The 112,363-nt window shown below is 64.2% G+C and carries 104 protein-coding genes and 2 pseudogenes (1 of these 106 cut by a window edge); 45 read left to right on the top strand and 61 right to left on the bottom strand.

The window, feature by feature from the left end; all coding sequences use genetic code 11:
• The 4 genes and pseudogenes from AC1DEK_RS00530 to AC1DEK_RS00515 all read left to right on the top strand — a co-directional run.
• Positions 1-327, top strand: the 3' portion of a protein-coding gene (locus AC1DEK_RS00530; protein ID WP_478123249.1) for an arsenate reductase ArsC. Its footprint begins 168 nt before the window's first position; 327 of the gene's 495 nt are visible here — the last part of the coding sequence; its start codon lies beyond the left edge, outside the window; its stop codon occupies positions 325-327.
• An 8-nt stretch (positions 328-335) separates the two neighbouring features.
• On the top strand, positions 336-1,052 hold the full coding sequence (locus tag AC1DEK_RS00525; protein WP_478123248.1) for an aquaporin: 717 nt from the start codon (positions 336-338) through the stop codon (positions 1,050-1,052).
• A complete protein-coding gene (gene arsH / locus AC1DEK_RS00520) occupies positions 1,045-1,767 on the top strand; it encodes an arsenical resistance protein ArsH (protein WP_478123247.1) in 723 nt (240 codons plus the stop codon). Before AC1DEK_RS00525 ends, arsH begins: the two co-directional genes overlap by 8 nt.
• 21 nt (positions 1,768-1,788) lie before the next feature.
• A pseudogene (locus tag AC1DEK_RS00515) lies at positions 1,789-2,329 on the top strand (MFS transporter); the annotation flags it as partial.
• An 8-nt stretch (positions 2,330-2,337) separates the two neighbouring features.
• Here the strand turns inward: AC1DEK_RS00515 and AC1DEK_RS00510 are convergent.
• The 6 genes from AC1DEK_RS00510 to mltG form a co-directional block, all read right to left on the bottom strand.
• Positions 2,338-3,000 (bottom strand): ankyrin repeat domain-containing protein, encoded by a 663-nt coding sequence (locus AC1DEK_RS00510; RefSeq protein ID WP_478123246.1) that lies wholly within the window; start codon positions 2,998-3,000, stop codon positions 2,338-2,340.
• The gene (locus AC1DEK_RS00505) at positions 2,997-3,803 is read right to left on the bottom strand and encodes a TatD family hydrolase (protein WP_478123245.1); all 807 of its coding nucleotides are present in this window, start codon (positions 3,801-3,803) and stop codon (positions 2,997-2,999) included. Before AC1DEK_RS00505 ends, AC1DEK_RS00510 begins: the two co-directional genes overlap by 4 nt.
• A gap of 82 nt (positions 3,804-3,885) precedes the next feature.
• Entirely contained in the window at positions 3,886-4,260 is a 375-nt protein-coding gene (locus tag AC1DEK_RS00500) for a PilZ domain-containing protein (protein ID WP_478123244.1), read from the bottom strand.
• Positions 4,257-5,276: a DNA polymerase III subunit delta' gene (locus AC1DEK_RS00495; RefSeq protein ID WP_478123243.1), complete on the bottom strand. Its 1,020-nt coding sequence runs from the start codon at positions 5,274-5,276 to the stop codon at positions 4,257-4,259. Before AC1DEK_RS00495 ends, AC1DEK_RS00500 begins: the two co-directional genes overlap by 4 nt.
• Positions 5,273-5,932 carry a dTMP kinase gene (gene tmk / locus AC1DEK_RS00490; RefSeq protein WP_478123242.1) on the bottom strand — a complete coding sequence of 220 codons (660 nt, stop codon included), beginning with the start codon at positions 5,930-5,932 and terminating at the stop codon, positions 5,273-5,275. Before tmk ends, AC1DEK_RS00495 begins: the two co-directional genes overlap by 4 nt.
• Positions 5,929-6,951 carry an endolytic transglycosylase MltG gene (mltG, locus tag AC1DEK_RS00485; protein ID WP_478123241.1) on the bottom strand — a complete coding sequence of 341 codons (1,023 nt, stop codon included), beginning with the start codon at positions 6,949-6,951 and terminating at the stop codon, positions 5,929-5,931. Before mltG ends, tmk begins: the two co-directional genes overlap by 4 nt.
• An 86-nt stretch (positions 6,952-7,037) precedes the next feature.
• Between mltG and ygfZ the strand changes: the two genes are divergently transcribed.
• The gene (gene ygfZ / locus AC1DEK_RS00480; RefSeq protein ID WP_478123240.1) at positions 7,038-7,961 is read left to right on the top strand and encodes a CAF17-like 4Fe-4S cluster assembly/insertion protein YgfZ; all 924 of its coding nucleotides are present in this window, start codon (positions 7,038-7,040) and stop codon (positions 7,959-7,961) included.
• 368 nt (positions 7,962-8,329) lie between these two features.
• Here ygfZ and AC1DEK_RS00475 read toward each other — a convergent pair whose 3' ends face one another.
• The 3 genes from AC1DEK_RS00475 to AC1DEK_RS00465 all read right to left on the bottom strand — a co-directional run bounded on the left by AC1DEK_RS00475 (position 8,330) and on the right by AC1DEK_RS00465 (position 10,985).
• Positions 8,330-9,058 carry an alpha/beta fold hydrolase gene (locus AC1DEK_RS00475; protein WP_478123239.1) on the bottom strand — a complete coding sequence of 243 codons (729 nt, stop codon included), beginning with the start codon at positions 9,056-9,058 and terminating at the stop codon, positions 8,330-8,332.
• Positions 9,059-9,177: 119 nt separating this feature from the next.
• On the bottom strand, positions 9,178-10,053 hold the full coding sequence (locus tag AC1DEK_RS00470; RefSeq protein ID WP_478123238.1) for a YbgC/FadM family acyl-CoA thioesterase: 876 nt from the start codon (positions 10,051-10,053) through the stop codon (positions 9,178-9,180).
• Entirely contained in the window at positions 10,050-10,985 is a 936-nt protein-coding gene (locus tag AC1DEK_RS00465; protein WP_478123957.1) for an alpha/beta hydrolase, read from the bottom strand. The genes AC1DEK_RS00470 and AC1DEK_RS00465 overlap by 4 nt, the downstream gene beginning before the upstream one ends.
• A 142-nt stretch (positions 10,986-11,127) precedes the next feature.
• Here AC1DEK_RS00465 and AC1DEK_RS00460 point away from each other — a divergent pair, with 142 nt between their 5' ends.
• The 4 genes from AC1DEK_RS00460 to AC1DEK_RS00445 are packed head-to-tail and all read left to right on the top strand — an operon-like array spanning position 11,128 to position 13,979.
• Positions 11,128-12,264, top strand: coding sequence for an iron-containing alcohol dehydrogenase (locus AC1DEK_RS00460; protein WP_478123237.1), 1,137 nt, complete (start codon positions 11,128-11,130; stop codon positions 12,262-12,264).
• 34 nt (positions 12,265-12,298) lie between these two features.
• Positions 12,299-12,952 carry a nitrile hydratase subunit alpha gene (nthA, locus tag AC1DEK_RS00455; RefSeq protein ID WP_478123236.1) on the top strand — a complete coding sequence of 218 codons (654 nt, stop codon included), beginning with the start codon at positions 12,299-12,301 and terminating at the stop codon, positions 12,950-12,952.
• The gene (gene nthB, locus AC1DEK_RS00450) at positions 12,949-13,617 is read left to right on the top strand and encodes a nitrile hydratase subunit beta (protein ID WP_478123235.1); all 669 of its coding nucleotides are present in this window, start codon (positions 12,949-12,951) and stop codon (positions 13,615-13,617) included. The genes nthA and nthB overlap by 4 nt, the downstream gene beginning before the upstream one ends.
• Positions 13,614-13,979, top strand: a complete 366-nt coding sequence (locus tag AC1DEK_RS00445; protein ID WP_478123234.1) for a nitrile hydratase accessory protein — start codon at positions 13,614-13,616, stop codon at positions 13,977-13,979. The genes nthB and AC1DEK_RS00445 overlap by 4 nt, the downstream gene beginning before the upstream one ends.
• An 8-nt stretch (positions 13,980-13,987) precedes the next feature.
• Here the strand turns inward: AC1DEK_RS00445 and AC1DEK_RS00440 are convergent, their stop codons facing one another.
• The 3 genes from AC1DEK_RS00440 to AC1DEK_RS00430 form a co-directional block, all read right to left on the bottom strand.
• Complete coding sequence (locus tag AC1DEK_RS00440) at positions 13,988-14,209, bottom strand: hypothetical protein (RefSeq protein WP_478123233.1); 222 nt, start codon at positions 14,207-14,209, stop codon at positions 13,988-13,990.
• A 74-nt stretch (positions 14,210-14,283) separates the two neighbouring features.
• Entirely contained in the window at positions 14,284-15,354 is a 1,071-nt protein-coding gene (locus AC1DEK_RS00435) for a patatin-like phospholipase domain-containing protein (RefSeq protein WP_478123232.1), read from the bottom strand.
• A 52-nt stretch (positions 15,355-15,406) separates the two neighbouring features.
• On the bottom strand, positions 15,407-17,761 hold the full coding sequence (locus AC1DEK_RS00430) for a Tex family protein (RefSeq protein WP_478123231.1): 2,355 nt from the start codon (positions 17,759-17,761) through the stop codon (positions 15,407-15,409).
• A 150-nt stretch (positions 17,762-17,911) separates the two neighbouring features.
• Here AC1DEK_RS00430 and AC1DEK_RS00425 point away from each other — a divergent pair, with 150 nt between their 5' ends.
• From AC1DEK_RS00425 to AC1DEK_RS00410, 4 genes are all read left to right on the top strand, one after another.
• Entirely contained in the window at positions 17,912-18,409 is a 498-nt protein-coding gene (locus tag AC1DEK_RS00425) for a hypothetical protein (protein WP_478123230.1), read from the top strand.
• A gap of 61 nt (positions 18,410-18,470) precedes the next feature.
• A complete protein-coding gene (locus tag AC1DEK_RS00420) occupies positions 18,471-19,058 on the top strand; it encodes a DUF2239 family protein (RefSeq protein WP_478123229.1) in 588 nt (195 codons plus the stop codon).
• 143 nt (positions 19,059-19,201) lie between these two features.
• Complete coding sequence (locus AC1DEK_RS00415; protein ID WP_478123956.1) at positions 19,202-20,548, top strand: MATE family efflux transporter; 1,347 nt, start codon at positions 19,202-19,204, stop codon at positions 20,546-20,548.
• Positions 20,515-21,225 carry a glutathione S-transferase gene (locus AC1DEK_RS00410; RefSeq protein WP_478123228.1) on the top strand — a complete coding sequence of 237 codons (711 nt, stop codon included), beginning with the start codon at positions 20,515-20,517 and terminating at the stop codon, positions 21,223-21,225. The genes AC1DEK_RS00415 and AC1DEK_RS00410 overlap by 34 nt, the downstream gene beginning before the upstream one ends.
• A 21-nt stretch (positions 21,226-21,246) precedes the next feature.
• On the opposite strand, the gene AC1DEK_RS00405 is transcribed toward AC1DEK_RS00410, so the two are convergent.
• Positions 21,247-22,080: a mechanosensitive ion channel family protein gene (locus AC1DEK_RS00405; RefSeq protein WP_478123227.1), complete on the bottom strand. Its 834-nt coding sequence runs from the start codon at positions 22,078-22,080 to the stop codon at positions 21,247-21,249.
• Between the two features lie 186 nt (positions 22,081-22,266).
• Between AC1DEK_RS00405 and AC1DEK_RS00400 the strand changes: the two genes are divergently transcribed.
• From AC1DEK_RS00400 to AC1DEK_RS00380, 5 genes are read left to right on the top strand one after another with little or no spacing between them, the layout of a single operon-like run.
• Positions 22,267-23,298 carry an amino acid ABC transporter substrate-binding protein gene (locus AC1DEK_RS00400; RefSeq protein WP_478123226.1) on the top strand — a complete coding sequence of 344 codons (1,032 nt, stop codon included), beginning with the start codon at positions 22,267-22,269 and terminating at the stop codon, positions 23,296-23,298.
• Between the two features lie 17 nt (positions 23,299-23,315).
• On the top strand, positions 23,316-24,305 hold the full coding sequence (locus AC1DEK_RS00395) for an ABC transporter permease subunit (RefSeq protein ID WP_478123225.1): 990 nt from the start codon (positions 23,316-23,318) through the stop codon (positions 24,303-24,305).
• Positions 24,295-25,404 (top strand): amino acid ABC transporter permease, encoded by a 1,110-nt coding sequence (locus tag AC1DEK_RS00390; protein ID WP_478123224.1) that lies wholly within the window; start codon positions 24,295-24,297, stop codon positions 25,402-25,404. Before AC1DEK_RS00395 ends, AC1DEK_RS00390 begins: the two co-directional genes overlap by 11 nt.
• Before the next feature lie 17 nt (positions 25,405-25,421).
• A complete protein-coding gene (locus AC1DEK_RS00385; protein ID WP_478123223.1) occupies positions 25,422-26,219 on the top strand; it encodes an amino acid ABC transporter ATP-binding protein in 798 nt (265 codons plus the stop codon).
• Complete coding sequence (locus AC1DEK_RS00380; RefSeq protein ID WP_478123222.1) at positions 26,216-27,208, top strand: amidohydrolase family protein; 993 nt, start codon at positions 26,216-26,218, stop codon at positions 27,206-27,208. Before AC1DEK_RS00385 ends, AC1DEK_RS00380 begins: the two co-directional genes overlap by 4 nt.
• Before the next feature lie 20 nt (positions 27,209-27,228).
• Here AC1DEK_RS00380 and AC1DEK_RS00375 read toward each other — a convergent pair whose 3' ends face one another.
• From AC1DEK_RS00375 to AC1DEK_RS00350, 6 genes are all read right to left on the bottom strand, one after another.
• Complete coding sequence (locus AC1DEK_RS00375; RefSeq protein ID WP_478123221.1) at positions 27,229-28,455, bottom strand: catalase family protein; 1,227 nt, start codon at positions 28,453-28,455, stop codon at positions 27,229-27,231.
• Complete coding sequence (locus AC1DEK_RS00370; protein ID WP_478123220.1) at positions 28,452-29,966, bottom strand: Dyp-type peroxidase; 1,515 nt, start codon at positions 29,964-29,966, stop codon at positions 28,452-28,454. Before AC1DEK_RS00370 ends, AC1DEK_RS00375 begins: the two co-directional genes overlap by 4 nt.
• Positions 29,948-31,243: a hypothetical protein gene (locus tag AC1DEK_RS00365; protein WP_478123219.1), complete on the bottom strand. Its 1,296-nt coding sequence runs from the start codon at positions 31,241-31,243 to the stop codon at positions 29,948-29,950. The genes AC1DEK_RS00370 and AC1DEK_RS00365 overlap by 19 nt, the downstream gene beginning before the upstream one ends.
• Before the next feature lie 4 nt (positions 31,244-31,247).
• On the bottom strand, positions 31,248-31,679 hold the full coding sequence (locus tag AC1DEK_RS00360) for a hypothetical protein (protein ID WP_478123218.1): 432 nt from the start codon (positions 31,677-31,679) through the stop codon (positions 31,248-31,250).
• 61 nt (positions 31,680-31,740) lie between these two features.
• Positions 31,741-33,612: a GMC family oxidoreductase gene (locus AC1DEK_RS00355; RefSeq protein ID WP_478123217.1), complete on the bottom strand. Its 1,872-nt coding sequence runs from the start codon at positions 33,610-33,612 to the stop codon at positions 31,741-31,743.
• A gap of 22 nt (positions 33,613-33,634) precedes the next feature.
• Positions 33,635-36,172: a hypothetical protein gene (locus AC1DEK_RS00350; protein ID WP_478123216.1), complete on the bottom strand. Its 2,538-nt coding sequence runs from the start codon at positions 36,170-36,172 to the stop codon at positions 33,635-33,637.
• Between the two features lie 237 nt (positions 36,173-36,409).
• Between AC1DEK_RS00350 and AC1DEK_RS00345 the strand changes: the two genes are divergently transcribed.
• The 4 genes from AC1DEK_RS00345 to AC1DEK_RS00330 all read left to right on the top strand — a co-directional run bounded on the left by AC1DEK_RS00345 (position 36,410) and on the right by AC1DEK_RS00330 (position 43,968).
• A complete protein-coding gene (locus AC1DEK_RS00345) occupies positions 36,410-37,573 on the top strand; it encodes an efflux RND transporter periplasmic adaptor subunit (protein ID WP_478123215.1) in 1,164 nt (387 codons plus the stop codon).
• Positions 37,570-40,806: a multidrug efflux RND transporter permease subunit gene (locus AC1DEK_RS00340; RefSeq protein WP_478123214.1), complete on the top strand. Its 3,237-nt coding sequence runs from the start codon at positions 37,570-37,572 to the stop codon at positions 40,804-40,806. Before AC1DEK_RS00345 ends, AC1DEK_RS00340 begins: the two co-directional genes overlap by 4 nt.
• Positions 40,799-42,253, top strand: coding sequence for an efflux transporter outer membrane subunit (locus AC1DEK_RS00335; RefSeq protein ID WP_478123213.1), 1,455 nt, complete (start codon positions 40,799-40,801; stop codon positions 42,251-42,253). The genes AC1DEK_RS00340 and AC1DEK_RS00335 overlap by 8 nt, the downstream gene beginning before the upstream one ends.
• Positions 42,254-43,116: 863 nt before the next feature.
• A complete protein-coding gene (locus tag AC1DEK_RS00330) occupies positions 43,117-43,968 on the top strand; it encodes a hypothetical protein (protein WP_478123212.1) in 852 nt (283 codons plus the stop codon).
• A 115-nt stretch (positions 43,969-44,083) separates the two neighbouring features.
• Here AC1DEK_RS00330 and AC1DEK_RS00325 read toward each other — a convergent pair whose 3' ends face one another.
• The 5 genes from AC1DEK_RS00325 to AC1DEK_RS00305 form a co-directional block, all read right to left on the bottom strand.
• The gene (locus AC1DEK_RS00325; RefSeq protein WP_478123211.1) at positions 44,084-45,907 is read right to left on the bottom strand and encodes a di-heme-cytochrome C peroxidase; all 1,824 of its coding nucleotides are present in this window, start codon (positions 45,905-45,907) and stop codon (positions 44,084-44,086) included.
• A 17-nt stretch (positions 45,908-45,924) separates the two neighbouring features.
• Positions 45,925-46,698: a hypothetical protein gene (locus AC1DEK_RS00320; RefSeq protein ID WP_478123210.1), complete on the bottom strand. Its 774-nt coding sequence runs from the start codon at positions 46,696-46,698 to the stop codon at positions 45,925-45,927.
• 74 nt (positions 46,699-46,772) lie between these two features.
• Positions 46,773-48,272 (bottom strand): DUF4331 family protein, encoded by a 1,500-nt coding sequence (locus AC1DEK_RS00315; protein ID WP_478123209.1) that lies wholly within the window; start codon positions 48,270-48,272, stop codon positions 46,773-46,775.
• Between the two features lie 357 nt (positions 48,273-48,629).
• Complete coding sequence (locus AC1DEK_RS00310) at positions 48,630-49,094, bottom strand: hypothetical protein (RefSeq protein WP_478123208.1); 465 nt, start codon at positions 49,092-49,094, stop codon at positions 48,630-48,632.
• Positions 49,095-49,302: 208 nt separating this feature from the next.
• Positions 49,303-49,791: a hypothetical protein gene (locus AC1DEK_RS00305; protein ID WP_478123207.1), complete on the bottom strand. Its 489-nt coding sequence runs from the start codon at positions 49,789-49,791 to the stop codon at positions 49,303-49,305.
• Between the two features lie 401 nt (positions 49,792-50,192).
• On the opposite strand from AC1DEK_RS00305, the gene AC1DEK_RS00300 reads away from it, so the two are divergent.
• The gene (locus tag AC1DEK_RS00300) at positions 50,193-51,530 is read left to right on the top strand and encodes a DUF1254 domain-containing protein (RefSeq protein ID WP_478123206.1); all 1,338 of its coding nucleotides are present in this window, start codon (positions 50,193-50,195) and stop codon (positions 51,528-51,530) included.
• A 307-nt stretch (positions 51,531-51,837) separates the two neighbouring features.
• Here AC1DEK_RS00300 and AC1DEK_RS00295 read toward each other — a convergent pair.
• Together AC1DEK_RS00295 and AC1DEK_RS00290 are read right to left on the bottom strand one after the other, a co-directional pair.
• Positions 51,838-52,281, bottom strand: a pseudogene (locus AC1DEK_RS00295) (SDR family NAD(P)-dependent oxidoreductase); the annotation flags it as partial.
• A gap of 83 nt (positions 52,282-52,364) precedes the next feature.
• Positions 52,365-53,390, bottom strand: coding sequence for a YhdH/YhfP family quinone oxidoreductase (locus tag AC1DEK_RS00290; RefSeq protein ID WP_478123205.1), 1,026 nt, complete (start codon positions 53,388-53,390; stop codon positions 52,365-52,367).
• A gap of 126 nt (positions 53,391-53,516) precedes the next feature.
• Between AC1DEK_RS00290 and AC1DEK_RS00285 the strand changes: the two genes are divergently transcribed.
• Positions 53,517-54,752 carry an acyl-CoA dehydrogenase family protein gene (locus AC1DEK_RS00285; RefSeq protein WP_478123204.1) on the top strand — a complete coding sequence of 412 codons (1,236 nt, stop codon included), beginning with the start codon at positions 53,517-53,519 and terminating at the stop codon, positions 54,750-54,752.
• 31 nt (positions 54,753-54,783) lie between these two features.
• On the opposite strand, the gene AC1DEK_RS00280 is transcribed toward AC1DEK_RS00285, so the two are convergent.
• Entirely contained in the window at positions 54,784-55,995 is a 1,212-nt protein-coding gene (locus AC1DEK_RS00280; RefSeq protein WP_478123203.1) for a CaiB/BaiF CoA transferase family protein, read from the bottom strand.
• Positions 55,996-56,130: 135 nt separating this feature from the next.
• Between AC1DEK_RS00280 and AC1DEK_RS00275 the strand changes: the two genes are divergently transcribed.
• Genes AC1DEK_RS00275 through AC1DEK_RS00260 form a run of 4 tightly spaced genes read left to right on the top strand, consistent with a single transcriptional unit; the run spans position 56,131 to position 60,302 of the window.
• Entirely contained in the window at positions 56,131-56,979 is an 849-nt protein-coding gene (locus tag AC1DEK_RS00275) for an IclR family transcriptional regulator (protein WP_478123202.1), read from the top strand.
• Positions 56,980-56,999: 20 nt separating this feature from the next.
• Positions 57,000-58,169 (top strand): acyl-CoA dehydrogenase family protein, encoded by a 1,170-nt coding sequence (locus AC1DEK_RS00270; protein ID WP_478123201.1) that lies wholly within the window; start codon positions 57,000-57,002, stop codon positions 58,167-58,169.
• A 34-nt stretch (positions 58,170-58,203) separates the two neighbouring features.
• On the top strand, positions 58,204-59,193 hold the full coding sequence (locus tag AC1DEK_RS00265) for a Bug family tripartite tricarboxylate transporter substrate binding protein (protein ID WP_478123200.1): 990 nt from the start codon (positions 58,204-58,206) through the stop codon (positions 59,191-59,193).
• Complete coding sequence (locus tag AC1DEK_RS00260) at positions 59,190-60,302, top strand: NAD(P)H-dependent flavin oxidoreductase (protein WP_478123199.1); 1,113 nt, start codon at positions 59,190-59,192, stop codon at positions 60,300-60,302. Before AC1DEK_RS00265 ends, AC1DEK_RS00260 begins: the two co-directional genes overlap by 4 nt.
• Before the next feature lie 198 nt (positions 60,303-60,500).
• Here the strand turns inward: AC1DEK_RS00260 and AC1DEK_RS00255 are convergent, their stop codons facing one another.
• Positions 60,501-61,319 carry a tRNA-uridine aminocarboxypropyltransferase gene (locus tag AC1DEK_RS00255; RefSeq protein ID WP_478123198.1) on the bottom strand — a complete coding sequence of 273 codons (819 nt, stop codon included), beginning with the start codon at positions 61,317-61,319 and terminating at the stop codon, positions 60,501-60,503.
• A gap of 41 nt (positions 61,320-61,360) precedes the next feature.
• Positions 61,361-62,275, bottom strand: coding sequence for a LysR family transcriptional regulator (locus AC1DEK_RS00250; protein ID WP_478123197.1), 915 nt, complete (start codon positions 62,273-62,275; stop codon positions 61,361-61,363).
• An 83-nt stretch (positions 62,276-62,358) separates the two neighbouring features.
• Between AC1DEK_RS00250 and AC1DEK_RS00245 the strand changes: the two genes are divergently transcribed.
• Positions 62,359-63,372, top strand: coding sequence for a Bug family tripartite tricarboxylate transporter substrate binding protein (locus AC1DEK_RS00245; RefSeq protein ID WP_478123196.1), 1,014 nt, complete (start codon positions 62,359-62,361; stop codon positions 63,370-63,372).
• Between the two features lie 16 nt (positions 63,373-63,388).
• Positions 63,389-64,597 carry a Rieske 2Fe-2S domain-containing protein gene (locus AC1DEK_RS00240; RefSeq protein ID WP_478123195.1) on the top strand — a complete coding sequence of 403 codons (1,209 nt, stop codon included), beginning with the start codon at positions 63,389-63,391 and terminating at the stop codon, positions 64,595-64,597.
• Between the two features lie 57 nt (positions 64,598-64,654).
• Here AC1DEK_RS00240 and AC1DEK_RS00235 read toward each other — a convergent pair whose 3' ends face one another.
• Positions 64,655-65,200, bottom strand: a complete 546-nt coding sequence (locus tag AC1DEK_RS00235; protein WP_478123194.1) for a DUF4256 domain-containing protein — start codon at positions 65,198-65,200, stop codon at positions 64,655-64,657.
• A 236-nt stretch (positions 65,201-65,436) separates the two neighbouring features.
• Here AC1DEK_RS00235 and AC1DEK_RS00230 point away from each other — a divergent pair, with 236 nt between their 5' ends.
• The 3 genes from AC1DEK_RS00230 to AC1DEK_RS00220 all read left to right on the top strand — a co-directional run bounded on the left by AC1DEK_RS00230 (position 65,437) and on the right by AC1DEK_RS00220 (position 68,653).
• Positions 65,437-66,222 (top strand): MipA/OmpV family protein, encoded by a 786-nt coding sequence (locus tag AC1DEK_RS00230; protein ID WP_478123193.1) that lies wholly within the window; start codon positions 65,437-65,439, stop codon positions 66,220-66,222.
• A gap of 92 nt (positions 66,223-66,314) precedes the next feature.
• Positions 66,315-67,313: a MerR family transcriptional regulator gene (locus AC1DEK_RS00225; RefSeq protein WP_478123192.1), complete on the top strand. Its 999-nt coding sequence runs from the start codon at positions 66,315-66,317 to the stop codon at positions 67,311-67,313.
• A 50-nt stretch (positions 67,314-67,363) separates the two neighbouring features.
• Positions 67,364-68,653: an MFS transporter gene (locus AC1DEK_RS00220; protein ID WP_478123191.1), complete on the top strand. Its 1,290-nt coding sequence runs from the start codon at positions 67,364-67,366 to the stop codon at positions 68,651-68,653.
• A gap of 12 nt (positions 68,654-68,665) precedes the next feature.
• Here the strand turns inward: AC1DEK_RS00220 and AC1DEK_RS00215 are convergent, their stop codons facing one another.
• Together AC1DEK_RS00215 and AC1DEK_RS00210 are read right to left on the bottom strand one after the other, a co-directional pair.
• Complete coding sequence (locus AC1DEK_RS00215; RefSeq protein WP_478123190.1) at positions 68,666-69,028, bottom strand: hypothetical protein; 363 nt, start codon at positions 69,026-69,028, stop codon at positions 68,666-68,668.
• Positions 69,029-69,143: 115 nt separating this feature from the next.
• Complete coding sequence (locus AC1DEK_RS00210; protein ID WP_478123189.1) at positions 69,144-69,614, bottom strand: VOC family protein; 471 nt, start codon at positions 69,612-69,614, stop codon at positions 69,144-69,146.
• Between the two features lie 191 nt (positions 69,615-69,805).
• Here AC1DEK_RS00210 and kdsA point away from each other — a divergent pair, with 191 nt between their 5' ends.
• The 3 genes from kdsA to AC1DEK_RS00195 all read left to right on the top strand — a co-directional run bounded on the left by kdsA (position 69,806) and on the right by AC1DEK_RS00195 (position 72,445).
• Positions 69,806-70,657, top strand: coding sequence for a 3-deoxy-8-phosphooctulonate synthase (kdsA, locus tag AC1DEK_RS00205; protein ID WP_478123188.1), 852 nt, complete (start codon positions 69,806-69,808; stop codon positions 70,655-70,657).
• Positions 70,658-70,736: 79 nt separating this feature from the next.
• Entirely contained in the window at positions 70,737-71,210 is a 474-nt protein-coding gene (locus tag AC1DEK_RS00200; RefSeq protein ID WP_478123187.1) for a hypothetical protein, read from the top strand.
• A complete protein-coding gene (locus AC1DEK_RS00195) occupies positions 71,207-72,445 on the top strand; it encodes an NRAMP family divalent metal transporter (RefSeq protein ID WP_478123186.1) in 1,239 nt (412 codons plus the stop codon). The genes AC1DEK_RS00200 and AC1DEK_RS00195 overlap by 4 nt, the downstream gene beginning before the upstream one ends.
• Positions 72,446-72,474: 29 nt before the next feature.
• Here AC1DEK_RS00195 and AC1DEK_RS00190 read toward each other — a convergent pair whose 3' ends face one another.
• A complete protein-coding gene (locus tag AC1DEK_RS00190; RefSeq protein WP_478123185.1) occupies positions 72,475-74,073 on the bottom strand; it encodes an MFS transporter in 1,599 nt (532 codons plus the stop codon).
• Between the two features lie 96 nt (positions 74,074-74,169).
• On the opposite strand from AC1DEK_RS00190, the gene AC1DEK_RS00185 reads away from it, so the two are divergent.
• The gene (locus AC1DEK_RS00185) at positions 74,170-75,624 is read left to right on the top strand and encodes an alpha/beta hydrolase (protein ID WP_478123184.1); all 1,455 of its coding nucleotides are present in this window, start codon (positions 74,170-74,172) and stop codon (positions 75,622-75,624) included.
• Positions 75,625-75,641: 17 nt separating this feature from the next.
• On the opposite strand, the gene AC1DEK_RS00180 is transcribed toward AC1DEK_RS00185, so the two are convergent.
• Positions 75,642-77,087 carry an MFS transporter gene (locus tag AC1DEK_RS00180; protein ID WP_478123183.1) on the bottom strand — a complete coding sequence of 482 codons (1,446 nt, stop codon included), beginning with the start codon at positions 77,085-77,087 and terminating at the stop codon, positions 75,642-75,644.
• A 312-nt stretch (positions 77,088-77,399) separates the two neighbouring features.
• Between AC1DEK_RS00180 and AC1DEK_RS00175 the strand changes: the two genes are divergently transcribed.
• Both AC1DEK_RS00175 and AC1DEK_RS00170 read left to right on the top strand, forming a co-directional pair.
• On the top strand, positions 77,400-79,589 hold the full coding sequence (locus AC1DEK_RS00175; protein WP_478123182.1) for an Ig-like domain-containing protein: 2,190 nt from the start codon (positions 77,400-77,402) through the stop codon (positions 79,587-79,589).
• Between the two features lie 427 nt (positions 79,590-80,016).
• Entirely contained in the window at positions 80,017-80,244 is a 228-nt protein-coding gene (locus tag AC1DEK_RS00170; RefSeq protein ID WP_478123181.1) for a hypothetical protein, read from the top strand.
• A gap of 22 nt (positions 80,245-80,266) precedes the next feature.
• Here AC1DEK_RS00170 and AC1DEK_RS00165 read toward each other — a convergent pair whose 3' ends face one another.
• From AC1DEK_RS00165 to AC1DEK_RS00150, 4 genes are read right to left on the bottom strand one after another with little or no spacing between them, the layout of a single operon-like run.
• Positions 80,267-80,704: a CBS domain-containing protein gene (locus AC1DEK_RS00165; RefSeq protein ID WP_478123180.1), complete on the bottom strand. Its 438-nt coding sequence runs from the start codon at positions 80,702-80,704 to the stop codon at positions 80,267-80,269.
• A 46-nt stretch (positions 80,705-80,750) separates the two neighbouring features.
• On the bottom strand, positions 80,751-81,806 hold the full coding sequence (locus tag AC1DEK_RS00160) for a 2-oxoacid:ferredoxin oxidoreductase subunit beta (protein ID WP_478123179.1): 1,056 nt from the start codon (positions 81,804-81,806) through the stop codon (positions 80,751-80,753).
• Positions 81,803-83,647, bottom strand: coding sequence for a 2-oxoacid:acceptor oxidoreductase subunit alpha (locus AC1DEK_RS00155; protein ID WP_478123955.1), 1,845 nt, complete (start codon positions 83,645-83,647; stop codon positions 81,803-81,805). Before AC1DEK_RS00155 ends, AC1DEK_RS00160 begins: the two co-directional genes overlap by 4 nt.
• Positions 83,648-83,649: 2 nt before the next feature.
• The gene (locus tag AC1DEK_RS00150) at positions 83,650-85,482 is read right to left on the bottom strand and encodes an FAD-dependent oxidoreductase (RefSeq protein ID WP_478123178.1); all 1,833 of its coding nucleotides are present in this window, start codon (positions 85,480-85,482) and stop codon (positions 83,650-83,652) included.
• 173 nt (positions 85,483-85,655) lie between these two features.
• Here AC1DEK_RS00150 and AC1DEK_RS00145 point away from each other — a divergent pair, with 173 nt between their 5' ends.
• Positions 85,656-85,868 carry a hypothetical protein gene (locus tag AC1DEK_RS00145; RefSeq protein WP_478123177.1) on the top strand — a complete coding sequence of 71 codons (213 nt, stop codon included), beginning with the start codon at positions 85,656-85,658 and terminating at the stop codon, positions 85,866-85,868.
• Between the two features lie 2 nt (positions 85,869-85,870).
• Here the strand turns inward: AC1DEK_RS00145 and AC1DEK_RS00140 are convergent, their stop codons facing one another.
• From AC1DEK_RS00140 to AC1DEK_RS00115, 6 genes are read right to left on the bottom strand one after another with little or no spacing between them, the layout of a single operon-like run.
• Positions 85,871-86,413, bottom strand: coding sequence for a methylated-DNA--[protein]-cysteine S-methyltransferase (locus AC1DEK_RS00140; RefSeq protein ID WP_478123176.1), 543 nt, complete (start codon positions 86,411-86,413; stop codon positions 85,871-85,873).
• Positions 86,414-86,435: 22 nt separating this feature from the next.
• Complete coding sequence (locus tag AC1DEK_RS00135; protein ID WP_478123175.1) at positions 86,436-87,098, bottom strand: PqiC family protein; 663 nt, start codon at positions 87,096-87,098, stop codon at positions 86,436-86,438.
• A complete protein-coding gene (locus AC1DEK_RS00130; protein WP_478123174.1) occupies positions 87,095-88,732 on the bottom strand; it encodes a PqiB family protein in 1,638 nt (545 codons plus the stop codon). The genes AC1DEK_RS00135 and AC1DEK_RS00130 overlap by 4 nt, the downstream gene beginning before the upstream one ends.
• Entirely contained in the window at positions 88,729-89,424 is a 696-nt protein-coding gene (locus AC1DEK_RS00125; protein WP_478123173.1) for a paraquat-inducible protein A, read from the bottom strand. Before AC1DEK_RS00125 ends, AC1DEK_RS00130 begins: the two co-directional genes overlap by 4 nt.
• On the bottom strand, positions 89,421-90,044 hold the full coding sequence (locus AC1DEK_RS00120) for a paraquat-inducible protein A (RefSeq protein ID WP_478123172.1): 624 nt from the start codon (positions 90,042-90,044) through the stop codon (positions 89,421-89,423). Before AC1DEK_RS00120 ends, AC1DEK_RS00125 begins: the two co-directional genes overlap by 4 nt.
• Complete coding sequence (locus AC1DEK_RS00115) at positions 90,041-90,961, bottom strand: LysR family transcriptional regulator (protein ID WP_478123171.1); 921 nt, start codon at positions 90,959-90,961, stop codon at positions 90,041-90,043. The genes AC1DEK_RS00120 and AC1DEK_RS00115 overlap by 4 nt, the downstream gene beginning before the upstream one ends.
• Before the next feature lie 97 nt (positions 90,962-91,058).
• On the opposite strand from AC1DEK_RS00115, the gene AC1DEK_RS00110 reads away from it, so the two are divergent.
• Positions 91,059-92,240 (top strand): MFS transporter, encoded by a 1,182-nt coding sequence (locus AC1DEK_RS00110; RefSeq protein ID WP_478123170.1) that lies wholly within the window; start codon positions 91,059-91,061, stop codon positions 92,238-92,240.
• Between the two features lie 27 nt (positions 92,241-92,267).
• Here the strand turns inward: AC1DEK_RS00110 and AC1DEK_RS00105 are convergent, their stop codons facing one another.
• A complete protein-coding gene (locus AC1DEK_RS00105) occupies positions 92,268-94,046 on the bottom strand; it encodes a cytochrome c biogenesis protein DipZ (protein WP_478123169.1) in 1,779 nt (592 codons plus the stop codon).
• Positions 94,040-95,440 (bottom strand): sensor histidine kinase, encoded by a 1,401-nt coding sequence (locus AC1DEK_RS00100; protein WP_478123168.1) that lies wholly within the window; start codon positions 95,438-95,440, stop codon positions 94,040-94,042. Before AC1DEK_RS00100 ends, AC1DEK_RS00105 begins: the two co-directional genes overlap by 7 nt.
• A gap of 156 nt (positions 95,441-95,596) precedes the next feature.
• On the opposite strand from AC1DEK_RS00100, the gene AC1DEK_RS00095 reads away from it, so the two are divergent.
• Positions 95,597-96,340, top strand: coding sequence for a response regulator (locus AC1DEK_RS00095; RefSeq protein WP_478123167.1), 744 nt, complete (start codon positions 95,597-95,599; stop codon positions 96,338-96,340).
• Positions 96,341-96,366: 26 nt separating this feature from the next.
• On the opposite strand, the gene AC1DEK_RS00090 is transcribed toward AC1DEK_RS00095, so the two are convergent.
• Positions 96,367-96,930 carry a thioredoxin family protein gene (locus tag AC1DEK_RS00090; RefSeq protein ID WP_478123166.1) on the bottom strand — a complete coding sequence of 188 codons (564 nt, stop codon included), beginning with the start codon at positions 96,928-96,930 and terminating at the stop codon, positions 96,367-96,369.
• Between the two features lie 305 nt (positions 96,931-97,235).
• Between AC1DEK_RS00090 and AC1DEK_RS00085 the strand changes: the two genes are divergently transcribed.
• Positions 97,236-98,252: an alpha/beta fold hydrolase gene (locus AC1DEK_RS00085; RefSeq protein ID WP_478123165.1), complete on the top strand. Its 1,017-nt coding sequence runs from the start codon at positions 97,236-97,238 to the stop codon at positions 98,250-98,252.
• Positions 98,253-98,285: 33 nt separating this feature from the next.
• On the opposite strand, the gene AC1DEK_RS00080 is transcribed toward AC1DEK_RS00085, so the two are convergent.
• The gene (locus AC1DEK_RS00080; RefSeq protein ID WP_478123164.1) at positions 98,286-98,645 is read right to left on the bottom strand and encodes a DUF1428 domain-containing protein; all 360 of its coding nucleotides are present in this window, start codon (positions 98,643-98,645) and stop codon (positions 98,286-98,288) included.
• Positions 98,646-98,742: 97 nt separating this feature from the next.
• Between AC1DEK_RS00080 and AC1DEK_RS00075 the strand changes: the two genes are divergently transcribed.
• A complete protein-coding gene (locus tag AC1DEK_RS00075; protein WP_478123163.1) occupies positions 98,743-99,000 on the top strand; it encodes a type II toxin-antitoxin system Phd/YefM family antitoxin in 258 nt (85 codons plus the stop codon).
• Positions 99,001-99,090: 90 nt separating this feature from the next.
• Positions 99,091-99,771, top strand: a complete 681-nt coding sequence (locus tag AC1DEK_RS00070; protein ID WP_478123162.1) for an RICIN domain-containing protein — start codon at positions 99,091-99,093, stop codon at positions 99,769-99,771.
• Here AC1DEK_RS00070 and AC1DEK_RS00065 read toward each other — a convergent pair.
• From AC1DEK_RS00065 to AC1DEK_RS00005, 13 genes are all read right to left on the bottom strand, one after another.
• Entirely contained in the window at positions 99,758-100,234 is a 477-nt protein-coding gene (locus AC1DEK_RS00065) for a DUF4262 domain-containing protein (RefSeq protein WP_478123161.1), read from the bottom strand. The two genes, AC1DEK_RS00070 and AC1DEK_RS00065, sit on opposite strands and share 14 nt — an antisense overlap.
• 66 nt (positions 100,235-100,300) lie before the next feature.
• The gene (locus tag AC1DEK_RS00060; RefSeq protein ID WP_478123160.1) at positions 100,301-101,206 is read right to left on the bottom strand and encodes an SDR family oxidoreductase; all 906 of its coding nucleotides are present in this window, start codon (positions 101,204-101,206) and stop codon (positions 100,301-100,303) included.
• 170 nt (positions 101,207-101,376) lie between these two features.
• Entirely contained in the window at positions 101,377-102,315 is a 939-nt protein-coding gene (locus tag AC1DEK_RS00055) for a glutathione S-transferase family protein (RefSeq protein ID WP_478123159.1), read from the bottom strand.
• Between the two features lie 32 nt (positions 102,316-102,347).
• Positions 102,348-103,988 (bottom strand): isovaleryl-CoA dehydrogenase, encoded by a 1,641-nt coding sequence (locus tag AC1DEK_RS00050; protein ID WP_478123158.1) that lies wholly within the window; start codon positions 103,986-103,988, stop codon positions 102,348-102,350.
• Positions 103,989-104,011: 23 nt separating this feature from the next.
• Positions 104,012-105,028 carry an NADP-dependent oxidoreductase gene (locus AC1DEK_RS00045; protein ID WP_478123157.1) on the bottom strand — a complete coding sequence of 339 codons (1,017 nt, stop codon included), beginning with the start codon at positions 105,026-105,028 and terminating at the stop codon, positions 104,012-104,014.
• A gap of 125 nt (positions 105,029-105,153) precedes the next feature.
• Positions 105,154-105,615, bottom strand: coding sequence for a PaaI family thioesterase (locus tag AC1DEK_RS00040; protein ID WP_478123156.1), 462 nt, complete (start codon positions 105,613-105,615; stop codon positions 105,154-105,156).
• Positions 105,616-105,624: 9 nt separating this feature from the next.
• Complete coding sequence (locus AC1DEK_RS00035; RefSeq protein WP_478123155.1) at positions 105,625-106,419, bottom strand: SDR family oxidoreductase; 795 nt, start codon at positions 106,417-106,419, stop codon at positions 105,625-105,627.
• Positions 106,420-106,429: 10 nt separating this feature from the next.
• Positions 106,430-106,642: a hypothetical protein gene (locus tag AC1DEK_RS00030; protein ID WP_478123154.1), complete on the bottom strand. Its 213-nt coding sequence runs from the start codon at positions 106,640-106,642 to the stop codon at positions 106,430-106,432.
• Positions 106,642-108,474, bottom strand: a complete 1,833-nt coding sequence (locus tag AC1DEK_RS00025) for an acyl-CoA dehydrogenase (RefSeq protein WP_478123153.1) — start codon at positions 108,472-108,474, stop codon at positions 106,642-106,644. The genes AC1DEK_RS00030 and AC1DEK_RS00025 overlap by 1 nt, the downstream gene beginning before the upstream one ends.
• Positions 108,475-108,525: 51 nt before the next feature.
• Entirely contained in the window at positions 108,526-108,921 is a 396-nt protein-coding gene (locus AC1DEK_RS00020; protein WP_478123954.1) for a PaaI family thioesterase, read from the bottom strand.
• 59 nt (positions 108,922-108,980) lie between these two features.
• Positions 108,981-110,156, bottom strand: coding sequence for an acetyl-CoA C-acyltransferase (locus AC1DEK_RS00015; protein ID WP_478123152.1), 1,176 nt, complete (start codon positions 110,154-110,156; stop codon positions 108,981-108,983).
• A gap of 43 nt (positions 110,157-110,199) precedes the next feature.
• On the bottom strand, positions 110,200-111,669 hold the full coding sequence (locus tag AC1DEK_RS00010; protein WP_478123151.1) for a M20 family peptidase: 1,470 nt from the start codon (positions 111,667-111,669) through the stop codon (positions 110,200-110,202).
• Positions 111,670-111,700: 31 nt separating this feature from the next.
• A partial coding sequence (locus tag AC1DEK_RS00005) for a 3-hydroxyacyl-CoA dehydrogenase family protein (RefSeq protein ID WP_478123150.1) occupies positions 111,701-112,363 on the bottom strand: 663 nt, incomplete at its 5' end.

Raw genomic sequence — 112,363 nt, 5'->3', positions numbered from 1 at the left:
AAGGCGGGCGTCGACACCGCAGGCTACCGAAGCAAAAGCTGGGACGAGTTCACGGCGCCAGACGCGCCAAAGATGCGCATCGTCATCACCGTGTGCGACAGCGCCGCGGCGGAGACTTGTCCCTACTGGCCGGGCAGCCCCGTCAAGATGCACTGGGGATACCCGGATCCTTCGAACGCAGCGGGCGGCGACGAGGGCAAGCGCATGGCTTTTGAACTCACGCGCCAAGCCATCGGCTATCGCATGCTGCAATTGCTGCAACTGCCACTCGACGACATGAGCAACGTCGAGTTGCAGAAAGCCCTCGAAATGATCTCAAGGACTTAGGGCCCGACGTGAGCGAAGTCTTGCGCAAACTGCTGGCCGAAGCCCTCGGCACTGCCCTTCTGCTGACCGTTGTCATCGGCTCGGGAATAATGGCCGAGCGGCTGGCAGGCGGCAATCTTGCCATTGCACTGCTGGCGAACACTCTCGCCACCGTCGGCGGCCTCTACATCCTCATCGAGGTGTTCGGTCCCGTGAGCGGTGCCCATTTCAACCCGGCGGTGTCCCTGGTGATGGCAGGCCGCGGCGCAATGCGGCGCGGCCTCGTCATGCCCTACATCGTCGTCCAACTTCTTGGCGCGATGCTCGGCGCGTGGCTTGCGCACGCCATGTTCGACGCCAGCATTTTTCAGTTGTCGACCAAGGTCCGCAGCGGCACGGGCCAGTGGATTGCCGAAGCGGTCGCGACCGCGGGGTTGCTGCTGGTGATCCTGCGCGCGCCGCCGAGCCGGGTGGCGGCCATGGTGGCCTGCTACATCGGTGCGGCGTACTGGTTCACGGCATCGACTTCGTTTGCCAATCCCGCAGCGGCGTTCGGCCGGATGTTCAGCAACAGCTTTGCCGGAATCGCGCCGTCCAGCGTGCCTGCTTTCGTGGCCGCCGAACTCGTAGGCGCCAGCATCGGCGTCGCGATTCACGGCGCGCTGAGCTTTCGTGAAGCTGAAAAGCCAACCATCACCACCCCCGACGAAATACTCGTCGCCGACGACCACATGCACCGTGTTTGAAAACCCTCCCACCTTCCCCGCGCTCCGCACCGAACTGTTCGACGTTCCCACACCAGACCGCCTGAAAGCGCATGAACCATCGCTGCATCGGCCGCGATTTCTTTTGCTCTACGGCTCCTTGCGCGAACGCTCGTACAGCCGCTTGCTGACCTACGAGGCCGCGCGCCTGCTCGAGGCCATGGGCGGCGAAGTGAAAGTGTTCAACCCCATGGGCCTGCCCCTTCCTGACGGTGCTCCCGACACGGATCCGAAGGTGCAAGAGCTGCGCAAACTTGCTGAGTGGGCCGAGGGAATGGTCTGGACCTCACCCGAGCGGCACGGTGCAATGACCGGCATCATGAAGTCGCAGATCGACTGGATCCCGCTCGCAATGGGCGCGGTGAGGCCCACGCAAGGCAAGACGCTCGCGGTAATGCAAGTCTCGGGCGGCTCCCAGTCCTTCAACGCGGTCAACCAGATGCGCGTGCTCGGCAGATGGATGCGCATGCTGACCATCCCGAATCAGTCGTCCGTGGCCAAGGCTTTTCTCGAATTCGACGAGTCGGGCCGCATGAAGCCCTCCAGCTACTACGATCGCGTGGTCGACGTGATGGAGGAGCTTTTCAAGTTCACGCTGCTCACGCGCGATATCGGCCCCTATCTGGTGGACCGGTACAGCGAGCGCAAGGAAAGCGCGGAAGAGCTTTCCAAAAGGGTCAATCAACGGGCCATCTAACGTGGAGAGGTCTCCGGAGAGATGGCCGAAATGACACAGCGCCGGATCGTTGCGGCCCTCGGGACCGCTCAGACGCTGGCTTGGGCATCCTCCTATTACCTCTTGGCGATGCTCGCCGCGCCCATGGCTCGGGATCTGGGCCGGGTTTGCCGCGCTCGTGCGCACCTACGGACATGATTCGCGCGGCGCAATCACAGGCATCACCCTGCTGGCAGGCTTCGCCAGCACCGTTGGTTGGCCGCTCACGGCTTTCCTGGAGACACAGTTCGGCTGGCGAGGAGCCTGTCTTGCCTGGGCCGCGCTGCACCTGGTAGTGGGCGTGCCGCTCGATGCTTGTTTGCCGAAAGTGCCCAGGGCGAGCGTGGCCCAGCCTGAACACGAGACGCCCCAACTGAATCCGACTCGGACTGAGGACAGCGGAAAGTCCAACGCACGATTCATCGGTTGGCTGCTGGCATTCGTCTTCGCCGCGACGTGGTTCATCAGCACGGCGATGGCGGCGCATCTGCCTCGCCTGCTCCAGTTGACTGGCGCGACGAGAGGAGCGAAAAGCATAGGAGCGCGCAGCGCTCACCATTTGCCGTCAGCAGGCTTCTTCGGCTGCGTGGCCGCGGACAGCATCTGCAGGGCGTCAGTCCGGTTGGCCTTCTTTGCGAAATCGGCCGCCGTCATGCCTTGCTCGTTTTTCATCAGCGGGTCGGCGCCCTCGTCGAGCAGCAGTTTGACCGCCGCAGCCGAGCCATACATCGAAGCCATCATCAGCGGCGTGGTGCCATTCGGCGACTGCGCATTGATGAAGGCATCCTTGTCCAGCAGCAGCTTCATGATTTCGACGTGCCCGTTGGTCGCTGCGTAGTGCAGAGGCGTCCAACCAGGCTTGTTGATGTCCGCGTCTCGCTCGATCAGCTTCATGACCACATCTTGTTGGCCCTTGATAGCGGCCAGCATCAAAGGGCTTTCGTCCTTTGAATTGCGTGCTTCGACGTCGGTCTTGGGCCACTCCAGCAGCACCTGGATCACCTTGGGTGAAGGCTCGCGCATCGCGATCAAAAGGCCGGTCTGACCGTGCTCGTCACGCGTGTTCGGATCGAAACCCCTGTTCAGCAAGCTCTTGACGCCGCCCGCGTTGTCAGAGCGGACGGCTCTGAAAAAATCGCTGAACGAATCAGCATGAGAAGAAAAAGATATAGCAATGACAATGAGATAGATGAGATTCTTGAAGTATTTCTTCATGTTTTTACCCCGGCAAACAGGGTCTCGAAGTTGTCGCTGGTGGCCTTGGCAATGGCCTCGACAGGCAGCTTGCGCAGTTCAGCGATTTGTTGCGCCACATAGGGCACATACGAGGGGTTGTTGGTCTTGCCGCGGTACGGCACGGGCGCGAGATACGGGCTGTCGGTTTCGATCAGCATGCGGTCGAGCGGCACGAAGGCCGCCACGTCCCGCAGGTCCTGCGCCTTCTTGAAGGTCAGGATGCCCGAGAAGGAAATGTAGAAGCCGAGGTCGAGCGCAGCACGAGCCACTTCTGCGGTTTCGGTAAAGCAATGGAAGACACCGCCCGCGGCCTTGGCGCCGCCATCCTCGCCCTCTTCCTTCAGGATGGCCAAAGTGTCCGCCGACGCTTCGCGCGTGTGGATGATGAGTGGCTTGCGCGTCTGCTGGGCAGCGCGAATGTGCACGCGGAACCGGTCGCGCTGCCATTCGAGATCGGCAATGCTGCGGCCACCCTTGCGTTCTTCCATCTGGTAGTAGTCGAGTCCGGTTTCGCCGATGGCGACGACTTTCGGCAGCGCCGATCGCCGCACGAGATCCTCGACCGTGGGCTCGGCGATGTCTTCGTTGTCCGGATGGACGCCTACGGACGCCCAGAAGTTGTCATAACCAGCCGCGAGGGCCTGCACGTCGTCGAATTCTTCGAGCGTGGTGCAGATGCAGAGCGCCCGATCGACCTGCGCGGCAGCCATGGCGGCGCGGATCTGCGGCATCTGGTCCGCGAATTCGGGAAAGGTGAGGTGGCAGTGGGAATCGGTAAACATCGCGGAATCGGAATGTTGGATTGCGGCGCGTGGGGCGCCGCGTACGGTCCGCTGTCCGCGTCGGGAAAGAGCGGGGCCCGGATCAGATGGTTTGGGTTGGCCGGTCGGATGCCATCGTGCCGCCGAGCGCCTCTTCGATGCGCAACTTCAACTGTCGCGACTTCTCATCCGACGGAAAACGGATGCCCACGCCCGGCGCCCGGTTTCCGGCGGCACGGGCCGGGGTGATCCACGCCACTTTGCCTGCAATCGGATAGCGCTGCGGATCGTCGGGCAGCGTGAGGAGCACATAGACGTCGTCGCCGAGCCGGTATTCCCGCGACGTCGGAATGAAGATCCCGCCTTCAGCGAACAAGGGAATGTAGGCCGCGTAGAGCGCCCCTTTTTCCTTGATGGCGAGCTGGATGACGCTGGGCCTGACAGGCGCGGACGGGGCGGGTGTGGCTGGTGTGTTCATGGGCGGCGGCGTGCCGAGTTTAGGGTGGTTCGCGCCTCGCTCACAAGCGCCTCGATCATGAGTCCCGCATTGAAAGGATGTTCTGCGGTTTTTGCCGCATTCGCGAGCGACCTCGACCAGCGGGCCAAAGCCATCCGCGACGGCAGCAGCGGCAAGTCTGCCGCGTCGAAAAACCGCGGTGCGGCACCACTGTCCGCAGCCATCAGGTCATGGCAGAGTTTTTGGAGCGCCCCAATGGCTTGCGCCGGTGCGCGGTCGGCCAGGGCGCTGACATCTCCGCGCGACATGGCCTTCGGCAACATCCCCCAGGCCTGGGGCGACTGCCCCTGGCTCGCCAGTCGCAAGGCATCGCTCGGGCGGCCGCCTGCAGCGCGCAGTAACGCGACGGCGTCGCCCGCGGGTATGCCCTGCTCGACCAGCCAGTCCCGCGCCTCGCCCTCTTCCGGCCACGGCAGCGTGAAGCCGAGGCAGCGGCTGCGGATGGTCGGCAGCAGCTGCCAGGCCGCCTCGCTCGCGAGCACGAAGCGCACATCGCCGACAGGCTCTTCCAGGGTTTTCAGCAGCGCGTTGGCGGTGATGGTGTTCATGCGCTCGGCCGGATACACGAACACGACCTTTCCGCGGCCCCGCGCACTCGTGCGCTGCGCAAAGCCGACGGCATCGCGCATGGCTTCGACGCGAATCTCGCGGCTTGGCTTTCGCTTCTTGTCGTCGATGTCGGACTGCGCCTTTTCATCGAGCGGCCAGCCGAGTTCCTGCATGGCGACCTCGGGCATGAGCATGCACAGGTCGGCGTGCGTTCGAACCTGAATGGCGTGGCAGCTTGGGCAATGGCCGCAGGCGCCGCGTCCGTGCGTTTCGTCCGGGTTCTCGCACAGCCATGCGGCAGCCAGCGCGAGGCCCAGTTCATATTGGCCGAGGCCCGACGGACCTTGCAGCAGCCACGCATGTCCGCGTTGGCGCAGCAGTTCGGCCAAGGGTTTGCGCAACCAGGGAGACAGGGTGTCCGCGTTCAAGGCGCACTTTCGATCGGTGGGCTGACAAGACCACGCCGTGCCAGTTCCTGCTCGATCTGCTGCCACACGCGTTCACGGGGTTGCGCGGCATCGATGCGGGCGAAGCGCGGCGCACGCTCTGCGCGTTCGGCGTAGCCAGCCGCCACACGGCGAAAGAACTCGACCGGCTGCGACTCGAACTTGTCCGGCACGCGTGCTCCGGCCAGGCGCTCGGCGGCGGCTTCAGGCGCCAGGTCGAACCACAGCGTGATGTCGGGCTGAAGCAGCGCGCCGTCTAGGGACGCGGGCTGCGACTGCACCCATTCTTCAAGGACTGAAAGCACGAGCGGATCGAACCCGCGCCCGGCCCCCTGGTAGGCGAATGTCGCATCGGTGAAGCGGTCGCAAAGCACCACGTCGCCTCGCGCCAGAGCCGGCACGATGACTCGCACGACATGGTCGCGCCGCGCCGCGAACACCAGCAGCGTTTCGGTCAGCGCATCCATCGGCTGATCGAGGATCTGCGTGCGCAGCGTTTCGGCCAATGGGGTGCCGCCGGGCTCGCGCGTGCGAGTGACCTGCCGCCCCTGCGCCTTGAAGAGCGCTTCGAGCGCATCGATGTGGCTCGATTTGCCGGCACCGTCGATGCCTTCGAGTGTGAGGAAAAGCCCCTTCATTGACCACTCCGCTGGTTCGGATCGGTAGCGCCGCGCTGATAGCGGTTCACCGCCCTGTTGTGCTCATCGAGTGAGCCGCTGAACTGGCTGGTTCCGTCCCCGCGAGAAACGAAATACAGCGACTTGCTCTGCGCCGGCTGTACCGCGGCAAGCAAAGCAGCCTTGCCCGGCATTGCGATCGGGGTCGGCGGCAGGCCGTTGTGCGTGTAGGTGTTCCACGGGGTGTCCGTCTGCAAATCCTTCTTGCGCAGATTGCCGTCGAAGCGCGTGCCCATGCCATAGATGACGGTGGGATCGGTCTGCAGCGGCATTCCGATGCGCAGCCGGTTGTGAAAGACCGCGGCAACCTCGGCGCGGTCCTGGGCCTTGCCTGTCTCCTTTTCGACAATGCTGGCGAGGATCAGCGCCTCATCGGGCGTTTTGACGGAGATATTCGGTGAACGAGCGGCCCACGCGGCGTCGAGCTTCTTGTCCATCGCGCGCATGGCCCTCTGGAGCAACGCGAAGTCCGTCGATCCTTTGGAATAGGTGTAGGTGTCAGGGAAGAAGCGCCCCTCCGGGTGCATCCCCGCCCTGCCGAGGCGCGCCATGATTTCCTCGTCGGATTGACCCAGCGTGTCGGGCTTCAACTGGTCCGCCTTTGCCAATGCAGCGCGTACCTGACGGAAGTTCCAGCCTTCGACGAGCACAAGGCTTCGCGTTGCCTCTTCGCCGCGCACGAGCACGCTGAGCAGCGTTCGGGGCGTGATGCCCCGGTCCAATTCGTAGCTGCCGGCGCGCATTTGCCGGTCTTGACCGGAAAAGCGAAACCACAAATAGAGCAGTTGGGGCGGTACGTCGACGCCCGTATCGACGACGGCTTGGGCGATGCCCTTGGGCGTGGTGCCAGGCTCGATCGACAGATCGACGCTCGGCGCCGGCAAACGCAGCGGCTGATTGAGCCACCAAAGCCCCGCCGCGCCGAGACCCAGCGCGACAAAGGATGCCAGCAGAAAAATGGTGAGAAAGAAGCGACGCACGGATTCCGACGAAGGAAGCGATCAGACAGAAATAAGAGGAAGCCCTGCGGACCGAACGGAACGGAGCCGGCCATGATAATTCAGCGATGACCTCAGTCGTTTTGAATGGCGCCACCGCCCTTTCTCACCTTGGTGTGATCCGCGCCGAGGGCCCCGATGCCGCCAGCTTCCTGCATGGCCAGCTCACCCAGGACTTCGCCTTGCTCGATGCCTCGGAGGCGCGTCTTGCGGCACTTTGCACGGCCAAGGGCCGCGCCATCGCGAGCTTCATCGGCATCCGGCCGCAACCCGAGCGCGTCCTGCTGATATGCAGCCGCGACATCCTCGCCGCGACGCTCAAGCGGCTGTCGATGTTCGTGCTGCGCGCCAAGGCAAAGCTGACGGACGCGACCGGCGACTACGCGCTTTACGGCCTTGCCGGCACCGCCTTGACCGCGAACGGCGTGGATCCGGCCGGGCTTCCGGGACGGTCCGTTGCCGTCGGCGAGGCGCATGCCGTCACCCTCTACCCGTCCGATGGCGTTCCGCGCGCGCTGTGGATCGCGCCGGCCGGCCAGGCCGCGCCTCAAGGTGCGGTGCTCGATCCCGCGCTCTGGCAGTGGAGCGAAGTGCGAAGCGGCATCGTGACCCTCACCGCGCCCGTGGTCGAAGCGTTCGTGCCGCAGATGATCAACTATGAGTCGGTCGGCGGCGTGAACTTCAAGAAGGGATGCTATCCGGGGCAGGAAGTGGTGGCGCGCAGCCAGTTTCGCGGCACATTGAAGCGGCGCACTTATCTCGTGCAGGCCAGCGACGAGATTGCTGCCGGCCAGGAAGTCTTCGCCGCCAGCGACGCGGAGCAACCCGTCGGCACTGTGGCGCAGGCCGCGCCCGCGCCAGATGGCGGGTGGGCCGGGCTGATCTCGATCCAGATCGCCGCCATCGACGCCGGCGGCCTGCATGCACGCTCGGCCGAGGGGCCGGCGCTTACCGTCGAGCCGCTGCCCTATCCGCTGGTCGAAGACATTTAGCGCCTTGCCCCGGCCGCCGCATTACCACAGCCGGCCCTTCTGCCGAACCCCTCGCGACAGAAAAAAACTTCAGCCCCGGAAGCAACTGCCCGTTCGATGAGCATCGCAGTGGAAGCCAAGCGGGATGCGGCTCCGGAAAGATGCTCAGGGGGTTATCCACAGAGTCATGCACCGGCTGCGGGGAAAAGAAAGTCTTGACTTTCAGTTTTTGGTGCAGTGCACAAAGCGCTTTCCTCATTGGGAGAAGCACGCTTTTCGTGCGCAGCGCCGATGCGGCGCAGCACGCCACCTTGGTGCGTGCTGCGTTCTCTTTTCCACAATGCTGCAGGAGCGATAACTCACTTGCGGGGCCTCGTGCGCCACTCGGTTCAGGCAAGCTTGAGCAGTTCAGCAGCAAGCTCCTCGGGCATGTCGACCATGACGTCGTGGCTGACCGGCATCTTCACCAGCCGCCAGCCGGGCGCCTTCTCCGTCTTGGCCGCGAAATAGCGGAAAGGACTCGGGTCCCAGTTGTCCGCGAGGATGTACAGGCGCTCCTTGATCGTGTCGATGCCGCCCGTGAGCAGCAGCGGCATCTCGAAAGTCGCGAGCGCCTGCGGGCGGCAGAGCCGGTCGACGCGAGCGCGGTTTGCGGGGGCAATATTGAACATTTCGGCAGGAATCGGCTGCATCAGTCCGCTGTGGTGCTGCAAAGCGGTGCCGCGGAAGGACCCCAGAAACAGCCCCGCAACCTCGGGCGCCAATGCCTTGCTCAGAAGGCCGGTCAAGGAGTCGCCATGCTCGGGCACGAAGGCATCGAGGTAGACGAGAGATCGGATCTTCTCGCTCATGCGGTCCGCCACACCCGTGATGACCATGCCGCCATATGAGTGGCCGACGAGGATGACGTCGCTCAACTCTTCCCACTCGATGCAGCCGCAAACGTCGCGGATGTGAGTCTCCAGCGTGATGTTTTCCGCTGACTGGTGCGTCCGCTCACCGACGCCGGTGTGCGTGGGCGTGAAGACCGCGTGTCCGGCCGCGCGAAGTGCATCCGCCGTTTGCCGGTAGCACCAACCGCCGTGCCAGGCGCCGTGGACGAGAACAAAGTTGGCCATCGCTGTGTCTCCGGGTAGATGAGGAGCGGCCATCTTGAGCGGCGCCCGCGGCGCGGGCCATCGGGTAATCCCGGCGAGTCACAGCGAATCGCAGCGAATTGCAGCGAACCGGGCGAGGCTCAGAGCTTGCGTCGCATCTCGATGTGCGCGATGCCGGCCTCTTCGAAGGGCTCTCCCGACGGCGCATAGCCCAGGCGCACGTAGAAGCCTTCCGCACTGTGCTGCGCATGCAGGGCCACCTCACGTTCACCTCGCGCTGCCGCGGCGGCTTCGAGCGCGCGCAGCACGGCCTCACCGTGTCCGGCGCCCCGAAGCGTGCGGTGCACCGCCATGCGGCCGATGCGGCCTACGCCGGGTGACTCCGACACGAGGCGCCCGGTCGCGATTGTCTGGCCGAGCCGATTGCGCGCTACGGCGTGCACCGCGCTGGCGTCGTGCTCATCCCATTCGAGCTCCTTCGGAATGCGCTGCTCCTCGATGAAGACTTCGCGCCGGACCTTGCCCGCGCCCTCCCCGACCGCATCCCAGTTGCCGGTTGCAACCTCGCGCATCGGCTCGCCCGCCTCGAAGCCCATGAGAATTTCGCGCAGCAGGGGCGGCACCGGCTTCGAAGTCTGCGTGGCAGGGTCGGCATAGACATAGACCAACTCGCAAGTCACCAGCAGTTCGTCGCCCCGGAAGAGCCCGCCGGCGAACAGGATTGACGAATTGCCCACGCGAACGCACTTCATGCCGACGTCGAGCAGATCGTCCACGCGCGCCGAGGCGTTGAACTCGACCGTTGCCTTGCGCACGTAGAGGTCGCCGCCGAGCGATTGCATCGCCTCTTCATACGGCAAGGCCATCGCACGCCAATAGTCCGCAATGGCGGTGTCGAAGTACATCAGGTAGTGCGCGTTGAAGACGATTTTCTGCATGTCCACCTCGGCCCAGCGAACGCGCAGGCGGTGGAAGAAACGAAAGTCGGATTTCTTGAGGTGTTCTGCTTGGGTCATGGTTGCAAGGCTTCTTTGAGGGCGCGCGCTGCGTCGGCATGCGCCTGCAGCGCTTCGGGGATGGCGCGGCCCATCTTGACGAATTCGTGGATGACGCCGCGATAGATTTCCAGGTCGACGGGCACACCGGCTGCGCGCAGTTTGTCGGCGTAGGCAACGCCTTCATCGACGACCGGATCGTATTCGGCCAGACCGATCCACGCAGGCGCCACGCCTTCGACGTCTTCGGCGTTCAGCGGTGCGAAGCGCCAGTCGTCGCGATCGGCGGGCGAATTGACGTACTGGCTGAAGAAATAGCTGATGAGTGCCTCGCCCAACAACGGGCCTTGAGCGTATTTCTTGTGCGACGGCGTGTCCTGATGCGCGGCCGTGCCGGGGTAGAAAAGCAATTGCAGTGCGAGCGGGATCCCCGCGTCGCGCGCAAGAATGGCGCACACCGCCGCCAGCGTGCCGCCTGCGCTGTCGCCGCCGACCGCGATGCGAGCGCCGTCGAGACCCCACTGCACCGCGTTGTTTGCGAGATGCGCGAGCGCGTCCCACGCGTCGTTCGATGCAGTCGGAAACTTGTGTTCCGGCGCCAGGCGGTAGTCGACCGAAACGACGGCGCAGCCGCTTTTCTGGCTCAACACGCGGCACAAGGTGTCATGCGTGGCAATGCTGCCGACGGTGAAACCGCCGCCATGAAAGAACAACAGCACCGGCAATACCGCGTCCGACGGCGCATACAGGCGTGCCGGCAAGGCATAGCCGTCGCGTACGGGCAAGGTGAAATCGTCGACGCGCGCAAGCTGCGGCTTGGGTACTTCGAGCACGCCAGCGCCTTTTTCGTAGACGGCCTTGGCCTCCGCCGGTATCAAGGCGTGCAGCGGCGGCCGGCCGGCACGCGCCATGCGGTCGACCACGCTGGCCATCTTGGGAGTGAGCGCGATCATCCGGTCAATGCCCGCCGACTGTCCCGGTCGCGTCAAGCGCAAGGGTTTTTTGAGTGTGCAAGGTGCGATGTGCTTGATAGATTCGAGGGCTCGCATCGTACCGTTCGCACTGTCCGCACCGCCTGCACTACACCGAAGTCCCATGGCCCTCATCCAGTACCTCACCCAGATCCAGTTCGAATTCGGCGCCGTCCGCCTGCTTCGCAGCGAATGCGAGCGCATCGGCATCCAACGCCCGCTGGTGGTGACCGACGCCGGCGTGCGCGCGGCCGGCATCCTGCAGAAGGCGATCGATGCACTCGGCGACCTGCCTGCCACCGTGTTCGACCAGACGCCTTCCAACCCGACGGAAGCCGCGGTGCGCGCCGCCGCGGCGCAATATCACGCCCACCACTGCGATGGCTTGATCGCTGTCGGAGGCGGTTCCGCCATCGATTGCGCGAAGGGCGTCGCAATCGCCGCCACGCATGAAGGCCCGCTCAAGACCTACGCCACCATCGAAGGCGGCTCGGCCAAGATCACCGATCGCGTTGCACCGCTGATCGCCGTCCCCACGACCAGCGGCACCGGGAGCGAAGTGGCGCGCGGGGCCATTGTGATCGTCGACGATCACCGCAAGCTGGGCTTCCACAGCTGGTTCCTGATGCCGAAGGCGGCCATCTGCGACCCCGAACTCACGCTGGGGCTGCCGCCAAGGCTGACCGCCGCCACGGGCATGGACGCCATCGCGCATTGCATGGAGACTTTCATGTCGGCCGCCTTTAATCCGCCGGCAGACGGGATTGCGCTCGACGGGCTCGAGCGCGCCTGGGGCCATATCGAACGGGCCACCAAGGACGGCAGCGATCGCGAAGCGCGCCTGAACCTGATGAGCGCGTCGATGCAAGGCGCCATGGCCTTCCAGAAGGGCCTGGGCTGCGTGCATTCGCTGAGCCACAGCCTCGGCGGTATCGACCCGCGCCTGCACCATGGAACGCTGAACGCCCTCTTCCTCCCCGCAGTGATCCACTTCAATGCCGGCGCCGATTCGGTGCAGAAGGACCAGCGCCTGCTTCGGATGGCGCAGGCCATGCACCTGGATTCAGCCGGCGACCTGGGCGAGGCGATCCGCGACATGTGCGGGCGGCTCGAACTGCCCAAAGGGCTGGCCGAAGTCGGGGTGACCCCCGCGATCTTCGAGCAGGTGATCGACGGCGCCATGGCGGACCACTGCCACAAGACCAACCCGCGGCTCGCCACGCGAGAGGACTATCGGCAGATGCTGGAAGAGTCGATGTAGAGCACCCACGGCCGTGTGGCGCTAGCATGCGGCCATGGCACACGACCACCACCCCGATCACACGCACGATCACACGCATGATCACGACGGCGACCACAGCGAATTGGGCGAGATGGACCTTCGGGTGCGCGCGCTCGAGTCCGTGCTCACGCAAAAGGGCTACATCGATCCCAATGCGCTCGATGTGCTCATCGACACCTACAAGACCCGGATTGGCCCGCGCAACGGCGCCCGTGTCGTCGCAAAAGCCTGGAGCGATCCGGCCTTCCACGACTGGCTGCTGAAAGACGCCACCGCCGCGATCGCCTCGCTCGGCTACACGGGGCGGCAAGGCGAGCACATGGTCGCGGTGGCCAATACGGACGACCGTCATCACATGGTGGTTTGCACGCTGTGCAGTTGCTATCCATGGCCCGTGCTCGGTCTGCCGCCGACCTGGTACAAGAGCGCGCCCTATCGATCGCGTGCGGTCAAGGATCCTCGTGGCGTGCTGTCGGAGTTCGGCGTCCATCTGCCCGAGTCGACGACCATCCGCGTGTGGGATTCGACCGCGGAGGTGCGCTATCTCGTGGTTCCGCAACGCCCCCCGGGCACCGACGGCTGGAGCGAAGAGGCATTGGCCGAACTGGTGACGCGAGACTCGATGATCGGCACCGGCTTGGCGCGCACGCCGGAGGCCGCACGATGACCTACATCAGTCACGCAGACATCGGCGGCCGCGACATGCCGGGCGCGATCGTGCCCGAACCCGAGGACGAAATCTTCCACGCGGACTGGGAAGCGCGCGTGCTGGCGCTGACGCTGGCGATGGGCGGCACGGGTTCATGGAACATCGAAGCGAGCCGCAGCGCTCGCGAAACGCTGCCGAACTACGCCCGGTTGAGCTACTACCAGATATGGCTGGAAGCGCTCGAAAAGCTCATGGCCGAGCGGTCGCAGGTATTGCCTGACGAACTCTCCAGTGGGCGCGTGCTGCATCCTCCCCAACCGGTCAAACGCGTGCTGCAGGCCGCCGATGTCCCGGCCGCGCTGGCGCGAGGCACATCGGCGGAGCGCCCCGCCAGTGCGCCTGCGCGCTTCTCCATCGGCCAACGGGTTCGGACGCGCGCCGGCCATGTCGAGCATCACACCCGCTTGCCCGGCTATGCGCAGGGCAAGGTCGGCACCATCGAACATCTGCACGGCATGCATGTCTTCGCGGATGCGCACGCGCAAGGTCTGGGCGAGCAGCCGCAATGGCTCTACACCGTGGTCTTCAATGGACACACGCTCTGGGGCCCGAAGGCGGCACCCGGGCTCAGCGTTTCCGTGGATGCATGGGAAAGCTATCTAGATCCAGAGGCCGCCGAATGAACACGGCAGCGCAGCTATTGCCGGGAATGCCGACGAAGGATGGCATCGAGCCGGTGTTCCGCGAACCGTGGGAGGCGCACGCCTTTGCGATGGCAGTGTCGCTCCATCAGCGCGGCCTGTTCACCTGGCCCGAGTGGGCCGATGTGCTGGCAAGCCAGATCAGCGCCGCTCAGGCCGCTGGCGATGCAGACATGGGCGACACCTACTACCACCACTGGCTCGCGGCGCTGGAGACATTGGTAGCGAGCAAGGGCGCGAGTTCGCCGGGCGAACTGGCGCGCTACCGCGACGCATGGGACCACGCCGCCGACCGCACGCCGCACGGTGAGCCGATCGAATTGCGCGAACAGGATTTCGGCTAGCCGACGGATCAGGGTTTCTTGCCGCCGAAAGCCAGCAGCACGCCCCCAAGCACGATGGCACCCACGCCAACCCAGATCGGGAATTCGACTTCCTGCTTTTCCTTCACCGACAACTGGAGCGGGCCGAGCTTGAGTTGATGGGTTTCCCGGGTGAAGCTGAACCGGTCTATGCCGAGCGCGGCGATGCCCGCAACGATCAGGATCAATCCGACGATTCGGGTCACTGTCATGGGGTGTGTCTCCGGTGTTCCGGCACTTTAGCTCCGTCGCGCGGCCCCGCCTATCCAAGCGAAAGCGGCACAACCTAAAGCGGCAGAACCTCGCCTGCGCTGTCCGCGTGCAGCCACTCGGCAAGCTCATCCGCCAGCCGCTGCGATTCCTTGGCCGCAGTGCTCCAGGCTTTGATTCGGCCGGCCGCATCATTGCCGTAGCGCACGAAATCGTTGCGATCCGGCAACTTCCCGTTCGGCAGCGACCGGACCCATTCAGGTTCGGGCGCGAGCACCACCGTGCGATCGAGAAAGCCGGTAGCCTTGTGACGCCACTTGAGCCCCTTGTCGAGCCAGCCCGGAACCACCGCCTTCTGGAAGTGCGGATACAACACCACGCCATCCGCGTTCGCGTAGTTCAGATGCAGGTGGTAGTCGGTGATCCCGCCATCCCAGTAAGCGCCGGGAGGTGCACCCGGAATGTCGTGCACCGCTTCGAGCATGAACGGGATCGAGCACGAGGCCTGCAGCGCCAGCTCGAAGTTGTCTTCGATCAGGTCGACCTGGCGGGTGCGGAAATCCTGCGCCGCAAAAGGCAGCTTGGCGCCCGGCGTGGAGAACACCACGCGTTCCAGCCATGCGCCCAGGCTCTTGCGTCGCACGCTGTTGGTGATGAATGCGCCCAGGTACCCGACAGGGGTGCGCGCGGGTCCCTCCCGGCCAAGGATGTGCCGTCCTCGTGAAGTGATCACGTGCAGGCTGTAGCGCGAGTGGCCCAGCACCTCGTGGGCGCGACCGCCATAGAAGCCGCGCAGACCCTCGCCGAAGAGCGCGCTGATCTGCTTGGCGCTCAATCGCTTTTCGCCCTCGGGCACTTCGAAATGCTGATGGATGTAGCCGTGCTCGAACTGCTCGAACGCTGTCTTCGCATCGGTGAGGCACGCATTGGCGAGCCTCCAGGCGCCGATCGACGCCCCGACCAGATCGATCGGCTGCGTGGACTTCGAGAGCCAATCGCCGAAAAGGAAACGATCGATGGGCCCCAGGATGAGGCCCTTGGGTCCGCCCGCCGCGCCGGGAATGGTTCGCACATCCTTCGCCCGCAGTCCGTGCGCCGTGATGTGTTCGCGGGCGGCCGGTCCTGCATAGATGCGAAGCGCTTTCATGATCCGTGCACTGGCAAGAATCGTGCGCCCGCAAGCATTGGCGACATGAGGCCTACTTGCGAAGGCCTTGCAGCTTGGCAAAGGCCGACGCCATCTGCCCCGCCGGCTGCGGCGAGTTGTCGCGGCGCGGACCTTGTTGCCCTCGCCCAGCGCCTTCAAAGCGGTTTTCGCGCGGACCATCGCGCCGCGCAGGCGCCGCATCGAGCTTCATCGAAAGCCCGATGCGCTTGCGGGCCACGTCGACCTCCATCACCTTGACCTTGACGATGTCGCCCGTCTTCACGACCTCGCGCGCGTCGTTCACGAACTTGTGCGAAAGCTGGCTGACGTGCACAAGCCCATCCTGGTGCACACCCAGGTCCACGAAGGCACCAAACTGCGCCACATTGCTCACGGTGCCTTCGAGCACCATGCCTTCGACCAGATCCTTGATGTCCTCGACGCCGTCATTGAAGCGCGCCACCTTGAAGTCCGGGCGCGGGTCGCGGCCTGGCTTCTCGAGTTCGCCGAGGATGTCCTTGACCGTGATGACGCCGAATTTCTCGTTCGCGAAAAGCTCCGGCTTGAGCGTCTTCAGCATCTCCGCGCGGCCCATCAATTCGGCCACAGGCTTGCCTGTCTTCTCGATCATCTTCTCGACCACCGCATAGGTTTCCGGATGCACGCCGGTCATGTCCAGCGGATTCGCGCCGCCGCGAATGCGCAGGAAGCCCGCGCTCTGCTCGAAAGTCTTGGCGCCGAAGCCGCTCACGTCCAGCAGTTGCTGACGGCTCGCGAATGCGCCGTTGGCCTCGCGCCAGCGCACCACTGCCTTGGCGACGCTCCCCGACAGGCCGGACACACGCGACAGCAGAGGCACGCTGGCGGTGTTCAGGTCGACGCCGACGGAGTTCACACAATCTTCGACGACCGCGTGCAGCGTGCGCGCGAGTTCGCTCTGGTTCACATCGTGCTGGTACTGGCCCACACCAATCGACTTGGGATCGATCTTCACCAGTTCGGCCAAGGGGTCTTGCAAGCGCCGCGCGATGCTGGCCGCGCCGCGCAGGCTCACGTCGACGTCCGGCATTTCCTGCGACGCGAATTCGCTGGCCGAATAGACCGAGGCACCGGCTTCGCTCACCACCACCTTTTCGACGTTCTGCGCCTCGACGCCGGCTTGTGCACTCATCTTCGCGAGCAGCTTGATGAGATCGGCGGCGAGCTTGTCGGTCTCGCGGCTTGCGGTGCCGTTGCCGATGGCAATCAGATTGACGCTGTGCTTGGCACACAGTTTGCCCAGCGTATGCAGCGAGCCTTCCCAGTCCTTGCGCGGCTCGTGCGGAAACACTGTCGCCGTCTCCACGAGCTTGCCGGTGGCGTCGACCACCGCGACCTTGACGCCGGTGCGGATGCCCGGATCGAGCCCCATCACCACGCGCTGGCCGGCCGGCGCGGCGAGCAGCAGGTCGCGCAGGTTGTCGGCAAAGACCTTGATGGCCACCTTTTCGGCTTCTTCACGCAGCCGGGTGAACAGGTCGCGCTCGGTCGACAGCGCGAGCTTGACGCGCCAGGTCCACGCAACGCACTTGCGAATCAGGTCATCGGCCGGACGGCCCGCATGGCTCCAGCCCAGATGCAGCGCGATCTTGCCTTCCGCAATCGAAGGCTTGCCCGGCTCGGGCTCGACCGGCAGCACGAGCTTTGCGTCCAGAATTTCTTGTGTGCGTCCACGGAACACCGCCAGCGCGCGGTGCGACGGCACGCGGCCGATCGGCTCGTCGTAGTCGAAGTAATCGCGAAACTTGGCGATGTCCGCGTTGTTCTCGTCCTTGCCCGCCATCAGGCTCGACTTGAAGAGACCTTCGGACCAGAGCCACTCGCGCAGCCGTTGCACAAGCACCGCATCTTCGGCCCAGCGCTCGGACAGGATGTCTCGGACCCCATCGAGCACCAGTTGCACCGTCGAGAAATCGAGGCCGTCGGCGGCCGGCTTCACGAATGCAGCGGCCTCTTCGGCCGGATTCAAGGCCGGATCGGCAAAGAGCTTGTCCGCCAGCGGCTCGATGCCTGCTTCGCGCGCCATCTGCCCCTTGGTGCGGCGCTTGGGCTTGAAGGGAAGATACAGATCTTCGAGCTCCTGCTTGGTCGGTACGGCATCGATCGCGGCGCGCAATTCGGGCGTGAGCTTGCCCTGTTCGTCGATGCTCTTCAACACCGCGGCACGTCGGTCTTCGAGTTCGCGCAGGTAGGAAAGGCGCACCTCCAGTTCACGCAGCTGGATGTCGTCGAGGCCGTCCGTGGCCTCCTTGCGGTAGCGCGCGATGAAAGGCACGGTGGCGCCACCGTCGAGCAGGTCGACGGCAGCCTTCACCTGGTGCTCACCAACCTTGATCTCGGCCGCGAGCTGGCGAATGATCTTTTGCATGTCTGAAGAACGTCCCCGAGTCCGGCACCGCCATCGGGCGCCTTGCGAATAAAGGGCAGAAGTTTACGCGCTGGCAGAGGGTCCGAAAGGCGTGGGCGGGCTCTCAGTAGTTGTTGTTCGGCGGCAGGTGCGCGGCCAAAATGGTCCGCAATGCGCTTCCTCAAAAATCTCCCGCAGACGCTCCTCATCATCGTGCTCGTGCCGGTGCTACTGTTCGAGGAATGGGGCTGGGATCCGCTCGCAAGGCTTGTGGCGCAGTTCGCTCGGCTGCCGATCTGGGCGCGCGCGGAAAACTCGGTGCGGCGATTGCCGCCATGGGGTGCGGTGCTGGTTTTCTTTTCGCCGATGCTGCTGCTGTTCCCGGTCAAGCTGCTGGGCTTGTTCCTGCTGGCCGAGGGGCACGCCAAGAGTGCGCTGCTTCTGCTGCTTGCCGCCAAGGTAACGGGGACCGCGATCCTGGCTCGGCTGTTTCAGTTGGTCGAACCGGCGCTGATGCGCATTCCTTGGTTCGCGCGCTGGTATCCGCGCTGGAAGACATGGAAGGACAACCTGCTTTCGCTCGTGCGGCAAAGCGCGCCTTGGCGGGCGGGCCGGCGCGTGAGGAACGACACGCGCCGCTGGTGGCGCAACGTGCGGCGCGCGCCCTGACTTGTAAGGTTTCATCCGGGTAGATTGCAGGATCTTTTTTGCCCGGGTATTATTCGCGCCCATGAAATCATCCGCTTCCGAATCTCCCCCTGAATCCCATCTCACGGCTTTTGCGGGTTTCCGGTGCGTCGCCTCCGGCCCGCGCTCGCAGGTCATTGCCCAGTTGCGCAAACAGAACAAGCGCGCAGACTCGACGCCGCCCTTTGTTTTCGATGACGCCACGGGCGAACGCCTGGACCTCGATCTGCGCGACGAAGCCGTGGTTGGTTCACAAACGTCCTCGGCAGACGAGCAGTCCGCACGCAGCGTCGGCCGGCCAAAGCTCGGCGTGGTGGCACGCGAAGTCACGCTGTTGCCGCGCCATTGGGACTGGCTCGCGCGCCAACCCGGCGGAGCCTCGGTGGCCCTGCGCCGTCTCGTGGACGAGGCGCGCCACGTCCACGCCGATCGCGATGCGACGCGCGCCGCGCGCGAAGCCACCTATCGATTCATGACCGCCATTGCAGGCGACCTGCCCGGCTTCGAGGAAGCCACCCGCGCGCTCTTTGCGGGCGAGCGCGAGCGATTCGACGAGCTCATCGACCCCTGGCCCGGCGATTTGCGAACGCACCTGAACAAACTCGCCGCCGCGGCATGGAGCGCCCCATGAAGCCGCCGATCCAGACCGCCGGAACCACTGCCATGGATGCGGACGACATCCAGCACGCCGGCGAAATCGCCGCGCCTCCCGCGTCGGTGTCCGATCCGGTGCCGCCGCCGATCGCATCGCATGCCAATCCACGGGCGGCCGCCATGGCGTCGCGCCCGCTGTGGAAGACTTTCCTGATCTTTCTTGCGCCGATGTTGTTGAGCAACATCCTGCAATCTCTGTCGGGTACGCTGAACAACGTCTATCTCGGACAGATGATCGGCGTCGGCGCGCTCGCGGCGGTGTCGGGCTTCTTTCCGGTGATGTTCTTCTTCATCGCCTTCACCATCGGCCTGGGCGCTGGTGCGTCGGTGCTGATCGGCCAAGCCTGGGGCGCGCGCGAGCCCGACAAGGCTCGGGCCGTGGCTGGCACGACGCTCACCGTGGGCGTGCTGTTCGGCCTTTGCGTGGCCCTGTTCGGCGGCGCGTTCACCGAGCCGATGCTGCGCCTGCTGGGCACGCCGCCCGACATCCTCGCCGACGCCACCAGCTACGCGCGAATCATCCTGATCGCGATGCCCGGGCTCTTCGTGTTCCTGCTGTCGACCGCCATGCTGCGCGGCGTGGGCGACACGGTGACGCCGCTCTATACGCTGATGATCTCGACCTTGCTCGGCCTGGTGATCACCCCCGCGCTCATCCGCGGCTGGTTCGGTCTGCCCCAGCTTGGCGTGGCGAGCGGCGCGTGTGCCACGGTGATCTCGTTCGTGGTCGCGACGGCATGGCTCGCTTTTCACTTGCGGCGCAAGAAGAGTCCGCTTGCGCCCGATGCCGACTTCATGCGTCACCTGCGCGTGCGGCCTGCGCTGCTCAAGGCTGTGCTCAAGGTCGGCGTGCCGACGGGAGTGCAGATGATCGTCGTGTCGCTGGCCGAGATCGCCCTGCTTTCCTTCGTCAATTCGTACGGCTCGCATGCAACGGCGGCCTATGGTGCGGTGAACCAGGTGGTGGCGTACGTGCAGTTTCCGGCGATATCGATCGCGATCACTGCGTCCATCCTCGGCGCGCAAGCTATCGGCGCGGGGCAGGTCAATCGCCTCGGAGCCATCACGCGTACGGCGCTGCAGATGAATCTCGTGCTCACGGGATCGCTGGTGGTGCTCGGCTATCTGTTCTCGCGCCCGCTGATGGGCTTCTTCATCACCAGCGAACCGGTGATCGAGGTGGCGCAGACGCTGCTGCACATCATGCTTTGGAGCACGGTGATCTTCGGCATGGGCTCCGCGCTGTCGGGGATCATGCGGGCCAGCGGCTCGGTGCTTGTGCCGACGAGCATCTCGATCTTCTGCATCGCGCTGATCGAGGTTCCGGTGGCATGGTGGATGAGCCATCGATTCGGCCTTAACGGCATCTGGATCGCATATCCGGCCGCCTTCACGGCGATGCTGACGATGCAGGCTTGCTACTACCGCTTCGTATGGCGCAAGAAGACGATTCGCCGGTTGATCTGAACGCCGGGGACGCGCCACCTCGCGCGGCCCTCCCCGTCCTGTACTCGTTCCGCCGCTGCCCCTATGCCATGCGTGCGCGCATGGCCATCGCGGCAAGCGGCCAAACGTGCGAGCTGCGCGAAGTGGTACTGCGCGACAAGCCTTCCGAGTTGCTCGCGGCTTCGCCCAAGGGAACGGTGCCGGTGCTGGTCGATGTGGATGGCCGTGTCATCGACCAAAGCCTGGACATCATGCTCTGGGCCTTGCGGCGAAACGATCCGCAAGGATGGTTGCCGGAAAGCGCAGAGGCGCTCGAGGCCACGCTGAGTCTCATCGCCGAATGCGACGGCGATTTCAAGCGGCATCTGGATGGCTACAAGTATCCGCAGCGGCAGCCGGGCGGCGATGCCGAGACGCACCGCATGCAAGGCACTGCTTTTCTAATGCGGCTCGATGTGCGCTTGCAGACGTCGCGCTGCCTGCATGGCGAGCAACCCGGCTTGGCGGACATCGCGATCGCACCTTTCGTGCGTCAGTTCGCGCAAGTCGATCTGGCGTGGTTCGACGCACAGCCCTGGCCGCCTCTGCGCGAGTGGCTTGCGGCACGGTTGAACGCGCCGATCTTTGCGCGGGTGATGCAAAAGTATCCGCAGTGGCGCGCCGGCGAGCCCGGCATCCGCTTTCCGGCAAGCGCCTGAGCTCTCGCGTCGAGGCGCGGCTCAGGAGAAGGTCGGCCCCGGCGCCGGACCCCACGCAGGATCGCTGCCGAAGCTCCCCGCGAGACGGGTCAACAGCTTCGACCGCGTCGCGGCGATGCTCTTGTCGTCGTCCGTGCGAAAGCGCAGTTCGAGTTGCGCGGTGGTGCCGTCGATGCGGGTCAGTACGCAGGAGCCCACCGCATCGGGCCCGAGTGTGTCGGTCGCAACCGCAAGCGCCCGCGAGCAGGCCGCGTCGATGTCCGCATCGCGGCCGATTCCGATCTCAACCTTCATCGGAAAATGCGGGGTGTTGGCCGTCAGGTTGATCGTCACTTGGCTCGCGGCGACGCTGTTCGGAAGCACCACCATCCGTCCGTCCCAAGTCCTCAGCGTGGTGTAGCCCAGCGAGATGATCTCCACCTCGCCGACCTCGGTGCCGCTCGGCGCGGTGACCTGCAGCGTGTCACCCAGACGAAACGGGCGGTAGATGGTGATGGCGACGCCCGCCACCAGGTTTCCCAGCGTGCTTTGTGCGGCCAGGCCGATGACGACGGAAGCCACGCTGGCACCGGCCAGCAGCGCAGTGCCCATGGCCCGCAGCGCAGGAATGAGATGCGCATACAGGATCAGTGCCAGCACCCAGATCAGCGCAGTTGCCAATTGCTGCACGAAGTTGATCGTGGTGCGGTCGATGTATTCGCGCCGCGTCATCGCCTTGTGCACGGCCAGCGTCAGTCCGCGCGACAGGATCGACGCGCCCACCATGAACAGAACAAGATAGATCAAGGCCCCGACCAGCGTGTCGGGGCCCAGGAAGGAAAGCAGGTCGATTCCCCCCACTGTCAGCGCGTGCATGTCTTTCGCCTCTGGCTTTGCGTGAATGTGGCCTCGCAGTCTAGACACGCGCCGCGGCGAGCCGCGTAGGACCTCGCCGATGCGAATGTGGAGGGTCTCCGGTCTGCTCCGGCAGGGTTTCTGTGGGTCGGATACATCGACGACCGGTGATACGCTGCACCGCGATCCAAACAACCACAGAGACACATGCGCAAGCCAAGATCCCTCTCGACTGCACGAAAGACATTGCTCGCCCTCGCCGCGCTGGGGGCGCTCACAGGCATCGCGCGGGCCGACGTGCTCGACGACGTGAAGGCGCATGGCGTCGTCAAGTGCGGCGTCACGCTGGCCGCGCCGGGTTTCTCGGCCGAAGACAACGCCGGCAAGCGCGAAGGCTTCGACGTCGACCTGTGCAAGGCCATCGCCGCCGCGACGCTGGGCGACGACACGAAGATCCAGCTCGTGCCGATGGACCTCAAGACGGCCTTTGCCGGACTGCCCACCGGTGCTGTCGACGTGCTCACGCACCGCTTTACATGGACGCAAAGCCGCGACGTGAGTGGCCTCAAGTTCCCGAAGGTGATGTTCTTCGACGGCCAGGGCTTTGCCGTCACGACCAAGTCCAAGGCCAGCAAGATCGCCGACCTGAACAACGCCACGATCTGCACGGCGCAGGGCAGCACGTCGGAACTCATCGTGGCGGACTACTTCCGCGCGCACAAGCTCAAGTACAAGATCGTGACCTTCGCCTCGCAGGAGCAGGCGTGGGACGCTTTCGTCGGCAAGCGCTGCGACGCGGCCATCAACGACCGCTCGGGCCTGGCGGCGCGGCTCGCCAAGCTGCCGAATCGCGATGAGTTCAAGGTGCTGGCCGAGACCGTTTCCAACGAGCCCATCGGGCCGATCGTGGCGCAAGGACAGCCGCGGTGGGAAGCCCTCGTGCGCTTCACCATGAATGCGCTGGTGGCGGCGGAAGAACTCGGCATCACGCAAGCCAACGTCGACGAGCAGCGCAACTCGCAAAGCCCGGACGTTCAGCGCCTTCTGGGCACGACGGGCGACTTCGGCGTCAAGCTCGGCGTGAACCCGGACTGGGCCTACAAGGCGATCAAGGCCGTGGGCAACTACGGTGACGTGTGGGATCGCAACGTCGGCCCGAAAACCGCCCTGCGCCTTGACCGTGGCCGCAATGCACTGGTCGCCAACGGCGGCCTGATGATGGCGATTCCAGTCCGTTGAAGAGACAAGCTCGCAAGATGTCCCGCGCCGTTCTCATCGAACGGCTGCCGGGGTATGTCCTGCAGCTTTCGTTGCTGGCCGTGATCGGATGGCTGGCGTGGCGCGGCGTCTCGAACTTCCTCACCAATGCGCACACGCTCGGCGTCTCGATCGGCTGGGGCTTCCTGCGCACCGAAGCGGGCTTCGAGATTGCGCAGGCGCTCGTCCCGTTCGGGCCGGCATCGACCTACGGCCACGCCATCCTGGTGGCGACGCTCAACACGCTGCTGGTCGTGACGCTGGCCATCGTGTTCAGCACGCTCATCGCACTCTTCATTGCATTCGGACGGCTCAGCACGCATCCGCTGGTGCGCGGGACTTCGACAACTTACGTCGAGGTGTTTCGCAACATCCCGATGCTGCTGCAGATCTTCTTCTGGTACTTCTCGGCGATTGCGCTGCTGCCGGACGTGGGCGAGAGCCTGCACCTCGGCCCTGCATTGCTGAACAACCGCGGACTGTTCCTGCCGCACCTGATGATGTCGGGCGCGAACGGGTTGAGCTGGGACATGCCCGTGGTGGAGGGCTTCAACGTCAGCGGCGGCTTTGCGCTCTTGCCCGAACTCATCGCGCTGACGCTGGGCCTGTCGATCTACAACAGCACTTTTCTTGCGGAAATCTTTCGTGCGGGCATCCTGTCGGTCCCGCGCGGGCAATCGGAGGCCGCTGCCACGGTGGGACTGAGCGGCGCGCGTGCCGCCTTGCTGGTGGTTCTGCCGCAAGCGTTGCGCGTGGCACTGCCTCCGGCTGCCGGGCAATACCAGACGCTCGCGAAGGCATCGTCGCTCGCCGCCGCCATCGGCTATCCGGACGTCATGCAGATCGTCGGCGGAACGGTGCTGAGCCAGACCGGCCAAGCGCTCGAGGCAATGGCGCTGGTGGTCCTTCTGTATGCGGCCATCAATCTCGCCATTGCCTTTCTGGTGAACCTGGCAAACCGCCGCTTGATGAAACGCCATGCACGTTGACACGAGCCGCTATGTGCGTGGCGCACTGATCGCCGCGCGGCCGCTTCCGGCGGCCACGACGACCGCGCTCATGCGATGGCGCAGGATCTGGTTTCCGGGGCCGGCCATGGGATTGATCTCGCTGCTGTTGCTATTGGGGGTCATCCTCATGGCATGGCGCTTTCTTGACTGGGCCGTGGTGAATGCCCATTGGACAGGCACTTCGAGCGACGCTTGCCCCGACAGCCGCGGCGCCTGCTGGGCCTTCGTGACTGCGCGATGGAAGCCCTGGCTGGTGGGCGACTATCCGTCGGACCAGCTTTGGCGCGCGTGGGCCTGCTTCGCAGGGTTCGCTTTGTTCTGGACCTGGGTGATCCGTCGCGCGCGCGGTGCCAGCCTGCAGCGCGTGTTGATCGGCTTCGTGTTGCTGCCGGTGATCTTCTTCTTGCTGTTGCTCGGCGGCGGCGTTCTGCCCTTCGTGCCGCCGACGCGCTGGGGCGGCCTGCTGCTCACTTTGGTCGTGACGCTCGCCACCTTTGCCACTGCCCTGCCAATGGGGCTCGCGCTCGCGCTCGGCCGCCGCTCCCGATTGCCCGTGGTTCGATGGCTCTGTGCGGCGTTCGTCGAATCCATGCGCTCAGTGCCCTTGCTGGTCGTGCTGTTCATCGCGGCGACATTGCTGCCGATGTTCTTGCCCAGAGGCCTGGACGTCGATCTTTTCTCGCGCGCCCTCGCCGCTTTCGCGCTGTTCAATGCAGCGATGGCGGCGGAAGTCTTTCGCGGCGGGCTGCAATCGATCGGACGCGGGCAGTTCGAAGCAGCGACGACCGTGGGTCTCAGCGACTTCATGGCGTTGCGCCTCATCGTGCTGCCCCAGGCGGTGACGGCGGTGGTGCCGGCGCTGGTCAACATCATGATTGCGATCATCAAGGAGACCACGCTTCTGTCGGTGATCGGCGTCAACGATCTGCTCGGCGCGGTCGAGACCGGTGCCAAGTCACCCGGTTGGGTGGGCGACGCCAACATCCTGACTTCGGGCCATGTCTTTCTCGCGCTCGCCTATCTTGCCGTCTGCTGGGGCCTCTCGCGCTACAGCCAACGCCTCGAAGGCTCGCGCTGACAGCGATTGAATCCTCGATGACGAACATGCCACCCGCGCCTTCCAGAGCCTCCAGCGAAGCAACCGCCACCGCCATGGTGAGGATGACGGGCATCAACAAGTGGTACGGCGACTACCACGCGCTGCGCGACATCGACCTGCAAGTGATGGCCGGCGAACGCATCGTGATCTGCGGCCCATCGGGCTCGGGTAAGTCGACGCTGGTGCGCACCATCAACCTGCTGGAGCCGTTCCAGGAAGGGCATCTGCATGTTTGCGGTGTCGAGGTCGGCGCCGACGAGATCACGCGCAGCGCGCGGCTTGCCGTGAACCGGCGCGTGGGGATGGTGTTCCAGCAGTTCAATCTCTTCCCGCACATGACCGCCCTCCAGAATCTCACGGTCGGCCCTGTGTGGGGCATGGGTGTCAGCCGCAAGGAGGCGCATGCGCGCGCCATGCACTACCTTGAACGCGTCGGTCTGCGCGACCATGCGCACAAGCATCCGGCACAGCTCTCCGGCGGGCAGCAGCAGCGCGTTGCCATTGCACGCACGCTGTGCACGAAGCCTCAGGTGGTGCTCTTCGACGAGCCCACCGCTTCACTCGACCCCGAGATGGTGAACGAAGTCTTGCAAACCATGGAGGGCCTGGCGAGTGAAGGCATGACGATGCTGATCGTCACGCACGAGATGGGCTTCGCGCGCCGCGTCGCCGACCGCCTGATCTTCATGGACCAAGGCCAGATCATCGAGACCGCACCGCCCAACGATTTTTTCGACCGACCACAAAGCCCGCGCCTGCGGGCCTTCCTGAACACTGGAGATACAAGACCATGACAGTCATCGACGTTCACACCCACATGTTCACCACCCGGTGGCTCGAACTGCTCAAGAAAGAGGGCGGGATCTACAACATCAAGATGCGGCCCGATGGCCAGCAGGAGATCTTCCGAGGCGACACCCCGGTCGTGCTTCCGCAGCGCGGGCACTTCGACTATGACCTGCGCATCAAGCACATGGATGCGGCAGGCATCGACGTGTCGGTGGTGTCGCTCACCTGCCCCAATGTCTATTGGGGCAACGAAGAGATCAGCTGCCGGGCAGCGGTGGAGTCGAACGACACGATGGCCGAGGCGCAGACCACGTACCCCGATCGCATCCGCTGGTTCACGTCGCTGCCTTGGGAATATCCACAGCGTGCCATCGAAGAGCTGCAGCGCACTTGCGACAACCGCACGGCCGGCGCCGTCGGCGTCATGGTTCTGGCGAACATCGCGGGCCGAAGCCTGACCGATCCGCTCTTCGCACCCATATGGGCCGAGATCGACAAGCGTGGCCTGCCGGTGCTCGTGCACCCGACGGACCCGCCCGGCGTCGACATGATGGACATGACCAAGTTCGACCTGAGCTGGTCGGTAGGCTTCATGTTCGACACCACGCTGGCGATCACGCGCATGATCTTCGAAGGCTTCTTCGACCAGTATCCCAATCTGAAGATCATCGCTTCGCACGGTGGCGGCACCCTGCCCTACCTCGTCGGCCGCTTCGAGAAGGGCGACGAGGTCGAGATCCCAAGCCGTCGCCAGATGAAGCGCAAACCGACCGACTACCTGCGCCACATCTACTACGACAGCATCACCTACAACCTGGGCGCGCTGCAGTACCTGATCTCGGTGGTCGGCGCCGAACACGTGATGTTCGGTACCGATTGGCCGCATCAGGTGCACGACACCAAGGGCGCATTCGCCAACACGGCAAGGCTGCCGGCCGAGCAGACCGCCGCGGTGCGCTCGGGCAACGCGCAGCGTATCTTCAAGCTCGGCTGAGGGTCCCTGCGCGCGTTCCTTTAATCGAACACCTCGTCCCCGTCAGGCTCATAGTGCGGCATCGCGTTCATGTTGTGCCGCAGTGTCGACAACGCCCAGTACATCCGCTTTCGCGCCCGGCTCTGGTTGCCAAGCGGGCGATGGTCGGGAATGGTGTGCCATGGGTTGTATGACAGCCGTTTGGCGAATTCCATCTGCGCGCGCGAGTCGAACTTCTGGCGCGGCAGCCGCAGCGTCGCGACGCTGACGCGCGGAGACAGCTTCTCGGGCCACAGCACGCCGGCGTTCTCGATCGGCATGAGGTGCGGATCGGTCTGCATCTGCACGCGGACATCGAGTTCGACGTCGCCTTCCGTGAGCGAAGCCACCATGGCCTTGCGCAGATAGTCGTCGGGCGGGCGAAACGGCAGGCGCGGTATGGGCGTGCGCTTTGGGGTCTTCGGCCATATCGAATACTGCATCGCCTGCCCTTCGCCCATCAGGTAAGGCACGCAACTGAAATACGGCGCCTCGAAGGGACTGCTCTGGGTCTTGATGAACAGCGACTGCATGATCAGATCGAGCATGTGCGACTCACGCAAGTTGACGAAATAGAAGATCTGCGCGTTCTTCACGCTCTCGATCTGCAATGCCGCATTGCACCTGGCGTCGGGCGTGACAAAGGTCGGGGTCGAGACCGCGAACATGTCCAGCGTGTGCTTCTCGTCGTCCATCAGCTTCGGTCCGGGGACGCCCATCAGCTTGATACTGATGCTCATGAAGCCCACGTCGTCGATGTCCGGCGTGATGTAGGGGCCGGGCCCTGAAAAGCGCACCCACGCAGGAAACGTCTGCGCATTTGCGTAGATGCCGCGCTTCATGTGCTCCGGTATGTCGTCGTGCACGATGAATTCGCCGCGCACGATGCCTTGCGTCTTGGTGTTGCCGCCGCGCTCGAAGCCGCCGGGTTTCCAGAGGTCGGTCATTTGCCGCGTGAAGCTCTTGACGATCGAATCCGTGAAGCTCTCCTCGTCCGGCAACAGCCGTTCTTCCGCAATCTGGAGCCCTTCGTCCGTGCGACGGCTGTTGATCAGGGAGGTGGCCAAGCGCGCGAGCGGGTCACGCAGGAGCGCATCGAAGGCCGGCCGCACAAAGGGATCGAAGCGGCGTTCGATGCGGATCATCGCCATGCCCGCATCGCTCACCAGATTGCGCCAGGCGGACCCCGTATTGGCCCGAGGCGTGGGGCGGCTCACGTTCGAGTTCATGGTTCGATCCTCGAGATGTACCGCAGCGCGCGCAGTCCCGGCAGGAAGAAGTAGGCGCCGCCGAGCACGGTGACGAACTGCGGCAGTCCGCACACCCGCCGCGATGGGCCGGAAGGCACTGGCATGGAAAAGCTGCCGGCGGCGGTGCCGTCAACGCGCGGCAGATGGCTTCCGATGAGCGGATCGCTCTCGTCGGCAAGGCCGTCGAACCGGACGCCCGACAACCATGCGGACTGCACGAACTCGAACTGACGTGCGATGTTCGCGCCAAGGCAGATGAAGTGCAGGCCGATGCCCTCACCCGCACTGCGGCCCGCGAGGGCATCGTCCAGCGTCATGCCAGGGCCGTACTCGCGGCCGCGGCGCAGCAGCCGATGAAAACGCGTCGACGACACGAGGTCGTTGGCAAGCGCGTCGGCATCGAAGCCGAGCGTGCGCACCGCCCACGAAATGAATCCCGGCTCTCCCGGCGGAAGATCGGCGTTGCGGGGATTGCTGCGCCGGATGTGCGCACCGACCGGACAGCGCACGCCCCTGATGTCATCGCGGTAGGTGAAGGTATTGAGAGGATCGCTCTCGCCGTCGATGGCTTCATCGGGGCGGCCCATCAGCGGCTCGCCTTCCATCGTTCGTCCCACCATCGCTTCGGCCAACTGCTTGCGCGCTACAGGATCGCCTTGCGCTTCGCGGTCGATGAAACGCCAGAAGCCGCCGACGTCTTGCTCCAGTTGGCGAAGCACCAGGTAGCTGCCGTTGAGGCCGAGGTCCGCCTTGTCCGGATCGTCTTCGGCGCGCGCGAGCACCGCGTCGGGGTCGCGCTGTGCGTCGAGCAAAGGCCGATCGGTGAAGCTCCCGTACTCATTTGGATAGCCGAGCAGGTATTCGCCGAGGCACGAGAGATTGGTGTAGTCCTGGCGCTCGTGGTCGCGTGGCGCACGCTCGCGTTGCCAATCGACCGTGGGTTCCGAGATACCGTCGACAAATCCGAAGGGCTCGACGCCGTCCATGTCGGAGGTGTCGAGGATGGCCAACTGCTCGAAGCCTTCCTCCGCGCCAGCCATGGCGATGCCGCCCCAGTCGATCAGCCCGCCAGGCAATGCGTAGAGCATCACCATCACATGCGGCATCGTGTCGTCGGTGCCGCCCCAATGCCAGTGCGCCGGATCATTCGCACCGACATCGCCGAGGCGGCGCGCGCGACTGGAGTCGCTGCTCATGCCGACGATGAACTCGGACGAGAAGCCTTCGATGATGTCTTCGCCCACACCGAGTGCACGCAAGCCGGCACTGGTGAATGCGATCTGCAGCGCCGTCTCCGGCGGCGAATCGCGTCGCGTCGCACTGGTGACGGGCGCGGCGGCCAGCCATGCGCGCGCGGCCTCGGCGTTCGTCACGCGCAGCAGCAGAAAACACGCCTGCGTGAGGCGTCCATAGCCAAACCGCACAAGGCCCTGGACATCGCCGTAGTCGACCGATCTTGCAGGGCGCGCCGTCATAGAAGCCTCAGCCATGCGAGCGCTTGCGCGTCGCTCATGGTCGTCATTTCGAAGCCGTCGCGAATGCGCTGGTTGCGGTCGAGATCAGTGAGAGTGAGCCCGGGGTAGGCCTTGTACCAGACCTGTGTCGGCAACTGGTGCCGGCGCTGGTAGTACTTGAAGCGAAGTTCGTGCCGCGCGCCGCCCATCACCAGCCAGTCGGTGCGCGGCCAGCCGAATCCGTTGCTGAAGATCAGGTTGAGTCCCCATGCCGCCTTGTTGATGAAGTCGTCCATGTAGCTCTCGTGGCTGCCGTCGTAGTTGCTCGCGAACAGCACGCGCCGCTTGTCGTCGATGAACACCCAGCGCGCGAAATGGATCGTTTGCACGCGTGCCAGATGGCCTCGCCCGAAGATGTGCCGGCAGGCGTAGTTGATCAACAGCAGCACGAGTTGCGTCAGCCAGCGCCGGAACCATCCGGGCTTGACCGGCCCGAGGGCCGTGAAGCTGTTGGTGAGGTCATGGTCTTCGAGCGCCTGCATTTCAAGCACGGCTGCCCTGTCAGGGCGCGGGCAGAACTCGGGATCAGCCTTCTCTGCGCGGCGCAGCATCACGATCACAAAGGGCGACAGCACGAGCACCAGCGGCAGCAGAATGAGCCCGACCAACGGGATGCCGATGGCGTGGATGCAGTTGCGAAGTTGCCAGTCGAATGGCGTTCGCTCGGCGGAGTTCAGCAGAATGCGGCCCTCCAGTTGTTCCTCTTGCACATAGGCCAGCAATGCCCGTCGCGTGCCTTGCGGATCGGTTTGGGCAGTGCCGTCGCGCGGCACCTGCGCGGACAACGCGCGTTGCAATGCGCTGTTCTGATGAATCTGCTGCACGGTGCGGCCGATGCGGTTCACATAGCTTGCGGCCACGGGCACATCGTGTGCCAAGAGCCATGTCAAGAGATCTCGGCCGGGATCGAAATCTGCACAGTGGGCGAAGATGCGGCGCAACCCGTCGCCCGCGATGACAGCGAATTCGGCGAGTTGCGCTTGCGCAGGGCCATCGCATTCGCCAAGGAAGACCAGGTAGTTCGGCACGCCCGGCCGCTCAAGCCCGAAGACTTCGAGGTCCGCCATCGTCGTGTTGTCGAGCAGCGCAAATCGCGCGAAGTGCAAGCGCTCGAAGCCGCCGAATGGCACCAGGGTGTTCGCAGGGTCCGCCATGCCGGGCAACGCGTTCATGCTCTCCAGCAATGCCTTCAACTCGGACTCTCGACCTGCCGCGAGCGGCGCGATCACCATGAAGTGCGATTGGGGAGTCACCGCATCAGAACTGAAGACAGAAGTCGAACAACCTGTTCTTGTCCCAGTAGACCTTGCCGAGATAAAAGTTCGGTGAGATCAGCCTGATCTCGTCGCGGATCCAGTGCGCCACCAGTGAGGTGTGCGAGTAATCGATGACTATGCACTCCTTGCCATCGAGCCAGCTGTCGCCTTTTGACACCTTGGCGACGACGGCTTCCAGGCCGAAGGCCGTGACCTTGTTGATCAGTTCGCCCTTGTCCGGGTCGAACACTTTGCCCTGCCAGGTGAAGAAGTTGATGATCTTCGCGATCAGCTCCGAAACGTCGGTACCCGGGGCAATGATCGCTGTGCCCTCCGCCTCGCCCGTCGGAATGTCGCCCGCCGGGCTCTCGCGAAAGAGATCGTCGAGTTGCTGCTGCGACATATCGAGCAGTTGCTGGGCGTCATAAGCCATGCGCGTTCTCCTCCGGGGAAGCCCCTCTGTTCAGAAAGTGTCAGCCAATCGTCCAGGGTCGTCAATTTGCCGAAAGGGGTGTGCGCGCTGCTTGATGTAACAGCGCGTCCGCAGCCTTTTCGGCGACCATGTAGACGGCGGCCACGACGAAGAAGCCCGGTATGCGTGGGAACACAGACGCATCGACAACGCGCAGCCGCTTCACGCCATGCACTGCGAAGGCACTGTCCACGACACCGCCTTCGCTTTCCGGGCCAATGGGGCATGAGCAGGAGGCGTGGTGTCCCCACGCGGTATTGCGCACGTAGTTGGACAGCACCTCGTCGCTCTGCACGTCCGGCCCCGGCGCGATCTCTTCCGCGATCCATCCGCTCTTGAGCAATGGCTCCGTCATGCGCCGCACGAAGCGGATCGCCTCCAGCATGGCCTTCAGGTCTTCGCCGGCTTCGTCGCTGCTTTTGTCGAAGTAGTGGAAGTCAACCAGAGGCGTGTCGCGCGCATCGGCCGAGCGAAGGTGCACGGTGCCTGCGCGATTGCGCGTATGTGCCTTCAACACCGCCCAGGTCAGACAGTCGTGGTTGTCGCGAATCCAATTCGAGAAGCCGCTGAAATAGCCTTCGAAGCGCGCCAGCAACGCCATGCAGAAGAGGTCCGGTTCATGCCCCCTGCCCTTTGCGCCCTTCGACCGCTGAACCACCCCCAGTGCGATGCCGTTCGATGCGTACATGCCCGAGTCGCCCTGGTTCCAGTGCCGCCACAAGGTGTCGTCCCGATCGAAGCGGGCGCCCTTCAGCACTTCCCAGGGATCGCGCATGCGATGGGTGATGGCGACTTCGTACCGGTCCTGCAGATTGCGCCCGACGCCGGGCAGGTCGACGCGCACCTCGATGCCATGCACCGTCAGTTCCGACGCCGGCCCAATGCCCGACAGCATGAGCAGTTGCGGCGTGTTGAAAGCGCCGCCGCAGAGGATCACTTCGCGCCGCGCCATCACCTCCCGCCGCTCGCCGGCTTCTTCGCTCGGCTTGGCATGCGCGCGATACAGCCGATCGCCCTTCAGGTATTCCACGCCGCGAGCGCCGCCGTCCGCATCAAAGAGGATTCGTGTCGCCAGCGCGCCGAGTTCGAGGTGCAGCCGGTCGGGATGCCTTTGCGCCACGCCGAGAAGCCGCTCCCGCACGCCCACGCGCCGATGGTTGGAAGTTGCGAGCGGGGTGTAGCAGATGCCTTCGAAGCTGCCGCCGCGCAGGCGCCGCGAGTTGGGGTCGCCCAGGCCGCCGCGAACCCATCGGAGGGTACTCAGCAATGGGCTCGGCAGGCTGCTCGCGAAGGCGTGCGCCGTGTCGCGCAACACGCGCACAAGGCCGTCATCGCCGAGCACGGTCATGGGAATGGCCTTCTCGGTGCGGAGCCACCCCTGCCAGCCGTGCCCGGTGGGATCGAGCCCCAGGTGCCGCAACGCACGCCAGACGGGGCGATGCCGGCAGTCCTCGACGCGCCAGGCATACCGCCGCATCGAAGATGCTCGCCAGGACAAGTCGCCCGTCAGCTTGGCGATGTGGTTCCAGTCCGAAGCGTGCGGCAGCATGAAGATCATCGCGTTGTGCGACGTGCAGCCGCCAAGGCCCGCCGCGCGCGGATAAAGAACGCCCTGCCCCGGCGAATATTTCCAGTCCTTGGCCTGCTGGATGTCGTCCGCGTAGTGCCGAACATGAAAGTTCCAGCTCATGGCTGCGTTCTCGCACGCGAAAGCATGAAAGCCCGGCACATCGTAGTCATCCGGAAGGCGCTCATCGCCGCTGCGCGGATCACCGCCGGCCTCGATCACGAAGACGCGCATGCCGGCTTCGGCAAGCCGTGCCGCCAACGTGCCGCCACCCGCACCCGATCCGACGATGACATAGTCCCAGTCGTTCGTTTCGGCTCCGGGCATGGACGCGATCGGCGGACGGCGATCAGAAGGTCTTCAGGAACGAGATCAGCGCGTGCTTGTCTTCGTCGCTCAGTTCCGGTTCATGGCCGAAAACTTTTTCGTCGGCGCTCAAGCCGTCCTGGCGATTGAACTGCGCCGTGCCGAAATAGTGCCCCCGGTTGACGACGAAGTCGGGGCACTTGCTCAACGCGAGCATCGGCTCCTTGACGGCCGCGAAGTGCTTGCGGAGCTCTTCGTCGGTGGCGCCCGCAGGTGCCGTCGCGAGTGTCTGCTTGAGGGCAACGAGCAGCTCACCCGCGTCTTTCACGTGTCCGGCAGTCTCGCCAACAGTGTCGGCCTCGGCGCGCAGCTTGATATTCGCAAGCAAGTTCACCGGCACGCCCTGTGGAATGGGGCCGAGCTCGATGTCGCCCCCCTCCTTGAAGAGCCACGGTAGCCAGCGATGCAGCGATCCCTGCATGGGCTGCAGCGGCTCCGGCACAAAGCCGGCCGGGATCGTGAGCGTGCTGCGTTCGGTCGTGCGGTCGATCGTGCCCAGCACCTTCGCGCCCAGCACCGAATCGCCCTTGCGCTTCTCCGGCCACAGCATCTGCTCGATCGATTGGTCGAAGACCTTCATGCGGACCTCGACCGATGGATTGTTCTCCGCATCGGCTTCACCCACTGTGTTGTTGAGCAGGAAAGGCGCGGTCGACCAGATACTGATCAGCGAAGGTACGCGTGTGAAGCCGCGGCCGCCCGCGGGCATGACATAGGGCCTGGGCTCGCCGGTGAAAGGGTCGCTCACGGTGATGGTGCCCACGGACGGCAGGCTCTTGTAGGTCTGCGACGAGAAGTTGTCCCAGATATTCCCCTGCAGCGCATTGGTGGCGAGCGGGCTGCAGGCGTTGGTCCTCAGCAGTGTCACGGGCACGCGCTGGTCGGACGAGAGATAGTTGCCATCGAGAAAGTCCGGCGTCTGGACGATCTTTCGCATCTGCGCCTTGTAGTCGTCCGTCTGTGTCCAGCCCCAGTAGCGCTTGAAGCATTCGACATAGCCGGGCCCCGCGCAACGCGCAGGCGTCAGGTCGAGCGATGCCGGTGGCGGCGGTCCCTTGCTGGAGTGGCATCGCGCGCAGGTGTCGGCAAAGGCGATCTTGCCGCGGTCCACCGTGGCGGTGTCGGCGGTGAGGTACTTGTCTCCGCCCGGTGCGTCCTTCAGGTGATCGGGCCGCGCTGCCTTCAGGAAGAACAAGGCGGTGTCGAAGGTACCCGCTTCCGTCGCCTGCCAGTAGCTCGAGTTCTTCTGCGCGGAGGCGATCTTGATCGGCGTGATGGTCTTGCCGCCGGCGACCGGATTGAAATGAAGCAGCCATTCCTCGCTGAAAAGGCCGATGTTGAGGTACACCCGATTGAGCGCACCCAGAAGGCCCACCGAATCGGCACCGTCCTTGAGAACGCGCGGCGTGTGGACGCTGTCGTTGGCCTTGGAGAAGAAGTCCGTCAACGGCCCTTCAGTCACGAAATCGTTGAACTGCCTGTTATTGAGTTCGCCGCCGGTGAGCTTTTCCTGTCCGAGGCGGCTGGCGAGTCCCATGCGCGGCATGAATTCATACACCGCATTCATGGTGCGAGGATTGTTGATGCTGTCGGTGGACACCAGCGATGTGTCCATGGTGCCCGGCCGGTACGTATGGGCCAGCTGGAACATGTAGTTCGTCCGCCCTTCCGGCTTGTTCGAGTTGTGGATGAAGAGCCGGTCCACCCACATGTACTGCGCGCCCACCGATGAACTCAGGTTCTCGAACTTGGGGTTGTTCGGGTCCGCTGGCGGCTTGACGGGGCTCGGCCCCAGATGGCAGAAGCCGCACGACATGCCGACGCGGTACGGCCGCACGAGGTCCTTGCGGTTGTAGTAGTTCGGGTCGGTGTAGTACTTCTCCGCATCCCACTCCTTGGCCGCCTTCTCATCGAACGCCGGATTGGGAAAAAGACGCAGACCCGCAATGCCCGTCGCCCATCCGTAGTAGGAACCGACAGGTTGCGTCGTGCCATCGCCGAGCGATTTGCCCCGCGAGCCCACCGCCACGCCCGGGTACTTGCTTTCGTTCTCGAATGGATCGGGCGCGCAGCCCTTGCTGCGGACATCGAGCCACAGTCCGCGCCGGTCCTTGTCGGGGCCGGCGGCGTTCTCGAAGCAGGGTTCGTTCACCAGCCCGAAGTACTTCCACCGGTTGGCGCGCGAATAGCCTTGGCTCGGATGCGAGCTGATGATCTTCAGCAGGTCGAACGCGCCGAAGGTGTAGTCGGTCATCTGGCTCCAGAAGCGGTCGTTTCCGCCGCTCCAGACCAGCCACATGTTGCGGCCCTTGATCTCTTCCGGCGTCAGCGAAATGCCGCCGTCCATGTCATGGAAGTAGTCCTCGCTCGCCTGGGGAAACGAAGCCGCGTCCCGGCCGGCGAGCCGTGCCTCGTCCAGGACTTCGCCCGGTTGCGGTCCCTTGGAGCAAGCCGCCAGCAAAGCGCAAGCGAGCATGGGCCACAACGCTGCCGCGCGCCAGCAAGCTCGGATCATTGCCATTTCTCCTGCGTCTCCGGGTTCGACGTGAGGCGCAGTGTGGTGGGGGGCCGGCTGCTTGCCTATCGGCCATGCGCGGTAATTCGAAGGGCGTACGCGGTCGAAGGAGGTACGCTGCGGAGGGCTCTGTGCACAGTCCCTGTCAAGCCGTTCGCAGTCGCGCCGATGCGCAAGACCGGGACGCGAAAGTTGGCTAGGATGCGCCGACGATCCGTCGACCTGAGGTTTCAGAGGATTCAATTGCCTTACAGCTCACCGGGAAGCCGCACGCACCGGACCACAGCCTCCTGCTTTCTTCTGCTGGTGCTTGCGATTGGCGGATGCGGCAATCGACAGGAATCCCCCGCGCCCGCGCAGATGCTTCCGACGGTGCTGGTCGTCACCTTGACTGCCGCGCCGGTGGCCAACATCGTCGAACTGCCCGGGCGGATCGAGCCCGTTCGCACGGCCGAGGTGCGCGCCCGGGTCGACGGCATCGTCGAGCGCATGCTGTTCGATGAAGGCAGGGATGTCGAGGCCGGCGCGCCGCTGTTCCAGATCGACCCGCGCGACACCCGGGCACTCCTGCAGCAAGCCCAGGCCGCATTGAAGCGGGCCGAGGCCTCTCGCGTCAATGCCGCATCGATCGTAAATCGCTTCGAGCCGCTGGTGAGCCGCCAGGCCGTGAGCGCGCAGGAGTTCGACGCCGCCTTGGCCACGCTGCGCCAGGCCGAAGCGAACGTCTCCGATGCGAGCGCGGAAGTCACCCGCGCGCAACTGAAGGTCAATCGCAGCACGGTCCGCGCGCCCATCGCAGGTCGCGTCGGCCGCGCGCTTGTCACCGAGGGCGCACTCGTCAGTGCCAGCGCAGCCACGCTGATGACGCAGATCAACCAGCTCTCGCCGATCTCGGCCACCTTCTCGCAATCCAATTCGGAGGTCCTCGATTTCGAGCAGCAGATCCGCTCCGGGCTGATCAAGGTCCCTGACATGTCGCACATCGAGGTGCGCCTGATCCTCTCCAACGGCCGTGAGTACGAAGAGCGCGGCTTCCTCGATTTCACCGATCTGGTGGTCGACCCTTCCACCGGCAGCCAGACGATTCGCGCGCGCTTTCCCAATCCCAAGCGCGTTCTTTTGCCCGGACAGTTCGTGCGCGGACGCATTGCAGCCGGCGTGAGCAAGATGGGTCTCACTGTGCCTGAGCGCGCCATCCAGCTCGACGGCGCCAACGCGAGCGTCACCACCGTCGCCGAAGACGGCACCGTGGTGCGGCGCCCCGTGGTGCTCGGTCCGCAGATCGATGGCGGCTGGATCGTTCGCGACGGCCTCTCTGCGGGAGAAAAGGCCGTGGTCGACGGCTGGCACAAGATCCAGCCCGGCCAAAGGGTCAACGCGCAGCCCGCCCCTGCCCCCGTCCGATGAATCGCTTCTTCGTCTATCGCCCGGTGTTTGCCTGGGTGATTGCGCTGTTCACCGCTCTCTTCGGCTTCATTGCGATCTTGCTGCTTCCCGTCGAGCAGTTTCCGGACGTCGCGCCGCCAGCGCTCAATGTCTCGGCCGTCTTCAACGGCGCCGACGCGCAGACGCTCGACCGAACCGTCACCTCGATCATCGAGAACGAGATGAACGGGATCGAGAACTTCCTGTACATGTCGGCCATCAGCCGCTCGAACGGGACCGCGCAGATCACCGTCACGCTCAGGCCCGGAACCGACCTCGACGTCGCGCGCACGCAGTTGCAGGACCGCTTGAGCCGGGTCGAACCGCGCCTGCCGATGGAAGTCCGGCAGATGGGCGTGACGGTCACGAAGTCTTCGTCCGGCTTCCTGATGCTGGTCGCGCTGCAGTCGACCGACCCCGCGACCAACGCCCTGGAGATGGGCAACTTTGCATCCAACAACATCGTCAACGAGCTGCGCCGCATTCCGGGTGTGGGTGATGTGCAGCTCTTCGGGTCGTCCTATGCGATGCGCATCTGGCTCGACCGCGACAAGCTCTCGGGCTTCGGCTTGGCGGCGAGCGAAGTGTTGACGGCCGTGCAGGAACAGAACAGCCAGACCGCAGGCGGCGGGCTCGGCGATCAGCCCGTCACGGACACCGCCGAATTCAATGCCCGCATCGTCCTGCAGGGCCGCTTCTCCACGCCGGAGCAGTTCCGGCAGATCATCGTGCGCGCGAACCCTGGTGGGTCGACCGTCCGACTCGGAGACGTCGCACGCGTGGAGCTGGGCAACGACAGCTACGGCTTTCGCTTCGCAGTCAATGGCAAGCAGTCCGCCGGCATGGCGATCCAGCTTGCAAGCGGTGCGAACGCGCTGGCCGTGGCGAGCGCCGTGCGCGCACGGTTGACCGAACTGCAACGGACCTTCCCGCCGGGCATGCAATGGATCGTGCCCTTCGATACAACGCCATTTATCACGACGTCCGTGCAAGGCGTTGTGCGCACCATGGTCGAGGCCTTGTTGCTGGTCACGGTGGTGGTGTTTCTCTTCCTGCAGAACTGGCGCGCAACGCTGATCCCGACGCTGATCGTGCCGATTGCGCTCGTCGGCACATGCCTCGGGCTCCTGCTCTTCGGCATCACCATCAACCTGCTGTCGCTGTTCGCGATGGTCGTTGCAATCGGCATCCTGAACGACGATGCAATTGTGGTCGTCGAGAACGTCGAGCGGCTCATGCGCGAAGACGGCCTCAATCCGCGGCAAGCCACTGTCAAGGCCATTGGCCAGATTTCCGGCGCGGTGATCGCGAGCACGCTGGTGCTGATGGCGGTGTTCGTGCCGATGGCATTCTTCCCTGGGTCGACCGGCGGCATCTACCGGCAGTTCTCGGTCACGCTGACGGTGTCGATCTTCCTGTCGACACTGCTCGCGCTCACGCTGGGCGCGGCACTGTGCGCGACGATGCTCAAGAACGACGCCACGGCGAGCGATGGCAGCAAACCCGCCCCCCGAAATGCCGCCGCCCGCGCCTTGCACTGGGTGTTCGCGCGCTTCAACAGCGGCATGGACAAGACCACCGCGAAGTACACGCGCAGCGTCGGCGCCATGCTGAGCCGGCCGGTGCGCTGGCTGCTTTTGTTTGTCGTGGCCTGTGTGGCCACCGCCTATTTCTTCATGCGGCTGCCCGGCGGGTTCTTGCCGACCGAAGACCAGGGCCACATCTTCGTTTCATACACCGGTGCGCCCGGCTCGACCATGGAGCGCACGCAGCAGGCAGTCGACCAGGCCGAGGCCTTCCTGTGGCAGCAACCCCAGGTGCGCAACATCGCGTCCGTGTCGGGATTCAGCTTCTTCGGACAGGGCCAATCGGCGGCTCTTTCGTTCGTCGATCTCAAGCCATGGTCGGAGCGACCCGGCGCCGAGAATTCGGCCGAAGCTCTCGTGCGGCGCGCCAACGGGGCCTTCGCGCACATTCCGCAGGCGCTGATCTTCGCGCTCAGCCCGCCGCCGATCCAGTCGCTCGGCAACGCCACCGGCTTCACCATGAAAGTGCTCGATCGCAGCGGCGTCGGCGGCGAAGCCTTGCAGCGGGCCAGTCGGCAGATCATGGCCGAGGCTGCGCGCAGTCCGATCCTTGCCGGCGTGCGGCCCGATGGCCTGCCGGATGCGCCGCAACTCTATGTCGAGATCGACCGCATCAAGGCGCGCGCCCTGGGCTTGCAGATTGCGCAGGTCAACCAGATGCTGTCGCTGACCTTCGGCTCCAGCTACGCGAACGACTTCATCTACGAAGGCAACGTGCTGCGCGTTTTCCTGCAGGCCGACGCTTCGCAGCGCATGCGGCCGGAGGACGTCGGCGCGCTCAGGCTGCGCAACAACCTGGGCGACATGGTTCCCTTCTCGGCTTTTACGCGGGTGCGCTGGTTGTCAGGGCCGCAGCAGCTCGAACGCTACAACGGCTTTCCATCCGCCACGCTGTCCGGCCAGGCCGCTCCAGGGCAGTCGAGCGGCGCGGCGCTGGCGGAGATGGAACGCATCGCCGGACAGGTGCTAACCGGCAGCATGGCCTACGAGTGGACCGGCACAGCGTTCGAGGAAAAACAAGGCGCGGGCCAGATCGGCTTGCTGCTCGGCCTTTCGCTGGTGATCGTGTTCCTGCTGCTTGCCGCACTGTACGAGAGCTGGGCGATTCCGGTGGCGGTGCTGCTCATCATTCCTTTCGGCGTGATCGGTGCGGTGTTGTTCACCATGGCGCGCGGCATGTCTGCGGACGTGTACTTCAATGTCGGCCTCATCACCATCATCGGCCTGGCCGCGAAGAACGCCATCCTGATCATCGAGTTCGCGATCAAGGACGAGAGCGAAGGCAGTGACGCCATCACTGCCGCGAAAAACGGCGCGCAGCAGCGGCTGCGCCCGATCTTGATGACGAGCCTGACCTTCGTGCTCGGGATGCTGCCCTTGGTGCTCGCGACCGGCGCGGGCGCCGCCAGCCGACAGGCAGTCGGCACCGGCGTCATGGGCAGCATGTTGACGGCGACCATCTTCGGTGTCTTCTTCACGCCGCTGTTCTACGCTGCGGCGCGCCAATGGCTCAGCAGGAAGAAGAGCTACAGCGAAGAGGAAGACCTGAAAGACCTGAAAGACCTGAAAGACCTGAAAGACCTGAAAGACTTGAAAGTCTTGCGCAAGGACGCTGCCGACGATGCGTAGTCCCGCCCTTCCCGTTCTTCCCGTCCTTGTCGTGGCCGCATGCCTATCGCTCGCCGCATGCAACCAGGCGCCGCTCTACCGGCAGCCCGACCTGCCGGTGGCCGATCGTTTCGCATCGGACGACAGCGCCGATGGCAAGCAGTTGGCAACGCAGATCGCCTGGCAGAGCTTCTTCGGCGATCCGCAACTGAAGTACCTCATCGCACAGGCCCTTGCGAACAACCGGGACCTTGCAGCGTCGGTCGCTCGTGTTGCGCAGGCGCGTGCGCTCTACAGGATCGAGGACGCCCAGCGCCTCCCGCAGTTGAACGTCAACGGGGCCGCTTCGCGCAACCAGGCCCCGCTTGCGTCATTCGATCCCGCGCTGGCGGTGACTGACACGTCCATCACCTACAACCAGTACAGCGTCCAGGCCGCGCTGACTTCGTTCGAGCTGGATTTCTGGGGCCGCGTGAGCAACCTCAGCGAAGCGGCGCGCAGGCGCTATCTGGCGACTGTGGAGGCCGACCGCGCGTTTCGCCTTTCATTGATCGGCAATGTGGCGGCCACCTACTATGCCGTGCGTGCGGGCCAGGAAGGCATCGAACTGGCGGAGCGAACCCTGGCGACGCGGCAGTATGGACTAGAGATCGCGAAGTTGCGCCTGGACGCCGGGGTCACGTCTTCGGTCGACTACGACCAGGCGGCCATTCTGGTCAGGCAGGCGCAAACGCAGCTTGCCGAACTGCATCGTTCGACCGAGCAGTTGCGCAATCGGCTTTCGATCCTGGTTGGCGGCCCCATCGCGGGTACGCTACCTGAAACCCGCGCCATCGCCGATCCGGGCCAGTTCGGAGAAATCGATGCGGGGCTGCCGTCCGCGCTGCTCGTCAACCGGCCGGATGTCTTGCAGGCCGAGCAGCAGTTGCGTGCGGCCAATGCGGACATCGGTGCGGCGCGGGCTGCTTTCTTTCCACGCATCGCACTGACGGGCAACTTCGGCTACGCGTCAACCGAATTGGGTGATCTCGTTCATAGCGGCAATCAGATCTGGTCGATCGGCGGGCTGGTCACGCTCCCGATCTTCGATGCCGGCCAACGGCGCGCGCAACTGGATCAGGCGCAAGCGCGGCGCGATGAGCTTGTCGCAAGCTATCAGCGGACAGTGCAGACGGCGTTCACTGAAGTTGCCGATGCGCTGGTCGGGCGCAAGCGCTACCAGGAGCAGATCGCCGCGCAGGAGCTCAACGTCCAGGCGCAAAGACGGCTCGCCGAGACCGCCGAGCTTCGGTATCAGAACGGAATCGCGATCTACCTGGAAGTGATGGACGCGAAGCGCAACCAGTTTTCTGCGGAACAGCAGTTGATACAACTGCGCGCAACGGCGTTGCAGAACGGGGTGTCCTTGTATGTTGCGCTGGGGGGTGGGCTTGGAGATGCCGGTGCGCGGCCTACCGCGGGGCCTTGATCACTCCTGCGGCACATCGCGTGGCTATACTGCGCCGTCACTTCAAAAAAAGATGTGATCGGGATTGGTCTCCCATTGAAGCTCTGCGACGAAAGCCGCAGTCACCGCAGGACTTGCGGCTTTGCCATTCTTGCCACCATTTTTTTGGCGGCTCGGCGGGCGGGCGCAAGCCCGGCCGGTTCTCGCAAGAGCTTCCCGGTAGACCAACTCGTCGAGTCGCCGCCCTCGATTGGTCTCGAGTGCGGCGGTTTTTGCAAACCGAAGCTCTTGGAGGCCATCGATGGCTCACCCTACTTGTGCGCTCGCGCGCCACCCCATTGTTCCCGCCGTCGCGGAACATCCTTGCGACAGTGCACGAATCTGTTCCGCCACCGTCTCGACACAAGCAGTCGAGGAAATCGATGCATTGAGGACGGCGTATCGTGCCGCTGCATGCATCCGCAGCCTCGTCGCTGCCGCGCGGCCGGCTCGCCACGATGACTCATTCACGACTCCGGCCGATTTGGGCGTTCTGGTGAACTTTGTGAATGCAGAGTTCGAGCGCCGCCTGCAACTTGCCAAAGCGGCCATCGGTACTATGCAGTCCCCTTGAGGACGCGGGGCGGGTCAAAGGCTTGCCGTCGTAAGCGACGTGGAATACGACTCTGGAGCCGAACAAGGGTATGTGGACATAGGTGGCGGCCGGGATTTGCCAACATGCTTTCCGAATTGAAAAGGAGGCTTGCCTACCTGCTGGCAGATCGCATGACTTTTTTCGAGCTCGCAAGGCTCTCCATCGACACTTAGCCCTCCGTCGCGAGGCTACATGCGGAACTGGGGCCGGCCGTGCTGGCTTAGGTCATCTCAACTTCGTCAACGGCGACATGAAAGCTCCTGCGACAGACTTTGTCCGCCTGAGAACACTGCTGCTGGGTATGACGCTGGCCGTTGGTGGCTGTACTACTTACGGGGTGGTTGAGAACGTGCCCGTGACTCCGGACCACCATGGCCCTGTTTACGCATTGAGTGAGTTTGTCAAGAATCCGAACCGCCGTTCCGACGAGCTAATGCTCGCAGTCGCTTTCTCGGGTGACGGCACGCGCGCTGCGGCCCTGTCCTATGGCGTCCTTCAGGAACTGCGCGACACCCAAGTGAAGATGAATGGCCAGTCCAAAAGCCTGCTCGATACGATCGACGTCATTAGTTCGGTGTCCGGAGGCAGTTTCACGTCGCCTTGCTACGGCCTCTACGGCAATCGCATCTTCGTCGACTATGAAGAGCGATTTCTTCGCAGCGACGTCGAAGGCGCCCCGCTGCGCGGCCTGTTAGATCCCGCCCGGTGGTTCAGCAGCGACAGCCGCACCGAGATGGCGGTGACCTACTACAAGCAGGCGTTTTTCGGCGATGCGACCTTCGGCGATCTGATCAAGCGTGATGGACCGCTGATCCTGATCAACAGATCCGATCTGAGTTCGGGAGGGCGCTTCTCGTTTGTCCAGGATCGCCATCATCTCGGTCAACGCGGCGGCCGACTCGCCCGGCGGGGTCGGAGACAGCACTCGAGAGCCAAGTCTCGAGAAGACGATGAACGCCGTCGCCACGCTTCAGCAGACACAACAGAACCTCGACCGCTGGACTCGCGAACTATCGACGCCCGAACGGACCGTGAGTTCGTACTTCATCCGGCTGAGCTTCGAGGACGTGCCCGATCTTCCGTTGCGCCGCTTCCTCAATGAGATGTGCGACATGGCGCCGTCGGATGTCTTGCTGCTGCGAGGCACCATTAAATGATGCGGCTCGGTCCAGGGCGGTCTTTTTTCAGGGAGCTCGGCACGGGCACGGCGTGGTTAGTCAATGAGCGGAGACCTTGCTCCAAGGCGAATTCCCGCTTCGCGCGTCCGGCGGTCCGCCGAAAGGCGTAACGCGCCCGGCCTCGTCGGGGATGGATTTCAGGTATTCGACCAACGCCCACCGCTGCTGCTCGGTCAACAAAGGACCGATCACGCCATTGCCCCGAGGGCCGTTCTCGAACGAATGCCCAGCATTTGAATTTCCGCTCAAGGATGTATCGAACAGGAAGCTTCCCGAATTGCCGCTCGTATCGATCCCGACCTTGACGGGGTCGAACTCTCGCCCGACGTAGAACTTCTTGCTGCGCTGGCTCGCCGGGACCAACATTTCGTACAGGCTCGGGACTGAGCCGTTGTGCATGAACGGCGCGGTCGCCCAAACACCATCGCGCGGCGCTGCCTTGTAAGAATCGACCGGAGCTGGGGGTGACGGAAGCTCTCGATAGCCATTCATGACGAGCTTTTCTGCGTCAGTAGGTTTCAGTGCCTCCATGGCCCGGCGCAGAGTGCCCTCTACGAGTACTAGCCTAAGAATTTGCGTAGGGACAATGGCTTGACCTTTGTACGGAGGCGGCAGGTAGTCGCTGAACTCCCCGGTCAGCGCGTACGGCTGGGTCCTGACGAATTGGGCAGGATCGGTGCCCACGTATTTCTGAGGCACCAGACCGACTTCGAGGAAGCGCTTGCCGTACTTGTTGGGTGGGGTCCAGGTGTACGGATATGAGTTGTGGCAGGACGCACAGTTGCTGGCAAACAGCGCCTTGCCCTGACGTACCTTCTGCTGGTCGAGCTTGCCCAGAACATTTTCGGGCCATTTGGGCGGAGCGAGCCGGCTCAGCAGATCCTCAATCTTCTGAAGATTGGGCAACATGGCACCCGAGCTGAAAAGCCCTTCTTGCGGTGTCTTTGAGCGGAGGTCCATTGGCAAAAATACGCCGAGTGTTTCGCCATGATTGCGCACGAGAGGATCCTGCACTACTCCGGCCCATTGGGTCCATGAGCCCTGTGGAGCGTTCCATACAAAGGGAGGCTTGACGGGCGCCATAGGTGAAGACCAGTTCTCGGCAATGCCGGTTTCCGTCGCCAGCAGTCGGGTGGTAATCAGATTGAATGCGTCGATGCGCCCTGGCCCCCAAACCACCGGTGTTGCAATGGTTGTGGTGCGGTATGCATGAACCTGCGCCGCTTCGGTTTCAAGGCGCTTGCGCAATGCGGCCTTGGCGTCGGGGCTCGTGGCGTTCGCGCGAGAGGCCAATCGGTCGAACTTGGAGGCATCAGTCAAGGTCGCTTGCAGCGCGTCATCGAGGGCGAAAACGTATGACATGGGATCGAAGGTGTGATTGAAGCCACCATCGATACGGATCTTCTTTCCCTGATAGTTCAACTGCGCGTTGTGGCAGGCGGCACAGGTGATGGCCATGGACTCGCCCTTCCAGCGGCCTTGAGTCACGACTGTTTTGGTCAAGCCGATCGGTAACGCATCCGGATTGGTCCGTGGGTTCGGAGCCTGTGCGATCAGGCCGTAGCGTTCACTGACGGCATCGGAGCGGAACATCTCTTCGCTGCCTGCGACCTCAAGGCCCAGAAAGATGTCGTAGGAGATGATCTGGGAGCCTTGCTCTATCTGGTAGTAGGTTTCCCGATCAGCCTGCGACCATGCTTGGTTCAGATAGATGACGGAATCTGGAGATGTCTGCGCGGTGGCAAGCGGGACGAGCAAGGCAGCGGAGGCACACAAGCCACCGATGAATGCAGCCAGCACGGTCCTCGTCCAGCGTGTGTTCGATACTGTTTCGCGCATGGTGATCTCCTTCAATGGATTCATCGGATTGTTTCGGCGTATCAGAAAAAGAAGGTCAGGCGACCGTAGACGACATACCGGTACAGCGGGTTGTCCTTGGTGAACGCATACGCAGCGCCGAAGCCGAACTCGGTCGTCTTCGATAGCCGCTTGAGCAACATAAGGTCGAGGGGCACCAACCACTTGCGCGTCTCCTGGTTGTAGCTGATGCCGTTCTCGGGCCAGGTGACCAGCGACCAGTTGTTGGGCAGGGCAAAGGTGACGATCGGATAGAGATCCAGACTTCTGACCTGTGCCGCGCTGGAGGAGGTCGCGTGATAGCTCATGAAGTAGCGCGCCACCGGGCTGATCGTGATGCCGTGCTCAGGCATCGCGTAGACCACGCTCACCGCCGGCGCCCATTGATACTGCTGCGAGCCGAACGGGCTGGCCCCACCGGTCGGGAACACGAGACGCACACTCGCCCACGCCTTCAGGTTCGGGGCCAAATCGGGCGAGGTAAAGATCTCTTCGACAAACCAGTCGTTGATTCCGGCCTTCCATCCGCCGGAAGAGTTGTCCGTGCCCGCCGCGTTCGTGTAGGTCAACGGCAGGTCGATGCGCTGCGTGAATGTCCAGCCGCCGGAGAGTTGGAAAGGAATATAGAAGCGGGGCTGGTACAGCCATTGCCCGCTGTCGTCAGTGTTGCGCTGATACGAAAGCCAGCTATCGAAACGCACGTTGGTCGCCGGCTGCGACACAGACTCCTGTGCCACGGCGCAACCACCGGCCGCGCAACCGAACCACATCAGGGAGAGCGCGAGTGGCTTGCGCATTTCAGTTGATTGCGCTGATCAGGTCGGGCCCGAGTGCCACGACGCACGGGATTCGGTCTGTGGATTCATCTTGGTCACGCGAACCGCTTCTTCAGGCTCTCGAGCCCGACCTTCTGCAACGTGGCGACGATGGTCTTGATGATGATGGTTGGCTGACCGTCCGAAAGGTACTGCACGCGCCAGTTCACCGAACTGCCGCTGCCCTTGGGCGTCACATCCAGAACGCCGGTGTAGTTCGAGGCTTCCACACCGCTGATGCCCGAATATCGGTACTCGCGACGGAAATCATCGATGGCGTCGAGTCGCTCCACCATGCGTTTGCCGTCGATCGTCTCCACCGTTCGCAGTTGGCCGACCCCGGAGCCGGTCAAGCGGATGTTGGCAATCAACGGATGCCAGGCTGCGCCAAACGGACCGATCAGGGCCCAGACCTTGTCAGCCGACGCATTGAGTTCCACCGAGTCCGCCACTGTCTGCAGTTCGGCATTCGGAGGCGCCAGATAGGGGAAGGTATTGAGCCCCAATTGAGTCGCGCGGGTGGCGCCACCGTGCAACGGTTCACGATCGCGATTCACGATCCAGGTCAGCAAAATGTCAATGTCGTGCGCATTGATGGTTCTGCCGCCGCCAGTCTGGTACGGGCGGCCATTGAGCGTGCTCTTCTCGATCTCCAGAAAACTCGTGTCGGTCGTCGGCTTGGCCACATCGATCAGCATGAAATCGTCGAGAAAGACATTCGCGCTTGCGTTCAACTGGGCCGTCGACCAGTCGGCCTTGCCGTCGCGCAGATCATATTGCTGGAGGCTGTCGAACAGGCGCTGGCGAAAGACCGGCGCGAACTGGGGCGAAATCGCGAAGGGCGTCTGCTGGTTCCACAAGTCGCGCAGATCTTCGACATCCTTCAACCCCGGGTTGTTGAGCCGGACATTGGTTTGCTCGGTGCGGCCGACCCAGTCGAAGCGCGGCGGCGGATGGCCGACGACACCGCGGGCCCGGGGGATCGGTGTCGTTTCGGCGATGACCCCGAACAGGGAACCCTGGGCTGGATCGAGCACACGAAGTGTGTCGAAATCGACCAGGAAGCTCAGCACGTTGTCGTGCTCGAGGATATTCACGAATGGCTTCAGATCGTCCTCGCCGACCAGCCAAGCCAGAAGGAACGGATCGGAGCGCAGCCCTGCGAACACGCGGAATGTTCCGTCAGGTGTCGTCGCGCCTTTTTCGTCGTTGACGACGAAGCTCAACTTTTGCCCATCCGGCAAGGTGCAGGTCCCCCGTTGGATCGGCTTTCCGCCCGGCTGCATATCGAGGCGGCCGAAGCGGAAACTGAAGCGGAATTCCCGGTCGCCAGACTGAAACTTTGCGGCGTCGCCGAGGCCGGCAACTGTCACACGTCGTGCGACGATGGAATGATCGGCGGCATCGCTAAACATCGCGCTGCTTCCCGCCGAGGGAAACACGTCGGCGGCAAAGACGGTCCGTTCCGGGTTCTGCGGGCTCCTGAAGCCGAACAGATCGGTCATGTCGATGGAGGGATCACCAATGGATCGTGGCCCATCTATATGGTCGGACATGGGTGCTCCTGACGCCGCGTCGACGGCGCGTTCGCTTGAACATTGCGGCCGGCAACGCCGCGCGCGGACTTGCTGGCAGCATTCTTGGCTTCCCCCAAGCCTCGCACCATACGTATGCACACGCACAGCCACGTACGTGGAACCGCCTCAATTTTTTGTCAAATGTCCCGAGCACCTATCTTCAGCAGGGTGCGACCGCCTCCATCTGCATAGCTGTTACTGGCGTTCCGAACGCGGGCGATGGCAGTGGGTGGCCTTCTTCATGGCTGCCATGCCATTGATGACCAGTAATCCAAGGGCAGCGAAGATGGCGCCCTACCTTGCTATGCGGCGACGTCGCCGATCTCACTGGCCGCGCTACTCTGCTGGTATGGCTTGAAGAATGCTTCCAAAGTAGCCGTTGCGCCCGACAAAGCAATCGGCCTTCAGCATGCTGATGTCTGTCGATTCGAACTTGAAGTAGACCAACCCTGGCTGAGAGATGTTTAAGGGAAGTTTGCCAACGTTTGGCCCTGGAGTGGCTACGAAGGTTCCAACGTGGTCAGTGCCCTCGAAGTAAGAGGTGAGGGTCACTTGCAAAGGCACAGTGCCCACGTTCACGTACGCACACGAGGCAGTTTCGTTGATCGCGAGGAAGAATGGCTGCGTCGCCAGAACTGTCGGTGCCCGTTTGCCGTTTCTTCCTTTCTCGGGTTCATTCTGGTCGGCCGATGCGGAAATCGATGTCACCATCAGTCCGATTGCAGCCGCGGCGCAGGCGGCTACCCACCTAGGGAACCTGCGGCTTATGCGTCGCGCTGCGGGAGAATAAAGGTCTTCCATGATTCGCACTCCATCTGAATCGTCGCGGCTGGGTATCGGCTCGAATCTGCGGCGTAAGTCGAGTCGGGACGCATCTCAATAGCGGTAAAAATTCTTTAGATACGCATCGGTCGCACATGCTGGATGCGTCAATTCAGCATTGATGCAACATCCGACTTGGCTCTGCCTGTGACCTGGCTCTGTGGCGGGCTGCTGCGCAAGACAGTGTTCACTGGCCACCGATGCTATAGAGAACGTGACCACCGTCACTGATAGACGCACTCGCCCGGAGGATGCTGGTGTCCGTCGATTCGAACTTGCAGTAGTTCGCCACCGGTAAGACCTGGTGCCCGGGGGTGATTCCGTCGCCAACAACGGAGCCCGGCTGCAGGGTGAAGGTGCTAACGTGATCTGGAATTGGATGCTCAGCCACGGTTAGTTCTGTGTGGAAGGTCATGGTGACCTGCTGAGGTACGGTGCCAATGTTCGCGACAACGCAACTGAATCCTTGCAGTAGCTCGAGGAATAGCGGAGGCGTCACGAGCAATGTTGGCGGGCCTTTGCGCGAGCCGCCGCCGGAACTCTCGTTTACGTTTTGATCAGCCGATGCGGGAATCGATGTCACCATCAATCCGATTGCAGTTGTTGCGCAGGCGGCCACCCAATGCGCAAACCTGCGACTTTGGCCTGACGCTGCCGAAGGAACCAGGTCTTCCATAGCTCGATCTCCAAGATCTGCCGCAGTACGGAAGACTCGAGTGCGCGGCGAAAGACGAGCCTGGGCACCGCTGATGCTCGAAACTACGGCGGTCGCCGACAAGGGCATGCCCAAGGTGCAGCACTATAGGCTTCGCTCTATGGAGCGCAAGCCCTGAACTGGGGTCGACAGCCCGGTTATTCTTTGGCCCCCTCCGCACGCGCTCCCGGCACGGCATCACAGCTCGTGTGCGAAGGCGAAGGTCGCGCGCCATCGCCATCAGCGTCTATTCAAAATGGAAAATTGCACGCACACTGCGCGGGCAGCACCAGCCCGACTGCCTGCCGACGGTCGAAAAGCGATCAAGACTTTTGGAAGCCCAACGCCGCGGCCCTCAGGGCAGCTTCTTGAAGAGGATCACGATGACTTCTAAGTCTATTTCGGAGCAGGACGCCCAAGAAATTGCAGTCGATGCCTATGTCTATTGCTATCCGCTGGTGACCATGGACCTCACCCGCCTGCAATGCACCAACATCGAAGCGGGCAAGCAGTTCGGCAAGGGGCCGACGAACACCTTCGTCAACGTGCCGGCTTATCCGCCCGCAGATTTCAGGGCCGTGGTGCGGCCGAACTTCGACACCCTCTACTCCATTGCTTGGCTGGATCTGACGAAGGAGGCCCTGATCGTCACTGCGCCGGACACCGCCGGGCGCTTCTATTTGCTGCCAATGCTTGATATGTGGTCAGACGTCTTCGCCTCGCCTGGGTGGCGCACCACAGGCACCCAGGCGAGCAGCTTTCTGGTTACGCCGCCCGGCTGGAGCGGCAGCGTGCCCGAGGGATGCACCCAGATCGCGGCGCCAACTCCGTACGTTTGGATCATCGGTCGCACCCGCACCGACGGTCCCTCGGACTACGCCGCGGTACACGAAATTCAGGCCGGCTACACCGTCAGCCCGCTATCGAACCGCGGAAAGCCGAATGCCGCCACCCCCGTGAAAATCGACCCCAGCGTTGACATGAAGACACCGCCGAAGACGCAGGTCGACAGCATGCCGGCCGCCAGCTACTTCGCCTACGCGGCGGAGCTAATGAAGCTGCACCCGCCGCACCTCACCGACCAGCCGATCGTCGCCCGGATGAAACACATCGGTCTCGAGCCAGGAAAGCCCTTCGACTTCGACCGGCTCGCTCCCGAGGTGCAAAAGGCGCTCGCCGGTGCGCCTGCCGCCGCCCAGGAGTTGATGGCGTGGAAGGTCGCGACCTTGGCCCGTGTCGCCAATGGCTGGTCAATGAACACCGACACCATGGGCGTCTACGGCACCTACTACCTGAAGCGAGCCATCGTGGCCCAAGTCGGCCTCGGCGCCAATCTGCCGGAGGACGCGATCTATCCACTGAACATCATGGACGATGCCGGCAAGCCGCTCTCCGGCGCGAACAACTACACCATCCACTTCGACAAGGGCGCGATACCGCCGGTGAATGCTTTCTGGTCGATCACACTCTACGACGACGAAGGCTTTCAGGTGGCGAACGGGCTGGATCGGTTTGCTCTGAGCAGTTGGATGCCTTTCACAAGCAACGCGGACGGGTCGTTGGACCTCTACTTCCAGAACGAGAGCCCTGGCAAAGACCTTGAAGCGAATTGGCTGCCGGCGCCCAAGGGAACGTTCAATTTGACGATGCGCCTCTACTCGCCGAGGGGGGACGCACTGACTGGCAAATGGAATCCGCCGACGGTGAAGGCATTGAGATAGCCCCGCTGCGGCTTGGCGATGAGGATGGAGGCTGGAACCGAGTGGATCCGATCAGCAATGACCGATTGCTGTCGTGAAGTGGTCATTGCCTGCTGACGGATCCGACGTCGGCTCATGGGCCGATTGTGGTCTTTAAGGTCATTTCGGGCGGCAAGACTCGAGTCGAAAACCTACGTCTTGCGCCGCTGCACCATCACGTCCAGCCGTTGGGCTGACATCGGCCACCTCAATGGAGCAAGACCGCGCGTTTGCCGAAGAGACGGTGTTGCGGTACAGCATGCGAAGCTCGACCGATCGTGCACCCTTTTCAATGAAATACGGACCCGCCGTCGACAGCGACCACCTGTCCCGTGATGAAACTCGCATCCTGGCTCGCGAGGAAGAAGATGACATTGGCAAGATCGGCGGGATAGGCGTCACGCTTGATCAGCCTGGTCGCGATCGCCGCTTCCGAGTAGGGACGAAGTTCAGGTTGCGCCGCGGCGTTCTCGGAAAGCGTGAAGCCGGGCGCGACCGCGTTGACCAGGATGTTGTCGCGCGCGAATTCGCTTGCGAGGGCACGGGTCATCGAGATGATGGCACCTTTGCTGGCGACGTACTGCATGAGCCCCGGCGTGCCCTTGAAGGCAGTGCCCGAACTGAGATTGATGATCCGTCCCGAACCTGCGGCGCGCATGTGAGGCGAGACCGCGCGGCACATGCGAAAGATGCCAACCACGTTCACGTCATACACGCGAAGCCAGTCCTCGGATGTCTTCTGCTCGAATCCTCATCAATGGGCAATACGACGCTGCGGTTGCGGCGACTCTTTCAGCAATAGCTACTTAAGCAAGGCTACCGCGCTTCGAAGCAAACCAGGGTCCTGCCCGAAATCTTTCCGTCAAGCTGCAGGCTCGCGTTCTCGACGACCTGCTCGAGGCCGATCTCCCGCACGTGCGGCGCGAGGGCCGAGAAGTTCGGCTTCCATGTCGCGCCCAGGCGCTCCCAAAGCCGCTCTCGCACTTCCCAACTCGCGTTTGCGACCACGCCGAAGAGACTGATGCCGCGCATGATGAAGGGCAGCACGCTTCCTTCGAAGGCGTTGCCGCCCGCGTTGCCCACCGAAGCCACGCATCCGCCCTCGAGAGTGCTGCGAAGCAACCACGCCAATGCGCTTGCACCCACGTTGTCGATGCTGGCGGCGAACCTTGGCTTCTCGAGCGCGCGGGTGGATGCCGCGGCTTCGGCGGCGTCGACGATCTCGCTCGCACCGAGCCTCAGGAGCGATTCGGACTGCTCGGGCCTGCGCGTCACGGCGGCGACGCGATAGCCAGCTGCCGACAGGATTCCCATTGCGAGCGTACCGACCGCTCCGCTGGCGCCGGTCACTGCAATTGTTGAACCCTGGGCGCGCACGCCGTGCCGCTCGAACGCATCAAGTGCCATCGCGACCGTGAAGCCCGGCACCCCCAGCACAGCGCATTCGTATGGGCTCAACCCCGCAGGCAGCGCCATCGCATGAGCCGCGGGCACCCGCGCGTATTCGGAGTACCCACCGTCGAACGCTATGCCGGTGCGAAAGCCATGCACCAGCACCGTCTGCCCGGGTTTTAACGAACAGTTCGCACCAGCGGCGACCGAGACGACATCGCCCACCAGTTCGATGCCGCAGACGCGTGGATAGCTTTCGACGATCTTTGCGCGGCCGAGCAGCGACAGCGAATCCTTGTAGTTGATGCCCGCATAGCGCGTTCGCACGACCAGTTCGCCCGCTGAAAGCTCGTCGAGGGCAATCGATTCAAGGCGCGTTTGCGTGCCGCCGCCCTCCTGATGCGTGCGAAGGCATTGAAACCGCGTGGGGATGCTGGGGGGTGCGTTCATGTCGCTCATCAAATCACGGCACCAGCGTTTGCCAATGCGGTGTTTCGCGTATCGAAACGCTGTCTCGACGGCATCTCGCGCGCACGCGAAGATGGGTGACTACATCACCATCTGCGGAGACAAGCAGTGACAACCCTCCCCCGACTTTTTTCCGATCATCGACTGGAGGCTCTCGAAGCCGATGAACGCGCGTTGATTGAGCGGCTGCGCGTGCTGTGCCGCGAGCAACTGGGCCCCCAGGCCGCCGATGTCGCGCGCGAGGACGTCTTTGCCTGGAACACCTTTCGCACGCTCGCACGTGAAGGCATCATCGCAACGGCTTTCCCGCGCGAATACGGCGGCAGCGATGCGCGTCAGGTGGCACGTGTGTGCATCATCGAAGAGCTGGGCCGGGTGTGCAGCACGTCGGCGTCGATGATCACGGGCACCGACCTCTCCGCCCGGGCAGTGGTCGCGGGCGCTTCAGAGCCTATCAAGCGCGAGCTGCTTCCGGCCCTTTGCCGGGGCGAGATCCAGACGGCGTTCGCACTGACCGAGCCCTCTGCCGGCTCCGACGTCCGCGCCCTCGCGAGCACGGCGCGGCGCGACGGCGACTCCTACGTGCTCAACGGCACGAAGAAGTTCATCACGCGCGCCGGCACCGCGGACTGGCTGATGGTGATTGCGCGCCTGATCGACGACGCCGATCCTGCAGGCGGGAAGTTCGTCGGCCTGCTGGTCCCCAAGGGCGCAGCGGGGCTGACGGTGAGTGCCGATGCAGGCAAGCTCGGCTGGTTCGGCGTGCCCATCGCATCACTGGAGTTCAACGACGTGCGTGTGCCCGCGACGCATCGGCTCGGCGAAGAAGGCGAAGGCTTCTCGCTCGCGCAAGACGCGTTGCTGCGCGCGCGCATCGGCCACGCGTCGATGGCGCTGGGCCGTGCGATCGGTGCGGTGGAGATTGCAGCGACCTACACCGCGGATCGCAGCGCCTTCGACAAGCCGCTGAACGCGCATCAGGGCGTGCAGTGGATGCTCGCGGACATGGCGACGCAGATCGAAGCCTCTCGCGCGCTGGTGTGGATCGCAGCGCAGAAGTACGACCGCGGCGACAGCGATACGGCGACCTTCGCATCGATGGCCAAGCTGCACGCGACGGACCTGTGCATGAAAGTGGTCACCGACGCGCTCCAGCTGACCGGCGGCCGCGGCTATCTGAAGGACTTTCCGCTGGAGCGCTTCTTTCGCGACGCCAAGCTCAACCAGATCGGCGAAGGTGCGAGCGAGGTTCACAAGACCGTGATCGGCCGCGACATCGCGCGGCGCGTGGGGCGGTCCGAGCGCAACCCGTGCCTGCGCGATGGGCCGCTCACGGACTACTGATCGCGCTGACTCCGCTCCCCGTCTCGGATCATCAAATCACGCCCTCGGCCTTGAGGGTGTCGATCTCGCTCGCAGACAGCCCGAACTGCGAATACACCTCTGCGTTGTGCTCGCCGACATCAGGCCCGGTTCGCGGGACCGGCATTTCCCGCCCCGTGATTCGCGGCACGATGCATGGCGCCGGAACGCTTCCGTAGTGCGGATCAGCCAGTCGCACGATGGCCTTTCGCGCGATGAATTGCGGATCGCGCTCGATGTCTTCGATCGAGTAGACCTTGCTGAACGGAATGCCGGCGGCCTCGAGCGTGCTTTCGATGACCGCGTAGGGACGCACCGCGAACCAGTCCGACAGCATGCGGTCGAGCTCGCGCAGATGCACGACGCGCTGGATATTTGTGGCAAAGCGCTCGTCGCTGGCCCACTCGGGCCGGTCGACGGCCACCGCGAGCCGCCCGAAGATCGCGTCGGACGATGCAACCAGCGAGAAGAAGAAGCGATCCGCGCTCACGTACATGTTGCTCGGCGCGGTATAGGTCGCGCAATTTCCCGCGGGCGCACGCACGAGGCCCAGTTGCTCGTGTTCGACGGCGAGCGGATCTAGCAAACGAAACAGAGCCTCCGTCGCTGACAGATCCACTTCAACGCCCTTCGCGTCCGGGTCGCCTCGCAGGCGTGCAATCTCGGACGCGATGGAGAACGCGGCAAAGAGCCCTGCGACCGCATCACCGACCGGGAAATTCATGTGCTGCGGCGAACCGCCCGCCTCGCCCGTGAGATTGGTGAAGCCGCTCATCGCTTCGAACACGCGTGCAAAGCCTGGCCGAGCGCGGTAGGGGCCGGTCTGCCCGAAGCCGGTCAGGCGAACGATGACGAGCCGCGGATTGATCGCCCATAGCGTCTCGGCGTCCAGGCCCCATCGGTCCATCGTGCCGGTGCGGAAGTTCTCCACGAGCACGTCGAACTCGGAAAGCATTTGCAAGAGCAGGGCACGCCCGCGCGGCTTGCGCACGTCGAGCGAGATGCCGCGCTTGCCGCGGTTCGCAACCTTCCACCACAGCGGCACCCCTTCCTTCACGGGTTGCAGCGAACGCAGGGGGTCACTGCCATCTGGCAATTCCAGCTTGACCACCGTTGCGCCGTGATCGGCGCACAGCGTCGCGCCGAAGGGCGCCGCAAGCACGGTGGCCATGTCGAGGATGCGAACGCCCGACAAGGCGCCCGAGTGGGGGTTGGATGCAGTCAATGGATGGCCTCGAATGAGTGGGACGGCAGATCAGGAAGTCCGGCTTTCCCCGTTTTTGCCAGAGCGCGTTTTGCACTACAACGGTCGTTTCGCACAGCGAAACAGCTTCACCAGCCCACTCCGTTCGAGTCCATCATGACTTCCAACCAACGCCCCGCCACTGCCCGCGCCATGTTCACCGCCCCGCTCCCTGGTCTCGTCAACCCGCACGACCTCAGCGCCGATCGCCAGTTCTCGATGAACCTGGCGCGCGGCATGGAGGTGCTGCGCGCGTTCACGCTGGCCGAGCCGATGCTGGGCAACCGCGAGATTTCCGACCGCACGGGATTGCCCAAGCCCACCGTCTCGCGGCTGACGTACACGCTCACGCTGCTCGGTTACTTGAGCCGCGTCGAAGGCCTGCAGAAGTACCGCTTGGGCTCGGGAGTGCTGTCGCTCGGCTATCCGCTTCTGGCCAACACGCGTGTGCGCCAGATCGCGCGGCCTTTCATGGAGCAAGTGGCGCGCGAGACCGGTTGCACGGTCAACCTCGGGATGCGTGACCGCACGAGCGTGGTCTATATCGACACCTGCCGGGTCGACGCCGGCAATGTCTATCAGCCGGACATCGGCAGCACGCGGCCGCTGCTGTCGACAGCGATCGGACGCGCGCTCATCCTCGCCAGCCCGCCTGAAGAGCGCAAGGCGATCCTGAACCGCTTGAGGGTCGAGGACCCGGAGCAATTTGCACGGGACAAGCCGGTGTGGGAGGCCGACCAGAAGGCTTTCATGCAACGCGGCTACTGCTATTCGCGCGGTGACTGGCGCAAGGAAGTGCATGCGGTGGGCGTGCCCATTCGCCTGGGCGCGCGCGAAGAGATCGTTGCGGTCAATTGCACCTTTGCCAGCTATCGCCTGGACAAACCCACGCTCGAAAAGCAAGTCGCGCCGCGCCTGCTCGACGCCGTGCGCCAGATTGAAACCGCCTGCGGTACGCCGCGGTGAACCCAAGGAGAAACAACCCGATGATCCGCAACCCAGAAGGCTTCGCAAGGCTGCTCGCCGAGGTCCGCCAGTTCGTCCGCACCGAATGCATGCCGCTCGAAGCGCAGGTCGACCAGACCGATGAGATCCCGCCGGCGATCGTCGAGCGCATGCGCAGCCTGGGCCTGTTCGGCCACAGCATTCCCGAGGCGTACGGCGGCGCCGGTCTCACGTCGGAAGAGCTGTCGCTCGTGAACATCGAGGTGTCGCAATGCGCGACCACCTTCCGCGCCCGCTTCGGCGGCAACACCGGCATCGCCTCGGAATCATTGGTTGTCGACGGCACCGAAGCGCAGAAGAAGACGTGGCTGCCTCGCCTCGCGAGTGGCGAAGTCACCGGTTGCTTCGCGCTGACCGAGCCTGATGCCGGCTCCGACGCCACGGCGTTGACGGCGACCGCGGTGCTCGATGGCGACGACTACGTGATCAACGGTCGCAAGTGCTTCATCACGAATGCGCCGATCGCCGATCTGTTCACCGTGTTCGCGCGCACCGATGCCAGCGCCAAGGGAGCGGCAGGCATCAGCGCCTTTCTCATTCCCCGCGGCACACCGGGCCTCAGCACACCGCCGGCCTATTGCAAGATGGGCCAGCACGGCTCGCCCGTGGGCGAAGTGGTGCTGCAAGACTGCCGCGTTCCGGTTTCGGCGATCGTCGGCGGGCAGCCGGGCCAGGGCTTTCGCACGGCGATGAAGGCGTTGAACAAGCAACGCATCAATCTGGCGGGCTTGTGCGTGGGGCCGGCGGTTCGTCTGGTCGACGAGATGGTCGATCGCGCCACGTCGCGGCGCCAGTTCGGCCAGGCCATTGCCGAGTTCCAGCTCGTGCAGCAAATGATCGCCGAGAGCAACGTCGAGGTGCATGCCGCGCGAGCGCTGGTGCTGGAGACAGCGCGCAAGCGCGATGCCGGCGAGGACGTGACGATGGAAGCGTCGATGTGCAAGCTCTTCGCTTCCGAGATGTGCGGCCGCGTGGCCGACCGTGCGGTGCAGGTCTTCGGCGGAGGTGGCTACGTGGCGGACAACGTCGCAGAGCGCTTCTACCGCGACGTGCGGCTGTTTCGCCTGTACGAGGGCACGAGCCAGATCCATCTCGTCAACATCGCCAAGCGCACGGTTGCGCTGGCGCAGGCGCGCAAGGCCGCTGAATAGCAGGCCGTTCAATTCAAAAACCGGAGACAAGCCAATGACACGTCGTTCAACTCGCCGCGCTTTCAGCGCCTTGTGCATCACAGCGCTGAGCCTGGCCGCCGCGCCCGCCTTTGCGCAGGGCGATGCCTTTCCGTCCAAGCAGATCAAGATCATCGTCCCTTTCTCGGCGGGCGGCGTGGTGGATTCGATTGCCCGCATCGTTGGCGAGAAGCTGAGCGTGAAGTACGGCAAACCCGTCATCGTCGAGAACAAGACTGGCGCGGGCGGCTCGATCGGAACCGACTTCGTGGCCAAGTCCGCGCCTGACGGCTACACGCTGCTGGCCGTGAGCCCCGGCCATGCCGTGGCGCCAAGCCTCATCAAGGGCGTGACATGGAACCCGGTGAAGGACTTCCGTGCCATCGAAGGCTTCGGGATCATCTCGAACGTCTTCGTGGTGCCGCCAAATGTGCCCGTCAAGAACATGCCCGAACTCATCGCGCTCGCAAAGAGCAGCAGCGAGCCCCTGACCTATGCGACCGCCGGCGTCGGCACTTCCAACCATCTGTCGGGCGAACTGCTTTCGCAGATGGCGGGCGTGAAGCTCACGCACGTGCCTTATCGCGGCCAGCCCGATGCCTTGAACGACCTGCTCGGCGGGCGTGTGACCATGATGCCGCTGACGGCCGCATTGGCGTCGCCCTACATCAAGAGTGGCAAGCTCAAGGCGCTGGCGGTCACCACCGCCAAGCGCTCGGCCGCCTTGCCGGATGTGCCGACGGTGGCGGAATCGCTGAAGCTTCCGGACTATGCCGTGGGCACATGGTTCGGCTTCGTGGCGCCGGCCAAGACGCCGGATGCGGTGATCCAGAAGCTGTCGGCCGACGTGGCCGAGGTGCTTGCGATGCCGGACACCAAGTCCAAGCTCGAGATGCTGGGCCTCGAACTCGCTCCGCAAAGCCCGAAGGAGTTCGACGCCTTCATCGCGGCCGAGGCCGACCGATGGAGCAAGGTCGTCAAGCAAGCGGGGATCGAGCCGCAATGACCGTGACCGTCGCCACCCCCTCGCCCCTCAGGCCGCCCATCTGCGCCAGGCTGGGCATCACGCACCCGATCTTCGGCTTCTCGCATTCGGTCGATGTGGCGGTGGAGATCGCCAAGGCCGGCGGATTTCCGGTGCTGGGCCTGGCACGCGAGATGCCGCACGAGATCCCGCACATCCTCCAAGAGGTCGATGCACGCATGCAGGGCCGTCCTTACGGGGTGGATCTGATGCTGCCTTCGCAGGTGCCGCAGAGCGGCAGCATCGATGATGTGCGCGATGCGTTGCCACAGGAGCACGTCGAATTCGTCGAACGCTTGCGTGATCGGTTCGAGGTGCAGCCGCCGGTCAAGCCCAGTTTCTTCACCACGCAGGTGCGCTCGGAGTCGCTTTTCGAGCAGCAGATCGAGCAGGTGCTGGCTTCCAACGCACTGGGCGTTGCCACAGCCATCGGCCTGCGTCCGGAACTCATCGCCCGCGCGAAGGCGGCGGGCAAGGTGACCTTCTCGCTCATCGGCTCGGTCCGGCATGCGCAGAAGGCGTTGGCGATGGGCGTGGATGTGCTCGTGGCACAGGGCTATGACGCCGGTGGCCACACCGGAACCGTGGGCACCTTCTCACTGGTGCCGCAGATCGTTGCTGTCGCCGGAGATACGCCGGTGCTCGCGGCGGGCGGAATCGGCAATGGCGACCAGATCGTTGCGGCCATTGCGATGGGCGCGCAGGGCGGCTGGCTGGGCACCCTGTGGATGGCCGCCGCCGAAAACCACACGCCGCCCGCGTTGCTGCGCCGACTGATCGACAGCAGCAGCGAAGACACCGTGATCACGCGCGCCCACAGCGGCAAGCCATGTCGCGTCGTGCGCAGCGATTGGATCGACGCGTGGTCTGCCTCCGATAGTCCCGAGCCCTTGCCGATGCCCTTGCAGCAGGCGCTCACGGGCGATGTGTTCGCATCGATCCACGAGCACGATGACGCACGGCTTATCTATGAAGCGGCCGGACAGAGCATCTTCGCGATCCGGCGCGAGACACGGGTGGCAGACCAGATGGCGGCCCTCGAAAACGAGATGCGCAACGCCTGGCAGCGTCTTTTGAAGATGTGCAGGTGATCGTCCGCATCTACATAGGCCTCCATCGGAGGCTCTGTAGATCACTGTATGACAGGGCCGCCATATGGGTCACGGCCACCTCGATCAACTGTGCGTCAGTCCAATAGCGTCGTTGCTTGACGCACGCTCCTCCCGCCTGAAAGGCAAGAACCGTCGCCAGAACGCACAGAGGGATGGCAATGAACAGGACTTTGATTTTCATCCTGAGAGCTTTTCGCGAAAGTCCGAAGTTGGCCCGCATTCTGAACTGGCGATGGCAGCAGAACGCCTCGGAATTGACAGGAGGGACAACGCGTGCAATCGCTGATGGGCAACGCCATCCCACACGACGGGCTGTTGGCTTTTCGCGTGCAGATAGTGGTGGGTAAACACCGCCAGGTAGGCTTCCAGCGTTTGGTCGGCGATGCGTTCGCCCGCGAGGTTCATGCACAAGGCGGCGACTTCGCTGGTGCAGAAATGGTCCGTGCGCCCGGAGTTGCGCAGCTTGTATTGCGATGTCCGGTCGGGCTCCAGGCTGAGCACCGGCAGTCGGTCCAAGTAGGGGCTTCTTCGGAACATCTTGCGCGCCTCGGACCAGGTCCCATCCAGAAGGATGAAGAGCGGGCGCTTCTGCGCGGCCGCAGTCGGCAGGCTTTCGGGCGGTTGAACGGTGCGCACCACCCGCTCCGGCGCTGCGTACTGGCCCGGGAACACTACGTAGGGCTGCCATTGCGAGTCACCCAACAAGGCCAGGAGGTCCGGGTCGGCTTCGGTGCGAGACCAACCGAAGGCGAAGGTATCGGCCACCACATCGGCGACCAACCAGCCCGTGTTGGTGGGTTTGAGTGGTTCGATGTCCGCCATGAGCAAACACACCCCTGCGCGCGTGTTCAACGAAGGGCGCAAGGTACACATGCAATGGCTGGGCACCAGCCGGCAGTCCATGCAGCGCTCTCGCTTGAAACCACCACGAGCGAGAAAGGGTTTGGCGCTGCGTGCGAGGCGGGCAGAGCGCAGGTGGGAGACTGCATGGGACATGCGGAGATTCTCGGGCATGCGCCCCAAACTCATCAGGTCCGCTAGTGCTCCATGCGACCAAGCCGAACCATGGTCTCGCGCAGCCAGCGCACGGCTCCATCCGCGTCCGATCGTGCATTCCAGCAAACGTACAAGCGGTAGCTGGGCAACTCGAAAGGCAAGGGCAACGCGTCCAGCAGCTCTGCGTATCGACTAGCCACGCGCTGCGGGAAGACCGCGATTGCATCGGTGCTCGCCACAAGGTCCGACATCTGGCTGAAGGTTGTGACGGCGGCCTGCAGATGGCGGACCAGACCGCGGCGCGCAAGGATCTGATCGATGGTGTCGTCGAGCATCGAACGGCTCTGCCCCAGCACTACGTGCGGCATGGCGCAAAAGCCTTCGAGATCCATTCCGTTTGCATATCGAGGATGGCCACGGCGCGCGACCGCCAAGTACGTATCCTCATACAGCAGCACCGATTCCACACCTGCCGCCGGCGCCATGCGGGGCAGTAGGCCGAGGTCGATGTCGCCCTTGCGCAGCCTTTCAGGCAATTGACTGTAGTCCGCCAGCTCCCACGCCAGGCGGATGTGCGACCCGCAGGCCGTGAGTTCCCGGCACAACAGCGGCAGCATCGCGCGGCTGCTGTGATCGCTGCCCGAGACGCGCAGGATCCGGTCCGATGTCGCCGGGTCGAATGCGCGGTCCATGTTCAACAGCCCCTGCAGATCGTTCAATACGGCTTCGACGCGCGGCGCGAGCGCGAGCGCGAACGGCGTGGGCGCTATGCCATGGGGCGTGCGCGTGAAGAGCGGATCGCCGAAGGCCTCGCGCAGTCGCTTGAGGGAAGCGCTGACCGCCGGCTGGCTGAGGAACAAGCGAGAGGCGGCCCGCGAAACGCTTCGCTCGCGTAGCAGCGCATCGAAGGCTCGAAGCATCGCGAGGTCGATGCCGCGAATATCAGCACGATCCATATCAGTTATCCAAACGTTCGAATTGATCGCTCCAGGCAGCACGCCTATCGTATGCGTACTCACAAGATGAAGGAGACCACACCATGACCGCTCGCCGTCCCCTTGGCGGTATCCAGGCGCGCAGGCGCGCCTGGGTGACCGGCCTGATCGCACTCACTCTGGCCGCTGCGGCGCCGCTCGCCTCGGCACAGACCGGCGCCGCCTTTCCGACCAAGGTGATTCGCATCGTGCCCTTCGGCACGGCGGGCGGGCCGATCGACGTGATCGCGCGCGTTTACGCCGAGAAGCTGCAGCAGCGCTGGGGCCAGAGCGTGATCGTGGAAGCCAAGCCGGGCGCGAGCGGGATCCTCGCGTCCGACGCCGTGGCGAAGGCATCGCCCGACGGCTACACCGTGCTGTTTACCCTGCCGCTGACCCACATCAACAACGCGATCCTGCAGCCCAAGCTCCCCTATGACCCGGTGAAGGACTTTGAGCCGATCTCGCAGCTCGCCACCGGCGGGCCGATGCTGGTGGCGCGCGCGGACGCGCCCTACTCCAACCTCAAGGAATTCGTCGCTTATGCCAAACAACACCCAGGCCTGACCTATGGCACCTGGGGCAACGGTTCGCAGGCGCACCTGATGGGCGAACTGCTCAAGCGCCAAAGTGGCATTGCGCTGACCCACGTGGCCTACAAGGCCGAGGCGGCCGCGCACAACGACATGATCGGCGGCGTGCTGGACTTCGCGTGGGCCAATCCGTCCACCGCACGCGCGCAGTCACAGGCTGGGCGCATGAAGGTGCTGGGCATTGCGGGAAGCCGCCGCGTTTCGACCATGGCCAACGTGCCCACCTTCGCCGAGCAGGGCTTCGCTGGTTTCGATCTGGACAGCTGGATCGGCGTCTATGCGCCCGCCAAGACGCCGTCTGCCGTCATCGAACAGTGGACGCAGGCGCTTCGCGAGATCACTCGCATCCCCGAAGTACAGCAGAAGCTGATCGCATTCGGATTCGAGCCGCTCGGCAACACGCCGGCGGAATTCAGAGCCAGCTATCAGGCCGACTTTCCGCGGGTCGCCGAGCTGATCAAGGCCGCAGGCGTGACCGCCGATTGAAGCACCAGGAACACCGATGAACTCCACGACCGCCGAAAAAGTGATCCCGATTGCCGTCGATACGGGCACTGCATATGGACGCAAGCCCGGGACCCACAACCCGACACTGACCGAGGTGGGCCCAGGCACGCCGATGGGCGAACTGCTGCGTCGCTACTGGCACCCGATCGGGCTGACAGGCGATGCCAGCGACACACCGCGCAAGGTCCGGGTGCTCGGTGAAGACCTGATCCTCTTTCGGGACAAGAGCGGGCGGCCCGGCCTGGTGCATCCGAACTGCGCCCATCGCGGCGCGTCGCTCTATTACGGCCGGGTCGAAGAGCGCGGCATCCGCTGCTGCTACCACGGCTGGTTGTTCGATGCGGAGGGTCACTGCCTGGAGCAGCCTTGCGAGCCTGAACTCGGGCGCGCCCGCGGCCGCATTCGGCAACCCTGGTACCCGGTGCAGGAGCTCTACGGCCTCGTCTGGACCTACATGGGGCCGCCGGAAAAGAAGCCGACGCTGCCGCGCTACGACGCGCTGGAGCGCTTGGATGAAGGTGAAATCATCGAAACCAACGATGCGAGCATCGGCGGCGGCGGGCCGCAAGTCATCCCTTGCAATTGGCTGCAGCACTACGAGAACCTGGTTGACCCCTTTCATGTGGTGGTGCTGCATTCGAGCTTCAGCGGCACCCAGTTCGTCGAGCAGATGGCTCAGATGCCCGAGGTCAGTTGGGACACGTTCGAACTCGGGGTGCGCACAACCTCTGTGCGGCGCCTGGCGGATGGCAAGGTGTTCCGACGCATCAGCCAAGCGGCCATGCCGACGCTGCGCGTCATTCCGAGCCCTCGCGTCGGACGCTACGGCCGGGTGGAGTCGTTGGGGTGGATCCTGCCGATCGACGATCGCAGCTTCCGCATCTTCGTGGTCGGCCGCGTGAGCGAAAAGGGCGAGCTCACTCGCATGCGATCGCGCATGAACGGCAAGCTCTGGGAAGAGCTCACCGAAGAAGAGCACCAGCGTATGCCGGGTGACTACGAGGCGATGGTGAGCCAGGGCGCGATCACGCGGCACTCGGAGGAGCATCTGGCGACGTCTGACCGCGGCATCGCGATGCTGCGTCGCTACCTGAAGGCGCAACTGGCGCTTCTTGAAGCAGGCAAAGACCCAGCCGGAGTGAGCTTCGACCCGGTCGCGGAGCCGGTGGTCTTTGACGCCGGCAACTACCTGGAGGATCGATGAGGCTGCTGCTGGACCGTTGATCGTCGTGTACGCTGCGGGTCGACTGCGGCGTTCAGCTCAGACGGTCACTGAGCCTCTGAACCCTCGCGCGGCATAGTAAGACTCGGCCCCGTTGTGATACACGAAGACCTTGCCGTAACGTCTGTCGCAGAACAGAGCGCCACCGAGTTTTCTGACGTCAGACGGTGTTGCCACCCAACTGGACGTCTTCAAGTCGAACTCCCCGAACTGCTGAAGTTCGCGATATTGCGCCTCCGTCAATAGCGAGACGCCCATAGCCGCAGCCATGTCGATGGCGTTGTTCTGCGGCTTGTTCTGTTTGCGGGAATTCAAGGCTTGTGCGTCGTAGCACAAGCTCCTGCGCCCCCGCGGACTTTCGGCGGCGCAATCGCAAAAAAGGTATGCGCCGCTATCGTCCGCTGTCCCGATGACATCGGGTTCGCCTCCCGTCCTCTCCATCTCATGAAGCGACCTCAGCTTGTCGGGGCTGCTTTGCAATCGGCCATGGACGTCGACCCAGTCGACTCCAACGTGTCTACGCATGTTCTGCCTGAACCGCAACTTCAGTGCGTCGATGAAGACCTCGGGTTGCTCTGCTTTCATTTCGCTTGCTTTCGTTCCTTCACGTCGGTGCCCATACAGTCTCGTGGATGCCACGGCCGGATCGAGGGAGCAGACCCTAGGTCAAACACTAGGCGCAGTCAATCTGGTCAATTGTTCGCGAACTAAGGGATGGCCCTGCAAAAATGAGCCCTGCCCTGTTGGCACTCCCCCCATCTCTTCGCTTTCCTTAAGGTCCAATGATGCACAGTCGCGGAAGTAGCGGTCGAATCTTTCTCATGGGGGCGATCCTCGCCAGCGCACTCTCATCGCAAGATGTGCTGGCCCAGGCCCGAATGGACCAGACGGCCGGCGATGATGCCTGGCGCTTCTCCGCTGGTCTCGGAGTCTTCAGTCGACCCAAGTATCCCGGCAGCGGCGATGCCCAGATCGTGGCCTTGCCACTGGTCACCGCCAACTATGGCCGCTATTTCATCGGCGGCACCCCGGGGGCCGGCTTTCCATTTGGAGTGGGCTTCAATCTCATTCAGAACGAATCCTGGCGTTTCGGTGTGGCATTGGGCGGAGAACTGACCAAGCCTCGCAAGGCTTCCGATGCGCCGATCCTTCAGGGTTGGGGCGACATTCCCGAGGCGGCACTGGGCAGCGTATTCGCTGCATACACCCACGATTGGCTGACTGTCCGGGGCTTCCTCGTGTCCGACATTTCGGGCAAGGACCAAGGGACTCGAATCGCGATTGACGTCGAAGGGAAGTACCCCGTCAATGAAAGATTCGCTCTGTCCGCTGGGCCCGGCGTCACCTGGGCCAACGGCAGATACACCCAGACCTTCTTCGGAATCAATGCCGAACAAAGTGTGATTGCCGGAGTTCCCCAGTATTCGGCGGGAAGCGGAGTCAATACGGTCCGCTTTTCCGTCGGCGCCCAGTACCAGTTGAATGCCCAATGGGGCCTCGGCGCAAGCGTGGTCGCGGCCTGGCTCCAGGGGGATGCCAAACGCAGTCCGATCACGGAGGACAAGATCCAAACCACTTACGGCGTCTTCGCTTCATACCGGTTTTGACGGCTCGTGAAGCGGATGCCGTCGAGCTGCCTGAACTGCTGAAGTTCGCGGTTGCCCGCCGTGACAGGAACCCGCAACGCCACAATCCCTCCATGCGCATCAAAGTCGGCGACCTCGCCCGCTCCACCAGTCTTACCGTCCGCACCCTCCACCATTACGACGAGATCGGACTGCTCAAGCCCTCCGCCCGATCCGACTCCGGTTACCGTCTCTACTCCGAAGGCGATGTCGCCCGCCTGCACGCCATCCAGGCGCTGCGGCACCTGGGCTTGGCCCTCGCCGAGATCGGACCTCTCCTCGATGGCAGCGAAGCCGCGCCGCAGCGCGTCATCGAGCAGCAGATGCACGCACTCGACCACCAGATCCGCCAGGCCACCGAACTGCGCGAGCGGCTGGCGCTGATGCACGACATGCTGCGCAAAGGGGGCAACCCCAGCATGCAAGACTGGGTGCAGACGCTTTCGATGATGACCACCTTCGGCCGCTACTTCGAAGCGGGCGAGCTGAAGCAGATCCTCGGCGCCTATGCCGGCGTCGAGCTGGATTGGCTGCAGCTGCAGGTTGAGGTACGGCGCTACATGGACACGGGCGGCGGCATCGACACGTGGGAGTGCCAGGTGCTCACCCGCCGCTGGACGATGCTGATGGTGCGCTGGATGGGCGGCAACTACGCGCTGATGAACCGTTGGGGCGCCATGTTCCGTCAGGAGTCGAAGGTGCGCGGGCAAGGCGGGGCGCCGCCGACGGACATGATGGAGTTCATGGAGTCGGCCATCCAGTTGCGCGTGCGGTTGATGCAGGAGCACTGCGGCGACGTGGAATTCCGCCTGCCGCCCATGCCGGACACCGAGGCGCAGACGATCGATGCCGAGGGCCAGGCTTTGCTCCGGGCGGGCGAGCCGCGCGATGGCGCGAAGGCGCGGGCGCTGCGCAAGCGCTGGGCGGCGTTGCTGCACGAGACGTGCGGTGGCAACGCCGCGCTGTTCACCATGCTCGCCACCCTGCACCTTGGGCACCCCCTGCTGCTCGCCGGCCTGCCGCTCGGGCGCGAAGTGCGCGAATTCCTGTCGCCCGTCGATGAAGGTGCTTGACCCTCACGTAGCGTGAGCCCGCACAGTCGGCCCCGTTACAGAGGACCGACATGACGACGAAGACAGACCCGGCCGCGCGCGCGGCCCTTTTCCAGGACCGAAACTTCCGCTGGCTGATAACCGGCAGTGCCATCTCGCTGCTGGGCGACCAATTCACCCTGCTCGCGCTGCCTTGGCTGGTGCTGCGCCTGACCGGCGACACCGTGGCGCTGGGTACCGTGCTGGCGCTGGTGGGCATTCCGCGCGCCGTATTCATCCTGGTGGGCGGCGCGGTGGTCGACCGCTTCTCGCCGCAGCGCGTGTTGATGCTCACCAAGCACGTCAACTTCGTGCTGCTGGCGCTGCTGGCGCTGGGCGTGTGGCGAGGCGCGCTGACGCTGCCAGCAATCTACGCGTTGTCGCTGGCGCTGGGCATCAGCAGTGCCTTCAGCATTCCATCCGGGACGTCGATCCTGCCGCACGCTTTGCCTCCCGCGCAACTGGGTGCCGCCAACGGCGTGATGATGGGCGTGCGCCAGCTGAGCATGTTCGTCGGGCCACTCGCGGCGGGCGTGCTGATCGCGGTGTTCGGCGGCGGCTCGGGTGGCGTGCAGGACGCAGGTGGAGTCGCGGCGGCTCTCGCGCTCGACGCCGTCAGCTTCGCCCTCTCCGCCTGGACACTCGCCCAGGTGAAGATGCGCGCCCTTCCGACGGACCCCGCGCGGCACGCGCCGATCTGGGCCTCCATGGTCAGCGGCATGCGGCACGTCTGGGACGATGCGCAGCTGCGCACCCTCTATCTCTATTGGGCTGCGGTCGCATTGCTGGTCCTGGGTCCGTTGCAAATCGCGCTGCCGGTGCTGGCGGAAAGCCGGCCCGCGCTGGGCGCTTCGGCCCTCGGGGTGATGCTTGGGGGCCACGGCGCAGGCGCCTTGCTCGGCATGGTGATGTCTGGACTGCGGCCGGGACTGCGCATCGGCACTCTGGGTACCAGCGTGCTGCTGGCCGACATTGCCATCGGGCTGCTGTTCGTGCCCATGGGCGGCATCACCGCCGCTTGGCAGGGCGCCTTGCTGATGATGCTGGTGGGTGTGCTCGGCGGCTTCATGCAGGTGGCGGTATTCACCTGGGTGCAGAAGCGCGTGCCGCCCGCCATGCTGGGCCGCTCGATGAGCCTGTTCATGTTCATCTTCATGGGGCTCGTGCCCGTGGCTTCGGCGGCTGCAGGGTGGCTGTTGCGGGTGGTGTCGTTGCCGCAGTTGTTCGCGGGCTCGGGGTTGCTGTTGGTGGTGGCCGCGGTGCTGGCTTGGGTGGGGACGCCGATCCGTGCGGTCGATGAGGCGGTGGTGGCTCCCCAATAACGAGTGGCAGTCCTACCTCCAGCCCGGCGGGATCAGCGAAAGCGCGTCCGGGTCGGAAAGCGCGTACTGCCGCACGTAGGGCTCACGGTCGAAAAGCTTGGCGTGAACTGTCGGATCGATCCTGGGCTTGCGCAAGTCCTGCTTGCCGAGGAACGCTTTGACGCTGTCCATCGAGTCCCACAACGCCAGGATGACCACCTCGACCGTTCCATCCGCCTGATCGCGAAACAGCGCCGTCGACCGCAGGTTGCCAGGGCTCTCGATCAATTCCTTGAGCGTGTTTGCTTCGAGGAACTCGCGACATTCATCGCGCAGTGACGACAGGATCCAGAAGCCGTAGGTGCGCAGGATGGTTTCAGTATTGCGCTTGGTCATGTTGACTTTGAAGTGGGTGTGGTGATCCTATCGGCAACGATCGGTGAAACCGCCTCACAGGCAGCCTTGTCTCTCCACAATTGCGGTCGAGCGCGAAATACCACACCTTTTGCTGTCAGTCGAGCCGCGCCCGGGTTGTGAGTCCGCTCGCCTTGTCCCATTGTTCAGGCGTCAGCTTTTGAACGGTCACGCCGAAAGTCCAGATATGGCCCTCGGGATCTTTCGCGCGATAGGTCCGATCGCCGTAAAACTGAGTTGCAGGCTCCTGCAAGATGATGGCGCCGGCCCCCCGTGCACGCGCGCAGTGCGCGTCGAGATCCTCGCCTTGCGCGAGTTGCACATGGACAGACTGGGTATTCTTGCCGCCGATGGCGCGAGGACTCTTGTGGTCGTCGCTCCATTGGCTACCAATCATGACGACCGAATTGCCGAATGACATTTCAGAATGAACAAGATTGCCGTCGCCATCAAGAATCACGAAAAGCGGCTCAAACCCGAATGCGGTTTCGAGCCAGCGGTAAGCAGCCTTTGGATCTTGATAGGTCACTGCGCTTGAAAGCCCTTTGGGGCGGTAGACATCACTCATTCGGATTCTCCTTTTTCTATGTTTCGATCGGGACTTCCAGGCTATCAATTTTGGGCCGGCTACAGCCAGTCGCGACCGCCGGAGCATGCTAAACCTTCATGGCTCTGCTGACCGCTCTCCCGTTCTCAAGAGCACGATTTCTTGGCCGAAGGGAGCGCGAGAATATGAGGAACACTCCAGGAGAACTCGCCGTGTCGACCGTCGCCATCACCTCCGCAATCAATGTCTGCAACACCAATGCCTTTGTGCTGTTTGGCGGCGTCAACGTACTCGAGTCGAAAGACATGGCACTGCGTGCCGCGCAGGAATACGTCCGCGTCACGCGGAAGCTTGGCATCCCCTACGTCTTCAAGGCAAGTTTCGACAAAGCAAATCGCTCGTCTATCCATTCGTATCGAGGTCCCGGTTTACAAGAGGGCCTGAGGATCTTCGAGGCCGTCAAGGCAGAGTTCGGCGTTCCCGTCCTCACCGACGTGCACGAGCCATGGCAGGCGAATCCCGTCGCCGAAGTGGCGGACGTTCTACAGCTACCTGCATTTCTCGCCCGCCAGACTGATCTGGTCGTCGCTCTTGCCAGGACGGGCAAGGTCATCAACGTCAAGAAGCCTCAGTTCCTGAGTCCGCCGCAGGTGCTCAACATTGTCGAAAAAATCAGGGAGGCCGGGAATTCTCCCGTCATCCTGTGCGACCGAGGAACCTGCTTCGGCTACGACAACCTGGTCGTGGACATGCTTGGCTTCGGTGCCATGAAGAAGGTCACCGGGAACTTGCCCGTCATCTTCGACGTTACCCATGCCCTCCAGCAACGCGAGGCGAATGCCGCTGTCTCTGGCGGGCGACGCGAGCAAGTGGTTGAACTGGCGCGTGCCGGCTTGGCCGTGGGCTTGGCGGGCCTTTTTCTTGAAGCTCATCCTGACCCAACGCAGGCCAAATGCGACGGTCCCAGCGCTCTGCCGCTGGATCAGTTGGAGCCTTTCCTCGCGCAGTTGAAGGCTTTGGACGACCTGGTGAAGTCGTTCGCACCGCTCCATATCCTTCCCTGAACGAACCCGACAAGGGCATGCAGTTTTCCGGGCTGTGGGCCTACACCACGGGATGAGACGCGACCCATACCCTCCTCTCATGCGAACGCGCCCGCGCCTGTTCCCTGCAATTGGAGGTTCATTCAATGGAGGCCTGCGCATCACCGTCGCCGTCGTGGCCGCCACCGCGATGCTGGCAGGAGGCTGCAACGCACCACGCGCTGAACTCGATCCCGCAGATCTGCGCCAGGCTGCCCGCGCTGTCTCAAGCCTCGCCGCCGAATCAGCGCTGATGGCAAAGTTGTTTGCAGAGGGCCACGTGAACGAGAACTTCGTGTGGACGCACCAGCGTGCACTCCAGGAGCATGCGTTGCAGATCCGGCGCGACCTGCACCGGCACGTGCCGCCCGCGCTTCAGGCCCGCGTTGAGCAGGTGGCCGCTGTCGACGGGCTCGTGGAATCTGCGCTTGCGCGCATCGGGCCGTCGCGTGACGATCCGGAGCAGCTCATCGCGCTCGTTTCGACCTTCGGCGAACTCGGGCGCCGTGCCCAATCGCTCGAGGAGCCCCAGTGAGCCAGTGGCTGGAACTGTTATTGGGTGTGATGACCGCGCTGGGCGGCTTCGTCGACATCGGCGAATTGGTATTCGCGATCGCGGGAGGCGCGAAGTTCGGATATGCGCTGCTATGGGCGGTGCTGCTTGGCACGGTTGGCATCGCGTTGTACGGTGAGATGTCCGGCCGCATCGCCGCCGTCATCAAGAAGCCGACCTTCGAGATCGTGCGCGAGCACTTCCGTTTTCGGCCGGCTCTCGTGATTCTGGTCGCCTCCAACTTGGTGAACCTGCTCACCTGCGCGGCCGAAATCGGCGGCATGGCGATCATCCTGCAGGTCCTGTTCGGATTGGATTTTCGGCTCATGCTGCTGGCCGCCAGCGGCTTGCTGTTGTTGACCGTCTTTGTTCTTCCCTTTCGCTGGATCGAACGGTTGTTCGGCATTCTCGGACTGACATTGCTTGTCTACGTAGCCGCTGCATGGCGCCTCGGCCCCGACTGGCATGCCGCTGCGCGCGGGCTGCTGCCCGGGCCGCCTGCCCCGGGGCAACCGGGCTTGGCGGTGTACGCCTATTACGCCGTGGGTGTGCTCAGCTCGCTGCTGATGCCATACGAGGTTTACTTCTACTCGTCGGGTGGGATCGAGGACGGCTGGACGCCGAAGGACCTGACGGTCAACAAGGTCACGGCTGGCGTGGGCTTCGCTCTAGGCGGCGTGCTGACCATGTCGCTCATGGTGGTGGGTGCAGCCATGTTTCTGCCTCAAGGGATTGATCCGCAACACCTCGGTACCGCGCTGCTGTCTGCCGGAGCGACACTGGGCCGCAACGGCTTCGTACTGGCGCTCTGCGGTGTTTTCTTTGCTGTGGGGGGCGCTGCGGTGGAAACGGCCTTGGCGGCGGGCTACAACATCGCACAGTTTTTCGGATGGCCCTGGGGCAAGAGCAAACGGCCGCGCGAAGTGCCACGCTTCACGCTCGCGTGGGTAACCTGCATTGTGGCGGGCGCGGCGATCGCCTCGACCGTGGTCAATCCGGTGGACATCGTGGAGTATTCGGTCATCTTCGCCGTCGTAGTGCTGCCGTTCAGCTACTACCCTATTCTCAAGCTGGCGGGCGACCGCACACGCATGGGCCAACATGCCAACTCCGGCTTCATCCAAATGCTCGGCTGGCTGTACTTCGTGATCATCTGCGTCGTCGCTGTCGCGGCGGTGCCGTTGATGATCGCGACAGACATGGGTCAGCGCGGCTAGGCGGAAGACGCGAGCGGGAGTCGCACCTATCAGCCGACGCCGGGGGCAGTCACCGCACGCGGCCCGCGCCCGATCATCACCCACGCACTCAAGGCACTCATCAGCGCCAACCCCGAACACAACACCATCACCCATCGAAACCCCGATACAAACGACGCATTCACCGTCTGTCTCAAGGCCGCAGCCGCCGCGGCGTCGATCCCCTCGGGCAACCTCGCGCCGGCCAACTGACTGCGCTGCGCTTCAACGAACGCAGCCGCTTGTGCGGATGCACCGACCTCGCGCAGCCCTTCGGCAAGGCGCGCATCGAAGGCCCAGGCCATGACGACGCCGAACACCGCAATCGCCAACACAGAGGCCGTGCGCGACACAGCGTTGTTCACCCCCGATGCGATCCCCGCAAGATCGGGCCCCACTGCATTCATCACCGTGGTCGTCAATGGCGCGACCGTGATCGTCATGCCGAAACCCAGCGCTACCACTGCCGGAAAGAAGGCCGTCCAATAGTTGACACCAACCCCCGGCAGCGCAAGGAGCGCGAAGCCCACGGCCGCAATGCTCGGCCCGATCACCAAGGGCAATCGCGAGCCGAACCGATCGACCAACTGCCCTGCCCAGCCAGACAGCGCGAACATGATGAGGATGAACGGCAAGAATGCAGCGCCCGCCGCTGTGGCCGAATAGCCTTGCACCTGAATGAGATTGAGGGGGAAAAAATACAAGCCGCCACCCAGCGCTGCATACAACAGCAAAGTCAGCAGATTCGCGCCGCCGAAGTTGGCAATGCGCAGCAGCGACAACGGCAGCATCGGCGAACGCACCCGCAGCTCGACGATGACGAACGCAATGCTCGCCCCAACCCCGATGACCAATGCTGAAATCACCGGCACTGACGACCAGCCTTGCGTCGGCGCCTCGATGAATGCGTACACGACGCCGCCCAGCGCGATCGTTGCAAGCGCCGCGCCCCATAGATCGAGGGGCGCCGCCGAATCTCCGCCGCGGCTTTCAGGCACATGGCGCCACACGATCAGCAGCACGATCGCCGCCATGGGCACATTCACCAGGAACGCCCAGATCCACGAATAGTGATCGACAAGGAATCCGCCTGCCACCGGACCAATCGCTGCAGTGATGCCGCTGAACCCGGACCATGTTCCGATAGCGCGCCCGCGTTCCTTTTCGGGAAAGGACGCACTGATGAGCGCGAGACTGCCGGGCACCAGCATCGCACCGCCAATCCCCTGCACGGCACGCGCAACGATGAGCTGCTGCACGCTACCCGCCATTGCGCAGCCGATGGAGGCCAGTGCGAAGAGCCCGACGCCAATGGCAAAAATTCTGCGCCGTCCGAAATGATCGCCCAGCGATCCGCCGACAAGCAAGAGCGCCGCAAGAAACAACGCGTACGACTCCACGACCCATTGCGCCTGGAATGCGGTCGCGTGCAGGTCCGCCTGTATGGCGGGCAAGGCCACGTTGACCACCGTGCCATCGATGAAGGCCATGCTCGAACCGACGATCGCCGCGGCCAGCACCCATGGCTTGGATGCCGGCGGGCAACCTGCCGGCTCGCAGCCGACGCGAATGAGAGCGTCGTTGCCCGGTGGCTTGCCGATCTGACTCATGGGATGAACCTCAATGCCGAGCAGAACCTCGTGATAGATTGCGCGCGGGTGCCGACGACGTGTCGCTTGCCCGCTGCATGCACGAGAAGGGCAATCATGGTATCCCGGTTGGCGAGGCTTCTGAAATGGACTGCGTTGGTGGTGGGCATCGTCATCGTGACCGCAGTCGCACTGCGCACTTACGACATTCAGCGTGGGCCGCCGCTCGAACTCTGGCACACCTACGTGCCGCACGAACTCTCGCGCGACGAGCTTCGCAAGGCTGACTGGGCGACCTACATCGCGGCCGAGAACAAGGCGCTCGAAGAGGTTCGCACCCACGTGACCGAACAGCTGCCACCCGAGGCGCAGGTTCCGAGCAATCGCTACTTCACTGGAAGCCCGATCTATCCGGGCCACTTCGCGCAGGACTGGAACCGCTCATACATCCTCGAACCGCAAGGCACGCCGCGCGGGGCCGTCGTGCTTCTGCACGGATTGACCGATTCGCCATACAGCCTTCGGCACATCGCGGGCATGTACCGGGATCGCGGATTTGTGGTCGTGGCAATTCGCTTGCCGGGCCACGGCACAGTGCCTTCGGGCCTGACGCATGTCGATTGGGAAGATTGGTCCGAGGCAACGCGCCTCGCTGTCAGGGAAGCGCGCCGGCGCGTGGCGGCGCCCTTGCCTCTGCACGTCGTCGGCTTCTCGAATGGCGGCGCGCTGGCGATGAAGTTCGCGCTCGACGGGCTGGACGATTCGAACCTGGCGCGGCCTGATCGGCTGATCCTCATCGCGCCGATGATCGGCATCACCGAACTGTCGCGCTTTGCAGGCGTGTTCGGCTGGCCGGCTATTTTTCCTGCCTTCGCCAAGGCAGCGTGGCTGGGCATCGTTCCGGAGTTCAATCCGTTCAAGTACAACTCCTTCCCGGTGAACGGCGCACGGCAGTCGTCACTGCTCACGCGCGACCTGCGTGCGCACCTCGCCCGCGAAGAAAGCGCGGGCAATCTTGCCAAGCTGCCGCCGATCCTCACCTTCCAGTCGCTGATCGACTTCACCGTCAGCACCCGCGCGATCGTCACCGGCATGTATGCGCGCCTGCCCAGCAATGGGAGCGAACTGGTGCTCTTCGACCTGAACCGCAGCATCAAGTTTGGCCCACTGCTGCGGTCGGGCAGCGACCTGCGGCTCGACCGGGTGTTGCCGCCGGCGCCGAGGAATTTCCGCTCGACGGTGATCACCAACCGGGGACCGGACAGCCGCCAGGTGGTGGAGCGCGTCACCGAAGCCGGCGCCACGACGGAGCAGACGCGCAGCCTCGACCTGGAGTTTCCGCTGGAGGTGTTCTCGTTGTCGCACCTCGCGCTCCCCTTCCCCATGGACGATCCGCTCTACGGCATGCGGCCCGGGAACAACGACGAGTTCGGCGTCAATCTCGGCGCGCTGGCGGTTCGCGGCGAGCGCGGTGCGCTCATCATCAGCCTGGACTCGCTGTCGCGGCTGTCTTCGAACCCGTTCTTTCCTTACATGGCGGAGCGGATCGCCGAAGTCATCCCCGCCAAATAAGAACGAAGAACGCCGCCTCAGGCGTGCCGAGGCGCAGGCTGGCGAGTGCGCAGCGTGCTGCAAACCGCCGCCACCGCGGCGCAAGTGGCGGCCAGCGCCAGCGCGATGACCTGTCCCCTGCCCTCGTGCGGGCTCCAGACGCTGAAGATGCCAGCCAGCGCCGCCGCACCGAGCGTCTGGCCCGTGAGCCGTGCGGTACCCAGCATGCCGCTCGCGGCACCGCTGCGATGCGGCGGCGGCGAGGTCACGATGGTGTGGTTGTTCGGCGACTGGAACAAGCCGAAGCCAAGGCCGCACAGAACCATGCGCCATGCGATGTCCACGTTGGTTGGATGCGCGGGCAAGGCGGCGAGCAGGGCCAGCCCTGTGGCGAGCAGCGCCAAGCCGATGCCGCCGAGCAATCCGTCCGGGTACTTGCCGATCAGCCGGCCCGCGATCGGCGCCATGAAAACGATCGCCAGCGGCCAGGCGGTGATCAACAGGCCCGCTTCGAAATGCGACTTGCCATAGGTTTCGAGCAGCAGGAAAGGCAACGCGATGAAAGAAAGCATCTGCGCGCAGAAGGCGCCAACCGAGGTGCCCATCGACAGCGCGAACACCGGAATCCGCAGCAGATCGACCGGAAAGAGCGGCAGCGTCAGCTTGAGCTGTCGGCGCACATAAATGAAGCCCACCGCCACGCCGCCGATCAGCAGCGCCCATGCGCCGGCAGTGGTGCCCGCCTGCCCCACGGCGCCTTCGCGCACGCCCAGCCGGTCGGCGCCGATGAAGATCAGCGCGAACATCAATATGTTGAGCAGCACGTCCACGACGGAGAATCTCGAGCCCGAAGCCGAAGCGCTTTCGCTCGCCGGCAGAGATCGGTAGCCCAGCACCAACACCAGCGCGCCCAGCGGCACGTTCAGCGCAAAGAGCCAAGGCCATGACGCCACGGACAGGATCCCTGCGGCAACCGAAGGCCCGGCCACCGATGCCGTCGCCACGACCATCGAGTTGATCGCCATTCCGCGCCCCAGCTGGTCGCGCGGAAAGATCAGTCGGACCAAGGCCGCATTGACACTCATGATCCCGGCGGCGCCCAGGCCCTGCAGGGCGCGTGCGGCAATCAGCGTGCCCAGCGAATCCGCCAGCGTCGCGAAAAGCGAGGCGACCGCGAACAACACCATGCCCAGCAAATACACCCGCCGGTAGCCGAACAGGTCACCGAGCGATGCCAATGGCAGCAACATGACCAAGGTGGCGATCTGGTAGGCGTTGATCACCCAGATCGCATGCGATGCGTTGGCGTTGAGTTGGTGCGCGATGCCCGGCAGGGCGAGGTTCACGATGGTGCCGTCGAGCACCGCCACGGCGATGCCCAGGATGATGACCAGCATCGCTTGCCAGCGCTGCGGCTGGGGCAACCCGTCGCGCACGACGGAGGCGGAAAGGTGCGACGTCGGCATCGTTTCAGCTTGCTGCATACGCGGTCGCCTTGTGTTTGGAGGTCTTGGGGGCGATGGCGATCTTCGAGGAGCACGGGGAGCACAAGCAATTCATCCACGCATTGTCGCCAAGGAGTCGATGGGCCATCGGCAGCATGAAGCGGCGTGCTGTGCTAGAGCCAGCGGCAAGCGATCGCCAGATCATGCCGGCCAGCGGCGACCCCAGGGGCGGACTATCCCCAACTGGTCACCAGCCCGCCCAGAAGATATAAGAACCGTCGGCGGGTATTTCGCGGCCGACCCGTCCTCGGCTTCCTTGCTGCACCAACGACAGTTCGGTAAGGAGACAACATGCAGGATCTGCAATCTGGATTCCCGGTTCGACCGCTCCGCCTCGCGGCAATGGCGCTCGCGCTCACGTTCTCGGCTCCCATCCTTTCATTCGCCGCGGGAGTCAGCGTCAAGCTTGATTTTTCCAGTCCGAGCACCAGCCCATTTCCGAGTGACCGGTTCACGCAGCCGGACTGGACGCAGAACACATTCAAGCGCGTCAATCTTCCGAAGCCCAATTGCGCTGTGCGAGTGTCCGATTGCCAGGACATCGACGTCCTCAATACGCTCGACGGCTTCAATACGCAGCCCCGGATCACCGTGCCTTTCACGGGCGACATCGACTTGTCGACGGTCAACAGCGACACGATGTACCTGTTGAACCTGGGCGACACGCTCTCCGGCGCAGGGTTCGGCCACAAGGTCGGCATCAACCAGGTGTCGTGGGATACCGCCGCGAAGACGCTGGTCGTCGAATCCGACCAACTCCTGCAGGAGCACTCGCGCTATTTGCTGGTGGTGACCAGCGGGATTCGCGACAAGGCAGGCGACCCCATCGAAGGAGGCGCCTTTGCGCGGCTGGGCCTGCCCCTCGGCCGCGGCGAAGCGCAAGACCGCGACAGCATGGATTACCGCGGAGCTCTTCAGGGCGCTCAACGCTGGGTCCAGCCCGGCCGCAACCGGCTGGTCGCGCTGAGCCTGTTCACCACGCAAAGCATCAGCGCCGACCTGTTGAAGATCCGAGAGCAAATCCGGCGCTCCACGCCGGGCCCAGTGAATTTCGTGATCGGCAATGCCAATGGCAGCCCGGTGCGCGCCGTGTTTCCGGTGGCCGACCTGACTGGCATTCAATGGGTGCAGCAGACGGGCACCGCGCCTGCGTTCACGACTTCGACCGTCCCGACCACCGCATTGAATGTTGTGCCGGGCGCGGTCGGGCGCATCGCGTTCGGCAAGTTCCGCTCGCCCAACTATGAGAATGCCGCCCAGGTCATTCCGCCGACGGGCACCTTGCTCGGGCATCCAGCGCCGCAGTCCACCAATGACCTGGTGGTCGAAGTCTTCCTGCCGAGCGGCGCGCGTCCGCCGGGTGGTTGGCCGGTGGCGATCTTCGGGCACGGCTTCACCGACAGCATGTATGGCGCGCCATGGACCGTGGCGTCGGTGTTCGCCTCCAGGGGAATCGCAACCATGGCGATCAGTGTCGTGGGACATGGCGGCGGCGCATCGGGCACGCTCAACGTCGTGCCCAAGGCCGGTGCGCCAGTCGTGGTGCCGTCCGGTGGCCGCGGTTTCGATCAGGACGGCAACGGCATCATCGATTCGACCGAAGGGGTGAGCGCAGTCGGCGCGCTGTCGCTGGTGTCCAGCCGCGACGGCCTGCGCCAGACGGTCGTCGACCTGATGCAACTGGTGCGGCAGATCCAGGCCGGCATCGACATTGACGGCGACGGCTCGGTCGACATCGACAAGAGCCGCATCTACTACGCAGGTCAGTCCTTCGGCGGCATCTACGGCACCATCTTTCTCGGGGTCGAGGGCGCGGTGAGAGCGGGTATTCCGAACGTGCCTGGCGGCTCGATTCCCGAAGTCGCACGGCTTGGCGGTTTCCGGGTGCTGACGGCGGTTGCGCTCGCAACGCGCCAGCCGCAATTGCTCAATCTGCCGCCGACGCCGAATGTTCCCGCGCCCTACAACCTCAACTTCAACGAGAACGTTCCGCTGCGAGACCTGCCGCCGCTGGTGAACGACGTGCCGGGGTCCACGGCGATCCAGGAGGTTCTCGAACACAGCACGTGGGCTCAGCAGACGGGCAATCCGGTGTCTTACGCGCCATACATCCGCAAGCAGCCGCTGCCGGGCAACGGCCCCAAGCCGGTGATCGTGCAGTTTGCGAAGGGCGACGAGACAGTTCCGAATCCGACGACCACTGCCCTGATTCGGGCTGGGCAATTGGCGGATCGCGCCTTGTTCTATCGCAACGATCTGGCCTTTGCCGCCACGTCAGGTGCCGTCGGCAAGAACCCGCACACCTTCCTCACCAATATCGCCGTTCCGGCGGCCGCACCATTCGCTGTCGCTGCACAGACGCAGATGGCCGTGTTCTTCGCGACCGATGGTGCGCAGATCATCGATCCAGACGGCGCCGGTCCGGTGTTCGAGATGCCCGTGAATCCGCCGCTGCCTGAATCACTCAATTTCCTGCCGTGATGATGACTTCCTTCACCCCAGGACCATGAAAAGGGAAGCCGCGAAGCCAAATAGCGACCGCGATCAGCAGGTTTTGCAAGTCACTTGATGCACGTGCCTACGCGCATTGTGGTCAAGCGAGGGGTCCGAGGCAGTAGATTAGGGTTTACCCCAAAATCACTTCCTTGTGACCACCCCTTGAAGCGAAGTAATTTCATGCTGACCCTTTTGATCGTTCTCGGCGCAGCCGGCGCCCTCGTTTTTCACGGCGTCAAGACCTCCAAGATCATCGACGAAAACTGAGCCAGACTGAGCCGGCAAATCTCCCTTTCAGTGTTCTTCCCATGGCCTCGTACAGCAATGCACGAGGCCTTCTTGTTTGTGGCGCCAGCCGGGGCACCGGTACACAATGCGTGCTCCTCGCCCCCACCTGAAAGTGAAGATCGCTTTGGCATCCTCTTCCCCCTGGCCCGACAAGATCATGGCGTTGCTTCGCGCCGGCAATCCCGACGCGGCCATCGCGCAGATCAAGGTGGCTCCAGGCGTTCGTGAACTGCGCGCGCTGCAAAAAGCGCTCACGGCTGCGCACCTGACGGGCCGCTGGAGCAATGTCGACATCGCCGTGACAGAAAGCCTGGAGGCGCTCTCCGCGCCAAGGCTGCACCGGTCGCCTTAGCCGGGCAAGATTCCGGCCGCGTCTAGCCAAGAACGTCGTTCACCTGCTCATGGAATTCCGTCTGGCTGATCGCCGCGCCAAGCTCCCGCGGCAGGGCGTCGCGGACCGAGAACACGCCAAGGATCTTCTTGCCCGACACCAGCGGCAGATGGCGAAAGCCCCGCTCCAGCATCAGCACGATGGCGTCGGACACGCGTGTTTCCGGCGCTACGCAAATCGGATTGGGCGTCATGACCTCGCGCGTCGGCGTGCGGTCGGGATCGAGCCCCCGGGCCAGCACCCGCGTCATCAGATCGCGCTCGGTCAGGATGCCCAGCAGGATATCGGGCGGTTCCATGATGAGCACGCTGCCACAACTGGCGCGCGTCATCACGCAGGCGGCATCGCGCACCGTGGCCTGCGGGCTCAGGCTGATCACGTGTTTGCGCGAGATGGACTGGAAGACGGTGCGTTCGTCCATGGTGTTTCCTCCAACAGCCAGGCGCTATGGTGCGTCTTGCTTCCGGTCAGCGCAAGGAGATGTTGAGCCGCTCCAGCGCACCAGCTCCCGGACACAGCTCCGCCGGACCCAACGCGTTGAGAGGCCGCGCACTGGTGTTGAGCGCCGTGTGCAGGTCGGTCGCGAGCGGATCGACGTAGAGCAGGCCCGTGACGACCTCGCCCATCTCGTGGTGCCGCTGCATATACGCCATCGCGGCATGCCGATCGCCGGGGTTGTAGCCCTGATGCAGACTGCGAAGCCGCAGCAGGCTTCCATCGTGCTGGCGAACGTCCATCACTTCGCCGGGCGCCAGGTCGACGGTGATTTCGTCGCGTTCGCTGATGAAATCGATGCGGCTCACCGCTTCGTTGTGTTCACGCACGTAGTCGTAACTCTTCGTGCTTCCGGGGTGGTTGTTGAAGGCGACGCAGGGGCTGATCACGTCGATGAAGGCAGCGCCGCCGTGGCTGATCGCGCCCTTGATCAACGGCACCAGCTGCGCCTTGTTGCCAGAAAAGCCGCGCCCGACGTAGGTGGCGCCCAGTTGCAGTGCCATCGCGACCAGATCGACGGGGCTGTCGGTGTTGACGACGCCCTTCTTGCTCTTCGAGCCTGTGTCCGCCGTGGCCGAGAACTGGCCCTTGGTCAGGCCGTAGACGCCGTTGTTCTCCACGATGTAGGCCATGCGCACGCCGCGCCGCATCGCATGCGCGAACTGGCCAAGGCCGATGGAGGCCGAATCGCCGTCGCCGGAAACACCCAGGTAGAGCAGATCGCGGTTGGCGAGGTTCGCGCCGGTCAGCACGCTGGGCATGCGGCCATGCACGGTGTTGAAGCCGTGCGACGCGCCGAGGAAATAGTCCGGCGTCTTCGAGCTGCACCCAATGCCCGACAGCTTCGCGACACGATGCGGCTCGATGTCCAGTTCCCAGCAGGCTTCGATGATGGCAGCGGAAATCGAGTCGTGTCCGCAGCCGGCGCACAGGGTCGAAATCTTGCCCTCGTAGTCGCGCCGCGTGTAGCCGACCTTGTTCACGGCCAAGGTCGGATGGCGCAGACGGGGCTTCGCGAGATACGTCATGCAATCTCCTTCTTGTCGGCGACTTGGGCCTTCTTGCACACGTGCGCGTCGATGGCCTCGATGACGAAGCGGGCCGTGATGGGTGTGCCGTCGAAATGCAGGACCCGGATGAGCCTGCGCGGGTCGGCGTCCAGTTCGTTGATCAGCAGGCTGCGCATCTGGGCGTCGCGGTTCTGCTCGACGACGAACACTTCGTCGTGGTCCGCGAGGAACTGCGGCACGCTCTGAGGAAACGGAAAGGCCCGCAGCCGCATCGCGTCCAGATGAACGCCGCGTTGCTCGAGCGCCTCCAGCGCTTCGTCCATGGACGGGCTGGTCGACCCGAAGTAGATCACTCCCAACCGCGTCTTCTCTGCAGCAGGTCGAAGCACCGGCTGCGGCACCATCGTGGCGGCAGTCGCGAACTTCTTCAGCAGACGCTCCATGTTGTAGACGTAGTCGGGCCCGCGCTCCGAATACCGTGCATAGGCGTCGCGCGTCGTTCCGCGCGTGAAGAAGCTGCCCTTGGTCGGATGCGTCCCCGGCAGGGTGCGCCACGGAATGCCGTCGCCATCGACGTCCTTGTAGCGGCCGAAGTCCCTGCCCGCCTCCAATTCCTCCGCGGTCATGACCTTGCCGCGGTCGTAATCGCGGGCGTCGTCCCACTCAAAAGGCTTGCACAGGCGCTGGTTCATGCCGATGTCCAGGTCGGTCATGAGGAACACCGGCGTCTGCAGCCGATCGGCCAGGTCGAGCGCGGCCGCCGCGTGCTCGAAGCACTCGTGCGGGTCTTCCGGAAACAGCAGCACGTGCTTGGTGTCGCCATGCGACGCATAGGCGCACGAGAGGATGTCCGCTTGCTGCGTGCGCGTCGGCATGCCGGTGGAAGGCCCTCCGCGTTGCACATTGATGAGCGTGACCGGAATCTCCGCGAAGTACGCCAGCCCGATGAACTCCGTCATCAGCGAGATGCCGGGCCCTGAAGTTGCCGTGAAGGCGCGCGCGCCGTTCCACCCTGCCCCGACGACCATGCCGATGGAGGCAAGCTCGTCTTCCGCTTGGACAATGGCAAAGCGATGCTGGCCGGTGGCCGGGTCGACACGAAACTTGGAGCAGTACTTCTGGAAGGCTTCGGCCACCGAGGATGACGGCGTGATCGGATACCAGGCCGCGACCGTCGCGCCGCCATAGACGCAGCCGAGCGCCGCGGCACTGTTGCCGTCGACGAAGATCCGGTCGCCAACCCGATCAGCGCGCCGCACCTGCAAGCCGACCGCCGCGCGCAAATGCTCGCGCGCGAAGTCGCATCCCAGATGCAGCGCCTGTACGTTGGAGGCAAGCAGCTTCTCCTTGCCCTTGTATTGCTCGCCGAGCAGTTTTTCGACCACCTCGGGCTCGATGCCCAACAGCACGGCCAGCGCACCGACGTAGACGATGTTCTTGAAAAGCTGCCGCTGCCTCGGGTCGTGATAGACCGCATTGCAGATCTCGGTCAGCGGCATGCCGATCACGCGGATGTCATCGCGAAACTTCGATGGCGGCAGCGCCCGCGTGCTGTCGTAGAACAGGTAGCCGCCCGGCTCCAGTTCGGCCACGTCGGCGTCCCAGGTCTGCGGATTCATCGCGACCATCATGTCCGTGCCACCGCGCCGTCCCATGTGGCCCTGCTCCGACACCCGCACCTCGTACCAGGTCGGCAGTCCCTGGATGTTGCTCGGAAAGATGTTGCGCGGGCTCACCGGCACGCCCATTCGCAGGATCGCCTTCGCGAAAAGCTCGTTGGCCGAGGCCGAGCCCGAGCCGTTGACGTTGGCGAACTTGATGACGAAATCGTTGACCGCTTCGATCTGCCTGATGCTCATGCTCATGCGGGCACTCCCTGCTTCGGCGCGGGCTGCGCATCGCGAGACTTAGGCCCCGCCGGCGTCATCTTCAGCAGGAACTTCTGCATGTCCCAGGCACCCGTGGGGCAACGCTCGGCGCACAAGCCGCAGTGCAGGCAGACATCCTCGTCCTTGACCATCACCCGCCCGGTTTTCAGTCCGCCGGAAATGTAGAGGTCCTGTGCGAGGTTCAGCGCGGGCGCTTTCAGCCGAGGCCGCAAGTCCGCCTCCTCGCCGTTCTGGGTGAAGGTGATGCAATCCATCGGGCAGATGTCCACGCAGGCATCGCATTCGATGCAGGCGACTTCGGTAAAGACCGTCTGCACGTCGCAGTTGAGGCAGCGTTCGGCTTCCTTGAAAGCCGTCGCGGCATCGAAGCCCAATTCGACCTCGACGCGGATGCTCGCCAGCGCGGTCTCCGCCTTGGCCCATGGCACGCGGAAGCGCAAGTCGTTCGACGTGTCGTTGTCGTAGCTCCACTCATGGATGCCCATCTTCTGCGAGACGAGGTTGGTCATCGGCGCGGGCCGGACGCCGACATCCTGGCCATGGAGCATCCGGTCGATCGACACCGCCGCTTCATGCCCGTGCGCGACGGCCGTGATGATGTTCTTGGGCCCGAAAGCCGCATCGCCACCAAAGAAAACGTGGGGCGCGGTCGAGCGGAAGGTCTTCGCGTCCAGCACGGGCAAGCCAGACTTGTCGAAGGCGATTCCGCAGTCGCGCTCGATCCACGGAAATGCATTCTCCTGACCGACCGCCACGAGCACTTCGTCGCATTCGAAGAAGACTTCCGGATCGCCCGTGGGCACGAGCGAGCGCCGGCCCTTGTCGTCATAAGCGGCACGGACGATCTCGAAGCGCATGCCCACCAGCTTGCCGTCTTCGTGCACGAAAGCCTTCGGCACATGGAAGTTGATGATCGGTATGCCCTCGTGCTGCGCGTCTTCCTTTTCCCAGGGCGACGCCTTCATCTCGTCGAAGCCGCTGCGGACGATGACCTTCACGTCGACGCCGCCGAGACGCCGCGCCGAGCGACAGCAATCCATCGCCGTATTGCCGCCGCCCAGCACGATCACACGCTGGCCGATGCTCGTGACGTGCCCGAACGACACTGAATTGAGCCAGTCGATGCCGATGTGGATGCCGGCTGCAGCCTCCGCGCGTCCGGGCAGGTCGAGGTCGCGTCCGCGCGGCGCGCCACAGCCAATGAAGATGGCGTCCCAGCCCTGCGCCATCAGCGACTTCATCGACTCGATGCGCTCACCGCCGCGAAACTCGACACCCAGGTCCAGGATGTAGCCGGTCTCCTCGTCGATGACCGTCTCGGGCAGCCGAAAGCGCGGGATCTGCGTGCGAATGAATCCGCCCGCCTTCGCATCACTGTCGAACACCGTGACCTCATAGCCCAACGGTGCGAGGTCGCGCGCCACAGTAAGCGAAGCCGGCCCGGCACCCACGCAGGCAATGCGCTTGCCGTTCTTTGCGTCGATCTTCGGCATGCGCGCGCGGACGTCTTCCTTCATGTCGGCGGCCACGCGCTTGAGCCTGCAGATCGCCACCGGTTCCGGGTCCTTGGCGTTGCTTTCTTCCACGCGCCCCCGGCGGCAGGCCGGCTCGCACGGGCGATCGCAGGTGCGCCCGAGGATTCCCGGAAACACATTGGAGACCCAATTGATCATGTAGGCATCGCCGTAGCGGCGCTGCGCGATCAGTCGGATGTATTCGGGGACGGGGGTGTGCGCCGGACAGGCGTACTGGCAATCGACGACCTTGTGGAAATAGGCCGGGTTGGCAATATCGGTTCGCTGCAATGCGGTCTCCTGGCTGCCGCTCGCGGCCCCGGGGATGGGGCCGACGCGGGTTTTCGCCAGTATGCGCCGCGCGCGGCAAACAGGGCTCTTGGTGAAACCCCGCAGCAAGGCACGCTCGTCGCGCCCCCGATACACTGACTCGCTTCCACCCCGCACACCGAGGAGTCGATGCAATGTCCGCGAACGCAAATGTCACTGGCGAAGTCGAGTACCGCGCCGGTGACGGCCCCTTGATCCAAATCCCCAAAGGCCCGGTCGAAGTGAACCTTTCGTTCGACAGCGCGGTGATCAGCTGGGGGGACGGCGGCAATCCGCAGATCACCGCCATTCCGATCGCCGAGTACGAGCGGTACGTGCGCGAAGGCAAGATCGAGGCGCACCCCTAGGGCTAGAACAAGGGCGCCGTATCGCTTTCCGGGCGTGCGCCTTCGATCGCAAGCATGCGCAGCTTCGACGCCGTGCCGCCCGGCGCCGAAAAGCCGCCCCATTTGCCGCCTGCGGCCAGGACGCGATGACACGGCACCACGGGCGCAAAGGGGTTGAGCCCGAGTGCTTGTCCTACAGCCCGTGCAAGGCCCTTGTCGCCGAGTTCTTCCGCAATGTCGCCGTAGGTTCGTGTGCGGCCCGGCCGAATCCGGCGCGCAATTGCATACACCCGCTGATGAAAATCGCTGATGCCGTCGAAATCGAGTTGGATGTCCGCAAGGTCGAGCGGCTCGCCATCCAGCAGCGCACGAATGGCGGCCATGGCGCGCTGCACATCCAGAGGCGGCTCGGACTCGCTCGTCTGCGGATAGCGCCGCGCCATGTGGGAGCGAGTGGCTTCCTCCTCTGCTTCGGGCAGTTGCACGCCGACGATGCCGCGCGGGCCCCACGCGATGCCGCACGCGCCGATGGCGGTCGGAAACAGCGCGAAACCGTCGGGGCTCATGATCATGGCCGCCTTGAAGTTTTCAGACCGCCGCGCAGGCCGGCACCTGATTGGCCTTGATGGCCGAAACGCTGCCGGCGATCGCATCGGCCAGCTTCGCGGTCACGCGCTGCGCACCTTGCGCCAAGGCGTCGAATCCGGCGCCGACCGGCTCCGAAATGGACAACTGGCAGCCCGTGGCCGGTCCTTCGTCGGTGCGGCGGACTGTCCATGTAAAGCTGGCCTCGACACCGCTGCCCTCCACCGCGTCGAACTGACCCAATTGCACCGCGATGCGCGTTGCCGGCTGGCCGCGCTGGCGGCCCGTCTTGGTCACGTCCACGGCGCCGAGACGGCTGGCGATGCTGCTGCCCAGCGCGTCGCGCATTTCGTTCTCGAAAGAGGATGACCAGCGGTGATCTTCGAGGATGTCGACGGCGGGGCTGCCCGGGGCACCCTTCTTGCGGACGACCATTTGCGGCCGCGCGAAGCGCTCGGGCATTGCGATGGGCGCCAGCTCGATGTAAGCCGGCGCGGCGGCGCTTGCCGCAGGCGCTTTGGTCGAAGCCGAAGTCTCGGCGAGGCTGTAGTACTGGGGCCCACCGGTGCTGCCGCAGCCGGACCCCAGGAGCGCCAATCCCAGGGCCGATGCCATCGCGGCGAGTCGGAGTCTTGCCGTAGCAGCTTTGGTTGTCGTCGTCATCATTTCTGCTTGTCCTCCGGCTTGCCGCGGATCAGTGATTCGGGATGGCGTTCCAGGTAGTCGGTCAGCACGCGCAGCGAGCCTGCCGCGCGCGTGACTTCCTGCAGCGTCTGCCGCAGGTCCTGTTGCAGCGGCGAATCGTCGGAGATGGTCTTTTCCGCCGAGTTGAGCGTGCGCCGCACATCTCGCATGGCGGCCGCCATCTCTGGCGACACATCGTTGTTGAGCGTCTTCGCGAGTTGCTCCGTGCTGCCGAGCGTCCTGTTCATCGACGCCAGCGTCTTGCGCAGATCGGCGCTGAGCTCGTCGAACGGCACCTTGTTGACCTTGCGCATGATGTCCGTGACCTGCGACTGCAGCTCATCGAGGCTGTTGGGAACAGTCGGGAACTCGATCGGCGACTGCCTCGAATCGAACTTGACCTTCGCCGCTTCCGGGAAGAAATCCATTGCGACATACACCTGCCCCGTCAGCAGGTTGCCGGTGCGCAACTGGGCGCGGAGCCCCTTGCCGATCAGGAAATTCCAGCGCTCTTCCGGCGTTGCCTGCGCAAAGCGCGACGAAGACGGTGCGCCTGTTGCAGCGGCCGCGGCGACCCTGCGCCTCAGGCGGTCCGGATAGATCTGCACCACCACCGGCATCCTGAAGGCACGTTCGCCCACATCGAACTCGACACCGATCGACTTGACCTCGCCGATGACCACGCCCCGGAAATCGACCGGCGCACCCGGCGAAAGCCCGCGGAGCGACTGGTTGAAATACAGCAGGAAGGTCTGCGACGGACCGTCAGGCTCCTTCATGGCCATGACCTCGTCGCTCGCGAGCGTGAAAGCGGCGTTCTCTTGTGCGACTGGCCCGCTCACATCGTCGGGGGACTGGAAGGCGATGCCGCCCAGCAACACAGTGACCAGCGACTGCGTACGCACTTTCAGCCCGCCGGCGCCCAGTTCGACGTCGAAGCCGCTGGCATGCCAGAAGCGCGTGTTGACGCCGACGAACTTGTCATAAGGCGCGTTGATGAAGACCCGCATCGTCACGCCGCGCCCGTCGCCGTCGAGTTCGAAGGCGGCAACCTGCCCGACCTTGATGCGCCTGAAATACACCGGCGAGCCGATGTCGAGCGAGCCGATGTCGCGCGCGTGCAGCATGAACTGCCGCCCCGAGGCATCGCGCGTGACGATGGGCGGGACCTCCAGCCCGGTGAATTCGCCGGCCGTGTCTTCCGACGTGCCTGCATCGGCGCCGATGTAGGCACCGGAAAGCAGCGTCCCCAATCCGGAGATTCCGGAGGTATCGAGCCGCGGCCTGACCACCCAGAAGCGCGTGTCCTTGGCGGTGAAGGCCGAGGCCTCCTTCCGGAGCTGGACCAGCACGCGCACATGAGACCGGTCGTTGGCGAGCCGAATCGTCTGCACCGTGCCGATCTGCACGTCCTTGTACTTGACCGCCGTCTTGCCGGCTTCCAGGCCCTCCGCGGTGCGGAAGGTCAGCACGATTTCAGGGCCGCGCTCCATCAGGATGCGCGCGACCAGCGTGATGCCGACCAGCGCGGCCACGATGGGGATCAGCCAGACCAGCGACGGCAGCCAGTTTCGTCGTCTCGCGACCACTGGTGGCGCCAGCGGAGGTGTCGTCATAGGGTTCCTTCACTTGTCTTCATTGGCTCGTCCGACGCCGCCGGGCTCCGGCGAGTCTTGCGCATGTCCCACGTCAGGCGCGGATCGAAGCTGATCGACGCCAGCATTGTCAGCACCACCACCGCGCCGAAGGCAGCGATGCCGACGCCCGCGGTGATCTCGGCGAAGCCCTGGATGCGCACCAGCCCGGCCAGCAGCGACACCACGAACACGTCGAGCATCGACCATCGCCCGATGACTTCGAGAACGCGGTAGAGCTTGGCACGCTCCAGCTGGCGCCAGTCGCTGCCGCGCTGCGCCATGAGGTTCAGCAGCGTCAATGCCGTCAGCTTGAAGAGCGGCACCAGAAAGCTCGCGATGAAGATCAGCGCGGCAAGGCCGTAGGCGCCCGACACCCAGAAATAGATCACCCCGCTGAGGATGGTGTCCTGCTGCGTGCCGAAGAGGCTCTTGGTGATCATCACCGGCAGCATGTTGGCGGGCAGATAGAGGATGGCCGCCGCGACCAGCAACGCCCAGGTGCGATTGATGCTGTCGGGCTTGCGCGTATGCAGGCGCGTGCTGCAGCGCCCGCAGCGTTCGCCCTCTTGCGCGCCTTCCCAGACGGCGCTGCAGTGATGGCAGCTCATCAGGCCGCGCTCGGCGGCGGTCTCGACGGGCTCGGCGGGCTGCGGCGCAGCGTTGTCGTTCATTCGTCCTGTCCCGCGCGCGGCTCGAAAGCCATTTCCCAGAAGGACCGGGGGTTGAACGACAGCACTGCAGTCAACAGCACCGTCAGCGCCACGAAGGCCCAGAGCGCCGGCCCCGGTATGACCTTGGCCATGCTGCCGAGCTTGATGATCGCGACCAGCACCCCCAGCAGAAACACCTCGATCATTCCCCAGGGCCGAAGCGCCTGCAGCGCGTTCACCAGCACCGTGAATCCGGTCGGGCGCCGTTCGTACGCCATCGGCACCAGCAGATAGAAGAGGATGCAAAGCTGCATCAACGGAAACAGGATGGTGGTCGCCAGCACCAGCAGCGCCACCGGCGACATGCCCTCGGTCGTCAGCGCGATGACGGCGCCTGCCAGCGTCGTTTCGCTCGTCAGCCCCTGGAGCTGGATCTCGACGATCGGAAAGAGATTGGCGATGGTGAAAAGGATCAGGCAAGCAACGGTCAGCGGCAGCACGCGCGCATTCAGGTCCCCGGAGCAACGGTCGAGTTCGGTGCCGCAGCGCGGGCAGCGCGAGACCTCGCGCGCAGCCAGCGGCACGCGCCGGTAGATGGCGTCGCAGCCTTCGCAGACGATGGCGTCGGGTACTTCTTTCATGGCTTCGGCCGCCCATTGTCCGCGACGTTGGCGACCAGAAAGTCAAGCAATGCGCGCACCCGCGCCGGCAGACGGCCCGCCTTGCCGAGATAGACCGCGTGAATGGGTGCGATGTCGCCCGGATTGAACTCTTCCATCACGGGCGTCAGTCTGCCTTCGTCGATGTCCGACTGCACGTGATAGAGCGACAGCCGGCCCAGCCCGACGCCAGCAATCAGCAGCGCGCGAAGCGTTTCGCCATCGCCGGCCCGCACGTTGCCTGCAATGGGCATGTCGATCGCCTTGCCGTCGACACGCAAGGGCCAATCAGGAATCGTGCGCCGGTAGCTGAAGCCGAGGCGGTTGTGCGCCTCCAGTTCCTGCGGGGTACGCGGCGTGCCGTAGCGTTCCAGATAGGCGGGCGAGGCGACGATGGCCTGCCGGGTTGCACCAAGACGGCGCGCGACGAGATCGGATGCGGGCAATTCGCCCCAGCGAATCGCCACGTCGGTGCGCTCGTCGATGAGGTCGACCACGCGGTCGGTGACCACGATGTCCAGCGTCACTTCCGGGTATTGCTCCAGAAAGCGCGGAACGAGCGGCACAAGCACGTGCTGACCGAACGAAACACTGGCGTTGATGCTGACTCGGCCGCGCGGCAGCGCCCCGGCCGCGGCGGAGCGTTCGGCCTCGTCCATATCGGCCAGCACGCGCACGCTGCGCTCGTAGAAATTCCGGCCCTCCGGCGTGAGTTGCAGCTTGCGGGTGGAACGATGCACCAATTGGGTTGCGAGCCGCGCCTCCAGCCGGGCAATGAGCTTGCTGATCGCCGATGGAGTCATCCCCAGCACGCGAGCGCCTGCGGAAAAGCTGCCTCGCTCCACGATCTGGACGAAGGCTTCCATTTCACCGGAACGATTTACCTCGATGCGTGGCATGGATGGGGCGGTCGGTATATGTGACTTGAACTCACAGTTGCAATTCCGAGCGGCATTCTAGTCATTGAAGGCAGGCGACGGCACAGTACGGAACATCATGCCCATCGCTCTACTTGCCCTCACCGCCGGCGCCTTCGGAATAGGCACCACCGAATTCGTCATCATGGGCCTGCTGATGCAGGTTTCGTCGGATCTTCATGTCTCCATCGCCTCTGCCGGTCTGCTGATTTCCGGCTACGCGATCGGCGTTGCAGTCGGTGCGCCGTTGCTGACCATCGCCACTCGCCGATTGCCCCGCAAGACCGTGCTGCTCGCGCTGATGGCAGTGTTCACGATCGGCAACATCGCCTGTGCCCTCGCGGCCAACTACGAGATGCTGATGGCCGCACGCGTCGTCACGTCGCTCGCGCACGGCACCTTCTTCGGCGTCGGCTCGGTGGTCGCGACGGGGCTCGTGCCGCCCGAGCGCCGCGCTTCGGCGATTTCGATCATGTTCACGGGCCTCACTGCCGCCACACTGCTTGGCGTGCCGGCTGGCGCATGGCTCGGCCTGCACTTCGGCTGGCGCGCCACTTTCTGGGCCGTGGCGCTGATCGGCGTCATCGCCTTTATCGTGCTGGCTGTTTTCGTGCCGCGCGGCAAGGCTGAAACCCGGCACGCCCCGCTGCGCGACGAGATCGCTGTGCTGGCCCGGCCACAGGTACTGCTGGGGCTCGCCATGACCGTGCTCGGCTTTGCGGGGGTGTTTCTCGTGTTCACTTACATCCAGCCGCTGCTGACGCAAATCACCGGCGTCTCCGAAGCGGCGGTGTCGCCCATCCTGCTGGTGTTCGGTGGCGGCCTTGCGATCGGCAATCTGCTCGGCGGCAAGCTCGCGGACCGTGCGCTGATGCCGGCGCTACTGGGATCGCTGCTCGCATTGGTCGTGGTGCTCGGCGCGATGCAGTGGCTCATCCACACGCCCGTCACCGCCATCGCGTTCGTGCTGCTGCTCGGCATCGTGTCCTTCGCCACGGTTGCGCCGCTTCAGATGCGCGTTCTGGAGAAGGCTTCCGGCGCGGGACAGAACCTCGCGTCCAGCCTCAACATCGCTGCCTTCAATCTTGGCAATGCGCTCGGCGCGTGGGTGGGCGGCGTGGTGATCGATCGCGGGCCTGGACTTTCGGCGCTCGGCTGGGCAGCGGCGCTGATCACGCTCGCAGGCTTGGCGATTGCACTCTGGAGCCGCGCGCTGGACCGTCGCGAAGCGCTACCCGCTTGCGCGGTTGCCGGCGCCTGAGGCGAACCGGACGCGCCGCAAGCTGCTTCAACCAAAGGTGAACGCATAAGCCTGCACCCCGCTATCGAGAAATTCGATGTCGAACAAGCGATCCTTCCCGTTCGTCTGCTGGCGCACGAGCTGATAGAGCTTCTGCGCCTCGATGGTGCCGTAGCCCTGTTCGTCGGTGTCCGCGCCGTGGTCGGCCAGCGGAGGTTTGCCGTCCACCAGCACACGGAAGCGCACCGCCTTGCCATCGGCAGTCGGGCCGAGCACCAGATGCAGGTCGCGGGCCTGAAAGCGATAGACGATGTGGCTGTTCGAGCGATTCGACACGGCACGTTCGGCCTCCACGGTCCAATCGCCATCGAGCGCCCATTGGTTGGCGCGCAGCATTGCGGGGCGCTGGTAGGCATGCGCGCGACCGCTCACGAGGCCACCGGGCGACGCGAAGCCACTGGCACGCTCGGCGCCCACATAGGTCTCGCCGGACATCGCGAGCTCAGGGCCGGGCGCAGCTTGCGTGCCCTGCCCCTTCGGCGCGACCAGACCCGAAGGCACGTTGCGCTGTCCCGCTTCGGCGAGCAACTGCTGGATGACCTGCTCGGCCCTGCCGTAGCCGCTTTCGCCGAACTGGTGATGCCGGATGCGGCCCTGGGCATCGATGAAATAGAACGCGGGCCAGGATTCGTTGTCGAAGCCACGCCAGATCTTGAAGTCGTTGTCCTGCGCCACCGGAAAGCCGATGTCCAGATCCTTGGTCGCCTTGCGCACGTTGGCCGAGCGCTTCTCGAACGCGAATTCGGGCGAATGCACGCCGATGACGACAAGGCCCGTGTCCTTGTACTTCTCGGCCCACGCACGAACATAAGGCAGCGTGCGCAGGCAGTTGATGCATGAATAAGTCCAGAAGTCGACCAGCACGACCTTTCCGCGCAGGGCCTGGGGCGTCAGGGGTGGCGAATTGATCCATTCGGTCGCGCCTGAAAGTGACGGGAAATCGCCTTCGACGCCAAGCTTGCGCAGGGACAGCGGCGCCGGAGTGATGTCGGCTGCGGGCATGAACGCCACGTCCTTGTCTTGCTGCGTTGGAGGTCTGGGCCTGTCGATCCGCTCCACGAGTGCCTGCTCCAGCGCCGACGTGGTGCCAATCGAGAGGCCCGCCAGCAACCCGGTATCGAGCCCCAGCGCAATCGCGCCCACACCCACCAGCACGGCGGCGCCGGCAGCGCGGCGAACCCACTCGCCCGTGTGCAGCGAACGCTTCATGAGCGCGAACATGCGTCCGCCGAACAGCAGCGCTGCCGCCAGCGATGTGCAGGCGCCAGCCGCATACGCCAGCAACAGCAGCGAGGTGCCGGCGCTCGCACCGTTGAGCGCCGCCCCGGTCAAGATGAGCCCAAGGATCGGCCCTGCGCACGGCGCCCACAGAAGGCCGGTGCCGACGCCCAGCAGCAGCGGCGAGAACATGGACGCCTTGGCTGCCCTGCCCTCTGGTTGCGGTTCGGCCAGGCGGATGCCCAGCATCACCAGCGGTCGGCTCATGCGATCGGCAAGGCCGGGGAACAGCAGCGTCAGGCCGAACAGCGCGAGCATTGCAATCGCGACATACCGCCCGCCTTCATTCGCCGCGACCACCCAACCGCCACCGACGGCCGCGAGCGTGGCGACGGCGGTAAAGGCCACGGCCATGCCCAGCAACATCGGCAGCCCGTGCGAGCGGAATGGCCGGTCAGCCCGCGCGAACACGAAGGGCAGCACCGGGAGAATGCAGGGGCTCAGGATCGTGAGCACCCCGCCCAGGTAGGCAATGAGAGGAATCAACATGGTTCGGACCTCGGCATGGAAGCGTGGAGAGCCTTTGAGGTGTTCATGGTGAGGTGGATGGTGAGGAGTGCCTCCAGGCCGCCTTCGGGGCGGTTCTTCAGCGTCAGCTCGGCGCCCATAGCCATCGCGAGCTGGTGCGCGATCGCCAAGCCAAGTCCCGTGCCGCCAGTGCTGCGATTGCGGGAGCTCTCGACGCGGTAGAACGGCTTGAGCACGGCGTCCAGTTCGTCGGGCGGAATGCCGGGGCCGTTGTCGATCACGGCGATCGCCAGCTGGCCTTCACTCGGGGACACACGCACGCGAACGTCGCTGCCGAAGATCAGCGCGTTGTCGATCAGGTTCATGACGATTCGGCGCAGCGCGTTCGGCCGGCTCACGATGGGCGCACCGGCACGGCCTTCCAGGTGGACTCGCTTGCCGGCATCTTCGTAGTCGGCCAGCATGCTTTCGAGCAGCGCGTCGGCATCCATGCGCATCGGCGGCTCTGTGGCACCGTGCAGCGTGCGGGCATAGGTCACGCCTTCGCGCACCAGCGAATTCATCGCATCGAGGTCCTGCCGGAACTTGGTGCGGTCGTGGAGGTCGTCCATCATCTCCGTGCGCAGGCGCATCCGCGTGATCGGCGTCTGCAGATCGTGCGAGATGGCCGCGAGGATCTCCACGCGCTCTGACATATAGCCGCTGATGCGCTCCTGCATGGCGTTGAAGGCGCGCGCGGCGTGCGCGACCTCGGTCGGACCTTCTTCCGTCAGCTTCTGTGCCTTCAGATCGGGCCCCAGTTCGTCGGCCGCAGCCGCCAAGTCGGCCAGCGGCCGCGTGACCAGCCGCACGGCCGACCATGCGCAGATAGCCAGCACCAGCAGTTGAATGACGAGCACCCACATCACCCACGGCGACACAGGCATGCCCACGCGCATGGCATGAACCACCACGGAGGACCCATCGGTCAGCCGCACCTCGATCTCCAAACCCTCGGGCGGCTGGGCCACTTCCCCTACCTTGACGATCTGGAAGGGACGCATCGCGTCGACGATGGCCGTGGCGAACTGCTGCGACAGCTTCGATTGCGGAGCGCCGCCCTCCGCCGTGCCGCCAAGCACAAAGCGGTAGTTGCGCCGCTCCAGCCGCTTGAGCCATGCGGGCCTTTCCCCGGCGGGCAAGCGGTCGAGGATCGCCACCGAGCTGGCGATGTCACGCTCGATGCCCATCATCATCAGCTCGCGCATCGCCATGCCGCGCTCGTAGCCGATGACGGCGAAGGTCAGCAGTTGCGCAATCGCAAGCCCCACCACGATGATCAGCGTCACCCGGGAGAACAGCGAGCGCGGCACCAGGCGGCGCAGGCCGGTTGCGGTCTGTGCCGGTGGGACGATGGAGCTGGAGGGTGTGACCATGGGGCTGTTTATAGAACGGGGAAGGCGCTTCACTGCTGGCGTCGGCAACATAGTGTCGCGCTGCCCCTGCCGGATACTTGCGAATACAAACGGGGTCGCAGCGGCGCTTCGGCCCGCTACATTGCGGCTGCGGCGCATATCAAACCCATCCATGCCATGACCTCCAGACCCTCCGACCACATCCTCATCGTCGATGACGACCGGGAAATCCGCGAACTGCTCACGACCTATCTCGTCAAGAACGGGCTGCGCGTGGTGGCGGTGCCCACCGGGCGGCACATGCGTGCGGCGCTGGAGGAATCGGGCCCCTTCGACCTGATCATTCTCGACCTGATGCTGCCGGGCGAAGACGGACTCACGCTCTGCCGCGACCTGCGCACAGGCAAATTCAAGGCGACGCCGATCCTGATGCTCACCGCGCGCAGCGAAGAGGCCGATCGCATCCTCGGCCTCGAGATGGGCGCTGACGACTACCTGGCCAAACCTTTTTCCGCGCGCGAACTGCTCGCGCGCATTCGCGCCGTGATGCGGCGCACGCGCATGCTGCCGCCGAACATGGGCACGGTAGAACCCTCGCAAAAACTGGCCTTTGGAGACTGGCACGTGGACACGGTGGCGCGCCACCTCCTGGACGACAGCGGCACGATGGTGGCGCTCAGCGGCGCCGAATACCGCCTGCTGCGCGTGTTCCTGGACCATCCGCAAAAGGTGCTGAGCCGCGACCAGCTTCTGAGCCTGACGCAGGGCCGGGAAGCCGAGCTTTTCGAGCGCTCGATCGATCTGCTGGTGAGCCGCCTGCGCCAGCGGCTGCGCGAAGATGCCCGCGAGCCGCGCTACATCAAGACGGTACGCAGCGAAGGCTATGTCTTCGCCTCGTCTGTCGAAGCAAGGGACGACTGAGCGTCCTCTCCCAGAGCTTCTTCATCTCAGCCGCCCGTTGCCGGACCCTGTTCGGCCAACAGCGTCCGGATTTTTTTCTCCGTGGCGCCATAGCTGCCTTCGCCGAAGTGCGAATAGACGATCTTTCCCTGCTTGTCGATCAGGTAGACCGCCGGCCAGTACTGGTTGTCGAAAGCCTTCCAGGTGGCGTAGTGGTTGTCCTGCGCGACCGCGTGCGTGATCTGCAAGCGGCTGATTGCTTCCTGCACATTCCTGGTGGACTTCTCGTAGGCGAACTCCGGCGTATGCACGCCCACGACGACGAGGCCCTGGTCCTTGTACTTCGCGTTCCACTCCTTGATGTAGGGCAGGTGGTTGAGACAGTTGATGCAGGTGTAGGTCCAGAAGTCGACGAGCACCACTTTGCCGCGCAGGTCTTGCAGCTTCAACGGCTGTGAGTTGAGCCAATGGTCGATGTTCTGGAATTCGGGTGCCGTCCGCGCGGTGCTGGATGCGACGTCGCCGCCAGATGCCGGCGCCGCAGCTGTGAGGATGCCGATGGCCGCCGCAACGGCTGCGAGGCCGAGAAGCACATTGGATTTCATGGTCATGGCGGTTTCCTTGAAGAACGTATGGATCGAGTGAACGGATTGTTTGCCGCGCTCCTCTCTTGCGGCGGGCATTGCGTATGCCTTTGTGTCCAGCCCTCCCATTGCACACATTACGTTTCTCAATCGAGACGGCTCCACTTGCGGACGGCCATCGACGCGCCGCCTGTGAAAAGTAATGTCTAAGAAAGAGCGCGGGATACAGAGCGATACGCAATGGCGGATGAAGCGCGGCGCCGCCGGCAACATGAGGTCCTGCCAGTCCTCCCTTCGCTCTTCACGCCACTGTCTTTCCCCAGGAGAACCCGATGACAACCTCTTTCCAACTGCCCCGCAGAGCCTTTCTCACCGCAACTGCACTGAGTGCTGCTGCCGTTCAAGTGGCGGCTGTCACGCCTGCCTTCGCCCAGTCCACCGGCGCGCTCAAGCGCCTCGAACCGCTCAAGAGCATCGACGCGGGCACTCTCAACATCGGCTATTACGAAGCAGGCCCGGCCAGCGGAACGCCTGTGATCCTGTTGCACGGCTGGCCATATGACATCCACATGTTCGTGGACGTGGCGCCGGCGCTGGCGGCGTCAGGCTTCCGCGTGATCGTGCCGCACCTGCGTGGCTACGGCACCACTCGCTTCCTGTCCGCCGACACGCCGCGCAACGGGCAACAGTCCGTGGTGGCCGCGGACATCATTGCGCTCATGGACGCGCTGAAGATCCAGTCAGCCACCGTTGCCGGCTGCGACTGGGGTGCGCGCACCGCCTGCATCATGGCCGCGCTTTGGCCGGAACGGGTCAAGGCGCTGGTCTCTGTCAGCGGCTATCTGATCGGTAGCCAGGAGGCCGGCAAGGCGCCTCTGCCACCACAGGCCGAACTGCAGTGGTGGTACCAGTTCTACTTCGCGACCGAGCGCGGCCGCGCGGGCTACGAGAAGAACCGCCACGACTTCGCCAAGCTCATCTGGCAAACCGCGTCGCCCAAGTGGAACTTCGATGCCGCCACCTTCGAACGCAGCGCCGTGGCACTAGACAACCCCGACCACGTAGCCATCACCATCCACAACTACCGCTGGCGCCTCGGTCTCGCCGAGGGCGAGCCGAAGTACCAGGCGCTCGAAGACAAGCTCGCCAAGGCGCCCGTGATCGGCGTGCCGACCATCACGCTCGAAGGCGATGCCAATGGCGCGCCGCATCCGGAACCCAGTGCCTACGCGAAGAAGTTCTCCGGCCCCTACGAGCATCGGCTGGTGACCGGCGGCATCGGCCACAACCTGCCGCAGGAAGCGCCGCAAGCCTTCACGAAGGCCGTGATCGACGTCGCACGCGCATAGGAGGAACAAGGCCCTGACGCGAAGCCGGCTCGATCAGGCATCGAGCAGCACGTCGAAGCCGCCCCAGAACATCCGCTTGCCGTCGAAAGGCAGGCGCTGGGGATCCATCATGTTGGCGAGACGTGGGTCGGTCATCACCAGCGCGTTGACCTCATCCCGCCGGTCGCGCGACTCGAAGGTGACGTAGGAGAACACGACGACTTCGTCATCCTTCAAGTGCACGCTTTGCGGGAAGGACGTCAGTTCGCCGGACTGCACGTCTTCGGCAATGCACTCGCGGTATGAGAGGGCGCCATGTTCGCGCCAGATTTTTCCCGCGCGCGTCGCCATCTCGCGGTACTGCTCGATGTTGCGCTTGGGAACGGGGAGGACGTATGCGTCGACGTAGGCCATGCAAGTGTCTCCTTTGGGGCTGGAGCGTCAACAGTAGCGGAGTCTCGGGGCATTCGCAAAGCCGGGTTGATCACTGCACGCAAAATATGGACTATTTATGAAGGCCATTCCTGCTGAACTCGCCGTAAACGTGTCCGAATTCAAGATGAACCCCGCGGCCGTTCTGAGAAAGGCGGGCAACCGTCCCGTAGCGGTGTTCAACCACAACCACAGCCGCGCCGCGTTCTTCGTGGTCGAACCTTGCCTGTTCGAAGCAATGATGGAGGAGCTTGCAGACCAAGAGCTGTACCGCAAAGCAGTCGCCCGGCTGGCCGAGAAGTCGCAGGCTGTCGAGGTGGACATTGAGGATCTCTAACCGCACGCCAACGCGCCTGCTCTCCGCGTGCTGTTGACGCATTCGCCCGGATGGTTCACTCTTGTCATGTCCCGCCGGACGGAGGTTGTCATGCACGCTGACCCGATCGCGCTTCGCAAAATCAAAGCACCCAAAGCACCCAAGGGCCGCCTCTTTGCTGCCCTCATGCTTGCAGCCACGTCCGCGCTCGCCGCCCCGCCTGACCCCGCGGTTGCGCAAGTCCCGTACTTCTACGTCGTGAACGCCGGCACGCTGATGATGGCCGAGGTGCTCGCACACCGCACGGACGATGGGGCCCCGGTCGTGCTTTGGCCGAACTACGGCAGCCCGAGCCAGCAGTTCAGCATCCAGCGGCTGCCTCGATCAGGCGATACCGAGCCCTTGCAAGAACAGTGGTTCCTGTTGAGGGCGCGACATTCAGCGAAGTGTCTGGGCACCACGGGTTTCCAGGCCGGCGCGCCGGTGGTCCAGGAGACATGCAGCGGAGACGCTTCGCAGTTGTGGCGGCTGCGCGCTGTGGCAATGACGGCGGCTGAATGCGCGCCCCGAAGCCGATGTGTCATGGGGCGCCGGACGGTGCTGGAAAACTATCATGACCGTGGCCGCCGATGCCTGGATGCCGCGAACGGCCACATCACGGGCCTGCCGGAACAAGGCTCGGGGCTGCAAGCGCGCGAATGCGTCGCCAGGTTCAGCGCACCCAACGCTGCCAACCAGGAGTGGGAACTGGTCGACGTGCAAGACTGGGACGCGCCGTTCAACCTGAGGTGAGGTCCGCTGCCGCCGCTCCATCGAGGTCGAAGAGAAACGACTGGCCGCGAAGCCTTCTCCTGTCGAATCCGCTCTCCCATGGAAACCGCTCCTTCGCATCGGGCCAGACGATCTGAAAATATCGATGCCGGCCGCGCGCGAGCTGCGGCGGAATCAACAGCTCGAGGCGCTCGGCGTCAGCGGCCCGAGGCATCAAAGGGGCTGGTGCCGCGCCGACGATCATGACGCCCTCGTACAGCGGCTCCCCGGCCTTCACCCGCTGCGCAATGGCTTCCAGAATGCCCTCGGCCTCCGGCGGTGCGATGCCGAAGATGATCAGGTCAGGATGCGCGAAGGTCTTCTGAAGCCCCACCGTATAGACGTAGGTCAGGGCCGTGCTTCGGGTCCCGACGGCCGCCATGGCCCATCCTTGCCGGGCAATGCGCCGCTTGAGCGTCGCGACAACCTCGCGCTCGATGAACATCTATCGCACTCCATCGATCTGATGCCGAACATTTCTGCGGCGTCAGTATCCCTCGGAAAGCGCGATTCAGCCCTCGCGAAGCTGTGCCCGCAGTTGCGCGCCGATGTCCGGCCTCTCCAGGAAAGGATCCGCCGGATTGGTGATGGAGACGATGTTTTCCATCCGGCTCTTCACGTTGCCCAGGGCCTTGGGGTGGCTGAACACATAGAACTGGTTGGCGGTGATCGCTTCGAAAACCTTTTGCGCCACTTCGGCTGCCGTCACCTTGCCGCTGCTGACGGCCTTGTTGCTCATCGCCTGCCCGATCAGTTGGCTCTTGGTGAGTTGGCCGGCGGGCAGTGAGCTCGGCCGATTGCGATCGCTCTGGGTGATGCCGGTGGGCACGAAGTACGGGCACAAAAGGCTTGCACCCACCTGGTCGGTCACGAGCTTCAGGTCCTGGTAGAGCGTCTCGGTCAGGCTCACCACTGCGGCCTTCGCGGTGTTGTAGATGCCCATGTTGGGCGGTGTGAGCAGGCCGGCCATGCTGGACGTGTTGACGATGTGGCCACGATAGGCCGGGTCCTTCGCCGCCGCTTCGAGCATCATCGGCGTGAACAGGCGCACACCGTGCACCACGCCCCAGAGATCGACGCCGAGTACCCATTCCCAATCGGCGACGGTGTTTTCCCAGACGAGGCCGCCGGCGCCGACGCCCGCGTTGTTGAAGACGAAGTGCGGCGCGCCGAAACGCTTCTGCACGGCCTTGGCGAGATCCTCCATCTGCCCGGCGTCGGAGACGTCGACCTTGCGCGCCAGAACTTGCGCCCCGGCGGCTTCCATCTCGGCCTGTGCGCGATCGAGCGCGTCCTGCTGCACGTCGACCAGCACGAGGTTCATGCCGCGCTGGGCGCCGATGCGCGCGCATTCAAGCCCGAAGCCCGAACCCGCGCCAGTGAGAACGGCCGTGGTGCCCTTGAAATCCTGAATCATTTGCGCCAATCCTTTCGTCTCTTGTCTTGGAATAAACCGCTATTGAAATACGGAATCAGCGACGCCGCAGTCGCAAAGGTGCTCGTCCACGCGGCCTTCAAGCCGGCGCACGGCCGAACGGGCAATGCAGGCCATTCTGGACAGGCTCGGCCATCTGCTGCGCGATCCGCTCAGCCCTCGGCCTGCCGCAGCACGAATCCGACGCGCGGAAAGTGAACGTGCACGGTGCCCGTGCGCTCTCCGGTGCGGCGCAACGTGTAGTGCGTGCGCGTGGCGGCGATCAGTTCGCCTTCGGTCGACTCCGGGCCGAAGCTCTCGGCAGTGACGGTGACGCGCGAGCCGAGCGCGATGCCATGGTCGTCCTGGAAGGTGCTGTCGGACAGCAGCGTGTGCGGCGTCGAGGCGGCGGCGATTTCGATGGCTTGCGCGGCATCGAAGGTCTCCATGGACCCGTGGCCGATAGCTGCCATGCGGTCCATCCAATCCACCACCGCGGGCGTGAGGTGCAGGATGCCCGCCATGGAAGGCGTGCGCTTGCGCGTGAACCAGAGCGCGTGGTAGCACGAGAAATCCGCCACCGTGGGAAAACCGCCCAGCAGGTAGTCGGTGTCGTCCAGCATGTCGGACAGCCGCCGCAGATACGACTTGTAGGCCGACGCGGCATCACTGGGGCGCAGCCGCACCAAATTGCCACTCATCGCCTTGCGATCGTCGCTGAAAGCCTTGGCGACTTCGGGCGGCGCCTTCGCGAATGCGTCAGCGAGGCCCTTGCCGCTGAGGCTGTAGGCCATGGCGGCCCAGAACATCGTGCTGTCGGCCCACTGGGCAACAAGACGCGACAGGCCCTTGCCCGGCTCCGGGTAGATCGAAGGCAGCGGCGACAGGTGCTCGAGCACATCGCAGATCAATGCGGTGTCGCAGTAGATGTCGGCCCCGATCTGAAGCACTGGCGTCTTGCGATAGCCCCCGGTGAGCGCCACGAGGTCGGGCTTGGGCATGATGGCCGGAATGATCACCGACTTCCACGCCAGCTTCTTGTAGCCAAGGATCAGGCGGATCTTCTCGGAAAACGGCGAGGTCGCGTAGTGATGCAGGATCAGGTCGGCCATGAGAGTCCTTTTTGCTTTTGAGTTCTTGCTGGTCAGTGGGGCTGCGCACGCGCAATGATCGAATCGAAATCGATGCCTGCGCCCAGGGTGCCGAAGGCTTGCCCCCAGTCGCCGCCGATGCGCGATGCGCAGAACGCACCGACGACGGCCCCCGGCGCGGTCTGGGCGAGCAAGGCACCCTGCACCGCCAGCGCCACGTCCTGCGCGAGGCGGCGCGCTTCGGCCTCGGTCGCCATGGCCTCGATGCGCGCAGGCAGGGCGTCGGCGAGGCGGTCGAGCGCCGCATCGGTGCCGCGTGCGGGCGCCAGCTCATCCGTGAGCGCTGCAATGGCATCGCCCTTGCGCAGGCCGCGAAGCAGGTCGAGCGCCATGATGTTGCCCGCGCCTTCCCAGATTGAATTGAGCGGCATCTCGCGGTAGACGCGCGCCATCGTGCCTTCGCCGCCCTCTTCCACGTAGCCGTTGCCGCCAAGGCACTCCATGGCCTCCTGGGCGAAGTGACTGCCTCGCTTGCAGATCCAGAACTTGGCCACGGGCGTGAGAAGCCGGGCCATGAAGCGCTCGTGCGCATCATCCTGACGATCGAAGGCGCGCGCAAGACGAACCGCGAGCGCGGTCGCAGCCTCGCTTTCGAGCGCGAGATCGGCCAGCACGTTCTTCATCAAGGGCTGCTCGATCAACGGCTTACCGAAAGCCTGGCGCTGCGTCGTGTGATTGAGCGCGAGGCTCAGGGCCTGGCGCATCAACCCGCTGGTGCCGAGCGCGCAGTCGAGCCGCGTCATGGTGCCCATTTCGAGAATCTGCGGAATGCCGCGCCCCTCTTCGCCGACCAGCCATGCGCTCGCGCCGTGAAACTCCACCTCAGAACTCGCATTGGCCTTGTTGCCGAGCTTGTCCTTCAGGCGCTGGATGTGGATGGCGTTGCGGCTCCCGTCTGAAAGCACTCGCGGCAAAAAGAAACACGTCAATCCGGCCGGCGCCTGCGCAAGCACCAGGAAGGCATCGCACATCGGCGCGGAGAAGAACCACTTGTGTCCGGTGATCTCGTAGCGCTCGCCCCAGTCGTCGCTGCCGACCCGAACCGCGCGCGTCGTGTTGGCCCGCACATCCGATCCGCCCTGCTTCTCGGTCATGCCCATGCCCATGGTCAGGCCCGGCTTCTCGCTCCAGTGTTTGAGGGCGGGGTCATACCAGAGGCTTGCGAGCTTCGGACCCCAGTCGGCATGAATGGCCGCATTGCCGCGCAGCGCGGGCGTTGCGGCATAGGTCATCGAGATGGGGCAGAGAATCGACGCCTCCAGCTCGGTGAAGAGCATGAAGCCCGCAGCGCGATGCACATGCGCCGACGGCCCCGAAGCCGCCCACGGCGAGCCGTGCAGCCCGGCGCCCACGGCCGCGGACATCAGCGCGTGATAGCTCGGATGGAACTCCACCTCGTCGACTCGCCGGCCGAAGCGGTCGTGCGTATGCAGCACCGGCGGATGGATGTTGGCGAGACGCGCATGCGTCTGCATCTCCGCCGATCCGACGGCGGCCCCCAAATGGCTGAGCGCTGCCGGATGAAGGTCCGGCGCATTGAACTTCAACGCATCGCGCAACGGCCGGTTGGTTTCGAAGAGGTTGTAGCCGGTCAGCGGAGCCGGCTGGTTGAAGACCTCGTGAGTCGTATCCATTGCCAGTCTCCTTCCGAGGCGAATCAGATCAGCTTGACGAGTTGCTTGCCGAAGTTTCTGCCTTTCAGCAGGCCAAGGAAAGCCTCAGGTGCCGACTCGATGCCTTGCGCGATCGACTCGCGCGGACGCAGCTTGCCGCTCGCGACCAGGGCGCCGAGTTCGGCCAGCGCTTCCGGCCACACTTCCATGTGCTCGCTGACGATGAAGCCTTCGAGCTTGATGCGATTGATGAGAAACAGCGCAGGGTTGGCCAGCGGCAGCGGCTGGCCGTCGTAGCCCGCGATCATTCCGCACAGCGCGACACGCGCAAAGCTGTTCGTGCGCAGCAGCACCGCATCGAAAATGTAGCCGCCGACGTTCTCGAAGTAGCCATCAATGCCGTTCGGGCAGGCTTCCTTCAGTGCGGCGCTCATGCTCTTGATGTCCGGGTGCTCGCGGTAGTCGATGCAGGCATCGAAGCCGAGTTCGTCCGTCACGTATTTGCACTTGTCCGGGCCGCCGGCAATGCCGACCACCCTGCAGCCCCGCGCCTTGGCAAGCGCGCCGAAAGCGCTGCCCACGGCACCGCTGGCGGCGGTGACGACCATGGTTTCGCCGGCCTTCGGATTGATGATCTTCACGAGCCCGTACCAGGCCGTCACACCCGGCATGCCCACGGCGCCGAGGTAATGCGACAGCGGAACGTGCGTCGTGTCGACCTTCTTGAGCGCGCCCGGCTGCGAGGCATCGACCACGCTGTATTCCTGCCAGCCGCCGAAGCCGACGACCTTGTCGCCCACGGCGTACTTCGGGTGCTTGCTCTCGACGACTTCGCCCACGGTGCCGCCCTGCATGACCTGCCCGAGCGGCTGCGGCTGCGCGTAGCTCTTCGACTCGTTCATGCGGCCGCGCATGTAGGGGTCCAGGCTCATGTAGTGATGGCGAACCAGCACCTGGTTGTCCTTGAGCGCGGGCGTTTCGGTGCTGACCAGCTTGAAGTTGCTGGCGACGGCCTCGCCTTCGGGGCGGTTGTCGAGAAGTTGCTGGCGATTGATCGGCATGGCGTACCTTTCTGTCTACGTATTCATTGGGAAATACCGCGGAACCGGCTTTGCCGGGCCGCTGGTGTTGCCCCCTGCAAGGGGGTGGAGGCCACACGAAGTGGGAAAGCCTGGGGGTGTGTCGTTTAGTCTGTGGAAGGGGGTCGCATTTCGTTGGCGCTCGCCGGGCCGATCGGCAGGCGTCGCTTCACGTACTTGAAGGTGCCGGTGGCGTGCGCGCAGACACGCTCCTGGGCGTCGTAGATCTTGGCTTCGGTGAAGGCCATGGTCGCGGTTCGATGCAGCAGCTTGCCGCGCGCGATCAGCGGTCCGACGGAAGGCGCCATGAAGGTGGTCTTCATCTCGATGGTGACCACGCCGATCTCCGGCGTGTCGCTGCGCGCAGCCGCGGCCTGCGCGATGTCGAGCATCGTCATCACGGCGCCGCCGTGCGTCACGTCGAAGGTGTTCAGGTGCTCGGGCTTGGCGGTGTAGTGCAATTCGGACTCGCCGCCTTCGAACTTCGCGATCTCGATGCCGAGATACATCGCGAAGGGAATGCGGTCGATGTAGGAGCGAAGGTGAATGTTGTCTTTGGTCAAAGTCATGTCAGCGGATCATGCGCCAAGGACGACGCTGACGCCGCCGTCGACTGCCAGCCATTGGCCGGTGATGTGCTTGCCGGCTTCGCTGGCATAGAGCAGCGTGATGCCCTTCAGGTCTTCGTCGTCGCCAAGGCGGCCGAGCGGTGCGTGGGCAGCCATCTTTTCTTCTCCCACCGCCTTGATCAGGCCGGCCGCCAGCTTGGTCATGAAGAAGCCGGGGCAGATCGCGTTGACGTTGATGCCGTACTTGCCCCATTCGGCGGCCAGCGTGTGCGTGAAGCCGATCACCGCGCTCTTGGATGTGTTGTAGGCAATGGTCTGCATCTCCGGCGGATTGCCGTTCAGGCCGGCGATCGACGCGATATTGATGATGCGGCCGCTCTTCTTCGGGATCATGTAGCCGCGCGCGATCTGCTGCGCCAGCACGAAATATCCGCGCACGTTGAGATTCATGACCTTGTCCCAAGCCTCGATGGGATGGTTCTCGGCCGGTGCGCCCCAGCTTGCGCCGGCGTTGTTGACGAGGATGTCGACCGCGCCGAGCCGCTCCAGGGTTTCATCGGCGAGGCGCCGCGTGTCGTCTTCCCTGGAACAGTCGGCTGCGATCCAGCGGGCATCGATGCCAGCGCTCTGGAGTTCGGCGGCCGCCTGCTCGAGGTCATCGGCCTTGCGCGAGCTCAGCATGATCTTGGCGCCGGCTTCGCCGAGTGCGTGGGCCATCTGCAAGCCGAGGCCGCGAGAGCCGCCGGTGACGAGCGCCACCTTGCCGGTGAGGTCAAAAAGCTTCTGGATGTTGCGTGCAGTCATGTGGGCTCCGTTATCGTGATTCCTTCGGGTCGTCCAGGCGCGAGCGCACGTAGATGAGCACGACGCCCACCAGCGCAATGATCGCGCCCGGCACGGCCATGGTCCAGCCAAGACCCTCCTCCGTTCGCCCCGTCGCGATGCCAAGGATGACGAGGAAGAGGCCACCGTAGATCAGGATCCATATCCACTTTTCGAGCGTGGCATGGGGTTTGGCTTCGGCCATCAGAAAGCCTCCTCGGGCAGCGCCGCGCAGGTCGGATCGCGGCTTTCGACCACGTTCAGCCAGGCGCCGATTTTGGGCAGTTCGTAGTTGAAGAAGTAGTCGGTCGCGCCGACGCGTCCCGCAGTCGCGGGAGCCGACTTGGCTGCGTCCTGCTCGAGTGCGCGCTGCGCGACGTCCAGCCAGATCCACGCCAGCACCACGTGCCCGAATGCCTGCATGTAGGGCACTGCGTTGGCGAGCGCGTCTTGCGGGTTGCCCGTGGACCAAGCGGCCTTGGTCGCGCTGCCGATGCGTTGCAACGCCGCACCGAGCGCCTTCGCATGGCCAGCGAGCGCGGGCACCTTGCCGGCGCGGGCGATCGTTTCGGCGATGCGTCCACCCAGCAGCGTCAGGCCGCGACCGTCTTCCATCAGCACCTTGCGCCCGAGCAGGTCGGCCGCCTGGATGCCGTGCGTGCCCTCGTGGATCATGTTGAGCCGGTTGTCGCGCCAGTACTGCTCCACCGGAAAGTCGCGCGTGTAGCCGTAGCCACCGTGGATCTGGATCGCGAGCGAATTCGCCTCCAGACACCATTCGCTGGGCCAGCTCTTGGCGATCGGCGTCAGCACTTCGAGAAGCAGGCGGGCATCGTCGGCGGCCTGTGGGCTGCCGGTCTTCTGTTCATCGACGAGGCGCGCGCAATACAGCTCGAGCGCCAGCGCGCCTTCGCAGTAGGCCTTCTGCGCGAGCAGCATGCGGCGCACATCGGAGTGCTCGATGATGCGCACTTGCGGCTTGGCCGAATCCTTGCCCGCCGGGCCGGCGGGGCGGCCTTGCGGGCGGGTCTTGGCGTAATCCAGCGATGCGTAGTAGCCGGCCATGCCGAGCATCGTCGCTGCCGTGCCGACGCCGATGCGAGCCTCATTCATCATGTGGAACATGCAGTGCAGGCCCTTTCCGGGCTGCCCGACGAGATAGCCCACCGCACCGGGCTTGCCGCCCACGGGATACTTGCCCTCACCGAAGTTGAGCAGCGTGTTCGTCGTTCCGCGCCAGCCGAGCTTGTGATTGAGCCCTGCCAGCGCCACGTCGTTGCGTTCGCCGGTCAGTTGCCCTTCGGTATCGACCATGCGCTTGGGCACGATGAAGAGCGAGATGCCGCGCGTGCCGGGAATCAGCTTGCCGTCCGCGTCGGGGATCTTTGCCAGCACGATGTGCACGATGTTCTCGGTCAGCTCGTGGTCGCCCGCCGAAATCCACATCTTGTTGCCCGTCAGGCGGTAGCGCGGTCCGAGTGGATCGTCCTGGAAATCGGGGCCATCCGGCACGGCGCGCGTGGCGACGTCGCTGAGGCTCGAACCGGCCTGCGGTTCGGACAGGCACATCGTGCCCGACCAGCGCCCGGAAAACTCATTCTTCGCAAACACCGTCTGCTGCATCGGCGTGCCATGAACCATCAGCAGATTGGCGTTGCCGCTGGTCAGCATGCCTGAGCCGATGCTCACCGAAGCCATCGCGAAGAAGCTATTGGCCGCCGCCTGCACCGTGTAGGGCAACTGCATGCCGCCGATGTCATAGTCCTGCGCGGCGCTGAGCATGCCGGATTCGGCAAAGGCCTTTTGCGCATCATGCGTGGCCTGCGGAAGAATCACCTTCTCACCATCGAAGTGCGGTTCCTGCGTGTCGACGGTGCGATTGAACGGCGCGTACTTCTCGCGGGCGATGCGCTCGCAGGTGTCGAGCACGGCGTCAAAGGTCTCGCGCGAATGATCGGCGAAGCGCTCGCGCTCGTTGAGCGACTCGGCGTGAAGCCAGTCGTAGAGGAGGAAGTCGAGGGTGGGACGAAGGCTCATGATTCGAAACGCAGTGCGCTCAGTGGGGGATGGGGCTCGACGTCCCCGGAATTACCGCTCGGGCAATCGGGCAATGGTGCCCTGCGCGATGGCGCAGAGCTTTTCTTTGCCGTTGCTGATCGCGAAGACCTCGCAAGTGCAGACGGACTGCGATTTGCCCACGTGCACGGCCTTGGCGCGCGCGATAAGGCGCTCGCCAGTGGCCGGGCGGACGTAGTTGATCTTGTACTCGGCAGTGAGCACAGGCACCTGCATGGCCGTGCCGCCGGCGAAGGTCAGCGCGTTGTCGGCCAGATAGCTGACGACACCGCCGTGCACGAAGCCGTCCTGCTGCAGGACCTTGTCGGTCACCGGCAATTGCATGTCGACCAGACCTGGCGACAGTGCGTGCATCTCCGTGCCGATCAACGCGCTGAATGGCTGTGTCGCCAGCACCTTCCGGCCCATGGCCAGAAACTCTTCGGGCGAGGCCCGTTCGGGCGATGACACAGCCTTCTCCTTCGAAATCAGAGAACCTCGAAGACGCCGGCTGCGCCCATGCCGCCGCCGATGCACATCGTCACGACGACCTTCTTGGCACCGCGACGCTTGCCTTCGATCAGCGCGTGGCCGGTCAGGCGCTGGCCGCTCACACCGTAAGGATGGCCCACGGCGATGGCGCCGCCATCGACATTCAGCCGATCCGCCGGGATGCCGAGCTTGTCGCGGCAGTAGATGACCTGCACGGCGAAGGCTTCGTTGAGTTCCCACAGATCGATGTCGCTGACCTTGAGGCCGAGGCGCTTGAGCACCTTCGGGATCGCGAAGACCGGGCCGATGCCCATCTCGTCGGGCTCGCAACCCGCGACTGCGAATCCGAGGAAACGGCCGAGGGGCTTCAGGCCCTTTTGCTCGGCGTACTTCTCGTCGACGATCACACAAGCGCCGCCGCCATCGGAGAACTGGCTCGCATTGCCAGCGGAAATCACCCCGCCGGGGATGGCTGGACGGATGCCGCTGATGCCTTCCTTGGTCGTTCCAGGGCGGATGCCTTCGTCGTTCTCGACGGTGACTTCCTTGGTGCGCAGACCCATCACCGGATCGGCCACGCCGGCCAGCACGGTGATCGGTGCGATCTCGTCCTTGAAGCGGCCAGCTTCGAGCGCGGCGGTCGCCTTCTGCTGGCTGGCGGCGCCGTATTCGTCCATCGCATCACGGCCGATGTTGTAGCGCTTGGCGACCTGCTCGGCCGTCTGCAGCATGTTCCAGTAGATCTCGGGCTTGTGCTTGACGAGCCATGGATCGGCCAGCATGTGCTTGTTCGCTTCATTCTGCACACACGAGATGCTTTCCACCCCGCCCGCCACATAGACCTCGCCTTCGCCCGCGATGATGCGTTGCGCCGCGGTCGCGATGGTTTGCAGTCCCGACGAGCAGAAGCGGTTGATGGTCATGCCCGACGTCGTGATCGGCAGGCCCGCGCGCAGTGCGATCTGGCGAGCGATGTTCGAACCCGTCGCGCCTTCCGGCGTGGCGCAGCCCATGATCACGTCATCCACCGTGGCGGGATCGATGCCGGCACGCTGCACCGCGTGCTGCACCGCATGCCCGCCGAGCGTGGCGCCGTGCGTCATGTTGAAGGCACCCTTCCAGCTCTTGGCGAGCGGCGTGCGGGCGGTGGAAACGATGACGGCGCTGGTCATGATGTGGTCCTTTGAAAAAGAGGAATGACGATTACTGGGACGATTACTGGGGCTGTGCCGTGTTCTGCAGCAGCTGGTGATAGAACTGGATCGCTTCGCCATAGTTGGCGATTGCGATGCGCTCGTTGGTGCCGTGGAAGCGCGCGAGGTCTTCGCTCTTCACGCGAAACGGGGAGAAACGATAGACCGAATCGCTTACGAGGCTGAAGTGGCGCGAATCGGTGGCGGCAGTCATCAGGCCCGGTGCGACGATCGCATCGGGGAAGGTCTGCCGCACTGCTTGTTCGATGGAGCGGTAACCGTCGCCGTTGGTCGGCGAGACGGGCGATGGCTCCGAGTTGCCGGGATAACGCTTGACCTGGATCGCGTCATTGCCGAGCGCTTTCTTCAGATGCGCTTCGACACTGTCGATGGTGTCGCCCGGAAGGATGCGGAAGTTCACGGCCGCTTCGGCGCGGCCGGGCAGCACGTTGTCCTTGTTGCCGGCCCGCACGATGGTCAGCGCCGTGGTGGTGCGCAGCATCGCATTGCTGCTCGGGCTTTTTTCGAGCTGGCTTTCGACCAGCGGTCCGGTGAGCCACAGGTTGGACAGCATGACGCGATTGATGCCGCTCATCTCCGGCGCGAGCGTGCCGAACATCTGGCCCGCCACGCCTTTGATGCCGCCGGGCATCGGAGAGGCTTCCAGCTTGGACAAGGCCGTGCTCATCATGCCAATGGCACTGTGCGTTGGAGGCATCGACGAGTGGCCCGGCGCCGTGTCCAGCGAAAGGAAGAAAGTGCCATAGCCCTTTTCGGCAAGACCGATCAGCGCCGCCGGCTTCGACAAGCCGGGCAGCACGCCGTCGAGCACCAGCAAGCCTTCGTCGAGCACCCAGTCGAGCCGCACGCCGCGCGACTTGAGCAGCTCCGCGACGGGGAGCGCGCCGCGCAAGCCGCTGACTTCCTCGTCGTCGCCCATCACCAGATAGATCGTCTGGCGTGGCTTGAAGCCGCTGCCGATCAGCATCTCGATGGCTTCCATCTGCGCGAACAGATTGCCTTTGTTGTCGAGCGCGCCACGGCCCCAGACGAAGCCGTCCTTGATCTCGCCGCTGAACGGGTCGACCGACCACGCCTTCTCGGTGCCGGGTGCGATGGGCACCATGTCCTGGTGCGCCATCAGCGCGACGGGCTTGGCCGCGGGGTCGGAGCCCGTCCATGTATACAGCAGCGCATGCTGGCCCACGACTTCCTTCTTCAGGGTGGCATGGACCTTGGGGTATTGCTGTTCGAGATAGGCGTGCAGCTTGTCGAATTCAGCCGCGTTGCCGGCGGGATCGTCCAAGCTGGACACTGTGCGGAACTGGATCGCGCTGGAAAGCCGCTTGGCGGCTGCGGGCAAGTCGATCGGCAACGCCGGCGCCGGCGCCACGGCAATCTGCCGCGACGGCGTGCGCCAGGTATTGAACGCTACCGCTGCCACCAGTGCGGCGAGCACCAGCACCAACGCAAGGAACACACGTTTCAGCATGGAAGCCATCGAGCAACGGGGGTGGCCTTCATCAGCTGAAAGACTTGCCTTCGGCCACCAGCTTCTGGATCAGCGCCGCAGGCTGCCAGAACTTCGCGTCGTCATGCGGGTTCTTCGCAAAACGCTTCATCGATTCGGCCACGTTGTACAGGCCCACCTGCGATGCGTAGTGCATCGGTCCGCCACGCCAGATCGGGAAGCCATAGCCCGTCAGGTACACCATGTCGATGTCGCCGGACTTCGATGCAATGCCGTCTTCGAGGATGTGCGCGCCTTCGTTGACCAGCGCATACACCAGTCGCTGCACGATTTCCTCGTCGGAGATCTTGCGCGGCGTGATGCCGATTTCCTTGCGATGGTCCTCGATCATCTTGTTCACGAGGTCCGAAGGGATCGCGTCGCGCTTTCCGGCCTGGTAGTCGTACCACCCTGCCCCGGTCTTCTGGCCGAAGCGGCCCAGCTCGCACAGCTTGTCGGCCGTGCGGCTGTACTTCATGTCGGCGATCTCGGTGGCGCGGCGCTTGCGGATCGCCCAGCCGATGTCGTTGCCCGCGAGGTCGCCCATGCGGAACGGGCCCATCGCGAAGCCGAACTTCTCGATCGCCTTGTCGACCTGCTGCGGGGTCGCGCCTTCGTCCAGCAGGAAGCCCGCCTGGCGCGAGTACTGCTCGATCATGCGGTTGCCGATGAAGCC

Source organism: Variovorax sp. 10N420 (assembly GCF_056394705.1).
This window is presented reverse-complemented; position numbering and strand designations above follow the sequence as displayed.

Coding starts and splice junctions, on each gene's coding strand:
- AC1DEK_RS00380 (WP_478123222.1), top strand. CDS start 26,216: ATGACAGTCATCGACGTTCACACCCACATGTTCACCACCCGGTGGCTC.
- AC1DEK_RS00140 (WP_478123176.1), bottom strand. CDS start 86,413: ATGAGCCCCGACGGTTTCGCGCTGTTTCCGACCGCCATCGGCGCGTGC.
- AC1DEK_RS00175 (WP_478123182.1), top strand. CDS start 77,400: ATGCAGGATCTGCAATCTGGATTCCCGGTTCGACCGCTCCGCCTCGCG.
- AC1DEK_RS00085 (WP_478123165.1), top strand. CDS start 97,236: ATGACAACCTCTTTCCAACTGCCCCGCAGAGCCTTTCTCACCGCAACT.
- AC1DEK_RS00235 (WP_478123194.1), bottom strand. CDS start 65,200: ATGAAAGCAGAGCAACCCGAGGTCTTCATCGACGCACTGAAGTTGCGG.
- AC1DEK_RS00350 (WP_478123216.1), bottom strand. CDS start 36,172: ATGGCAATGATCCGAGCTTGCTGGCGCGCGGCAGCGTTGTGGCCCATG.
- AC1DEK_RS00190 (WP_478123185.1), bottom strand. CDS start 74,073: ATGAGTCAGATCGGCAAGCCACCGGGCAACGACGCTCTCATTCGCGTC.
- AC1DEK_RS00435 (WP_478123232.1), bottom strand. CDS start 15,354: ATGAAAGCGCTTCGCATCTATGCAGGACCGGCCGCCCGCGAACACATC.
- AC1DEK_RS00040 (WP_478123156.1), bottom strand. CDS start 105,615: ATGACTTTGACCAAAGACAACATTCACCTTCGCTCCTACATCGACCGC.
- AC1DEK_RS00055 (WP_478123159.1), bottom strand. CDS start 102,315: ATGGCCGACCTGATCCTGCATCACTACGCGACCTCGCCGTTTTCCGAG.
- AC1DEK_RS00025 (WP_478123153.1), bottom strand. CDS start 108,474: ATGAGCCTTCGTCCCACCCTCGACTTCCTCCTCTACGACTGGCTTCAC.
- AC1DEK_RS00445 (WP_478123234.1), top strand. CDS start 13,614: ATGAACACGGCAGCGCAGCTATTGCCGGGAATGCCGACGAAGGATGGC.
- AC1DEK_RS00165 (WP_478123180.1), bottom strand. CDS start 80,704: ATGGACGAACGCACCGTCTTCCAGTCCATCTCGCGCAAACACGTGATC.
- AC1DEK_RS00200 (WP_478123187.1), top strand. CDS start 70,737: ATGCGAACGCGCCCGCGCCTGTTCCCTGCAATTGGAGGTTCATTCAAT.
- AC1DEK_RS00390 (WP_478123224.1), top strand. CDS start 24,295: ATGCACGTTGACACGAGCCGCTATGTGCGTGGCGCACTGATCGCCGCG.
- AC1DEK_RS00125 (WP_478123173.1), bottom strand. CDS start 89,424: ATGAACGACAACGCTGCGCCGCAGCCCGCCGAGCCCGTCGAGACCGCC.
- AC1DEK_RS00360 (WP_478123218.1), bottom strand. CDS start 31,679: ATGGCTTATGACGCCCAGCAACTGCTCGATATGTCGCAGCAGCAACTC.
- tmk (WP_478123242.1), bottom strand. CDS start 5,932: ATGAAGGGGCTTTTCCTCACACTCGAAGGCATCGACGGTGCCGGCAAA.
- AC1DEK_RS00240 (WP_478123195.1), top strand. CDS start 63,389: ATGAACTCCACGACCGCCGAAAAAGTGATCCCGATTGCCGTCGATACG.
- AC1DEK_RS00035 (WP_478123155.1), bottom strand. CDS start 106,419: ATGACTGCACGCAACATCCAGAAGCTTTTTGACCTCACCGGCAAGGTG.
- AC1DEK_RS00465 (WP_478123957.1), bottom strand. CDS start 10,985: ATGATCGCGCTCACTCCCAAGATGGCCAGCGTGGTCGACCGCATGGCG.
- AC1DEK_RS00325 (WP_478123211.1), bottom strand. CDS start 45,907: ATGAATCCATTGAAGGAGATCACCATGCGCGAAACAGTATCGAACACA.
- AC1DEK_RS00270 (WP_478123201.1), top strand. CDS start 57,000: ATGATCCGCAACCCAGAAGGCTTCGCAAGGCTGCTCGCCGAGGTCCGC.
- AC1DEK_RS00400 (WP_478123226.1), top strand. CDS start 22,267: ATGCGCAAGCCAAGATCCCTCTCGACTGCACGAAAGACATTGCTCGCC.
- AC1DEK_RS00260 (WP_478123199.1), top strand. CDS start 59,190: ATGACCGTGACCGTCGCCACCCCCTCGCCCCTCAGGCCGCCCATCTGC.
- AC1DEK_RS00045 (WP_478123157.1), bottom strand. CDS start 105,028: ATGCCGATCAATCGCCAGCAACTTCTCGACAACCGCCCCGAAGGCGAG.
- AC1DEK_RS00030 (WP_478123154.1), bottom strand. CDS start 106,642: ATGGCCGAAGCCAAACCCCATGCCACGCTCGAAAAGTGGATATGGATC.
- nthB (WP_478123235.1), top strand. CDS start 12,949: ATGACCTACATCAGTCACGCAGACATCGGCGGCCGCGACATGCCGGGC.
- AC1DEK_RS00155 (WP_478123955.1), bottom strand. CDS start 83,647: ATGAGCATCAGGCAGATCGAAGCGGTCAACGATTTCGTCATCAAGTTC.
- AC1DEK_RS00135 (WP_478123175.1), bottom strand. CDS start 87,098: ATGATGACGACGACAACCAAAGCTGCTACGGCAAGACTCCGACTCGCC.
- AC1DEK_RS00460 (WP_478123237.1), top strand. CDS start 11,128: ATGGCCCTCATCCAGTACCTCACCCAGATCCAGTTCGAATTCGGCGCC.
- AC1DEK_RS00090 (WP_478123166.1), bottom strand. CDS start 96,930: ATGACCATGAAATCCAATGTGCTTCTCGGCCTCGCAGCCGTTGCGGCG.
- AC1DEK_RS00415 (WP_478123956.1), top strand. CDS start 19,202: ATGGCGTCGCGCCCGCTGTGGAAGACTTTCCTGATCTTTCTTGCGCCG.
- AC1DEK_RS00075 (WP_478123163.1), top strand. CDS start 98,743: ATGAAGGCCATTCCTGCTGAACTCGCCGTAAACGTGTCCGAATTCAAG.
- AC1DEK_RS00255 (WP_478123198.1), bottom strand. CDS start 61,319: ATGTCCCATGCAGTCTCCCACCTGCGCTCTGCCCGCCTCGCACGCAGC.
- AC1DEK_RS00185 (WP_478123184.1), top strand. CDS start 74,170: ATGGTATCCCGGTTGGCGAGGCTTCTGAAATGGACTGCGTTGGTGGTG.
- AC1DEK_RS00500 (WP_478123244.1), bottom strand. CDS start 4,260: ATGAACACACCAGCCACACCCGCCCCGTCCGCGCCTGTCAGGCCCAGC.
- AC1DEK_RS00210 (WP_478123189.1), bottom strand. CDS start 69,614: ATGAGTGATGTCTACCGCCCCAAAGGGCTTTCAAGCGCAGTGACCTAT.
- AC1DEK_RS00160 (WP_478123179.1), bottom strand. CDS start 81,806: ATGACGTATCTCGCGAAGCCCCGTCTGCGCCATCCGACCTTGGCCGTG.
- AC1DEK_RS00115 (WP_478123171.1), bottom strand. CDS start 90,961: ATGCCACGCATCGAGGTAAATCGTTCCGGTGAAATGGAAGCCTTCGTC.
- AC1DEK_RS00180 (WP_478123183.1), bottom strand. CDS start 77,087: ATGCAGCAAGCTGAAACGATGCCGACGTCGCACCTTTCCGCCTCCGTC.
- AC1DEK_RS00475 (WP_478123239.1), bottom strand. CDS start 9,058: ATGGCCAACTTTGTTCTCGTCCACGGCGCCTGGCACGGCGGTTGGTGC.
- AC1DEK_RS00320 (WP_478123210.1), bottom strand. CDS start 46,698: ATGCGCAAGCCACTCGCGCTCTCCCTGATGTGGTTCGGTTGCGCGGCC.
- AC1DEK_RS00340 (WP_478123214.1), top strand. CDS start 37,570: ATGAATCGCTTCTTCGTCTATCGCCCGGTGTTTGCCTGGGTGATTGCG.
- AC1DEK_RS00410 (WP_478123228.1), top strand. CDS start 20,515: ATGGCGCAAGAAGACGATTCGCCGGTTGATCTGAACGCCGGGGACGCG.
- AC1DEK_RS00120 (WP_478123172.1), bottom strand. CDS start 90,044: ATGAAAGAAGTACCCGACGCCATCGTCTGCGAAGGCTGCGACGCCATC.
- AC1DEK_RS00470 (WP_478123238.1), bottom strand. CDS start 10,053: ATGACCCAAGCAGAACACCTCAAGAAATCCGACTTTCGTTTCTTCCAC.
- AC1DEK_RS00100 (WP_478123168.1), bottom strand. CDS start 95,440: ATGGTCACACCCTCCAGCTCCATCGTCCCACCGGCACAGACCGCAACC.
- AC1DEK_RS00245 (WP_478123196.1), top strand. CDS start 62,359: ATGACCGCTCGCCGTCCCCTTGGCGGTATCCAGGCGCGCAGGCGCGCC.
- AC1DEK_RS00110 (WP_478123170.1), top strand. CDS start 91,059: ATGCCCATCGCTCTACTTGCCCTCACCGCCGGCGCCTTCGGAATAGGC.
- AC1DEK_RS00385 (WP_478123223.1), top strand. CDS start 25,422: ATGACGAACATGCCACCCGCGCCTTCCAGAGCCTCCAGCGAAGCAACC.
- AC1DEK_RS00050 (WP_478123158.1), bottom strand. CDS start 103,988: ATGGATACGACTCACGAGGTCTTCAACCAGCCGGCTCCGCTGACCGGC.
- AC1DEK_RS00265 (WP_478123200.1), top strand. CDS start 58,204: ATGACACGTCGTTCAACTCGCCGCGCTTTCAGCGCCTTGTGCATCACA.
- AC1DEK_RS00330 (WP_478123212.1), top strand. CDS start 43,117: ATGAAAGCTCCTGCGACAGACTTTGTCCGCCTGAGAACACTGCTGCTG.
- AC1DEK_RS00230 (WP_478123193.1), top strand. CDS start 65,437: ATGGGGGCGATCCTCGCCAGCGCACTCTCATCGCAAGATGTGCTGGCC.
- AC1DEK_RS00370 (WP_478123220.1), bottom strand. CDS start 29,966: ATGGCTGAGGCTTCTATGACGGCGCGCCCTGCAAGATCGGTCGACTAC.
- AC1DEK_RS00425 (WP_478123230.1), top strand. CDS start 17,912: ATGCGCTTCCTCAAAAATCTCCCGCAGACGCTCCTCATCATCGTGCTC.
- AC1DEK_RS00275 (WP_478123202.1), top strand. CDS start 56,131: ATGACTTCCAACCAACGCCCCGCCACTGCCCGCGCCATGTTCACCGCC.
- nthA (WP_478123236.1), top strand. CDS start 12,299: ATGGCACACGACCACCACCCCGATCACACGCACGATCACACGCATGAT.
- AC1DEK_RS00080 (WP_478123164.1), bottom strand. CDS start 98,645: ATGGCCTACGTCGACGCATACGTCCTCCCCGTTCCCAAGCGCAACATC.
- AC1DEK_RS00310 (WP_478123208.1), bottom strand. CDS start 49,094: ATGGAAGACCTTTATTCTCCCGCAGCGCGACGCATAAGCCGCAGGTTC.
- AC1DEK_RS00395 (WP_478123225.1), top strand. CDS start 23,316: ATGTCCCGCGCCGTTCTCATCGAACGGCTGCCGGGGTATGTCCTGCAG.
- AC1DEK_RS00020 (WP_478123954.1), bottom strand. CDS start 108,921: ATGGGCCGGAAGGTGCTGGCGACACAGCCATTCAGCGCGTTGATCGGC.
- AC1DEK_RS00105 (WP_478123169.1), bottom strand. CDS start 94,046: ATGTTGATTCCTCTCATTGCCTACCTGGGCGGGGTGCTCACGATCCTG.
- AC1DEK_RS00335 (WP_478123213.1), top strand. CDS start 40,799: ATGCGTAGTCCCGCCCTTCCCGTTCTTCCCGTCCTTGTCGTGGCCGCA.
- AC1DEK_RS00220 (WP_478123191.1), top strand. CDS start 67,364: ATGACGACGAAGACAGACCCGGCCGCGCGCGCGGCCCTTTTCCAGGAC.
- AC1DEK_RS00095 (WP_478123167.1), top strand. CDS start 95,597: ATGACCTCCAGACCCTCCGACCACATCCTCATCGTCGATGACGACCGG.
- AC1DEK_RS00420 (WP_478123229.1), top strand. CDS start 18,471: ATGAAATCATCCGCTTCCGAATCTCCCCCTGAATCCCATCTCACGGCT.
- AC1DEK_RS00315 (WP_478123209.1), bottom strand. CDS start 48,272: ATGTCCGACCATATAGATGGGCCACGATCCATTGGTGATCCCTCCATC.
- AC1DEK_RS00065 (WP_478123161.1), bottom strand. CDS start 100,234: ATGTTCATCGAGCGCGAGGTTGTCGCGACGCTCAAGCGGCGCATTGCC.
- AC1DEK_RS00070 (WP_478123162.1), top strand. CDS start 99,091: ATGCACGCTGACCCGATCGCGCTTCGCAAAATCAAAGCACCCAAAGCA.
- AC1DEK_RS00250 (WP_478123197.1), bottom strand. CDS start 62,275: ATGGATCGTGCTGATATTCGCGGCATCGACCTCGCGATGCTTCGAGCC.
- AC1DEK_RS00375 (WP_478123221.1), bottom strand. CDS start 28,455: ATGAACTCGAACGTGAGCCGCCCCACGCCTCGGGCCAATACGGGGTCC.
- AC1DEK_RS00215 (WP_478123190.1), bottom strand. CDS start 69,028: ATGACCAAGCGCAATACTGAAACCATCCTGCGCACCTACGGCTTCTGG.
- AC1DEK_RS00440 (WP_478123233.1), bottom strand. CDS start 14,209: ATGACAGTGACCCGAATCGTCGGATTGATCCTGATCGTTGCGGGCATC.
- AC1DEK_RS00355 (WP_478123217.1), bottom strand. CDS start 33,612: ATGCCCGGAGCCGAAACGAACGACTGGGACTATGTCATCGTCGGATCG.
- AC1DEK_RS00130 (WP_478123174.1), bottom strand. CDS start 88,732: ATGACGACACCTCCGCTGGCGCCACCAGTGGTCGCGAGACGACGAAAC.
- AC1DEK_RS00505 (WP_478123245.1), bottom strand. CDS start 3,803: ATGTTTACCGATTCCCACTGCCACCTCACCTTTCCCGAATTCGCGGAC.
- ygfZ (WP_478123240.1), top strand. CDS start 7,038: ATGACCTCAGTCGTTTTGAATGGCGCCACCGCCCTTTCTCACCTTGGT.
- AC1DEK_RS00510 (WP_478123246.1), bottom strand. CDS start 3,000: ATGAAGAAATACTTCAAGAATCTCATCTATCTCATTGTCATTGCTATA.
- AC1DEK_RS00290 (WP_478123205.1), bottom strand. CDS start 53,390: ATGAACGCACCCCCCAGCATCCCCACGCGGTTTCAATGCCTTCGCACG.
- AC1DEK_RS00305 (WP_478123207.1), bottom strand. CDS start 49,791: ATGGAAGACCTGGTTCCTTCGGCAGCGTCAGGCCAAAGTCGCAGGTTT.
- AC1DEK_RS00015 (WP_478123152.1), bottom strand. CDS start 110,156: ATGACCAGCGCCGTCATCGTTTCCACCGCCCGCACGCCGCTCGCCAAG.
- AC1DEK_RS00145 (WP_478123177.1), top strand. CDS start 85,656: ATGTCCGCGAACGCAAATGTCACTGGCGAAGTCGAGTACCGCGCCGGT.
- AC1DEK_RS00430 (WP_478123231.1), bottom strand. CDS start 17,761: ATGCAAAAGATCATTCGCCAGCTCGCGGCCGAGATCAAGGTTGGTGAG.
- AC1DEK_RS00010 (WP_478123151.1), bottom strand. CDS start 111,669: ATGCTGAAACGTGTGTTCCTTGCGTTGGTGCTGGTGCTCGCCGCACTG.
- AC1DEK_RS00225 (WP_478123192.1), top strand. CDS start 66,315: ATGCGCATCAAAGTCGGCGACCTCGCCCGCTCCACCAGTCTTACCGTC.
- AC1DEK_RS00405 (WP_478123227.1), bottom strand. CDS start 22,080: ATGCACGCGCTGACAGTGGGGGGAATCGACCTGCTTTCCTTCCTGGGC.
- AC1DEK_RS00060 (WP_478123160.1), bottom strand. CDS start 101,206: ATGATTCAGGATTTCAAGGGCACCACGGCCGTTCTCACTGGCGCGGGT.
- AC1DEK_RS00300 (WP_478123206.1), top strand. CDS start 50,193: ATGACTTCTAAGTCTATTTCGGAGCAGGACGCCCAAGAAATTGCAGTC.